111 protein-coding genes, 1 other RNA gene, 1 pseudogene and 2 riboswitches (1 of these 115 running past the window's edge) are annotated in these 115,343 nt (G+C 30.4%); of the genes and pseudogenes, 86 read left to right on the top strand and 27 right to left on the bottom strand.

The window, feature by feature from the left end; translation table 11 throughout:
* Positions 1–1,580 carry the 3' portion of a glycoside hydrolase family 13 protein gene (locus AC2FB1_RS01385; protein ID WP_490673486.1) on the top strand. 67 nt of this gene lie to the left of the window's left edge, so 1,580 of the gene's 1,647 nt are visible here — the last part of the coding sequence; its start codon lies beyond the left edge, outside the window; the stop codon is at positions 1,578–1,580.
* Positions 1,581–1,639: 59 nt separating this feature from the next.
* Here AC2FB1_RS01385 and AC2FB1_RS01380 read toward each other — a convergent pair whose 3' ends face one another.
* Together AC2FB1_RS01380 and zwf are read right to left on the bottom strand one after the other, a co-directional pair.
* On the bottom strand, positions 1,640–2,506 hold the full coding sequence (locus tag AC2FB1_RS01380) for an effector binding domain-containing protein (RefSeq protein WP_490673485.1): 867 nt from the start codon (positions 2,504–2,506) through the stop codon (positions 1,640–1,642).
* A gap of 206 nt (positions 2,507–2,712) precedes the next feature.
* Positions 2,713–4,197 (bottom strand): glucose-6-phosphate dehydrogenase, encoded by a 1,485-nt coding sequence (zwf, locus tag AC2FB1_RS01375; protein ID WP_490673484.1) that lies wholly within the window; start codon positions 4,195–4,197, stop codon positions 2,713–2,715.
* A 242-nt stretch (positions 4,198–4,439) separates the two neighbouring features.
* Between zwf and rnz the strand changes: the two genes are divergently transcribed.
* Positions 4,440–5,360 (top strand): ribonuclease Z, encoded by a 921-nt coding sequence (gene rnz / locus AC2FB1_RS01370; RefSeq protein ID WP_490673483.1) that lies wholly within the window; start codon positions 4,440–4,442, stop codon positions 5,358–5,360.
* Between the two features lie 77 nt (positions 5,361–5,437).
* On the opposite strand, the gene proC is transcribed toward rnz, so the two are convergent.
* Positions 5,438–6,253 carry a pyrroline-5-carboxylate reductase gene (gene proC / locus AC2FB1_RS01365; RefSeq protein ID WP_490673482.1) on the bottom strand — a complete coding sequence of 272 codons (816 nt, stop codon included), beginning with the start codon at positions 6,251–6,253 and terminating at the stop codon, positions 5,438–5,440.
* Between the two features lie 108 nt (positions 6,254–6,361).
* Here proC and AC2FB1_RS01360 point away from each other — a divergent pair, with 108 nt between their 5' ends.
* Complete coding sequence (locus tag AC2FB1_RS01360) at positions 6,362–7,117, top strand: SDR family NAD(P)-dependent oxidoreductase (protein WP_490673527.1); 756 nt, start codon at positions 6,362–6,364, stop codon at positions 7,115–7,117.
* Between the two features lie 103 nt (positions 7,118–7,220).
* Here the strand turns inward: AC2FB1_RS01360 and AC2FB1_RS01355 are convergent, their stop codons facing one another.
* A complete protein-coding gene (locus AC2FB1_RS01355) occupies positions 7,221–8,129 on the bottom strand; it encodes an aldo/keto reductase (protein WP_490673481.1) in 909 nt (302 codons plus the stop codon).
* An 82-nt stretch (positions 8,130–8,211) separates the two neighbouring features.
* On the opposite strand from AC2FB1_RS01355, the gene AC2FB1_RS01350 reads away from it, so the two are divergent.
* From AC2FB1_RS01350 to xerD, 3 genes are all read left to right on the top strand, one after another.
* Positions 8,212–8,754, top strand: a complete 543-nt coding sequence (locus tag AC2FB1_RS01350; protein ID WP_490673480.1) for an NUDIX domain-containing protein — start codon at positions 8,212–8,214, stop codon at positions 8,752–8,754.
* A gap of 100 nt (positions 8,755–8,854) precedes the next feature.
* Positions 8,855–9,301 carry a ferric iron uptake transcriptional regulator gene (gene fur, locus AC2FB1_RS01345; RefSeq protein WP_048679284.1) on the top strand — a complete coding sequence of 149 codons (447 nt, stop codon included), beginning with the start codon at positions 8,855–8,857 and terminating at the stop codon, positions 9,299–9,301.
* Between the two features lie 164 nt (positions 9,302–9,465).
* Complete coding sequence (gene xerD / locus AC2FB1_RS01340; RefSeq protein WP_490673479.1) at positions 9,466–10,353, top strand: site-specific tyrosine recombinase XerD; 888 nt, start codon at positions 9,466–9,468, stop codon at positions 10,351–10,353.
* Positions 10,354–10,378: 25 nt separating this feature from the next.
* Here xerD and AC2FB1_RS01335 read toward each other — a convergent pair whose 3' ends face one another.
* Positions 10,379–10,882, bottom strand: a complete 504-nt coding sequence (locus AC2FB1_RS01335) for a DUF309 domain-containing protein (protein WP_490673478.1) — start codon at positions 10,880–10,882, stop codon at positions 10,379–10,381.
* 98 nt (positions 10,883–10,980) lie between these two features.
* On the opposite strand from AC2FB1_RS01335, the gene AC2FB1_RS01330 reads away from it, so the two are divergent.
* The 6 genes from AC2FB1_RS01330 to AC2FB1_RS01305 all read left to right on the top strand — a co-directional run bounded on the left by AC2FB1_RS01330 (position 10,981) and on the right by AC2FB1_RS01305 (position 16,629).
* Entirely contained in the window at positions 10,981–11,712 is a 732-nt protein-coding gene (locus AC2FB1_RS01330) for a segregation and condensation protein A (RefSeq protein WP_490673477.1), read from the top strand.
* Positions 11,705–12,238: an SMC-Scp complex subunit ScpB gene (gene scpB, locus AC2FB1_RS01325; protein WP_490673476.1), complete on the top strand. Its 534-nt coding sequence runs from the start codon at positions 11,705–11,707 to the stop codon at positions 12,236–12,238. Before AC2FB1_RS01330 ends, scpB begins: the two co-directional genes overlap by 8 nt.
* A 1-nt stretch (position 12,239) precedes the next feature.
* A complete protein-coding gene (locus AC2FB1_RS01320; protein WP_490673475.1) occupies positions 12,240–12,977 on the top strand; it encodes a pseudouridine synthase in 738 nt (245 codons plus the stop codon).
* 198 nt (positions 12,978–13,175) lie between these two features.
* Positions 13,176–13,901, top strand: a complete 726-nt coding sequence (locus AC2FB1_RS01315) for a response regulator (RefSeq protein ID WP_490673474.1) — start codon at positions 13,176–13,178, stop codon at positions 13,899–13,901.
* Positions 13,885–15,651, top strand: coding sequence for an ATP-binding protein (locus AC2FB1_RS01310; RefSeq protein ID WP_490673526.1), 1,767 nt, complete (start codon positions 13,885–13,887; stop codon positions 15,649–15,651). Before AC2FB1_RS01315 ends, AC2FB1_RS01310 begins: the two co-directional genes overlap by 17 nt.
* 242 nt (positions 15,652–15,893) lie before the next feature.
* Positions 15,894–16,021: riboswitch (FMN riboswitch) on the top strand.
* A 62-nt stretch (positions 16,022–16,083) separates the two neighbouring features.
* Positions 16,084–16,629 carry an ECF transporter S component gene (locus AC2FB1_RS01305; RefSeq protein WP_490673473.1) on the top strand — a complete coding sequence of 182 codons (546 nt, stop codon included), beginning with the start codon at positions 16,084–16,086 and terminating at the stop codon, positions 16,627–16,629.
* Between the two features lie 83 nt (positions 16,630–16,712).
* Here AC2FB1_RS01305 and AC2FB1_RS01300 read toward each other — a convergent pair whose 3' ends face one another.
* Complete coding sequence (locus AC2FB1_RS01300) at positions 16,713–16,961, bottom strand: ferredoxin (protein WP_002449743.1); 249 nt, start codon at positions 16,959–16,961, stop codon at positions 16,713–16,715.
* A gap of 95 nt (positions 16,962–17,056) precedes the next feature.
* On the opposite strand from AC2FB1_RS01300, the gene AC2FB1_RS01295 reads away from it, so the two are divergent.
* From AC2FB1_RS01295 to ypdA, 4 genes are all read left to right on the top strand, one after another.
* Positions 17,057–18,022, top strand: a complete 966-nt coding sequence (locus AC2FB1_RS01295) for a helix-turn-helix domain-containing protein (RefSeq protein ID WP_490673472.1) — start codon at positions 17,057–17,059, stop codon at positions 18,020–18,022.
* Entirely contained in the window at positions 18,003–19,382 is a 1,380-nt protein-coding gene (locus AC2FB1_RS01290) for a RecQ family ATP-dependent DNA helicase (RefSeq protein ID WP_490673471.1), read from the top strand. Before AC2FB1_RS01295 ends, AC2FB1_RS01290 begins: the two co-directional genes overlap by 20 nt.
* A gap of 147 nt (positions 19,383–19,529) precedes the next feature.
* Entirely contained in the window at positions 19,530–21,047 is a 1,518-nt protein-coding gene (locus tag AC2FB1_RS01285; RefSeq protein ID WP_490673470.1) for a LysM peptidoglycan-binding domain-containing protein, read from the top strand.
* 148 nt (positions 21,048–21,195) lie between these two features.
* Entirely contained in the window at positions 21,196–22,182 is a 987-nt protein-coding gene (ypdA, locus tag AC2FB1_RS01280; protein ID WP_490673469.1) for a bacillithiol disulfide reductase YpdA, read from the top strand.
* Positions 22,183–22,420: 238 nt separating this feature from the next.
* Here ypdA and AC2FB1_RS01275 read toward each other — a convergent pair whose 3' ends face one another.
* Positions 22,421–23,389, bottom strand: a complete 969-nt coding sequence (locus AC2FB1_RS01275; protein WP_490673468.1) for an asparaginase — start codon at positions 23,387–23,389, stop codon at positions 22,421–22,423.
* 74 nt (positions 23,390–23,463) lie between these two features.
* Between AC2FB1_RS01275 and cmk the strand changes: the two genes are divergently transcribed.
* From cmk to ndk, 9 genes are all read left to right on the top strand, one after another.
* A complete protein-coding gene (cmk, locus tag AC2FB1_RS01270; RefSeq protein WP_490673467.1) occupies positions 23,464–24,120 on the top strand; it encodes a (d)CMP kinase in 657 nt (218 codons plus the stop codon).
* A 308-nt stretch (positions 24,121–24,428) separates the two neighbouring features.
* On the top strand, positions 24,429–25,607 hold the full coding sequence (rpsA, locus tag AC2FB1_RS01265; protein WP_490673466.1) for a 30S ribosomal protein S1: 1,179 nt from the start codon (positions 24,429–24,431) through the stop codon (positions 25,605–25,607).
* A gap of 182 nt (positions 25,608–25,789) precedes the next feature.
* The gene (der, locus tag AC2FB1_RS01260) at positions 25,790–27,100 is read left to right on the top strand and encodes a ribosome biogenesis GTPase Der (protein ID WP_490673465.1); all 1,311 of its coding nucleotides are present in this window, start codon (positions 25,790–25,792) and stop codon (positions 27,098–27,100) included.
* A 14-nt stretch (positions 27,101–27,114) separates the two neighbouring features.
* The gene (locus AC2FB1_RS01255; RefSeq protein ID WP_490673464.1) at positions 27,115–28,113 is read left to right on the top strand and encodes an NAD(P)H-dependent glycerol-3-phosphate dehydrogenase; all 999 of its coding nucleotides are present in this window, start codon (positions 27,115–27,117) and stop codon (positions 28,111–28,113) included.
* 168 nt (positions 28,114–28,281) lie between these two features.
* Positions 28,282–28,554 (top strand): HU family DNA-binding protein, encoded by a 273-nt coding sequence (locus AC2FB1_RS01250; protein ID WP_002449794.1) that lies wholly within the window; start codon positions 28,282–28,284, stop codon positions 28,552–28,554.
* Between the two features lie 188 nt (positions 28,555–28,742).
* Complete coding sequence (locus tag AC2FB1_RS01245; RefSeq protein ID WP_490673463.1) at positions 28,743–29,324, top strand: heptaprenyl pyrophosphate synthase subunit A; 582 nt, start codon at positions 28,743–28,745, stop codon at positions 29,322–29,324.
* Positions 29,324–30,025: a demethylmenaquinone methyltransferase gene (locus AC2FB1_RS01240; RefSeq protein WP_490673462.1), complete on the top strand. Its 702-nt coding sequence runs from the start codon at positions 29,324–29,326 to the stop codon at positions 30,023–30,025. Before AC2FB1_RS01245 ends, AC2FB1_RS01240 begins: the two co-directional genes overlap by 1 nt.
* 29 nt (positions 30,026–30,054) lie before the next feature.
* The gene (locus AC2FB1_RS01235) at positions 30,055–31,011 is read left to right on the top strand and encodes a polyprenyl synthetase family protein (RefSeq protein ID WP_490673461.1); all 957 of its coding nucleotides are present in this window, start codon (positions 30,055–30,057) and stop codon (positions 31,009–31,011) included.
* Between the two features lie 122 nt (positions 31,012–31,133).
* Positions 31,134–31,586 (top strand): nucleoside-diphosphate kinase, encoded by a 453-nt coding sequence (gene ndk, locus AC2FB1_RS01230; protein ID WP_490673460.1) that lies wholly within the window; start codon positions 31,134–31,136, stop codon positions 31,584–31,586.
* Positions 31,587–31,616: 30 nt separating this feature from the next.
* Here ndk and AC2FB1_RS01225 read toward each other — a convergent pair.
* Positions 31,617–33,289, bottom strand: a pseudogene (locus AC2FB1_RS01225) (IS1182 family transposase).
* Positions 33,290–33,694: 405 nt separating this feature from the next.
* Here AC2FB1_RS01225 and aroC point away from each other — a divergent pair.
* The 16 genes from aroC (at position 33,695) to AC2FB1_RS01145 (ending at position 50,195) form a co-directional block, all read left to right on the top strand.
* The gene (gene aroC, locus AC2FB1_RS01220; RefSeq protein WP_490673459.1) at positions 33,695–34,861 is read left to right on the top strand and encodes a chorismate synthase; all 1,167 of its coding nucleotides are present in this window, start codon (positions 33,695–33,697) and stop codon (positions 34,859–34,861) included.
* 37 nt (positions 34,862–34,898) lie between these two features.
* On the top strand, positions 34,899–35,963 hold the full coding sequence (gene aroB, locus AC2FB1_RS01215; protein WP_490673458.1) for a 3-dehydroquinate synthase: 1,065 nt from the start codon (positions 34,899–34,901) through the stop codon (positions 35,961–35,963).
* Between the two features lie 10 nt (positions 35,964–35,973).
* Complete coding sequence (gene aroA / locus AC2FB1_RS01210) at positions 35,974–37,272, top strand: 3-phosphoshikimate 1-carboxyvinyltransferase (RefSeq protein WP_490673457.1); 1,299 nt, start codon at positions 35,974–35,976, stop codon at positions 37,270–37,272.
* Positions 37,273–37,278: 6 nt separating this feature from the next.
* Entirely contained in the window at positions 37,279–38,523 is a 1,245-nt protein-coding gene (locus tag AC2FB1_RS01205) for a tetratricopeptide repeat protein (RefSeq protein ID WP_490673456.1), read from the top strand.
* Between the two features lie 14 nt (positions 38,524–38,537).
* Positions 38,538–39,077, top strand: coding sequence for a YpiB family protein (locus AC2FB1_RS01200; RefSeq protein ID WP_490673455.1), 540 nt, complete (start codon positions 38,538–38,540; stop codon positions 39,075–39,077).
* 25 nt (positions 39,078–39,102) lie between these two features.
* Positions 39,103–39,702 (top strand): DUF1405 domain-containing protein, encoded by a 600-nt coding sequence (locus AC2FB1_RS01195; RefSeq protein ID WP_490673454.1) that lies wholly within the window; start codon positions 39,103–39,105, stop codon positions 39,700–39,702.
* Between the two features lie 45 nt (positions 39,703–39,747).
* A complete protein-coding gene (locus AC2FB1_RS01190; protein ID WP_017176300.1) occupies positions 39,748–40,446 on the top strand; it encodes a zinc metallopeptidase in 699 nt (232 codons plus the stop codon).
* Positions 40,447–40,648: 202 nt separating this feature from the next.
* A complete protein-coding gene (locus AC2FB1_RS01185) occupies positions 40,649–40,966 on the top strand; it encodes a nucleotide pyrophosphohydrolase (protein WP_490673453.1) in 318 nt (105 codons plus the stop codon).
* 22 nt (positions 40,967–40,988) lie between these two features.
* Positions 40,989–42,107, top strand: coding sequence for an N-acetyl-alpha-D-glucosaminyl L-malate synthase BshA (bshA, locus tag AC2FB1_RS01180; protein ID WP_490673452.1), 1,119 nt, complete (start codon positions 40,989–40,991; stop codon positions 42,105–42,107).
* 13 nt (positions 42,108–42,120) lie between these two features.
* On the top strand, positions 42,121–43,323 hold the full coding sequence (locus AC2FB1_RS01175; protein WP_490673451.1) for a CCA tRNA nucleotidyltransferase: 1,203 nt from the start codon (positions 42,121–42,123) through the stop codon (positions 43,321–43,323).
* A complete protein-coding gene (locus AC2FB1_RS01170) occupies positions 43,310–44,284 on the top strand; it encodes a biotin--[acetyl-CoA-carboxylase] ligase (protein WP_490673450.1) in 975 nt (324 codons plus the stop codon). Before AC2FB1_RS01175 ends, AC2FB1_RS01170 begins: the two co-directional genes overlap by 14 nt.
* A gap of 29 nt (positions 44,285–44,313) precedes the next feature.
* The gene (locus tag AC2FB1_RS01165; protein WP_490673449.1) at positions 44,314–47,022 is read left to right on the top strand and encodes a helicase C-terminal domain-containing protein; all 2,709 of its coding nucleotides are present in this window, start codon (positions 44,314–44,316) and stop codon (positions 47,020–47,022) included.
* A 106-nt stretch (positions 47,023–47,128) separates the two neighbouring features.
* Positions 47,129–48,421, top strand: coding sequence for an asparagine--tRNA ligase (asnS, locus tag AC2FB1_RS01160; RefSeq protein ID WP_490673448.1), 1,293 nt, complete (start codon positions 47,129–47,131; stop codon positions 48,419–48,421).
* Positions 48,422–48,519: 98 nt separating this feature from the next.
* Positions 48,520–49,206, top strand: coding sequence for a DnaD domain-containing protein (locus tag AC2FB1_RS01155; RefSeq protein WP_490673447.1), 687 nt, complete (start codon positions 48,520–48,522; stop codon positions 49,204–49,206).
* Positions 49,196–49,867, top strand: coding sequence for an endonuclease III (nth, locus tag AC2FB1_RS01150; protein ID WP_490673446.1), 672 nt, complete (start codon positions 49,196–49,198; stop codon positions 49,865–49,867). The genes AC2FB1_RS01155 and nth overlap by 11 nt, the downstream gene beginning before the upstream one ends.
* A complete protein-coding gene (locus AC2FB1_RS01145) occupies positions 49,860–50,195 on the top strand; it encodes a YpoC family protein (protein ID WP_002455327.1) in 336 nt (111 codons plus the stop codon). Before nth ends, AC2FB1_RS01145 begins: the two co-directional genes overlap by 8 nt.
* Before the next feature lie 93 nt (positions 50,196–50,288).
* Here the strand turns inward: AC2FB1_RS01145 and AC2FB1_RS01140 are convergent, their stop codons facing one another.
* Together AC2FB1_RS01140 and recU are read right to left on the bottom strand one after the other, a co-directional pair.
* Complete coding sequence (locus tag AC2FB1_RS01140; protein WP_490673445.1) at positions 50,289–52,655, bottom strand: transglycosylase domain-containing protein; 2,367 nt, start codon at positions 52,653–52,655, stop codon at positions 50,289–50,291.
* Positions 52,652–53,278: a Holliday junction resolvase RecU gene (gene recU / locus AC2FB1_RS01135; protein ID WP_490673444.1), complete on the bottom strand. Its 627-nt coding sequence runs from the start codon at positions 53,276–53,278 to the stop codon at positions 52,652–52,654. The genes AC2FB1_RS01140 and recU overlap by 4 nt, the downstream gene beginning before the upstream one ends.
* A 262-nt stretch (positions 53,279–53,540) precedes the next feature.
* Here recU and AC2FB1_RS01130 point away from each other — a divergent pair, with 262 nt between their 5' ends.
* The 8 genes from AC2FB1_RS01130 to AC2FB1_RS01095 all read left to right on the top strand — a co-directional run bounded on the left by AC2FB1_RS01130 (position 53,541) and on the right by AC2FB1_RS01095 (position 61,918).
* Positions 53,541–53,894, top strand: a complete 354-nt coding sequence (locus tag AC2FB1_RS01130; protein ID WP_353317570.1) for a DUF1798 family protein — start codon at positions 53,541–53,543, stop codon at positions 53,892–53,894.
* Positions 53,891–54,454, top strand: a complete 564-nt coding sequence (locus AC2FB1_RS01125) for an SLOG family protein (protein ID WP_490673443.1) — start codon at positions 53,891–53,893, stop codon at positions 54,452–54,454. Before AC2FB1_RS01130 ends, AC2FB1_RS01125 begins: the two co-directional genes overlap by 4 nt.
* Positions 54,455–54,465: 11 nt before the next feature.
* Complete coding sequence (gene gpsB, locus AC2FB1_RS01120) at positions 54,466–54,804, top strand: cell division regulator GpsB (protein WP_353317573.1); 339 nt, start codon at positions 54,466–54,468, stop codon at positions 54,802–54,804.
* A gap of 141 nt (positions 54,805–54,945) precedes the next feature.
* Positions 54,946–55,332, top strand: an RNA gene (gene rnpB / locus AC2FB1_RS01115) — RNase P RNA component class B.
* Between the two features lie 116 nt (positions 55,333–55,448).
* Positions 55,449–56,585 (top strand): THUMP domain-containing class I SAM-dependent RNA methyltransferase, encoded by a 1,137-nt coding sequence (locus AC2FB1_RS01110; RefSeq protein ID WP_490673442.1) that lies wholly within the window; start codon positions 55,449–55,451, stop codon positions 56,583–56,585.
* A 178-nt stretch (positions 56,586–56,763) separates the two neighbouring features.
* Positions 56,764–57,402 (top strand): SDR family oxidoreductase, encoded by a 639-nt coding sequence (locus AC2FB1_RS01105; protein ID WP_353317576.1) that lies wholly within the window; start codon positions 56,764–56,766, stop codon positions 57,400–57,402.
* 162 nt (positions 57,403–57,564) lie between these two features.
* Positions 57,565–61,008, top strand: coding sequence for a dynamin family protein (locus tag AC2FB1_RS01100; RefSeq protein ID WP_490673441.1), 3,444 nt, complete (start codon positions 57,565–57,567; stop codon positions 61,006–61,008).
* Positions 61,009–61,024: 16 nt separating this feature from the next.
* Entirely contained in the window at positions 61,025–61,918 is an 894-nt protein-coding gene (locus AC2FB1_RS01095) for a 5'-3' exonuclease (protein WP_490673440.1), read from the top strand.
* Positions 61,919–62,216: 298 nt separating this feature from the next.
* Here AC2FB1_RS01095 and AC2FB1_RS01090 read toward each other — a convergent pair whose 3' ends face one another.
* Together AC2FB1_RS01090 and AC2FB1_RS01085 are read right to left on the bottom strand one after the other, a co-directional pair.
* Entirely contained in the window at positions 62,217–62,618 is a 402-nt protein-coding gene (locus tag AC2FB1_RS01090; RefSeq protein ID WP_490673439.1) for a ribonuclease HI family protein, read from the bottom strand.
* Positions 62,619–62,722: 104 nt separating this feature from the next.
* Entirely contained in the window at positions 62,723–63,427 is a 705-nt protein-coding gene (locus AC2FB1_RS01085; RefSeq protein ID WP_490673438.1) for a queuosine precursor transporter, read from the bottom strand.
* A gap of 198 nt (positions 63,428–63,625) precedes the next feature.
* On the opposite strand from AC2FB1_RS01085, the gene AC2FB1_RS01080 reads away from it, so the two are divergent.
* The 19 genes from AC2FB1_RS01080 to odhB all read left to right on the top strand — a co-directional run bounded on the left by AC2FB1_RS01080 (position 63,626) and on the right by odhB (position 80,547).
* Entirely contained in the window at positions 63,626–63,820 is a 195-nt protein-coding gene (locus AC2FB1_RS01080) for a zinc-finger domain-containing protein (protein WP_490673437.1), read from the top strand.
* 11 nt (positions 63,821–63,831) lie between these two features.
* Positions 63,832–64,080: a NifU N-terminal domain-containing protein gene (locus AC2FB1_RS01075; protein WP_490673436.1), complete on the top strand. Its 249-nt coding sequence runs from the start codon at positions 63,832–63,834 to the stop codon at positions 64,078–64,080.
* Between the two features lie 17 nt (positions 64,081–64,097).
* Positions 64,098–65,213, top strand: coding sequence for a conserved virulence factor C family protein (locus tag AC2FB1_RS01070; protein ID WP_490673435.1), 1,116 nt, complete (start codon positions 64,098–64,100; stop codon positions 65,211–65,213).
* Positions 65,214–65,225: 12 nt separating this feature from the next.
* The gene (gene brxA, locus AC2FB1_RS01065) at positions 65,226–65,660 is read left to right on the top strand and encodes a bacilliredoxin BrxA (RefSeq protein ID WP_490673434.1); all 435 of its coding nucleotides are present in this window, start codon (positions 65,226–65,228) and stop codon (positions 65,658–65,660) included.
* A 196-nt stretch (positions 65,661–65,856) separates the two neighbouring features.
* Positions 65,857–66,813, top strand: a complete 957-nt coding sequence (locus AC2FB1_RS01060; RefSeq protein ID WP_490673433.1) for a thymidylate synthase — start codon at positions 65,857–65,859, stop codon at positions 66,811–66,813.
* A gap of 42 nt (positions 66,814–66,855) precedes the next feature.
* Positions 66,856–67,332: a dihydrofolate reductase gene (locus AC2FB1_RS01055; protein ID WP_490673432.1), complete on the top strand. Its 477-nt coding sequence runs from the start codon at positions 66,856–66,858 to the stop codon at positions 67,330–67,332.
* 21 nt (positions 67,333–67,353) lie between these two features.
* Complete coding sequence (locus tag AC2FB1_RS01050; RefSeq protein ID WP_490673431.1) at positions 67,354–68,199, top strand: DegV family protein; 846 nt, start codon at positions 67,354–67,356, stop codon at positions 68,197–68,199.
* Between the two features lie 94 nt (positions 68,200–68,293).
* Positions 68,294–68,818, top strand: coding sequence for a peptide-methionine (S)-S-oxide reductase MsrA (gene msrA / locus AC2FB1_RS01045; protein WP_490673430.1), 525 nt, complete (start codon positions 68,294–68,296; stop codon positions 68,816–68,818).
* Positions 68,815–69,243: a peptide-methionine (R)-S-oxide reductase MsrB gene (gene msrB, locus AC2FB1_RS01040; RefSeq protein WP_490673429.1), complete on the top strand. Its 429-nt coding sequence runs from the start codon at positions 68,815–68,817 to the stop codon at positions 69,241–69,243. Before msrA ends, msrB begins: the two co-directional genes overlap by 4 nt.
* Positions 69,244–69,255: 12 nt before the next feature.
* Complete coding sequence (locus tag AC2FB1_RS01035; RefSeq protein ID WP_490673428.1) at positions 69,256–69,756, top strand: PTS sugar transporter subunit IIA; 501 nt, start codon at positions 69,256–69,258, stop codon at positions 69,754–69,756.
* On the top strand, positions 69,756–69,977 hold the full coding sequence (locus AC2FB1_RS01030) for a YozE family protein (protein ID WP_490673427.1): 222 nt from the start codon (positions 69,756–69,758) through the stop codon (positions 69,975–69,977). The genes AC2FB1_RS01035 and AC2FB1_RS01030 overlap by 1 nt, the downstream gene beginning before the upstream one ends.
* Positions 69,978–70,179: 202 nt before the next feature.
* Complete coding sequence (locus tag AC2FB1_RS01025; RefSeq protein ID WP_490673426.1) at positions 70,180–71,646, top strand: S41 family peptidase; 1,467 nt, start codon at positions 70,180–70,182, stop codon at positions 71,644–71,646.
* 17 nt (positions 71,647–71,663) lie between these two features.
* On the top strand, positions 71,664–72,167 hold the full coding sequence (locus AC2FB1_RS01020) for a GNAT family N-acetyltransferase (protein WP_490673425.1): 504 nt from the start codon (positions 71,664–71,666) through the stop codon (positions 72,165–72,167).
* A gap of 18 nt (positions 72,168–72,185) precedes the next feature.
* Positions 72,186–73,253 (top strand): undecaprenyldiphospho-muramoylpentapeptide beta-N-acetylglucosaminyltransferase, encoded by a 1,068-nt coding sequence (gene murG / locus AC2FB1_RS01015; RefSeq protein WP_490673424.1) that lies wholly within the window; start codon positions 72,186–72,188, stop codon positions 73,251–73,253.
* A gap of 17 nt (positions 73,254–73,270) precedes the next feature.
* Positions 73,271–73,894 carry a phosphatase PAP2 family protein gene (locus AC2FB1_RS01010; protein ID WP_490673423.1) on the top strand — a complete coding sequence of 208 codons (624 nt, stop codon included), beginning with the start codon at positions 73,271–73,273 and terminating at the stop codon, positions 73,892–73,894.
* A gap of 328 nt (positions 73,895–74,222) precedes the next feature.
* On the top strand, positions 74,223–74,882 hold the full coding sequence (locus tag AC2FB1_RS01005) for a response regulator transcription factor (RefSeq protein WP_490673422.1): 660 nt from the start codon (positions 74,223–74,225) through the stop codon (positions 74,880–74,882).
* On the top strand, positions 74,882–76,240 hold the full coding sequence (locus tag AC2FB1_RS01000) for a HAMP domain-containing sensor histidine kinase (RefSeq protein ID WP_490673421.1): 1,359 nt from the start codon (positions 74,882–74,884) through the stop codon (positions 76,238–76,240). Before AC2FB1_RS01005 ends, AC2FB1_RS01000 begins: the two co-directional genes overlap by 1 nt.
* Before the next feature lie 180 nt (positions 76,241–76,420).
* A complete protein-coding gene (locus AC2FB1_RS00995) occupies positions 76,421–79,228 on the top strand; it encodes a 2-oxoglutarate dehydrogenase E1 component (RefSeq protein WP_490673420.1) in 2,808 nt (935 codons plus the stop codon).
* 11 nt (positions 79,229–79,239) lie between these two features.
* Positions 79,240–80,547: a 2-oxoglutarate dehydrogenase complex dihydrolipoyllysine-residue succinyltransferase gene (gene odhB / locus AC2FB1_RS00990; RefSeq protein ID WP_002449702.1), complete on the top strand. Its 1,308-nt coding sequence runs from the start codon at positions 79,240–79,242 to the stop codon at positions 80,545–80,547.
* 191 nt (positions 80,548–80,738) lie between these two features.
* On the opposite strand, the gene AC2FB1_RS00985 is transcribed toward odhB, so the two are convergent.
* A complete protein-coding gene (locus AC2FB1_RS00985; RefSeq protein ID WP_490673419.1) occupies positions 80,739–81,992 on the bottom strand; it encodes a tyrosine-type recombinase/integrase in 1,254 nt (417 codons plus the stop codon).
* Positions 81,993–82,311: 319 nt separating this feature from the next.
* Between AC2FB1_RS00985 and AC2FB1_RS00980 the strand changes: the two genes are divergently transcribed.
* The 9 genes from AC2FB1_RS00980 to brnQ3 all read left to right on the top strand — a co-directional run bounded on the left by AC2FB1_RS00980 (position 82,312) and on the right by brnQ3 (position 91,119).
* Positions 82,312–82,455, top strand: a complete 144-nt coding sequence (locus AC2FB1_RS00980; protein WP_490673418.1) for a hypothetical protein — start codon at positions 82,312–82,314, stop codon at positions 82,453–82,455.
* Positions 82,456–82,707: 252 nt separating this feature from the next.
* Positions 82,708–82,914 carry a hypothetical protein gene (locus AC2FB1_RS00975; RefSeq protein WP_490673417.1) on the top strand — a complete coding sequence of 69 codons (207 nt, stop codon included), beginning with the start codon at positions 82,708–82,710 and terminating at the stop codon, positions 82,912–82,914.
* 93 nt (positions 82,915–83,007) lie between these two features.
* A complete protein-coding gene (locus AC2FB1_RS00970) occupies positions 83,008–83,862 on the top strand; it encodes a DNA-processing protein DprA (protein WP_490673416.1) in 855 nt (284 codons plus the stop codon).
* Positions 83,855–85,030, top strand: a complete 1,176-nt coding sequence (locus tag AC2FB1_RS00965) for a phosphoribosyltransferase (protein ID WP_490673415.1) — start codon at positions 83,855–83,857, stop codon at positions 85,028–85,030. Before AC2FB1_RS00970 ends, AC2FB1_RS00965 begins: the two co-directional genes overlap by 8 nt.
* A 756-nt stretch (positions 85,031–85,786) precedes the next feature.
* Positions 85,787–86,596 carry a VOC family protein gene (locus tag AC2FB1_RS00960; RefSeq protein ID WP_490673414.1) on the top strand — a complete coding sequence of 270 codons (810 nt, stop codon included), beginning with the start codon at positions 85,787–85,789 and terminating at the stop codon, positions 86,594–86,596.
* Positions 86,597–86,630: 34 nt separating this feature from the next.
* Positions 86,631–86,834 (top strand): DUF6501 family protein, encoded by a 204-nt coding sequence (locus AC2FB1_RS00955; protein WP_025987180.1) that lies wholly within the window; start codon positions 86,631–86,633, stop codon positions 86,832–86,834.
* A gap of 118 nt (positions 86,835–86,952) precedes the next feature.
* On the top strand, positions 86,953–87,744 hold the full coding sequence (locus tag AC2FB1_RS00950) for an ATP-binding protein (RefSeq protein ID WP_490673413.1): 792 nt from the start codon (positions 86,953–86,955) through the stop codon (positions 87,742–87,744).
* A gap of 12 nt (positions 87,745–87,756) precedes the next feature.
* Positions 87,757–89,646 (top strand): vWA domain-containing protein, encoded by a 1,890-nt coding sequence (locus tag AC2FB1_RS00945; RefSeq protein ID WP_490673412.1) that lies wholly within the window; start codon positions 87,757–87,759, stop codon positions 89,644–89,646.
* Between the two features lie 129 nt (positions 89,647–89,775).
* The gene (brnQ3, locus tag AC2FB1_RS00940; protein ID WP_490673411.1) at positions 89,776–91,119 is read left to right on the top strand and encodes a branched-chain amino acid-like transporter carrier protein BrnQ3; all 1,344 of its coding nucleotides are present in this window, start codon (positions 89,776–89,778) and stop codon (positions 91,117–91,119) included.
* A 54-nt stretch (positions 91,120–91,173) separates the two neighbouring features.
* On the opposite strand, the gene AC2FB1_RS00935 is transcribed toward brnQ3, so the two are convergent.
* The 3 genes from AC2FB1_RS00935 to AC2FB1_RS00925 are packed head-to-tail and all read right to left on the bottom strand — an operon-like array spanning position 91,174 to position 93,257.
* Positions 91,174–92,313, bottom strand: a complete 1,140-nt coding sequence (locus AC2FB1_RS00935; RefSeq protein ID WP_490673410.1) for a toxic anion resistance protein — start codon at positions 92,311–92,313, stop codon at positions 91,174–91,176.
* 33 nt (positions 92,314–92,346) lie between these two features.
* Positions 92,347–92,970: a 5-bromo-4-chloroindolyl phosphate hydrolysis family protein gene (locus tag AC2FB1_RS00930; RefSeq protein ID WP_490673409.1), complete on the bottom strand. Its 624-nt coding sequence runs from the start codon at positions 92,968–92,970 to the stop codon at positions 92,347–92,349.
* Between the two features lie 17 nt (positions 92,971–92,987).
* The gene (locus AC2FB1_RS00925) at positions 92,988–93,257 is read right to left on the bottom strand and encodes an acylphosphatase (protein WP_490673408.1); all 270 of its coding nucleotides are present in this window, start codon (positions 93,255–93,257) and stop codon (positions 92,988–92,990) included.
* Between the two features lie 166 nt (positions 93,258–93,423).
* On the opposite strand from AC2FB1_RS00925, the gene msaA reads away from it, so the two are divergent.
* Positions 93,424–93,732, top strand: a complete 309-nt coding sequence (gene msaA / locus AC2FB1_RS00920; protein ID WP_490673407.1) for a regulatory protein MsaA — start codon at positions 93,424–93,426, stop codon at positions 93,730–93,732.
* A gap of 205 nt (positions 93,733–93,937) precedes the next feature.
* Complete coding sequence (gene cspA / locus AC2FB1_RS00915) at positions 93,938–94,138, top strand: cold shock protein CspA (RefSeq protein ID WP_015900294.1); 201 nt, start codon at positions 93,938–93,940, stop codon at positions 94,136–94,138.
* 181 nt (positions 94,139–94,319) lie between these two features.
* Here the strand turns inward: cspA and lysA are convergent, their stop codons facing one another.
* The 9 genes from lysA to AC2FB1_RS00870 all read right to left on the bottom strand — a co-directional run bounded on the left by lysA (position 94,320) and on the right by AC2FB1_RS00870 (position 104,632).
* Positions 94,320–95,585: a diaminopimelate decarboxylase gene (gene lysA / locus AC2FB1_RS00910; RefSeq protein WP_490673406.1), complete on the bottom strand. Its 1,266-nt coding sequence runs from the start codon at positions 95,583–95,585 to the stop codon at positions 94,320–94,322.
* Positions 95,586–95,587: 2 nt separating this feature from the next.
* Entirely contained in the window at positions 95,588–96,661 is a 1,074-nt protein-coding gene (locus AC2FB1_RS00905; RefSeq protein ID WP_490673405.1) for an alanine racemase, read from the bottom strand.
* A gap of 6 nt (positions 96,662–96,667) precedes the next feature.
* Positions 96,668–97,819, bottom strand: coding sequence for an amidohydrolase (locus AC2FB1_RS00900; RefSeq protein ID WP_490673404.1), 1,152 nt, complete (start codon positions 97,817–97,819; stop codon positions 96,668–96,670).
* Between the two features lie 88 nt (positions 97,820–97,907).
* Entirely contained in the window at positions 97,908–98,627 is a 720-nt protein-coding gene (gene dapD / locus AC2FB1_RS00895; protein WP_490673403.1) for a 2,3,4,5-tetrahydropyridine-2,6-dicarboxylate N-acetyltransferase, read from the bottom strand.
* Between the two features lie 24 nt (positions 98,628–98,651).
* A complete protein-coding gene (dapB, locus tag AC2FB1_RS00890; RefSeq protein ID WP_490673402.1) occupies positions 98,652–99,377 on the bottom strand; it encodes a 4-hydroxy-tetrahydrodipicolinate reductase in 726 nt (241 codons plus the stop codon).
* Positions 99,378–99,379: 2 nt separating this feature from the next.
* On the bottom strand, positions 99,380–100,261 hold the full coding sequence (gene dapA / locus AC2FB1_RS00885; RefSeq protein ID WP_490673401.1) for a 4-hydroxy-tetrahydrodipicolinate synthase: 882 nt from the start codon (positions 100,259–100,261) through the stop codon (positions 99,380–99,382).
* Position 100,262: 1 nt separating this feature from the next.
* Entirely contained in the window at positions 100,263–101,252 is a 990-nt protein-coding gene (locus AC2FB1_RS00880) for an aspartate-semialdehyde dehydrogenase (RefSeq protein ID WP_490673400.1), read from the bottom strand.
* Positions 101,253–101,300: 48 nt separating this feature from the next.
* On the bottom strand, positions 101,301–102,506 hold the full coding sequence (locus AC2FB1_RS00875; protein ID WP_490673525.1) for an aspartate kinase: 1,206 nt from the start codon (positions 102,504–102,506) through the stop codon (positions 101,301–101,303).
* Between the two features lie 77 nt (positions 102,507–102,583).
* Positions 102,584–102,759, bottom strand: a riboswitch (Lysine riboswitch).
* Between the two features lie 268 nt (positions 102,760–103,027).
* Entirely contained in the window at positions 103,028–104,632 is a 1,605-nt protein-coding gene (locus AC2FB1_RS00870) for an ABC-F family ATP-binding cassette domain-containing protein (RefSeq protein ID WP_490673399.1), read from the bottom strand.
* 147 nt (positions 104,633–104,779) lie between these two features.
* Between AC2FB1_RS00870 and cvfB the strand changes: the two genes are divergently transcribed.
* The 6 genes from cvfB (at position 104,780) to phoU (ending at position 110,567) form a co-directional block, all read left to right on the top strand.
* Positions 104,780–105,676, top strand: coding sequence for an RNA-binding virulence regulatory protein CvfB (gene cvfB / locus AC2FB1_RS00865; RefSeq protein WP_490673398.1), 897 nt, complete (start codon positions 104,780–104,782; stop codon positions 105,674–105,676).
* A 234-nt stretch (positions 105,677–105,910) separates the two neighbouring features.
* The gene (locus AC2FB1_RS00860) at positions 105,911–106,861 is read left to right on the top strand and encodes a PstS family phosphate ABC transporter substrate-binding protein (RefSeq protein WP_490673397.1); all 951 of its coding nucleotides are present in this window, start codon (positions 105,911–105,913) and stop codon (positions 106,859–106,861) included.
* Positions 106,862–107,042: 181 nt separating this feature from the next.
* Positions 107,043–107,969 carry a phosphate ABC transporter permease subunit PstC gene (gene pstC / locus AC2FB1_RS00855; protein ID WP_490673396.1) on the top strand — a complete coding sequence of 309 codons (927 nt, stop codon included), beginning with the start codon at positions 107,043–107,045 and terminating at the stop codon, positions 107,967–107,969.
* Position 107,970: 1 nt separating this feature from the next.
* Positions 107,971–108,891 (top strand): phosphate ABC transporter permease PstA, encoded by a 921-nt coding sequence (gene pstA / locus AC2FB1_RS00850; protein WP_490673395.1) that lies wholly within the window; start codon positions 107,971–107,973, stop codon positions 108,889–108,891.
* A 77-nt stretch (positions 108,892–108,968) separates the two neighbouring features.
* Positions 108,969–109,910 (top strand): phosphate ABC transporter ATP-binding protein PstB, encoded by a 942-nt coding sequence (gene pstB / locus AC2FB1_RS00845; protein WP_490673394.1) that lies wholly within the window; start codon positions 108,969–108,971, stop codon positions 109,908–109,910.
* Positions 109,911–109,916: 6 nt separating this feature from the next.
* Positions 109,917–110,567: a phosphate signaling complex protein PhoU gene (gene phoU / locus AC2FB1_RS00840; RefSeq protein WP_490673393.1), complete on the top strand. Its 651-nt coding sequence runs from the start codon at positions 109,917–109,919 to the stop codon at positions 110,565–110,567.
* A gap of 101 nt (positions 110,568–110,668) precedes the next feature.
* On the opposite strand, the gene pepF is transcribed toward phoU, so the two are convergent.
* Positions 110,669–112,483, bottom strand: a complete 1,815-nt coding sequence (gene pepF, locus AC2FB1_RS00835; RefSeq protein WP_490673392.1) for an oligoendopeptidase F — start codon at positions 112,481–112,483, stop codon at positions 110,669–110,671.
* Positions 112,484–112,651: 168 nt separating this feature from the next.
* Here pepF and AC2FB1_RS00830 point away from each other — a divergent pair, with 168 nt between their 5' ends.
* Positions 112,652–112,996 carry a hypothetical protein gene (locus AC2FB1_RS00830; protein WP_490673391.1) on the top strand — a complete coding sequence of 115 codons (345 nt, stop codon included), beginning with the start codon at positions 112,652–112,654 and terminating at the stop codon, positions 112,994–112,996.
* 78 nt (positions 112,997–113,074) lie between these two features.
* On the opposite strand, the gene AC2FB1_RS00825 is transcribed toward AC2FB1_RS00830, so the two are convergent.
* Positions 113,075–114,088: a siderophore ABC transporter substrate-binding protein gene (locus AC2FB1_RS00825; RefSeq protein ID WP_002449769.1), complete on the bottom strand. Its 1,014-nt coding sequence runs from the start codon at positions 114,086–114,088 to the stop codon at positions 113,075–113,077.
* Between the last annotated feature and the right edge of the window lie 1,255 nt (positions 114,089–115,343).

The raw sequence follows: 115,343 nt of genomic DNA, 5'->3' as shown, positions 1-115,343 counted from the left end.
ATAATGACGGAATAGGTGATCTACCAGGAATGATAGAAAAGTTGGACTATCTGAAAGATTTAGGAATTGATGTCATCTGGTTAAGTCCAATGTATAAGTCACCAAATGACGATAATGGCTATGATATTAGTGATTATCAAGATATTATGGATGAATTTGGAACAATGGAAGACTTTAACCATTTATTATCTGAGATTCATAAGCGTGGAATGAAATTAATATTAGATCTTGTTGTTAACCATACGTCTGATGAACACCCATGGTTTATAGAATCTCGTTCTAGTAAAGATAATCCTAAACGAGATTGGTATATTTGGGCAGACCCTAAATCTGACGGTTCTGAACCTAATAATTGGGAAAGTATTTTCAACGGTTCAACTTGGGAATATGACGATACAACTAAGCAGTATTATTTTCACTTATTCAGTAAAAAACAACCTGATTTAAATTGGAGCAATCCTGAGGTTAGAGAAGCTATTTTTAAAATGATGAATTGGTGGTTTGAAAAAGGAATTGATGGTTTTAGAGTCGATGCAATCACTCACATCAAAAAAACATTTGAAGCTGGTGACTTACCTGTTCCAAAAGGAAAACAATACGCTCCAGCATTTGATGTTGATATGAACCAACCAGGCATTCAAGATTGGCTTCAAGAAATGAAGGACAAATCACTTAGTCAATATGACATTATGACTGTTGGAGAAGCAAACGGCGTGAATTCCGATAATGCAAAAGAATGGGTTGGAGAAAAAGAAGGTAAATTTAATATGATTTTCCAATTTGAACATTTAGGTTTATGGAGTACTGGCGACTCTAAATTTGATGTTTTATCTTATAAAAATATATTAAATCGTTGGCAAAAGCAACTAGAAGGTATAGGATGGAATGCATTATTTATCGAAAATCATGATCAACCTAGACGTGTTTCAACATGGGGGAATGATAAAAAGTATTGGTTTGAATCTGCTACTAGTCATGCAGTGGTTTATTTCTTACAACAGGGCACACCTTTTATTTATCAAGGCCAAGAAATTGGTATGACAAATTATCCATTTGAAAGTATTGAAACATTTAACGATGTTGCAGTAAAAACAGAATATCAAATCGTTAAATCTCAAGGCGGTGATGTTAATCAGTTATTAGATAAATATAAAATGGAGAATCGTGATAATTCTAGAACACCTATGCAATGGAATGATGAAATAAATGGAGGTTTTACTGAAGGTACACCATGGTTTCCAGTTAATCCCAACTATAAAACAATAAACGTGTCACAACAATCAGGGGATTCAGATTCCATTCTTAATTTTTATAAACGTCTAATTAAATTAAAAAAATCTGATGACATATATACTTATGGCGAATTTAATTTAATCGATGATACGAATGAAAATATCTTCGCTTATACACGAAAACTAAATAATAAGACGATTCTAGTGGCAGGAAATTTAACAGAAGATGTTGCATCGTTAAATATTCCATTCCAAGTTGAACAATCTCAAATTAAGTTACACAATTATAAAAATGACTTAGATATTATCAATATGAGACCTTTTGAAGCATTTGTTGCTGAACTTTAATAAAAAAGTAAAAAGTGTTAGATGAATTAAGTTTAATAACTTAGTCATCTAACACTTTTTTATTCTATATTATAATTTTCTTGTTCAATAGGTAGCCATAATTGTATTTTAGTAAACGGGTCCTCGAATAAGAGATCAAAAGGATAAATTTCAACATATAAGCTATTTTTCTCATAAGGTAGAGTAAGTTGTAAACTGGATTCAATATAATACCAAGCTTCATTAACTGCGTAATCAATTTGACCTTGCAAATTAAATTTTGCATAGTGTCGCCCTGGTAATAATCGGCTTTCTAAGTGAGCTGGATAACGTTCACTAGGTACACCAACAAATAATTCCATACCTTCATCTAAAGGACAAGTAATAACAAATAACTCATATGGACTTATATTATTATATCGTTTTAATTCTTTTATTTTACCATCTAAATATAAATCTTCTAAAAAATCAGGAATTTTATAAGGATTGGATAGTTGATCAGCCTCAATATATTTTACATACCCAACTAGAGGTATATCTTTAGTCGTTTCTAGTCTATACGGGTATGGCGCTCTTTCTGTAGTTGTTAGTTTAATATATAAACGTTCGCTCATTTTTAATTTTTCTTTTTTAGTAGAAGCTTGAATAGGAGATATTCCATGAAAATCACTGAAATCATTTGCAAAGTCGTTTGAACTTATATAATTATAGCGTTTTGCTACATCAACTAATCTCGAAGAACTTTGTATCATTTCTTTAGCAGCTTCAGTCATTTTTCGAGAGTGAGCATAACTTTCAGGAGATTGTCCAACAATCATTTTAAATGATTGATCAAGATGGTAAGGGGAAAGACCAACGTAATCACTTAAATTTTGCAAATTAAAAGGTTCTAATAAATGATCTTCTATATATACAATTGCTTGTTGTATCTGCTTGATAACGTCCAAAACTTTCACTCCAATAAATTTACAATCAATACTAATATTTTACAATATTTTATAAAAATATACATCAATATCATAAAATTAAATTTCTAAATGATCCTTTAAATCTTCAAATTTAAAAAGGACAAGACTTTATTTTCAATGAGTGAAAATAATATAACGCGTCTTATCCTTTATACATTTATCACATTAAACTTTAGAATGTATTTTTATTGAATATCGTCCCACCAATGATTTCCGTCTCTACTTAATAATAAATCACTTTCGATAGGTCCATTTGTACCCGATGTATAATTAGGGAAGTTTGGATCAATCATTGTCCAATGTTCTTGAATAGCGTCTACAAATTTCCATGTAGATTTAAGTTCTTCCCAATGTGTAAAGTTAGTTGCATCACCTTTAAGACAATCAAATAACAAGTTTTCATATGCATCTACAGTATTCATTTTATCTTGTGCACTCATTGCATAAGACAGTTGAACAGGTTTTGTTTCGATGCCTTGGATACTTTTCTTAGCATTTAAGTGTAATGAAATCCCTTCATTAGGTTGAATATTAATAACTAATAAATTAGAATCAAGTAATTTATCTGTTTGATAATATAAATTCATAGGAACTTCTTTAAATTCTACAACAACTTGTATACATTTAGACTTCATACGCTTACCAGTACGTATATAGAAAGGTACACCAGCCCAACGGAAGTTATCGATAGTTAATCTTCCTGAAACAAAGGTTGGTGTATTAGAATCAGACGCAACACGATCTTCATCTCTATAAGCGATAACATGTCGATCATTAATAGTACCTTCCCCATATTGTCCACGCACAAAATTTTGATTAACTTCTTCAGGTTTTAATTGTCTTAAAGATTTTAATACTTTCACCTTTTCAGCTCGAATATCTTCACTTTTAAGACTAATAGGTGCTTCCATTGCTAATAATGCAACCATTTGTAACATATGATTTTGTACCATATCTTTTAAAGCACCGCTCGATTCATAATAACCTCCACGGTCTTCAACACCTAGGACTTCTGAAGAAGTAACCTGGATATTAGAAATATATTTATTATTCCAAAGTGGCTCAAACATCGCATTAGCGAATCGAAGAACTTCGATATTTTGCACCATATCTTTACCAAGATAATGATCAATTCTATATATTTCTTCTTCTTTAAAAGACTGTCGCAATTGATTATTTAACTTTTCAGCAGATTTAAAATCACTACCAAATGGTTTTTCAATGACCAGGCGTTTAAATCCTTTAGTTTCAGTTAAGCCAGAAGCTTTTAAATAATCAGAAATTGGTCCAAAGAATTGAGGCGCCATTGCTAAGTAAAATAGGCGATTGCCTTCTAATTTAAACTTATCATCAAGATCATTAGAAAATGATAATAATTCATGATAACTTTGTTCTTCATTTACATCATTTTTAAAGTAAAAAACGTGTTCCATGAATTCGTCAAGTCGATGAGTATCTTTCACGTGCGTTTGAATAGATTTTTTAACTTGTTCACGGAAGAAATCATTAGTATAATCTCTTCGACCAACACCAATAATTGCAATATGTTCATCTAAATTATCTTGTTGATATAAATGGAATAAAGAAGGGAATAATTTTCTATGACTCAAATCTCCAGTTGCGCCAAATATAGTAATTAAACAAGGAATATGTTTAGTGTGTGTATTCAAATTCAAAACCTCAATTCTTTAATTGCTATGATTCATTCATTATAAATTAAAACTGTTTTTCTTGATATGTTTTTGCCTAAAATTATTGATCATATTTACAACAATAAACTAAATGATATACAATTTTATTTTTATAAGTTACATTATACCCTAAATTCTGGTAAATTCATTTATTTTATTTCATATGATAACAAACTTATAGACGTATGATAAAATATATTGAAGAAAGAGGAGGCATATGCATGGAAGTTACATTTTTTGGAACGAGTGCGGGTTTACCTACTAAAGATCGTAATACTCAAGCGATTGCTTTAAATCTAGAACCTTATTCAAATTCTGTATGGTTATTCGATGTAGGAGAGGGGACTCAACATCAAATTTTGCATCATTCAATAAAATTAGGCAAAGTTGATCACATTTTTATCACGCATATGCATGGCGATCATATTTTTGGATTACCTGGACTATTGACAAGTCGTTCATTCCAAGGGGGAGAAGATAAGCCATTGACGATAATAGGGCCAACAGGGTTACAACAATTTATTGAAACATCTTTGAAATTATCTGAATCTCATTTAAACTATCCTATTACATATATCGAAATTGATAATAATTTTACATACCATCATAATGGCTTTACGGTTTCAGCAAGATTATTAAATCACGGTATACCTTCATATGGTTATCGAATTGAGGCACCCACAACTCCAGGTACAATTGATGTGACAGCATTAAAATCAATTGGACTAGAACCGGGTCCCAAATATCAAGAAGTAAAAATGTTTGATACCTTTGAGTATAATAATCAAGTTTATCTTTCTAAAGACTTTAAAGGTCCATCCAAGCCAGGACCTATCGTTACAATTTTTGGAGATACGAAACCTTGTGATAACGAATATATACTTGCAGAAAATGCGGATATTATGATTCATGAAGCTACATATATTGAAGGAGATAAAACTTTAGCAAATAACTATCATCATAGTCACATTGACGATGTATTTAATTTAATCCATCAGTCTAGTGTGAAAAAAAGTTTTATTACCCATTTAAGTAATCGATATAATTTAGAAGATATCGAAGAAATAAACCATACTTTAAAAGAAATGAAAGAGACACCTAACTTTGAGTTTGTTAAAGACTTCGATACATTCAAATTTTAAATAATAACTAAAATCTCAAAAAATAGCTATAACGAATGTATTATCTTAATTTTCGTTATAGCTATTTTTAACATTGATTATTCATCTTCACTTTTAGAAAGGGCAATACTTCTACGAACTGCAGCATCTAGACAAGCCTTAAAAACGCCCTCAATATCATGCTGGTCAAGTTCATTTAATCCAGCTTGCGTGGTGCCGCCTTTAGAGGTAATATTTTTTCTAAGTTGTTCCATACTCAAATCAGATCGCTCAATCATCTTACTTGTGCCAATAATTAGATTTTTAATGGATTCTTCTACTTGTTTCTTTTCAAGACCTAATGATGTTCCCGCTTTAACATATTGTTCAAAAACATGATATAAAAAAGCTGGTCCGCTTCCTGTAATAGCCGTCACTTGGTGTAAATATTCCTCGTCAACTTCAATAACTGAACCAAAAGCACTAATTAATTCAGTTACTTCATCTTTAGAATGAGGATCGAAATTACCAGAAAAGCTAATGCCTGTTACTGAATGACCTACCTGTGCGTTTGTATTTGGCATAATTCTAGCAACCGGATTATTCATTTCTAATTTTTCTCGAATATAATTTATCGATAGACCAGCCATAATAGATATAAAACGATGATCCGATTGGATATGTGACTTTATACGTGTTGCGACTGTTTCGAAATCATGAGGTTTAGTACCTAAAAATACATAATCTGCATCTTTTAATAAAAACGGGTCATCATAGCTATATTTTACTCCTAATTCTTTCGCAAATGATTTTAAAGCATTTTCATTTGATTTGTTTGTTAAATAAATATCATTATGTTTTAAAATTTTAGAATCAATAATTCCTTTAAAAATCGCTTGTGCCATGTTACCAGCGCCATAAAATACTAACTTCATAAAATAGCACCATCCTTACCATAAATTGATAAAACTATAGTAACATATTTATTATAAATATTATTAAAAATGAAGCATTACTTATTAGATAGGAGAGAGTCACCAGTGATTGTAGGTAAACATTTTATCGTAACTGGAGGAACAAGTGGCTTAGGTTTAGAAATAACAAAAGAACTATTAAAAAGGGGTGCATATGTTACCCTTATTGTTCGTAGTACGAAAAAATTTGAAAATATTAATTTTGACTTGTACAAAAAACGTGTTTCGATGCTTAAATGTAATTTACAAGATACTTTAGAAGTAGGCCATATATCTAAATCGCTTTGTTATCCTATTGACGGAATCGTTTACAGTGCAGGATTAGGATTTTTTAAATCCATACAATCTCATTCGTTAGAAGAAATGATAGAGACTTATCATGTAAATGTGCTTGGTTTTATTGCATTATTTAAAACTGTTAAACCATATTTAACATCAAATGCTTCTATAGTAGGTATTTCAAGTCAATCAGCATTTGTAACACAAGCGAATGCGGCATTTTATGGTTCATCTAAAGCTGCTTTAAATAGCGTGTTAAATGCCCTAAGAATCGAGGAGCAAAACTTACATGTTATGGCTGTTAATCCAGGTCCCATTAATACACCGTTCCACAAAAAAGCAGATCCATCATTAAAGTATGCTAATAAATATGCATCAATGATGATAGACCCTAAAATACTCGCAAAAGAAATCGTTAGAGGTATAATCACTCGCAAAGTAGAAATTAATAAGCCAGTATGGATGAATCCATTATTAAAACTTTACCAATTAGCTCCTAGAAAAATTGAGACATATTTTACTTCATTGTTTAAAAACAAAGTATAATTAACACTTAAAAAATAAAGTGATGAAGCAATCATTATTCATACTTCATCACTTTTACTTTATATATAAACTTTTCTTTGTAAGACCTCTTAAACATGATTCATTACTCAAGATGCTGAGTATATTCTAAATCTTTTACACGATGACGTGCAGATTTAATTTGATCTAAACTTACTGTTTTATTAAAATTAGCAATATTGTCTCTTAATTGTGAGATTGAACTTGCACCAACAATAATAGATCCTAATGCATCATGAGATTTTAAATATTCAAATGATAAAGCGCTTAAATTACTTTCAATTTCTTTAACAGAAGCAATTGTTTCTCCTAATTCATGATAATTATAATCAAAAATACCCTCAGAGAATTTTTGATCGATGACATTAACACTATTTGAAGTAAGTAATCCTTTAAAAACGGGACCACGTGCTAAAACTTTCACGCCATGAGAGTGTATGTTGTTTAAAAGACGTTCTGGGCGATTATCAATGAGATTAAATTGAGACATAATAGTTTCTATTTGACTATGTTTTAAATAATAATCAATGACGTTAGGTCTTATTGAAGAGATTCCATAAGCTTTAATAATACCTTCTTTTTTTAGTTCATCAAATGCACTAATTGTTTCATCTAGCGGATCATCAATTGTTCCACCATGAAGTTGATAAAGATCTAACTGTTCTATATCTAAACGTTTTAAAGAACCTTTAACACTTTCTTTAATATATTTTTTTGATGGGTCCCAAGTAGTACTACCATCATTCATCGGTCTATTTCCTACTTTTGTTCCTATAACTATGTCATCTCTATTTTGATATTTTTTTAAAGCCTTTCCGACAATTTCTTCATTGACGCCTCGATTATAAATATCTGCTGTATCAAAATAAGTAATACCATTTTCAATTGCACACTCAATGATTTCTTGCGCGTGATGATATTCTGTGCCTAAACTCATACATCCTAAACCTAGCTCTGAAATTTCAATGCCACTTTTTAATATATTTTTTTGCATGAACATTCTCCTTCCGATACACTTTAAGTAACGCATTTATCTTATCAATTTATTAACTCAATTAAAAGGGACGTGAATGTAATTGGACTTTAATGAAAAAACATTTGATAGAACAGTCATTTATAATGGTAAAATTATCGATCTAGAAATACACGATGTTGAGCTACCAGATGGAAATACCTCAAAAAGAGAAATTATTAAGCATAATGGTGCTGTTGCAATTTGTGCTATTACTCCAGAAAAAGAAATATTATTGGTTAAACAATATCGTAAACCAGTTGAAAAAAACTTGTTAGAAATTCCAGCAGGTAAATTAGAAAAAGATGAAGAAAGAGAAGAAGCCGCTAAACGTGAATTAGAGGAAGAAACTGGTTACATAGCTCATAATCTGACGTTCATCACACATATGTATGGTTCTCCAGGATTTTCAAATGAGAAACTAACTATTTACTTTACTGATGATTTAAGTGAAGGAGAATTAAATCTAGACGATGACGAATTTGTAGAATTACATAAAATACACTTGGACGATATCCATGCACTTTTAGAAAACAATGAAATTGAAGATGCAAAAACGATCATTGCTTTACAGTATGTATTATCAAATTATAATCATTCTAAATAAGACGTGATAATAACTTGATTTTTACTAAAATTATTGGTAATTTATTAATTGAAATAATTTAGTTTAAAATGATTATAATTAATAGAGGAGTGATGCTCCCGTGGAAGAACGTCTAAATAGAGTGAAACAACAATTGCAGCAATCTTCTTATAAATTAACACCTCAACGCGAAGCAACAGTTCGTGTGTTAATTGAAAATGAAAAAGATCATCTAAGCGCTGAAGATGTGTATTTAAAAGTAAAAGATAAGGCGCCTGAAATTGGTTTGGCTACTGTATACCGAACTCTAGAACTACTTGCTGAATTAAAAGTAGTAGATAAAATTAATTTTGGTGATGGTGTAGCACGTTTTGATTTAAGGAAAGAAGGCGCGAAACATTTTCATCATCACTTAGTTTGTATGGAATGTGGTAAGGTAGATGAAATTCATGAAGATTTACTGCCAAAAGTAGAAGAACGTGTTGAATCAGAATATCAATTTAAAATTTTGGATCATCGTTTAACATTTCATGGTATTTGTTCAGAATGCCAAGCTAAAGGGAAATAATAATTTAAAACTACTTTAGTGTTATATCAAATTTAAATGCAAATGCTTCTAAATACTTTTCAAGATAAAAAGCAACTCGTAATAATTAGTCGATTAAAGGTGTGAAATTAAGAATTAATATTGAATTCTATTTCATACCTTTTTTATATAAACAGAGGTGTAATATGAATACGATTATTGAAGAATTCTTAAAATTTATACAAATTGAAAAAGGGTTAAGTGAAAATACTATCGGTGCATATCGACGTGATTTAGCTAAATATGAGGAATATATGAAAGAACATAAAATTGCTCATATCGATTTTATTGATCGCCAAGTTATACAAGAATGTTTGGGATATTTAATTGATCAAGGTGCTTCAGCTAAATCAATGGCTCGCTTTATCTCTACAATTCGCAATTTTCATCAATTTGCACTTAGAGAAAAATATGCTTCTAAAGATCCAACTGTTTTAATTGAGACCCCAAAATATGAGAAAAAGTTACCCGATGTTTTAGAGGTTAAGGAAGTACTTCAACTTTTAGAAACACCTGATTTAAATAAAAAAAATGGGTATCGTGATCGTACAATATTAGAATTATTATACGCGACTGGCATGCGTGTTTCTGAACTGATACAAATTAATGTTGAAGATATAAATCTTATCATGGGATTTGTTAAAGTATTTGGTAAAGGAAATAAAGAGCGAATTATACCATTAGGTGATACTGTTATTGAATTTCTAGATACGTATTTAGAAAAGATACGTCCTCAACTTTTAAAAAAGACGATTACGAATGTATTGTTTTTAAATATGCACGGTAGACCCTTAACAAGACAAGGAATATGGAAGATGATTAAACAATATGGTTCTAAAGCCAACATTAACAAAACTTTGACGCCTCATACATTGAGACATTCATTTGCTACACATCTCTTAGAAAATGGAGCAGATCTAAGAGCGGTTCAAGAAATGCTTGGTCATTCTGATATTTCAACAACACAACTTTATACACATGTGTCTAAATCTCAAATAAGACAAATGTATAATCAATTTCATCCTAGAGCTTAAAATAAAAGAAAGAAAAGTGGAAGATTCAACTTTTCTTTCTTTTATTTTTAAGTGCTTCTTTTCTAGCTGCGATTACATCACTTCTATCTCTTAGACGATGGTGATGAACTATTATATCATCAGTATTAATTTGACTATTATATTCATAATTAGGATATAAATTAATGATTTCCTGTTCTACGCAAGACTTAATTGGTAACTTTAGCGGTTGGAATTCCTGATTGAGTTTCACTTTTTCTATTTGTTTTTGAATCAATAAGGTAAATTCATTAACCTTTAAACCTAGAGTCTCTTTATCTTTTGCATGATTAAATGTATATAACGCTTTTTTAAAACTTTTTAATGCACCTAACTTATTATGTCGTCTATAATGATACATTGCAGTTGAAAACAGTATTAAACTAACTATGGCATCTTTTTTAGAAAAATTAGGTTTGGATTTCCATGATTCTTCTAAAATATCATGACATAAAAAATAATGTTGATGTGTATGAAATTGATAATAAAAGTGACTTAACGCTTTATTCATGAATACTCATCCTTAATTTAATTCTAATATATATTCATGCTATAATATTTAAGTGAATTATGCACAATTTAAATTTTATAATACAAGGAAGTTAATTTATGTACGAAGTTAAATTAGATGCTTTTAATGGCCCATTAGATTTACTTCTTCATTTAATACATAAATATGAAATAGATATTTATGATATACCAATGAAAGCTTTAACTGAGCAATATATGCAATATGTTCACGCAATGAAAGAAGTTGAAATTAATATTGCAAGTGAATATTTAGTGATGGCTTCAGAGTTATTAATGATAAAAAGTAGATTATTATTGCCACAACAAGAAATCGAAAACGAGTTAGAAGAGGATCCTCGTGAGGAACTTGTAGGTCGTTTAATTGAATATCAAAATTATAAAGAATATTCTTTACTATTAACAGAATTAAAGAAAGAACGAGAATTATATTATACTAAACTACCAACTGATTTATCTCATTTAGAAAAAGAAACGCATTGGGACAAAAACCAAACTATTGATTTGACTCAACTGATTGTTGCATATCAAAGAGTAAAAAATAGAGTAGCATTAAATACGCCTAAAGTTGTTGAAATTTCAAAAGATACTTTTACGATTCAACAAGCGACTGAAGTAGTCACTAAACATTTAGAGAAACAAACAGCGTTCAGCTTTTTTAGTCTATTTAACTTTGATGAATCTGTGAGTAAAATCGTTACACATTTTTTAGCAATACTAGAAATGTCTAAAGTAGGTCTTATTAATATAGAACAGTCAAATAATTTTGAAGACATTAATATCATTAGAGGAGTGAACTATTCTATTGGATAACATTGGAATTATAGAGTCTTTATTATTTACTGTAGGCGACGAAGGACTCGAAGCGCGTCAGCTTGCAGATATTTTAAAGATAGATTTAGATGAACTTGATCAATTAATTTCGACATATCATTCAAAAGGTCTTGAAATACAAAGATATGGTTCCATTTATATGTTAACCTCTAAAAAAGAGAGTGCACCTTTTATCGAAGCACTTGTGGATCAAAAAGCGCACATGAAATTATCTCAAGCAGCTATGGAGACGCTGTCGATTATTGCTTATAATCAACCATTAACTAGAAGTGATATCGAAGTAACAAGAGGAATTAATTCTGATGGCGCAGTAAGAACATTAATTGCTAGAGGACTTATTGAAGCAAAAGACACAGAGAAATCTCGTAGTCATTTACTCATTACTACTAATTTATTTTTAAATGTGTTTGGGATTAAATCATTAGAAGAATTACCATCTACTGAAGAGGATAATGAAGAAATTGAAAATTTCTTTAGTACACTTACAGATCAAAAGGAGAAATAGAATGAATAAAAATTTAGAAAGACTTCAAAAACGAATTGCTAACAGTGGATATACATCTCGAAGAAAAGCAGAAACTTTAATAACAGAAGGTAAAGTGAAAGTGAATGGTCAAGTAATTACTGAACTCGGTACGAAGGTGAAATCTTCAGATACTGTTGAAGTCGAAGGAATTAAAATTGAGCAAGAAGATAAAATTTATATTTTGTTCTATAAACCAACTCAAGTCATTACTAGCGTTTCAGATGATAGAGGTAGAACTGTTGTAACAGATTATTTTAAAGATTTAGAAGCAAGAATCTATCCAGTTGGACGATTAGACTATGATACTTCAGGATTATTATTACTTACAAACGATGGTGAATTTACTAATCTTATGACTCATCCTAGATATCATATTCAAAAAAAATATGTTGCTAAGTTAAAAGGCTATTTAATGAGAGATGAAGTTAAAGCATTAGAACAAGGTATTGAATTAGAGGACGGTTTTACACAACCTGCTCAAGTTAAAATTAAAAATCAAAATAAAGAAAAAAATACTACTCTTGTTGAAATAACTATTAGTGAAGGTAGAAATAGACAGGTCAGACGTATGTTTGAACATTTTAATCATACTGTTGATAAATTAACACGAATTGAGTTTGGAAATCTTAATTTAAAAGGTTTAAATGCAGGAGAAGGTAGAGTATTAACTCCTCATGAGGTGAAAACATTAAGACATATGGCTGAAAATGGTAATTAATTCGAGGTAACTTAAACATCGCTAAATTGTTTTCTCAATTATAATGTGAATTCTTTTATTAATTTATTCATTGTAATATTGAATCATAAATTTTATGACAGAAAAGTAAATTTGTTAAGTAAATTTAATAGAAAGCTTTAATACAGTGAATATGCTATAATCAATAAGGTATAGAGCATGTGTAGGAGGTATATTGTAATGACGAATGAAATATTAATTGTAGACGATGAAGATAGAATCAGAAGATTACTAAAACTTTACTTAGAAAGAGAATCGTTTACTATCCATGAAGCAAGTGATGGTAAGAAAGCATATGAACTTGCTATGGAAAATGACTATGCGTGCATTCTTTTAGATTTAATGTTGCCTGAAATGGACGGTATTGAAATGTCATCCAAATTACGTGAACATAAAGATACACCTATCATTATGCTTACAGCTAAAGGTGAAGAGACAAATCGTGTAGAAGGATTCGAATCAGGTGCAGATGATTATATAGTGAAGCCTTTTTCTCCTCGAGAAGTAGTATTAAGAGTAAAAGCATTACTACGTAGAACCCAAACATCTAAACCAGAGCAACGTGAGCCACATGCAAGAGATGTTATTGAGTTTAATCATCTTACTATTGATAATGATGCACATCGTGTATTAGCGGATCAGCAACAAGTGAATTTAACTCCAAAAGAATATGAGTTATTAATATACTTAGCGAAAACACCTAATAAAGTATTCGATCGCGAACAATTATTAAAAGAAGTTTGGCATTATGAATTTTATGGTGATCTAAGAACTGTAGACACACATGTTAAACGTTTAAGAGAAAAATTAAATCGAGTTTCTGAAGAAGCTGCGCATATGATTCAAACCGTTTGGGGTGTCGGTTACAAATTTGAGGTCAATATAAATGATGAATCGACTAAATAGTGTTGTTATAAAACTGTGGTTAACTATAATATTTATAGTAACGACAGTTTTAATTTTATTAAGTGCAGCATTAATTACATTTATTCAATACTATTACACCCAACAAACAGAAAACGCTATAAGAGAAGATGCTTCACGAATAAGTCATCTTGTTGAAAAAGCTGATAATAAGTCACTTGCTATACAACATAGTCAGGAATTGATTGATGGTACAGGTGGCGTTATTATAATGTCTAATAAAAGTATGTCAGCAGAAAAAACATATAATCCACTTAAAAAAAGAATGTTAAAAGAAATTCAAAACAATGACAACTTCAATAAAGTATTTAATACAGGAAAGTCCGCTACACAAAATGTCACAATAAGTGAAAAAGGATCGTCTCATTCTTATATTCTTTTAGGATATCCAATGCAATCTCAAGATCGTAAGCATGCCAAATTTAGTGGAGTATTTATATATCAAGATTTAAAAACAATAGAAGATACTAATAATGCTATTACAATTATTATTTTAATTACTGCAATTGTATTTTTAATTGTTTCAACAATTTTCGCATTCTTTTTATCTAACCGTATTACTAAGCCACTTAGACAACTCAGTACACAAGCAATTAATGTATCAAATGGAGATTATTCTCAAAAAGCGACAGTAAATACTAAAGATGAAATTGGTGAACTTTCGTATACTTTTAACAATATGAGTTATAAAATTCAAGAACACATTGAAGCTTTATCTACTCAAAAAAATATTCGTGATCGTTTATTTAATTCTATGGTCGAAGGCGTAGTAGGTTTAAATGATAAAAGTGAAATAATTTTATCTAATAAAATGGCAGACCAAATACTACCGACAATCGATACATCTATTTATTCAGAAATTAAAAGTCAAATAAATGATACATTTTGTTCAAAAGGCACAGAATTTAATGAGTATACAATTAACTCTAAATATTACGTATTTATAATGAGCTATATTGATCGTATTCAACAAGATGGTCGTAGTGGTATTGTAATTATCATAAGAGATATGACAAATGAACATAACCTTGATCAAATGAAGAAAGACTTTATCGCTAATGTCTCCCATGAATTACGTACACCGATTTCATTATTACAAGGTTATACTGAATCGATAGTCGATGGCATTGTTACTGAACCTAATGAAATCAAAGAATCACTATCAATAGTATTAGATGAAACGAAAAGACTTAATCGTCTTGTCAACGAACTTTTAAATGTTGCAAGAATGGATGCTGAAGGGTTAACTATCAACAAAGAAGTACAACCTATAATGCCACTGTTACGTAAAATACAACTTAAATATCGACAGCAAGCTCAAGATTTAGAACTAAACATAGATTTATTACCAAATATTAATGAAGATGATTTATGGAATTATGATGCTGATAGAATTGATCAAGTGCTCACAAATTTAATTGATAATGCAACACGTTATACACACCCTGGAGATTCAATTAAGATTACTGCTGATAGAGATAGTCAATATCAAATTTTAAATATAAAAGATACAGGTAGCGGCATTTCTCCTGAACATCTTGATCATGTATTTGATCGGTTTTATAAAGTAGAAGCTTCTAGAACTAGAGGTAAACAAGGTACTGGTTTGGGATTATTTATTTGTAAAATGATTATTCAAGAACATGGTGGAATTATTTCTGTAGAGAGTACTGTGAATGAAGGTACAACCTTTATTATCAAATTACCTAGACCTACTGTAGATAATAAATAATTAATCTTTAATAAAGCTGAAATAAATATTCAAAAGACAATTTAGATTTACTCTCTTCAAAGTTTAAGAAAACTTTGGAGAGTTTTTTTATTTATACTTCTTAAAATGGAATGTCTCATTTCATTTTAAAATAAAAATAGTCGATTAAACGGATGCTAATGGTTATCATCTTTATAAATAAACAAAGATATTGCAATGAAATATTTATTCATGTAATATTAATTTTAAATGATAAATTCGTAATTCATCTTCGGGGTAGGGTGTAATTCCCAACCGGCAGTAATTTAAGCCTGCGACCCGCTTCAATAGAAGTGGCTGATTCAGTGGAAATCTGAAGCCGACAGTAAAGTCTGGAGGGGAGAAGATGGAGGTTTTGTTGTGCAAAAGTATCCTCCAATTCTTAGTAAGATGAATGGAAGGAGAAAATTGAATATGCAACAAAATAAACGTTTAATTACCATAAGTATGTTGAGTGCAATTGCATTTATATTAACATTTTTAAAATTCCCATTACCGTTTTTACCTCCATACTTAACATTAGATTTTAGTGATGTACCGACTTTATTAGCTACTTTTATTTTTGGGCCCGTATCAGGTCTTCTTGTAGCATTAATTAAAAATATATTAAATTTCTTATTTAATATTGGTGATCCTGTTGGCCCAGTGGCAAACTTTTTAGCTGGAGCTAGTTTTTTACTAATAGCCTATTATGTTAGTCATCGTAAACAAAGTTCATCTCGTCATTCCTTAATTATCGGATTAGTTGCTGGCACTATTACTATGACTATAGTTTTAAGTATTTTAAATTATTTTGTCTTACTACCTTTATATGGCATGATATTTAACCTTGGCGACGTATTTAATAATTTAAAAGTAATCGTTTTATCTGGTATTATTCCTTTTAATATTATTAAAGGATGTGTAATTTCCATTATCTTTATTTTGCTATATCGACGTTTAAAAAAAGTATTGAAATAAAATTAAAACCTCCGCTACCTTCTTAATAGGATTTGTCGGAGGTTTTATATTATAATTGTGTTAATACAATTTTATTTACGAGTTTATTCAAACTTTAAGGCATCCCCGTCAAAAGGTTCTTCTTCAATTTTAATTGAATCAGTTGGACAACCTTCAAGAGCATCTTCCATATCTTCATATAATTCTTCTGGTACTTCTGCAGTACCTTGATTATCGTCAAGGATTACGAAAGCAATACCTTCGTCATCATAATCGTAAATATCTGGTGCAGCAGCGCCACAAGCACCACAAGCAATGCATGTATCCATATCAACGATTGTGTACTTTGCCATTTTATTCGCCTCCTTTGATAAAAATGCTACACTAGTTATAATAAATAAATTTATTATATTCTAGATAAAAAGTTCTATAAAAGAGGAGTTCACTCATGCAAGAAATGATTAGTTATGTTAAACATCACTCATTCAATTATAAAACTAATAAAAGTATATATAATATTTTAAGTGGAAAAAAGTCACATCAAACGTTTTTTGATGCGAGCTCTCAACAACTTTTATCATTATATCATAGTTTACCTAAATTAAAATATCAGACATTTGAACGACTTTTGAATAAAAATGATATAGAAAAATTAAATATTAAGATTCATCCTCGTTTTACTTATGACAGTTTAAACAATACTTTTAAATGTATTCAATTATTAATTCAGACAATTTCTCAATATCTTCATCACCAACTTAACTTTGTACCAATAAATCAACAAGTTTTTATTCAAAATAGAGTGAAAAAAATTTATAGTCATATTCTTGAAAATGATTTAGTAAAGGATTTTGAAAAAGAAGTGACTGATTTATTTCAAGCAATCAGTTTAAATAATGATAGTAAGTGTTACCTTCATTATTATCTACAAGGTTATGATGAACCTATGTATACAAGACAACAGGTGAGTTTGATAGAGAATATTTCCATTGCAAAATTATATACTTTAGAACTTAATAATTTAGTCACATTGGGAAGTGAAATTGAAGATAAACAACGTTATCCTATATTATCTAAATGTATTATTCTTTCATCATTATTAAATAAAACATCTATTACACAACAATATCTTCATCAAGGTCTAAGTTTGAATGAAATCGCAATTGCACAAAATGTTAAACTCAATACAATAGAAGATCATATATTAGAATTATTTATTAAAGGTTATGAAAAAAATTACGAAAATTATGTAGATAAAAAAGATATGTTTCAATTTACTAACTACTATGTAGAACATAAAGGAGAAAGATTAAAAGTATATAAAAAAGAATTTGATAATTTGTCATACTTTGAAATTAAACTAATGATTGTTGGAATAGAAAGAGGTGAAATAAATGTTAGAAGACAATCTTAAACAATGGTTTGGATATGAAACTTTCCATCCAGGTCAGAAAGAAGTTATAGAGAGTGTGTTACAAGGCGAGCATACACTCGGGGTTTTGCCAACAGGTAGTGGAAAAAGCCTATGCTATCAATTTCCAACCTATATTCAAAAAAAACCTACTCTCATTATTTCACCATTAATTTCTTTAATGGATGACCAAGTGATGCAACTTAAATCACAGGGTGAACGTAAAGTCATATGTATTCATTCAGGTATGGATGAACAAGAAAGAAAAGAAAATATCAATTTATTAAACCAAAGTCGTTTTATATTTTTAAGTCCCGAATTTATTCTTCAATCTCACCATTTCAATTTAATTAAAAATATACCATTTGGTTTAGTTGTTTTAGATGAAGCACATTGTTTATCAGAGTGGGGTTATGATTTTAGGCCACATTATGCACTTATTGGTCAAATCACGCATCATTTTAAATCTGCGACTATCTTAGCATTAACCGCTACTGCACCTCCACATTTAACAAGTGATTTAGAACATATTTTAAAAGTTAAATTAAACACTATACAAACTACTATGAATCGTGAAAACATTTCATTATCACATTTTAATTTTAATAATGACGACGAAAAAATAAAATGGTTATTGGAATTCATTGAATCTTCAGGCCCTACAATTATTTATGTGTCATCTAAGAAGATATGCTTACAACTCGCAAAACTCATTTATCAGCATGGATATTTAACTGGTATTTATCACGGAGATTTATCTTATCAAGAACGTCAAACTGTTCAAAATCAATTTATTAATAACTTTATTCCAGTTATTGTAGCTACTAGTGCTTTTGGAATGGGCGTTAATAAAAAAGACATTCGTACAGTAATTCATTTTCATTTATCATCTAGTCCTTCAAATTATTTACAAGAAATTGGAAGAGCTGGAAGAGATGGAGAAAAAAGCCAAGCGATTAGTCTATATCAACCAGACGATGCTTACATTCTAGAGACATTGTTATTTAGTGATGCTATCATAACAGAAGATGTAGAAGCTTTTGAGTTAGGTGTATTCCTTCCACCCAACAAAGAAGAAATTTTGACAATATTACATCAAAATTATTCATTTAAGGATTTGAAACATATTTTTAACACATCATTTGTACGTAAACAAGCTGGTTTTCAAAGAATAATAGGTTATACTCATATAGATCAATGTAGAAGAAAATTTTTACTTGAGTTTTTTGGAGAATATCCTAAACAACCTAATGAATGTTGTGACAATGATTCAGATTTAAGTAAAATTGAGTGTTACAACAGAAAAAAAGTTAAACGACCATTTAATTTCAATGAAAAAATCAAAAATTTATTTAGAGTTTAGTGACTATACTTTACTAAAATATTTTATACAGGATATAATTAAATTATAAAATGATTTATAAGAAATTTAAAAAACGATACATATTTATGCATTACTTGGGTATAAATAATGTAACGATTAAAATAAGAAAAAGAGAGGATGTTGACTGTGTCTAGAGATAATTTTAAGGATGATTTTGAAAAAAACCGACAATCGATAGATTCAGACGATCAATTCGATCGTTTAAATAATGAAACCAATGATGAAATAGACAATCTTAACAATGAAACTGATCAACAGTTTCCACCAAGAAATGCACAAAGACGACAAAGAAGAAGAAACCAATCTTCTAGTCGTAACAAGAAATTTAATGATCAAGTTAATGATTATGAAGAAGGCTCATTAGATGATCGTTATGACGAAGATACATTTGAAAAAGTACATAAAGACAATGATCGTGATTTCCAAACTCAATCAAGTCATGGTTATGACGATAAGCATATTAATGATGATAAAATGAATAGTGACCATCGTCGTCATCGTGATTTTGATCAAGATGAGGATGGACATCAAGATCATCATTCAAAAATTGGAAAAAATGCAACGATAGCTGGGGGGGCTACTGCTGCAGGAGCTGTTGGAGCAAAAGCATCACGTAATAAAAAACATAAAAATAATCGTAAGAAAAATGATTATCCTAATGATGACGTGCATCGTCATGATAATGAAAATTATAAGGATAGCGAAAATAGAAGTGTTCAACGTGACAATGGGCATGACGAACATAATGATGAACTAGATAATAAGCAAAATAGAAAAAAAGGAAATAAAGGTAAAAAAGCTGCTGCAATTGGTGCTGGTGCTGCTGGAGTAGGTGCTGCTGGTGCTGCCGCTTCTAAACATAAACATCATGATGAACATAACAATTTAAACGATCATAATGGTGACAAGCATAATCATGAAGATAACCATCATGATTATGAAGAGAATGATGGTTTCCAAGCTCATGATGGAAAGAAAAAACGTGGTTTAATGGGAATTTTACTTCCACTAATAGCTTTATTACTTATTTTAGCTGCTTTAGCTATTTTTATTGGCATGTATCTAAATAATGATGACAAAGATAAAAACAGTAGCACTACAGATAATAAAACAGAACAAACTGCAAACACAGATAAATCTAAAGACAAAGCTACAGATGAAAAAGATAAATCAAATGAATCAGCAGCAACAAAAGAAGATAAATCGAGTGAATCAGCAGCAACAAAAGAAGATAAATCGAGTGAATCAGCAGCAACAAAAGAAGATAAATCGAGTGAATCAGATAATAGTGCTAAAAATGATAGTAATGAGTCAAATGGATCATCTACTTCAGAAAATAACACTTCAGACCAAAATTCTACTGAAAGCGCAACATCTGAAAATGTTAACAATAAATCTAATATAGATAACAATTCATCAAGTTCAGACAATAACTCAGATTCTCAATCAACTCAAAATAGCACACAATCAAGTAATAGTGCTGGTCAACAAACTCACGTAGTATCTGGTAATGACAATTTATACCGTATTGCAATTCAATACTACGGTGAAGGTACAATTGAAAATGTAAATAAATTAAAACGTGCTAATGGTTTAACTAGTAACAATATTGTAAATGGACAAAAATTAGTTATTCCTCAATAATAGTTGAATTTATAAATAAAGGTACACCTAAAAAGGTGTATCTTTTTTGTTTACTTAAAGATAACTAAATAAAAACGTAAATATTTTTATTTAGAAATATATCCTTAAACTGATATAATATGAAAGTGATTAAAGGAGGCCATTAAATATGCAAACAATTGAAAGTATTATTATTGGTGGAGGCCCATGTGGTTTAAGTGCAGCAATTGAACAGAAGAAAAAAGGCATAGACACCTTAGTTATTGAAAAAGGTAATATTGTAGATGCAATTTATCATTATCCTACGCATCAAACTTTTTTCTCATCCAGTGATAAATTAAGTATTGGAGATGTACCATTTATTGTTGAGGAAAGTAAACCTCGTCGTAATCAAGCACTTGTCTATTATAGAGAAGTAGTAAAATTCCACAATTTGAATATACATCCTTTTGAAGAAGTATTAACAGTTAAAAAAATTGGAAATAAATTTACAATCACAACAACAAAAGACGTTTATGAATGTAAATTTTTAACAGTTGCAACTGGTTATTACGGTCAACATAATACTTTAGATGTCAAAGGTGCAGATTTATCTAAGGTTAAACACTACTTTAAAGAAGCACATCCATATTTTAATCAAGATGTGGTAGTTATTGGAGGCAAGAACTCTGCAGTAGATGCCGCATTAGAATTGGAAAAAGCTGGAGCAAATGTAACTGTATTATATCGCGGAGATCGGTATTCAGCAGCAATTAAACCTTGGATTTTACCGAATTTTGAATCTTTAGTTAACCATGAAAAAATCGACATGGAATTTGATGCAAATGTTACTGAAATCACTCAACAATCAGTAACTTATGAAAAAAATGGTGTATCTGTAACGATTCCAAATGACTTTATTTTTGCAATGATTGGTTATCATCCAGATTATGAGTTTTTACAATCTATTGGTATAGAGATTCATACTAATGAATTTGGAACAGCTCCAATTTACAATAAAGAAACGTATGAAACAAACGTAGAAAATTGTTATATTGCTGGTGTTATAGCAGCTGGTAATGATAATAATTCTATTTTCATTGAAAATGGTAAATATCACGGTGGTATTATTGCTCAAAGTATTTTAAGAAAAAAACAAACTCCATTAGAAAGTTAAACTTCATTTATTTCAATAAAAATAGCCTAAGACATAATGAAAGTTGTCTTAGGCTATTTTTATATGTTGACAGTCGATGGCTAAATTAAAAATAGTTTTGTATCTAGGTTTTTCAATACTAGTACCGTGATTTCAATATTGAGAAACTTTTATAAACAAAGTCTATGTCAAAAGTAGTTTGTGATTCGTAACTAGAATAGGACAATAGATTTAAACTAAATTCTATCCGATTCTCTATTTAAGCTTCAAAGTATTCTTTCAATTCTTTGTGATTCATATGATTACTTAAACCAATTAAAAGTTTTAATCTTGCCTTAGGACCATTTAATCCGTTTGAAAAAATAAGACCCTCTTCAGCTAATCGGAATCCTCCACCTTCATAATCATAAATTGGACTTACAATGCCATTAAATGAGCGAGATACAAGTACGATAGGAATCTCCTTTTGTATACATAGTTTAATACCTTTTAAACAACTTGGAGGTAAATTACCTTGACCTAACGCTTCAATAATAATACCTTGAACATTATGTTGAGCGTAAAATTCTAAAACTTCATCAGTCATTCCCATATACGCTTTGATTAAAGGCACATTTAGATTTTCATCTATTCTTGGAAATACTTTTTGTCTGTATGGAAAGTTATAAAATTGAACACGCTCTTTAGTTAAAATACCTAAAGGACCTTGATTAGGACTTTGAAATGTATTGATATTCGAAGTATGTGTTTTAGTAACATTTCTCGCAGTATGTATTTCGTCATTAAATACGACCATCACGCCTTTATCAGAAGCATCTGCTGATGTTGCAACTCTAATTGCTGAAATAAAGTTATATAGTCCATCTGAGCCGATTTCGTTTGATGAACGCATTGCACCTGTTATAACGATAGGTTGACTTATATCTATTGTTAAATCAAGCAAAAAAGCAGTCTCTTCTAATGTATCTGTTCCATGTGTAATAACACATCCATCATAATGATTTTTAGAAAATTCTTTAATAATAATGTCTTTTAACTTTATAACATGAGAAAGTGTGATGTGTGGTGATGGAACATTAAAGGGGCTAATTTCTTCTACACTTGCATATTGACCTATAATGGTTTTATGCAATGAAATAGGATTGATATCATTCGTAACAACTTGATTTAGTTGATTTTGTGACATACTAATTGTTCCACCTGTATGAATAACAAGTATCTGTTTCATTAAACTCCTCCTATTTTTAAAATACATATTTATGATAAAATAATACAGATAAAACAACAAGAAAGGAAAATTTTATGAAGTCAATTAATATTGCATTAGATGGTCCTGCTGCTGCTGGGAAAAGTACAATTGCAAGACAAGTAGCTAGTAAATTATCAATGATTTATGTCGATACAGGTGCAATGTATCGTGCAATAACGTATAAATTTTTAAAGCAAGGTGCTCCTGAAGATTTTCAAAACTTAATTAACCATACTACTTTAGAATTAACTTACAATCCATCAAAAGGACAACGAATTATTTTAGACGAAGAAGATGTGACAGACTATCTAAGAGAAAATGATGTCACGAAGCATGTTTCATATGTTGCATCAAAAGAACCTGTACGCACTTATGCTGTAAAAAAACAAAAAGAATTAGCAATGAAAAAAGGAATTGTTATGGATGGTAGAGATATTGGTACCGTAGTTCTTCCAGATGCTGAGTTAAAAGTATATATGATTGCTTCTGTAGACGAAAGAGCTGAAAGAAGACAAAAAGAAAATGAATTACGTGGGATTCCTTCAACTTTAAGTCAATTAAAAAAAGAGATTGAAGAAAGAGATCACTACGATATGAATCGTGATATTTCACCTTTAAGAAAAGCTGAAGATGCTATAACAATAGATACTACGAGTAAAACTATAGAAGAAGTAACAGAAGAAATATTAAAATTAGTAGGTAACCTATGATTTTGTATATAGCTATTTAATTTAATTCGTCAAAATATCAAAGTATAAGCGAATTATTTTAAATAGCTATTTTAGTTATATATAATTAATTAAGGAAATATAAACAATAAATTTTCTTAGTCTTATATTCAATCATAAGTCTCGATTTTTATTGATATTAATAAATATATTTTTCTATTGCTTAATATTAAATATTTTTAAAAAATGATATTTTTTTTAAAAACTTATGAAACTAAAGGGGTATTTCTTGACAATTCCCCGCGTTTATAAGATGTTATAATTATGTAGTGTATAAGGAGGCAAACATGATGACTGAAGAATTCAATGAATCAATGATTAATGATATTAAAGAAGGTGACAAAGTCACTGGAAAAGTTCAACAAGTTGAAGATAAACAAGTAGTAGTTCATATTGATGGGGCTAAATATAATGGAATTATTCCAATTAGCCAACTTTCAACTCACCACATTGAAAATCCAAGTGAGATTGTTTCAGAAGGTGATGAAATTGAAGCATATGTAACTAAAATTGAAATTGACGAAGAAAATGAATCAGGTGCTTACATTTTATCAAAACGTCAAATTGAAACTGAAAAATCATATGAATTTTTACAAGAAAAACTTGATAATGACGAAGTAATCGAGGCTAAAGTTACCGAAGTAGTTAAAGGTGGTTTAGTTGTGGATGTGGGCCAAAGAGGATTCGTTCCTGCGTCACTCATTTCAACTGATTTCATTGAAGATTTCTCTGTATTTGAAGGACAAACAGTTCGTCTTAAAGTAGAAGAATTAGATCCTGAAAATAATAGAGTCATTTTAAGCCGTAAAGCAGTTGAACAAGCTGAAAATGATGTTAAAAAAGCATCGTTATTAGACTCATTAAATGAAGGAGACGTTATCAAAGGCACAGTTGCTCGTCTTACAAACTTTGGTGCTTTTGTAGATATCGGTGGCGTTGATGGATTAGTTCACGTATCAGAATTATCACATGAGCATGTTCAATCTCCTGAAGACGTGGTAAGTGTAGGACAAGAAGTTGATGTTAAAGTTAAGTCTGTTGAAAAAGATTCTGAGCGTATTTCTTTATCTATTAAAGATACTTTACCAACTCCATTTGAAAATATTAAAGGTAAATTCCACGAAAATGATGTTATCGAAGGAAAAGTAATTCGTTTAGCTAACTTTGGTGCTTTTGTGGAAATTGCTCCTGGTGTTCAAGGTCTAGTACACATTTCAGAAATTGCTCATAAACATATTGGTACACCAAGTGAAGTTTTAGAACCAGGACAACAAGTGAGTGTTAAAATTTTAGGTATTGATGAAGAAAACGAACGTATTTCTTTATCTATTAAAGCAACATTACCAAATGAAGATGTGATTGAAAGCGATGATGCTACAACTCAATCATATTTATCTAATGATACAGATGAAGATAATCCTACATTAGGTGACGTTTTTGGTGATAAATTTAAAAACTTAAAATTCTAATATTAAATATTTTATTATTTAATTTAATAATGAGAGCAAGAAAAGATATTCAAGTGAAATTCTTTCTTGCTCTTTTTTTTATCTTTAATCACTATATATCGTGTAAAATTATATACTTGTTTTTAAATCATCACTGCATATGATAAAATTATAGAGATTTTAGAAAGAGAGGAAGTTAGCTTATGACTAAACCTATTGTAGCTATTGTAGGTAGACCTAATGTGGGGAAGTCTACAATTTTTAATAGAGTAGTAGGTGAACGTGTATCAATTGTTGAAGATACTCCAGGTGTTACGCGTGATCGTATTTATTCTTCAGGCGAATGGTTAACACATGAATTTAATATTATTGATACAGGAGGCATCGAAATCGGAGATGCACCTTTCCAAACACAAATAAGAGCTCAAGCAGAAATCGCTATTGATGAAGCTGACGTGATTATCTTTATGGTAAATGTAAGAGAAGGTCTCACTCAAAGTGATGAAATGGTAGCTCAATTACTTTATAAATCAAAAAAACCTGTTGTTTTAGCAGTAAATAAAGTAGATAATCCTGAAATGAGAAGCGATATTTTTGATTTTTACTCTTTAGGTTTTGGTGATCCTTATCCAATTTCTGGTTCACATGGTTTAGGTCTAGGTGATTTATTAGACGAAGTCGTTAAGCATTTTAAAGAAGAAGATAGTGATCCATACGATGACGATACTATTCGTTTATCTATTATTGGACGTCCTAACGTAGGTAAATCTAGTTTAGTAAATGCCATTTTAGGTGAAGAACGCGTTATTGTATCAAATGTAGCTGGTACAACTCGAGATGCTGTAGATACCGAGTATAGCTATGATGGACAAGATTATGTGCTAATAGATACAGCAGGTATGAGAAAAAAAGGTAAAGTATACGAATCAACTGAGAAATATTCTGTATTGAGAGCATTAAAAGCAATTGAACGTTCAAATGTGGTGTTATTAGTTATTGATGCCGAAGAAGGAATTATTGAACAAGATAAACGCGTTGCTGGATATGCCCATGAAGAAGGAAAAGCAATGGTGATTGTTGTAAATAAATGGGATACTGTAGAAAAAGATAGTAACACTATGAAAAAATTTGCTGATGATGTACGTAATCAATTTCAATTTTTAGATTACGCACCTATTGCTTTTGTATCAGCAAAAGAGAAACTAAGATTAAAAACTCTCTTCCCTTATATTAGAGAAGCAAGTGAAAATCATAAAAAACGTGTTCAAAGTTCTACACTTAATGAAGTAGTGACAGATGCAATCTCAATGAATCCTACACCTACAGATAAAGGTAGACGTCTAAACGTTTTCTATTCTACTCAAGTGGCTATTGAACCACCAACGTTTGTTGTTTTTGTAAATGATGTTGAGTTAATGCATTTTTCTTATAAACGCTATCTAGAAAATCAAATTAGAGATGCATTTGGTTTTGAAGGAACACCTATTCATATCATCCCTAGAAGAAGAAACTAAGAGGAGAGATTAACATGACTAAAATTACAGTTTTTGGTACAGGAAGTTTTGGTACTGCATTAGCAAATGTTTTAGCAGAGAATGGCCATTCAGTTTTAATGTGGGGAAAAAATGAAAATACTGTAGATGAAATCAATCAATCCCATCAAAATAAACGGTACTTGAAAGACGTAACATTAATTGAGACGATTAAAGCAACAAGTCAATTAGAACAAGCAGTTAATTTTTCAGATATATTTTTAATTGCTTTGCCTACAAAAGCAATTAGAGACGTTGTGACTGAAATTGATCAACATATTAAAACTAAGAAAACGTTTATTCACGTTGCAAAAGGTATTGAAAATGAAACATTTAAACGTGTATCAGAAATGATTGAAGATTCAGTATCTAAGAACCATAAAAATGGCGTAGGGGTACTATCTGGACCAAGTCATGCTGAAGAAGTGGTAATTAAGCAACCTACAACTGTTGCAGCTTCGTCAAAAGATGAACACATAAGTAAACTTATTCAAGATTTATTCATGAATGATTACTTACGAGTATATACTAATAACGATTTGATAGGTGTAGAACTAGGTGGTGCACTTAAAAACATTATTGCTGTAGCAAGTGGTATTGTTGCTGGAATGGGTTATGGTGATAATGCTAAAGCTGCTTTAATGACAAGAGGTTTAGCTGAGATTAGTCGACTAGGTGAAAAGCTAGGGGCTGATCCTATGACTTTTCTAGGTCTTGGTGGCATTGGTGATTTAATTGTAACGTGTACGTCTACTCATTCAAGAAATTATACTTTGGGATATAAATTAGGAAAAGGTAAAACGACTGAAGAAGCACTTAACGAAATGAATATGGTTGTTGAAGGAATTTACACAACGAAGTCAGTGTATCATTTATCAAAAGCTCAAAATGTTGATATGCCAATAACCAATGCTTTATACAAAGTATTATTTGAAGGTAAACCAGTGAAAGATAGTGTGAAGGATTTAATGGGACGAGATAAAAAAGCTGAATAAAGTGTATTTTTACTGTTTATCATAAATATTTTATAAAATTATTCATGAAATACTGATAATTCAGCGTTTTAAGTATATAAATCGTTGCGATAAAGGGAATTCTTGTGTTAAAGTCATATCATAATGATATAAATTTATCATTATCATTCATCCGGAGGTGAACTCATAATGAATAAAACTGACTTAATCAATGCAGTTGCAGAACAAGCTGATTTAACTAAAAAAGAAGCTGGTTCAGCAGTAGACGCTGTTTTCGAATCAATTCAAAATTCACTTTCTAAAGGTGAAAAAGTTCAATTAATTGGTTTCGGAAACTTCGAGGTACGTGAACGTGCTGCACGTAAAGGACGTAATCCTCAAACAGGTAAAGAAATCGAAATTCCTGCAAGTAAAGTACCAGCATTCAAAGCTGGTAAAGCATTAAAAGATGCTGTAAAATAATTTACTTTAAAAAGCCCTATAAGGGCTTTTTATTTTATATATTATTTAATTCTAAATACATATATTTTATTTATAATTTTGTAATTTATCATGAAGTGTCAATGAAGTTATTTTCGTCATAAGCACTATATTTTATTTTTACGAATATAATGTTAATATGTATATTGATACTAACGTGAGGTGTGAACATGGAAAGAACATTAAGCAAAATAAATAGACAAATTAATCAAAGGCTTAAAGGAATTAATGAATACGAAGCAATTCACATTAATGAAAGATTATGTGATGTTTTAGATCATTTTAATATTCCAGAAAATGCTAAACTTGCATGCCTCACTATTGATACATCAATGAAGCATCTAGATGATATTTCTAAAAATAAATTATCTAAGAAATCAATTCTAATTGGTGACTTATTAAGTGCTCATTTTTATACTTTAATATCTGAAATTGGTGATGTGTCATATCAAAGACTAATGAGTGAAGCGATTATCAAATCTAATGAGCTGAAAACCTCATTGCATCATCATTCACTTGATAGTCATGATATATATAATGCTGTGTTAGATATAGAAACACTTTTCCCTTTTATAACTATTTCTCATTTTACTGATGTTGAACTTTCTCAATATGAGATATTTGAAAAATTATTTAATGGGGTACGTCAATATTATCCATCTTATTTAAGTGAATATGATGAAGATGAAATAAACCAATTTATTAAACATATAAAACAAAGCGATAAAGAGAAAAGTAGAGGTAATAATTAATGGCTGAAAATAATGCAAAAAAAGAACAAGTTCATACGGTTTTCCAAAATATTTCTAAAAAATATGACCGTTTGAACAATATCATAAGCTTCGAACAACATAAAATATGGCGTAAACATGTTATGAAAGATATGAATGTTGTTCCAGGTAGTAAAGCACTTGATGTATGTTGTGGTACTGCTGACTGGACTATCGCTTTAAGTAGAGCAGTAGGGCCTAATGGAGAAGTCACAGGCTTAGACTTCAGTGAAAATATGCTTGAAGTTGGTAAGGAAAAAACGCAGTCAATGCCTAATATTCATTTAGTGCATGGCGATGCTATGAATTTACCATTTGAAGACAAAATATTCGATTATGTGACAATTGGTTTCGGCTTAAGAAATGTCCCTGATTATTTAGCAACGCTAAAAGAATTAAATCGCGTATTGAAACCAGGTGGTATGATTGTGTGTTTAGAAACAAGTCAACCAACATTGCCCGTATTTAAACAAGTTTATAAACTTTACTTTAAATTTGTTATGCCTATTTTCGGGAAATTGTTTGCTAAATCTAAGGAAGAATATGAGTGGTTACAACAATCTACATTTAATTTTCCAGATAAAGATAAATTAAAACGTTTATTTGAACAGGCTGGTTTCAGTCATGTAAAAGTTCGTAGCTTTACAGGTGGCGTTGCTGCAATGCACCTTGGCTATAAATAGAAAGTTCTACTAAATAAAAGGTGATTAATGTGGCAAAGTTAAATATGAATAGTGAAATTAAAAATGTTGAAAAGCGTTTGAAAGATGCTATTAAAAGTAATGATTCTATATTACAAGAAGCAGCATTTCATTTATTATCTTCAGGTGGAAAACGTGTGCGTCCGGCATTTGTTATTCTTAGTAGTCAGTTTGGAGCCAAAAAAATTACTGAAGATACGTATCATGTTGCAGTAGCTTTAGAATTAATTCATATGGCAACACTTGTGCACGATGATGTGATTGATAAAAGTGATAAACGACGTGGTAAATTGACTATCGAGAAAAAATGGGATGTAACTACTGCTATCCTAACTGGCAATTTCTTGCTAGCTTTAGGTTTAAAACAGCTTTCTAAAATTGAAGATCCGCGTGTTCATACCATTATTTCTAACGCAATTGTTGATGTTTGTAGAGGCGAACTCTTCCAATTCCAAGATCAATTTAATAGTCAGCAAAATATTACGAATTATTTGAGACGTATTAATAGAAAAACAGCATTGCTTATTCAACTTTCAACAGAGGTTGGTGCAATAACATCAGAAGCTGATAAAGAGACCATTCGAAAATTAAAAATGATTGGTCATTATATTGGAATGAGTTTTCAAATTGTAGATGATATTCTAGATTTTACAAGTACTGAGAAAAAATTAGGTAAACCTGTAGGTAGCGACCTAATGAATGGCCATATTACATTACCAGTTTTATTAGAAATGAAAAAAGACACGGTTTTCAAAAAACAAATCGCTGAGTTATCACATTTGACGAATAAAGAACAATTTAGTCCTCTTATTGATCAAATTAAGAATTCAGATAGTATAATGCAATCTCAAAAAGTGAGTGATCATTATTTAAATAAAGCACTCGACTTAATTGATCAATTAGAAGAACCTAACGCGCAAAACTTATTTAGAAAGCTTATTAAAAGAATGCGAGCTAGAAATACGTAAAACAAGAAAAATATTGAAAGCGCTTTAACAACCTGTTATTATTTAGTAGTAGTAGGTTGTTTGCTATTAAATGTATTTATACATATTAAATCAATATTTTTTACCTTAGGGGGATTTGTATAATGGAACGCACTTTTTTAATGATTAAGCCAGATGCAGTACAACGTAATTTAATAGGAGAAATTATTTCTCGAATTGAAAGAAAAGGTTTAAAAATTATTGGGGGTAAATTTATAATTCCGACTAAAGATACTGTTAAAGTACATTACGCTGAACATACAGAAAAGCCGTTTTTTAATAAACTTGTTGCATTTTTAACTTCAGGACCTGTATTTGCTATGGTCGTGGAAGGAGAAGATGCAGTTGCTGTATCTAGACATATTATTGGAAAAACAAATCCTACTGAAGCCAGTCCTGGTACTATAAGAGGCGATTATGGATTAACAGTAGGAAGAAATATTATTCACGGATCAGACTCTGTAGAATCAGCTGAAAGAGAAATCAATTTATGGTTTAATGATGATGAAATATATAGCTACGAAGCTAATAGAGAAAATTGGCTCTATGAAGAATAATTTTTAATTCAACCATTGACTGCTAACATGTTAAAAAAGAGTCTGGGACATAAAGTTTCTGAATAAGTGAAAAAAGACAGTTTCTATTGAAATAATATAGAAATTGTCTTTTTTATAATTTTTTTGATTATTTTCAGCTCGTCGAGCTGCTACTTTTCTTATATTAAGTGCCATTAATACAAATCCTAGTTCTCTTTTGGCTTTATTTATCCCTCGAACGGACATTCGAGTGAAACCCAAAATAGCCTTCATAAATCCAAAAACAGGCTCCACATCAATTTTTCTTTGACTGTAGATGGTTTTTGTTTTTGGTTCTGAAAGCTTTTTATTAATTTGGGCTTTAAAATATTCCCAATTATAATTTTTCATTATTTTTTTATTCGTTTTTGAATTGAATTTCATGCATTGGTGTTTCAGAGGACATTCTGAACAATCATCACATTCATATAATTTGAAGTCTCTCTTAAATCCATATTTATCATGACGATAGGCATATCTTTTAAAACCCAATCGCTTATTGTTTGGACAAATATATTCATCGTTAATTTCGTCATAATTCCAATTTTGAGTGTTAAAGATGTCGCTTTTATATTTTTTAGTTTTATCTTTTATAAACATACCGTAGGTTATAAGTGGTATTCGATTAAAATCATCTATAATTGCCATATAATTGGGTTCGCTACCATAACCTGCATCAGCTACAATATATTCAGGTAAATGACCGTAGGTCTCTTGAATTGAATTTAAAAATGGTATCATCGTTCTTGTATCAGTCGGATTTTGATACACATTATAAGATAAAACGAATTGAGAATTTGTCGCTATTTGTAAATGACACCCTGACTTGAGTTGTCCATTTTTCATATGTTCTTCTTTCATTCTCATAAATGTTGCATCATGGTCTGTTGTAGAATAACTATTTCTATCCTTTAAAATAGATTTTTAGACTCCGTATCTATGTTTTTGCTCAGAGTACTCATTAATTTGCTTTTTGTATTGTTTAATTTTAGTTCTTTTGAGCCGTATTTGTTTTCTTATTTTAGTACATTTTTCATTATCGATATATTGATTTAAATTTTCGATGTCTTTATCTAAATGACTATCAATCAAATCTATTTTTTCTTTTGTTAAGTCATTATCGTGACCTTTTTTAATCTCAGGTATGATTTTATTTGTCGCCAATTCATGATAGAGTGCTTTAGAATCTGCATTCATTTTTGACTCATGGTTTTGAATGCTCTTTTTCCATACAAATGTATATCGATTGGCATTCGTCTCAACTTTCGTACATCAATAAAAATGGCCAAATCATCTATAAGATGTTGTTTCAAAAAATGACTATGAAATTGAATGAATAATGATGTTAATAAAGCATCTACGTTTGGATTGACTCTAAATCAATTCATCGTTTTATGAGAAGGTTTTTGATTTTGTGATAGCCACATCATTCGAATGATATTATTCAGTCATTTTTCTATCTTACGTCCTGAAAACACAGATTGCGTGTAGGCATATAGAATGACTTTTAACATCATTTTTAGATGGTATGATGTTGCACCACGATGACGTCTGAATTCATCGAATTCAGTCTTAGGAATGGTTTCTACAATATCATTGACATGTCGTGAAATATCATTTGTGGGGATAAGAACTGAAGTTTCCAATGGTAGAGTAAGTTGAGTCATGTTATAATCTTTATACATAAGGCACCTCGTTAATTTAGTTTAGTGATATTTATTAAATTATACGAAAGGGCCTTATTTTTTTAAAGTATTTCAATGTAAAATTACATATAAATACAAAGTATTTTGGCGAGACTCTTGAGGGAACAGGACAAGCTGAAGACTACAGGCTGAAGCTGTCCCCTAAGAAAGCGAGCCAACAATACGTAGTATTGTAAATAAAGAAGCCAGTAAATGAATTTATAAAAAACTCATTTACTGGCTATTTTTTTAGAAATTATGTCCCAGCCTCTTTTTTTATATAAAACTGTTTGAATTTTCAAACACTAAATATTCTACACTAGTTATTTAATTTCGTTGAATATGATATGATAACAAATAATACATAATACAATTTAAAGTGGTAAAGGAAAGGAGCTATTAAACATGAGATATTTAACTTCAGGAGAATCCCATGGTCCACAACTAACAGTGATTATTGAAGGTGTTCCAGCTAACTTAGAAATGAAAGTTGAAGAGATAAATAAAGAAATGTTTAAACGTCAAGGAGGTTATGGTAGAGGACGTCGAATGCAAATTGAAAAAGATGCAGTAGAAATCGTTTCTGGTGTAAGAAATGGTTTTACTTTAGGCAGTCCGATTACTATTGTAGTTAAAAATGATGATTTTACTCATTGGAGAAATATAATGGGCATTGAGCCGATTAGTGACGAAGCACGAGAAAACATGAAACGTACAATTACAAAGCCACGACCTGGCCATGCAGACTTAATTGGTGGTATGAAATATAATCATCGTGACTTGAGAAATGTCCTTGAACGTTCTTCTGCAAGAGAAACAGCTGCACGTGTCGCTGTAGGAGCAGTATCAAAAATTTTACTTTCTCAAGTAGACATTCATATGTATAGTCGTGTTGTCGAAATAGGTGGAATTAAAGATGAAGGGTTATACGATTCAGAAACATTTAAACAAAATATCGATAAAAATGATGTGCGTGTGATTGATGAAAAGGTTGCTCAAAAAATGAGAGATAAAATCGATGAAGCTAAAAAAGAGGGCGATTCTATAGGTGGCGTAGTTCAAGTTATGGTTGAAAATATGCCAGTTGCAGTAGGTAGCTACGTGCATTATGATCGTAAACTCGATGGACGCATTGCGCAAGGTGTCGTAAGCATTAACGCCTTCAAAGGTGTCAGCTTTGGTGAAGGTTTCAAAGCTGCTGAAAAACCTGGAAGCGAAATTCAAGATGAAATTTTATATAACTCTGAAAAAGGTTATTATAGGGGGTCTAATCATTTAGGTGGCTTTGAAGGTGGTATGACTAATGGTATGCCTATCATTGTAAATGGTGTTATGAAACCCATTCCAACTTTATATAAACCTTTAAATTCTGTAGATATTAATACTAAAGAAGATTTTAAAGCAACAATAGAACGTTCAGATAGTTGTGCAGTCCCAGCAGCAAGTGTTGTTTGCGAACATGTTGTTGCATTCGAAGTTGCTAAAGCTCTTTTAGAAGAGTTCCAATCTAATCATATTGATCAACTCAAAGAACAAATTGAGGAACGTAGAAAGTTAAATATAGAATTTTAAACATCTTATAATTAACTTTTAGAAATGAGGTATATTCATGCAATTACAAACCACTTATCATAGCGATAATTATCCTATTATTGTTGAACATCATGCATTTAAGTATTTATCCGATTACATTCAAGATTATGATAAAGTATTCTTAATTATAGACGAATTTGTTGATTTTAACTTTAGAGATAAATTTGAAGCATTATGTCACAATTCAAATATTCAAAAAGTAATCGTTCCTGCCGGCGAAAAAATGAAAACTTTTAATCATTATCAAACTGTCATGGAACAACTTCTAGGAATGAATCTTACTCGTAATACATGTTTAGTAGCTATAGGTGGAGGAGCTACAGGAGACTTCACAGGATTCTTAGCTTCTACATTATTAAGGGGCGTTGATTTTATACAAGTACCTACGACGATATTAGCGCATGATTCAAGTGTAGGCGGAAAAGTTGGTATAAATTCTTCTCATGGCAAAAATCTTATAGGTGCATTTTATAGACCTAAAGCAGTCATATATGACTTAGTCTTTTTAAAAACATTACCGTATCATGAAATTTTAAGTGGTTATGCTGAAGTGTATAAGCATGCTTTACTTACTGGAACAGTTGCTACAGAAGATATTGAAAAACACTTTTCTGATAGAAACACACTTGAATCACTTAAAGATATGGATCAATTTATTTTTAAAGGTATTAAAACAAAACTAAGTATTATTATAAAAGATGAAAAAGAAAGTAATGTTAGAAAATATTTAAATTTAGGTCATACCTTTGGACATGCAGTAGAATATAAGTATAAAATACCTCATGGTCATGCAATTATGATTGGAATAATTTATCAGTTCATTGTGGCAAATCATCTTCTTGGTACACAATTTGATGTTCAACATTACATTAATTATATGCATCAATTAAATTATCCGTTAAATTTAATTAAGCAGATTGATTTTGAAGAAATGTATCAATACATGCTATTAGATAAAAAGAATAATGGTGAAGGTATTCAAATGGTTCTACTCGAACAATTAGGTAAACCTAATGTACATCATGTAGAAAAGAATATATTGATGCAATCATTTAAACAACTACAATTATTAGTAGAGTAGGTGAATTACTGTGACAACAAGCCAAACAATAGATATTCATGGTCCATTAAACGGTGAGATAAAAGTACCTGGAGATAAATCTATGACCCATAGAGCAATTATGTTATCATCACTTGCTAAAGGCAAGTCAATTATTGAACAACCGCTTCTAGGTGAAGATTGCTTACGTACGATTGAAATTTTCAAACTCTTAGGTGTCAATATTGAAATTGAAGAACATCGTCTTATTGTCAATTCTCCAGGATATCAACATTTCAAAACACCACATCAAACGTTATATACCGGGAATTCTGGTACAACCACGCGCTTACTTGCTGGACTTTTAAGTGGATTAGGCATAGAGTGTGTCTTATCTGGAGATGCATCTATAGGAAAACGACCTATGAATCGTGTTTTGAAACCTTTAAAGTTAATGAACGCAAATATTAATGGTATTGAAAACAACTATACACCACTTATTATTAAGCCTTCATCCATTAGTGGTATAAATTATCAAATGGAAGTAGCAAGTGCTCAAGTTAAAAGTGCAATTTTGTTTGCAAGCTTATTTTCAAATGAAACATCACAAATTACAGAAATAGACATAAGTAGAAATCATACTGAAACGATGTTTGAGCATTATCATATTCCAATACAAGTAGATAAAAAGGTGATTACAACATATCCTTATGCTATAGGTAATATTCAACCTAAAGACTTTGTAGTACCAGGAGATATTTCTTCGGCTGCTTTCTTTATTGTAGCCGCTTTGAGTTCTCCAGGAAGTGATATTACAATTCATAATGTTGGCATCAATCCTACACGTTCAGGTATTATAGATATCGTTGAACAAATGGAAGGAAACATTGAGTTATTTAATGTTACTGAGTCTTCAGAACCAACTGCATCAATTAGAGTTCAGTATACGAACAATTTAAAACCAATAACAATTGAAGGAGATTTGGTACCTAAAGCGATTGATGAATTACCAATTATTGCTTTGCTATGCACCCAAGCTTCTGGTACAAGTATTATTAAAGATGCAGAGGAATTAAAGGTAAAAGAAACTAACCGTATTGATACAACTGCAGATATGCTTAATCTACTAGGTTTTAATTTACAAGCTACTGAAGATGGATTAATTATTCATCCTTCTGAATTAACTAGAAATACTACGGTGGATAGCTTAACTGACCACAGAATTGGTATGATGCTTGCAGTTGCATCTATTTTAAGTGATTCACCGTTAACCATACGTCAGTTTGATGCAGTAAATGTATCATTCCCTGGTTTCTTGCCAAAATTAAAGCTTTTAGAAAATGAGGGATAAAATATTATGGAAGATATCTATAAATTAATAGACGATATCAATCTTCAAAAATTAGATCATTTAGATACACGCGTAAATGAAGCATTAACGTCCAATAATGATGATGCTTTATTTATTTTAGGAGAAACATTATATAGCTTTGGATTAACACCTCAAGGTCTTGAAGTGTTTAGAACGTTATATCATAAGTATCCAGATGAAAGTGAACTATTAATTTATTTTATCGAAGGTCTTATGTCTGAAAATCAAACAGACGAAGCATTAGAATATTTAAATCAAGTTGAATTGTCACCTGAAAAATTAATGCTAGAAGCCGATTTATATCAACAAATCAATATGATTGAAGTCGCTATTGATAAATTAAATGAAGCGCGTGAATTAAATCCTAATGACCCAATTATTCATTTTGCTTTAGCAGAATTATTGTATTTTGATGGACAATATCTTCGTGCTACAAGAGAATATGAAGTAGTTTTAGATACAGGTGAATATGAAATTAATGGAATTAATTTATTTTCAAGAATAGCCGATTGCGCGTTGCAAAGCGGAAATTACAGTGATGCTATACAGCTATATGATGAAATTAGCGAAGATGAAATGTCCTCTGATGACTTTTTCAAAAAAGCCATTGCATATGAAAAAAATGATTTGACTCAAGAAGCTATAAAAATTATGACAACACTTCTTTCTAAAGATCCAGACTTTGTTCAAGGTTACTTTTATTTACAATCTTTATATGAAAATGAGAAAAATTATCCAGATGCGATTGAAACAGGTAAAGAAGGATTACGTCTTAATCAATTTTATAAAGAACTCATGGTTTCTACTGGTAGTTTAGAAATTGAACATGGAGATGCAAATGAGGGTGTGGAACTTCTTAAAAAAGCACTTGAAGTAGATAATGCTTACCATGAACCTTTACTTATTTTAAGTAATTTATTCCGTCAAGAAGAAGACTATGAAGCCATTATTTCACTCCTATCATATGTAGATGAAGAAGATCTTGATCCCGTATTTATGTGGCATTTAGCATATGCATATGGAGAAGAAGAAAGAGATACTGAAGCACAACATTTCTATGAATTAGCTTATCCAACAATGAAATCTCAAAGTGCGTTCTTGAGTGATTATTATTTCTATTTAATTGAAATAGGTAAAAAAGATAAAGCCAAAACTTTACTTAACGAACTATTAATCATCGATTCAACTAGCGAAATTTGGAATGATGAATTGAGTAGATTGAATGACTAGAGTGGGTGTTAAAATTGAATGATGCACTAGTTAAAATGAAACAAAGCTATATTGAATATGCTTTGTTTCATTATCACTTTAAGTCTAGAATTAGTGTGTGGCTATTAAATTATTTAAAAGCTTCACCATCAAAATTAAATTGTAGTCATTTTGTAAATAAGAAAATTAAAAGTCATATTACTCTTGAAATTGGCTTAAAGCATTCCAATTTCTCTGCTATTAAGTTAACAAAAAACAATCAAACATTAATCAATACAAATGAAATATTCAATTATATCGCTTCCAAGGATATTTGTATTGATATATTCATTCATTTTGAATGCAATGATAATCAAGATTGGCGATTAAATGAACTTATTATTCAACAATTAATATATTCAGATCAATATCTTGCATATCTTAATAATATATATAACTTAAGTCTTGACTTAAATAAAAAATATTCGTTAATCGAACAATTAGAGCATCATATTGATGTGAGTTTACAACTGAAAGATCAACAACGCTTTTTTCAACTATCACAAATTTTGAGTGTACTAACCAATCACTCATAAATTAAAATTGAAGGAATCAGAATATATGCCTACCTTAAGACAACTATGGGAGTTATCATTATATCAACGTTCTATACTAATAGTATTGCTTATATGTAACGTTTTAGGCACCATTTATGGTTTTATATGGTATAGTGATCAAATACTTAAGACACAATGGTATTATCTAATTTTTGTACCAGATAGCCCTATTGCATCGCTTTTTTTATGTATATCGATTAGTTTATTAATTATAAATAAACAAAGTAGTATTATTGAAGGGCTAGCATTTGTTACCTTATTTAAATATGGTTTATGGGCTGTCATTATGAATCTTATAATGATTATTAATAATCACGACATAACTATTATGAATGTGTTTTTAATTATAAGTCATGGAATTATGGCCCTTGAAAGTGTCTATTTTTATCCACGATTCAAAATCTCTATGCTTAGTCTGTTCATTTCAATGTTATGGATATTTAACAATGATTATGTAGACTATATATTAAAGAAGTATCCTTATTATGATTTCATACAATATCATGTGAGTTTAGTTGCTTTTATTGCACTATGGCTAAGTATTATATCACTTATACTTTATTATTATTTTAATAAGTTCATAAAGGTTAAATTATTTGATTAAAAAATCGATTGTCAGTAGAATATTATTAAAGGAGAGTGAAATTGATTGTCTATAGTGTCTTATATTATATATATCGTTATTATTATGCTCATTCCAATGTGGGCTCAACACAAAGTAAAATCAAATTATGAAAAATATTCACAAGTGAGATCAACAAGTGGTAAAACTGGTCGTGAAGTAGCAGAAGAAATTCTTCATGCTAATGGAATTTATGATGTAGATGTAGTTAAGGGCGAAGGCTTTTTAACAGACCACTATGATCCAAATAAGAAAGTAGTTTGTTTGTCTCCTGCAAACTTTGATCGTCCTTCAGTAGCTGGTACAGCTATTGCGGCACACGAAGTTGGACACGCTATTCAACACCAACAAGGTTATGCATTTTTACGTTTTAGAACTGCTTTAGTACCTTTAGCAAATATTGGTAGTTCATTAAGCTATATCGTTATTATGGCTGGTATCTTTTTAACAGCATTAGGTAGCGCTTTTGGCTCAACTGCATTATGGATTGGTGCTGGGTTAATGTCATTAGCAGTTTTATTCTCAATCGTGACATTACCAGTTGAATTTGATGCAAGCTCAAGAGCTATGAAACAAATTACTGCACTTAATATTGTGAATGAAAAAGAATATAAACATGCGAGAAAAGTGTTATCAGCAGCAGCTATGACTTATGTAGCAGCAACAGCTACAGCTGTAGCCGAACTTGTTAGAATTATTTTACTGGCACGTGCAAATGATAACTAAAATACCTTTATAAATTAACTTAATTTTAAATCTTTATAACAACATTTAAGATTTTTAAGTAGTTATACTGAGCGAAATATGAATTCAAAAAAGAATTCTGTTTCGCTCTTTTTCTATGACGTCTTTGAATAGAATTGATAAAATGCATTAACAACTAATTTGATATATACTTAGAAAGAAATGTAAAAAAAGGAGAATGATGATGAAATCTTTAAATGAGATGCAAAAAGAAGTAGACGAATATATTGGTCAATTTAAAGCGGGTTATTTTTCTCCATTAGCTAATTTAGCCCGACTAACAGAAGAAGTGGGCGAACTTGCAAGGGAAATCAATCATTATTATGGTGAAAAACAAAAGAAACTATCTGAAGAAGAAAATTCTGTTAAAGCTGAATTAGGCGATAATTTATTTGTCTTACTTTGCATTGCTAATTCACTTGGTATTGATATGACAGAAAGTTTTGATGAAACAATGCATAAATTTAATACTAGAGATAAAAATCGATTTGAACGTAAATAAAGGATAGAAAAGAGGGTACTTTATGAAAATAGGCATTACGTGTTATCCATCAATGGGTGGCTCAGGCATCATAGCAACTGAATTAGGAATTAAAATGGCAGAAAGAGGACATGAAGTTCACTTTATTACTTCAAATATTCCTTTTAGAATTCGTAAACCATTACCTAATATTACTATCCACCAAGTCGAAGTGAATCAATATGCAGTATTTCAATACCCACCATATGATATTACATTAAGCACAAAAATATCTGAAGTCATTAAAGAATATGATTTAGATATCTTACATATGCATTATGCTGTACCACATGCTGTCTGTGGTATTTTAGCACGTCAAATGTCTGGAAAAGACATTAAAATTATAACAACATTACATGGTACTGATATTACAGTTTTAGGCTATGATCATTCACTTAAAGGTGCTATTAAATTTGGTATTGAACAAAGTGACCTCGTGACAAGTGTCAGTCAATCACTAGCTAAAAAAACAAAATCAATTATTGAAACAGATAAAGATATCGTTCCTATTTATAATTTTGTTCGAGAAAAAGAGTTTCCTACAAAACATGAAAATAAGTATAAAGAACTTTACGGTATTAAGCCTGAAGAAAAAGTGCTTATACATGTATCAAACTTTCGAAAAGTTAAACGTATTGATACTATTTTAGAAACTTTTTCTAAAGTTCATAAGCATATACCAAGCAAGCTGATTTTATTAGGTGATGGTCCAGAACTTTTAGATATGCGTAAAAAAGCAAGATCGTTATCTATCGAAAATGATGTACTATTTTTAGGTAAACAAGATCAAGTTAGCAAATTTTATCAAATGGCTGATTTAGTTTTGCTATTAAGTGAAAAAGAAAGTTTTGGTCTTACATTATTAGAAGCAATGACAACAGGAGTAGTACCTATAGGTTCAAATGCTGGAGGTATCAAGGAAGTCATCAAGCACGGTGAAACAGGTTATATTGTAGATGTGGGAGATAGTGAACAGGCGAGTACTTATGCACTGAAATTATTAACAGATGAGCATCTCTATCAAGAATTACAAGGCAATATGCTAAAAGATATTAAACAACGATTTAGTTCTGAACTTATCGTCGATCAATATGAATATTACTATAAAAAAATGTTGAATTAAAAAGAGGATTAATATGGGAAACGAATTATTTGAAAAAGCACTACCAATTCTTAATCAAATAGAAAAACATCATTTTGAAGCCTATTTTGTAGGTGGGGCAGTCAGAGATTACATCATGCATCGTACGATTCATGATATTGATATTACTACAAGTGCGATGCCAGATGAAATTGAAAATATATTTGAACACACTATTCCAGTTGGAAAAGAGCATGGCACAATTAATGTTGTTTTCAACAATGATAATTACGAGGTGACGACATTTAGATCAGAAGGCAATTATATAGATCACCGTCGTCCAAGTAAAGTTCATTTTATAAGAAATCTCTATGAAGATGTACAACGTAGGGATTTCACTATCAATGCTATTGCTATGGATAAGAATTATAAATTATTTGATTATTTTGGTGGACAAGAAGACATTCAATCAAAATTGATACGTACAGTAGGGAATCCAAGTGAACGATTTAAAGAAGATGCGTTAAGAATTATTCGTGGGCTTAGATTTCAATCACAACTTACATTTGATATTCATTCTGAAACCTTTAAAGCAATGCAATCAACTTGTTCAGACGTTGAATATTTATCAATCGAGCGGATTGTTGTAGAATTCAAAAAATTAATCTTAGGAAGAAATGTTAAACAAAGTTATCATAATTTAATATCTTTAAAACTTTTTGATTATATTCCATTTTTTAGTGAATTAGATATGACAAGTGTTCATATCAATGAACCTCTTGAATTTGAACAATGGTTAGCCATTTTACTTATAAAAAATGATAATCTGCCTTCTTTAAAGCAATTAAAAATTAGTAATAAAGAAAAGTCAGATATACATACTTATATAAATATTATTGAAACATTACCTCAAATTAATAATAAAGATGCTTTAAAATTATTTGTTTATGATTATAGTGAACAGTATATATTAAAGGTATTAAATATTTATTCTGTGCTTCAAACAAATCAAATTCCTACCGCTTCAGAACTTATTATCAATCCTTTTTCTATTAAAGAAATCAATCAACAACTTCAATTTCATGAACGTAAAGAAATGGCTGTGAATGGAAAGGATATACTTGCATATTTTAATAAAAATGGCGGACCTTGGTTAAAAAATGTATTGAGAGAAATAGAATGTGCGATTGTTACTGATAGAATTAAAAATAACAAAGAAGAAATTTTGAAATGGGTGAATGAAAATGTCAAAATATAGTCAAGATGTCGTTAAAATGTTATATGAGCATCAATCAGAATACATTTCTGGTCAATACATTGCGAATCAACTTAATATATCGAGAGCAGCTGTGAAAAAAGTAATTGATCAATTAAAAGCGGATGGATGTGACATTGAATCAATTAATCATAAAGGACATAAACTTAATGCATCGCCAAATCATTGGTATAGTGGCATTATCAATAAAGTATTAGAATCTAATCAGTTAGTATCTAAAATTGAAGTATATGATAGTGTGAATTCTACTCAAACTATTGCTAAACAAGCACTTGTTGATAACCAACATACCATGTTAATTTTAAGTGATGAGCAAACAAATGGTCGTGGTCGCTTCAATCGTAATTGGTCTTCTTCAAAGGGAAAAGGTTTATGGATGTCTGTTGTTTTAAGACCTAATGTGTCATTTTCAATGATTCCAAAATTCAATCTATTTATAGCTTTAGGAATTAGAGATGCTATTCAAGCATTTTCTGAAGACAAAGTAGAGATTAAATGGCCCAATGATATTTATATAAACGATAAAAAAGTATGCGGCTTTTTAACAGAAATGGTAGCAAATGCCGATGCAGTTGAAGCCATTATATGTGGTATTGGTATTAATTTAAATCATGAAGAAGAAGATTTCCCTGATGTCATACGTCATCGTGCCACAAGCATTCGCTTGCATCATTCATCAGAAGAAATTAACCGATATCAGTTTTTAAAATATTTAATTGAAAAGATTGAACATCGTTATAATCAATTTCTTAATTCTTCATTTGATACGATTAGAGATGAATACATTCGTACATCTAATATTTGGCATCGTAAGTTAATATTTACTGAAAGTGGTGAACAATTTATAGGTGAAGCTATTGATATTGATAACGACGGATTTTTGATTGTAAAAGATGAACATAATCAAACGAGACGACTTATAAGCGCAGATATAGATATATAAGCATACGGATAGAATTAGGAGAGATAGATATGGCATATACAAGTTTTGCGGTAGTAGATTTAGAGACAACCGGAAACCAACTTGAACATGATGAAATTATACAAATTGGTATTACATTTGTACGTGATAATAAAATCTCAGGAACGTATCATTCAATGATTCGTACTGATTTAGAAATCCCACCATTTATCCAAGCTTTAACTTCTATCGAAGAAACTATGCTAGAACAAGCACCTTATTTTTATGACATTGCTGATGATATATATGAACAACTCAAAGATTGTATATTTGTAGCACACAATGTTGACTTTGATTTAAATTTCATCAAAAAAGCATTTGAAAAAAGTAATATACATTTTAAACCTAAAAAAGTACTCGATACCTTAGAATTATTTAAAATTGCGTTTCCTACTGAAAAAAGTTACCAATTAAGTGAATTAGCAAATGCTCATAATATACCTCTGACGAATGCACATCGAGCAGATGAAGATGCAACAACAACAGCATATTTAATGATTAAAGCTTTCAAAAAGTTTGAGTCATTACCTGTAGATACATTAAAGCAATTATATTATTTAAGTAAGCATTTAAAATATGATTTATTTAATATTTTATTCGAGATGGTAAGACAGCACCATAGACATGAAATAGATCATCAATATGCTCAGTTTGAACAGATTATCTATAAAAAACAACAAGACTTAAAGATACCACAGATAGATTTTAAGGGCTCATTAAAAGATTTATATTTAGAAGTTACGACAGCACTTCAACTTACTTATCGACCACAACAATTATATTTGTCTGAAATTATTTTAGATCAGTTAATGCATAATGATAAGGCGCTTATTGAAGCACCTTTAGGAAGTGGTAAATCATTAGCATATTTATTAGCTGCATTGATGTATAACGTTGAAACAGGTAGACATGTCATGATTTCAACAAACACAAAATTACTTCAACATCAATTACTACAAAAAGATATTCCTAGTATTAATCATGCACTAAATTTCAAAATTAATGCTGCACTTATTAAAAGTAAAACAGACTATATTTCACTAGGATTAATAAGTCAAATTTTAAAAGATAATACAGTCAACTACGAAGTGAATATTTTAAAAATGCAATTACTTCTATGGATATTAGAAACAAATACCGGTGATATACAGGAGTTAAATTTAAAAGGTGGTCAAAAAATGTATTTTGACCAAAAACTAGAAACTTATGTTCCAGTAAGACACGATATTCATTACTACAATTATATAAAACGTAATGCCCAAAATATTCAAATTGGAATTACGAATCATGCACATCTTATTCATTCAGATCAAGAGAATTCAATCTATCAATTATTTGATGATTGTATCATTGACGAAGCACATCGTTTACCTAATTATGCTCTTAATCAAGTGACAAATGAATTAAACTATTCTGACATTAAATATCATTTAGGTTTAATAGGGAAAAATGAAAATGAAAAGCTTCTTAAATTAGTAGATAATTTAGAACAACAACGTATTTTGGAACGATTAGATATACCACCAATTGACGTGTTTGGTCTAAAATCTAATATTTCTGAGCTACACGAATTAAATGAAACTCTATTTAATCATATTTTTGATATTGTTCAACACTCAGAGATTCATGATGATGATGTTCATCGATATCACTACGTATTCGAATTTAATTCTACGGGTATTTTGAAAGATTTACATGCAATTGTGGACAAAATCAATAAAACTTTAGAATTTTTTAATGGTATTAATCATAAAACAATAAAATCTATACGTAAGCAGTTACTATACATTAATGATAACTACAGACATATAGAACAAAGTTTAAAACAAAATCATACTGCTTTCATATCTATCAAAAATTTGAATCAAAAATCTACTATACGTCTAATTGTAAAAGATTACGAAGTCCGTGATATTTTAACAAAACAAGTTCTTGAGAAATTTAAATCATTAACATTTATTTCAGGTACACTTACATTCAATCATTCATTTGAGGCATTTAAAAACTGGTTTAAAAAAGATGTAGAATTCAATACTTATGAAGTACAGTCACCACTTCAAAATCATAAATCAACAAATATATACATTCCAAGTGATGTCGTTTCTTATAATTTTAAAAATACAGAAGATTATGTAGCATCTATTGTAGATTATATTCAAGAATATATAACTGTAACGCAATCTAAATGTCTCGTACTTTTTACTAGTTATCGAATGATGCATACAGTACAAGAATTATTAAATGAATTACCTGTATTTAATGATTATGTTATTTTGACCCAACAACAAAATCAAAACTATAAAATTGTTCAACAGTTTAATCACTTTGATAAAGCTATTTTGTTAGGTACATCAGCATTTTTTGAAGGATTTGATTATCAATCTAATGGTATTAAATGTGTGATGATTGCTAAATTACCATTTATGAATAAATATAATACAAAGCATTGGTTAATGGATTCCGAATTTGAATCTACATTTAAAGATTATGTCTTACCTGATGCTGTAACTCGCTTTAGACAGGGTCTAGGCAGATTAATTCGTAACGAAGATGATAGGGGACTCATTGTTTCGTTTGACAATCGGTTAACAAACAGTAACTATAAGCGCTTCTTTGAACAAGCGTTAGAATCTTATTCTCAAAAAAAAGGAGATATTCAGCAATTTAGTAAATTACTTCATCGCATGCAAACGAATAAACTGAAAAATAGAAAGAAATAGTTTATTGTAAATAGGGAGAACATTATTCAGGTGCTAGAAGTTCATATTTTATTTTGTTAAAATAGATAAGTATTGTAGAAAAAGAAAATGAAGTAGGAGTTTGGTTATGAAAACAACAATTAAACAAGCAAAACAATACCTTAACCAAGAAGTTACAATAGGTGCTTGGTTAACGAATAAACGATCAAGTGGTAAAATTGCATTTTTACAATTACGTGATGGCAGTGGTTTTATGCAAGGTGTGGTTGTGAAATCTGAAGTAGATGAAGAAACATTTAAACTTGCTAAAGAAATTACTCAAGAGTCATCATTATATGTTACTGGTACGATTACAGAAGATAATCGCTCTGATTTAGGCTATGAAATGCAAGTGAAATCAATTGAGGTCATTCATGAGGCACATGATTATCCAATTACGCCTAAAAATCATGGTACTGAATTCTTAATGGATCATCGTCATCTGTGGTTACGTTCTAAAAAACAGCATGCAGTGATGAAAATTAGAAATGAAATTATTAGAGCAACATATGAATTCTTTAATGATAATGAATTCACTAAAATTGATCCACCTATTTTAACTGCAAGTGCACCAGAAGGTACTAGTGAATTATTCCATACTAAATACTTTGATCAAGATGCATTTTTATCTCAAAGTGGTCAATTATATATGGAAGCTGCAGCTATGGCGCACGGGCGTGTTTTCTCATTTGGACCGACATTTAGAGCTGAAAAATCTAAAACAAGACGTCATTTAATTGAGTTCTGGATGATTGAACCTGAAATGGCATTTACAAATCACGAAGAAAGTTTACAAGTTCAAGAACAATATGTATCACATATCGTAAAATCTGTATTAGAACATTGTAAATTAGAATTAAAAGCGCTAGATAGAGATACGAGTAAATTAGAAAAAGTATCTGTGCCATTCCCACGAATCTCTTATGACGATGCTATCAAGTTCTTACAAGAAGAAGGATTTGAGGACATTGAATGGGGTGAAGACTTTGGTGCGCCTCACGAAACAGCTATAGCCAATCATTATGATTTACCAGTATTTATTACAAACTATCCAACTAAAATTAAACCATTCTATATGCAGCCTAACCCTGATAACGAAGATACAGTTTTATGTGCAGATTTAATTGCACCAGAAGGTTATGGTGAAATTATTGGTGGTTCTGAACGTATCAATGATCTAGCATTATTAGAACAACGTATCGATGAACATCAACTTGATACAGAAAGTTATAACTACTATTTAGACTTACGTCGCTATGGTAGTGTGCCACACAGTGGTTTCGGTTTAGGTTTAGAACGCACAGTTGCATGGATTTCAGGCGTTGAACACGTGAGAGAAACATCACCATTCCCACGTTTATTAAATCGTTTATATCCATAAAAAATATCACGTTTTATAAATCATACATGGGGAGTGAGACTAAATGATGTTATTCATGTCTCACTCCCACTTTTTAAAATAGGAAAGAGAGGGGTATCATGGACACACATCAACTCAAAACTCGTCCTGTCGTAGTTAGAAGGGAACTTTTCGATCATTACAATGAATTCGGTTTAGATGAAAAAGATTTAGTCATTTTGATTAAGTTGATTTATGCCGCTGAAGTTTCTAATAAACAACCCTCAATAGAATTTTTGCAAAAAGGTTCAAATATGGAACCAAGAGAAATAACATCAATTATTCAAAATTTAATTCAGCGTGATTTACTTGCACTGCATGTAAGTAAAGATGAGGAAGGAAAATTTACTGAATATATGAATTTAAACCGTTTTTACGAAAAGCTAAGTGATATTTTAACTCAAGAAAAAAATGAAACTAAACATCATCAAACGCAACAAAACTTTAAAGATTTATTTCAATATATTGAGCATTTGTTTTCGAGACCATTATCACCATATGAAATCGAAACTCTCAACCAATGGATTGATGTAGATCAACATGATTACACTTTAATACGTGCTGCATTAGATGAAGCATATAGTCATGATAAATTAAGCTTTAAATATGTTGATCGTATCTTATTAAATTGGAAGAAAAACAATGTAACAACTTTAGAAGAATCTAACAAAATGAGAGAAAAATTCAACAAACCTAAATTAACTCATACTGTAAAACATATACCTAAATTTGACTGGTTAAATGGAGAGAATCTAGATGGTAAGTAAGAAAAAAGCATTAGAAATGATTGACGTTATTGCAGATATGTTTCCTGATGCAGAATGTGAATTAAAACATGATAATCCGTTTGAATTAACAATAGCTGTATTATTATCTGCGCAATGTACAGATAATTTAGTTAATAAAGTTACACGTTCACTTTTTAAAAAATATAAAACACCTGAAGATTATTTAAAAGTAGATATAGAAGAATTGCAGAATGATATAAAATCAATAGGTTTATATCGTAATAAAGCAAAAAATATTAAAAAATTATGCCAATCTTTACTTGACCAGTACGGTGGACAAATTCCTCATACACATAAAGATTTAGAAAGCTTAGCTGGAGTCGGACGAAAAACAGCGAACGTTGTTATGAGTGTAGCTTTTGATGAGCCCTCTTTGGCAGTAGACACACACGTTGAACGTGTTTCAAAGCGTCTAGGTATTAATAAGTGGAAAGATAATGTTAAACAAGTAGAAGAACGTTTGTGTGATATTATTCCAAAAGAAAGATGGAGTAAAAGTCATCATCAACTTATCTTTTTTGGACGTTATCATTGTATTGCTCGAAAACCAAAATGTGATATTTGTCCATTACTTGAGGATTGTAGAGAAGGGCAAAAACGCATGAAAGCAATGAAAAAGGAAGTCGGAACAAATGATTAATAAATCACAATTTGAATCGCTAGAAAATGAACTTGATGTCTATGCTAAGAAAAGACAACTAAATTCTGATTTAGCAAAACAATATATCGATGATTATTTTGAACTGCTTCTTTTGTTCTTTAAACAAATTAATGAAATAGAGTCTATTGATTTAAATCATTTAGACCAATATCCAGTTGTTCCTATGAATTTTTTAGAACGATATCAATATATGTTAAAAAGAAAATACCACTTTATGGGGTATAGTCAAATGAAAACATTAAAAAATGAGCTTATTAAAATGAACGCTTCATATCAAATTAGAAGAAAAAATCAAAATAATAATTAATATGAAAGATAGTCTAGAGCAAAGTTGTTCTAGACTTTTTTTAATTAAAAAAACGACATAGCCTTATAAAAGACTATGTCGTTTTTAAAGCTATTACGATGCTTTTCTAAAATTAAAAATCGTGTTTGCTTTAAATATGTTAGATAAACTACTATTGTTATTTGTATTATCATTATTATTATTTTGTTGAGTTGATGTGGTACTATTGTTAGCACTGTTGTTCGTAGTTGAATTATTTGCTGAGTTATCAGTTGTATTACCTGTGTTCGTTGTTGATGTAGTATTTGAGTTGTTATCACTGGTAGAATTAGAATTGCTTGAACTATTTCCTGTACTACTAGAATTACTTGATGAGCTACTATCTGAATTGTTAGTAGACATGTTATCATATTTACTTCCTGATGTTGTATTATTATCTGGATGATCTTTAACAGATAGTGTACTTGCACCTGAACCAGTAACTGAATCAGGTTTTTTGAAGTCCCCATCATTACTTGAAGTAATATCTGACATCACATCTTTATATAGATATTGTGCATATTCTTGTTCAGAATGTCCTAAGAATGAATCTTCACCGCCTTGTTTAATTTGGTTGAAGCCCATCCAAATTGACATTGTATATTTAGGTGTGAAACCATTCATCCAAATATCTTTGGCTGCATTGTCAGGTAAGTTATATTGATTATTAACTTCTGTACCATAAGTACTTGTACCTGTTTTAGCGCCCATATTAACGCCAGCAACACCATGACCGTAAGCAGACCCATATGGTTTAAATGTACCAGTTAACATTTCTGCAAGCATATAAGCAGTATAATCCTCCATCGCTTTATGACTTGTATGATCAAATTCGATAGTTTCATCATCAGATGTTACAACTTTGCGAATTGAATGCGCATTATTGTAAGTACCACCATTAGCTATTGATGCGAATGCTGATGCTAATTGAGTAGGTGAGAATTCAGAAGCACCGCCACCTAAAATTTCAGATGGCCCTAAATCAATTTCATAATCTAAACCAACTTTAGACGCAAAATCTTTTGGAGCATTTTTACCTGCACTTGATGATACTTGCTGCCAAGCTTTTAGGGCAGGAATATTAAAACTTTGTCTTAATGCATCATATGCAGATACTGTACCATGACCTTGCCCATCATAGTTACGGAATGTACCACCATCAATGGAATAACTTGATTCATCTTGCATTGCGTGGTTTGTAGCCCATTGCATATTTTCAATTGCTGGACCGTATGATAAGAATGGTTTAAGTGATGAACCAGTCAAGTGAGTATCTGTAGCAGCATTACGATCAACGACATCTCTATAATTTCGTCCACCGGAAATGGCTACAATGCCTCCAGTTTTACTATCAAGAATGGTTGAGCCTACTTGTTGGTCATCATTTTTATAGTAATTACCATTGTCAATACGATCTTGAAGTGTCTTTTGAACATCTTTATCCATATTTGTATAGATTTTAAGACCACTTTGCATTAAGTCACTATAGTTTTTATTTTTGAAGTGTTTATTGCCCATTAATTCAGCTTTAACAAAATTAATGTAAGAATCGTATTCAGTGTCAGAATCGTTATTAGAAATTTGACGTTCTTTTGTTGTACGTTTCACTAAGTTATCTTCTAATGAAGTAGCTTTAGCTTCTTTCCATTCTTTATCAGAGATTCTATGATGATAGTGCATTAAGTATAAAACAGTTTCTTTACGACTTTCAGCTTCTTTTGGATTATCATAAATGTTATAGAGGTTAGGAACCTGTGGTAAGCCAGCTAGATAGGCTTCTTCAGCTAAATTAAGTTGATTTAGATTTTTATTAAAGTAATATTTAGCTGCAGCTTTAACACCATATACACCGTCTGAATAATAAATTTTATTTAAATACATTTGGAAAATTTCATCCTTACTGTATTCTTGCTCTAAACGGTAAGATAGGTAGGCCTCTTGTGCTTTACGTCCAATAGATTTCTTCTCTGAAAGGAATGAACGCTTAACCACTTGTTGAGTTAAAGTAGATGCACCTTGTGAACCAAAACCACCAGTCAAGTTTTTACCAATAGCGCCAAATAAACGTTTATAGTCTAAAGCACCATGCTCATAGAAGCGATTATCTTCAGTAGCTAACACGGCATTTTTCATATTTTTAGGAACATCTTTTAAATCAACATGTTCTCTACGTGCACCATTGTCTAATTTCTTAACTAAGTCACCGTTTTTATCATAAATTTCCAAGGGCTTAGGATCTTGTAATTTAGACTCATTAAATGCTGGAGCTTTCCAAGCATAATATGCAAATACAAGTATACCGAGTAAAAGTAAAACGATAAAAGCAATGAATAAAAAGCCTATAACCTTAATAATCGTTCTTTTTACACTCTTATTCTTTTTTGATTTGGATTTCCCATTTTTACCTTTATTAGGTTGAGAAGATCCTTTATTTTCCGTCATACGCGGTCCTCACTTTCATCTAATATCAACTTATCAACAGTCTTAAGATAATTCAATCTAGGTTGATACTGATAAGGAATATAGTAACTATTTTTTTTAATTTCTTCAACTGTTATTGATTTTTTTATTTCCTTTTTATATCTTTCCCAGAAAGGTTGAAACTTCGAAAAAGGTAATAGATATACTTCATCAAGTACTTTAAATCTAATAAGTAAAAATACGATTCCTTTTTGCAGAAAACAATTTTTCATATGTTCTACTTGATGATCATGGATATTATTTAAAGGAAAAGATGTTTTATTTTTCGTTTCTTTCGCCTCAAAATCAATATAGTGACCTCGATAGACACCATTATAATCAGTTGTAGAAGGTGTACGAAAGTATGCTTCGTTTATTATTGCTTTACTTCTTTTAGGATAATGAACATTTACAATTTGAACAGGAGTAGGTTTCTTATGTATAACAGCAACGCCTTGTTTTAAATAATAATCATTAGATTGTTCAATATCTTTCTCAAGAGTCATACCTCGTCCGCCATATTTAATCTTACTAGAAGCATCACTTTGATTACTTCCGACTTTAGTAGGATTAAGTTTGAATGGCTTTCCATTCGGATAATTCATCATACTCACCACACAAGTCTAATATTAAACTTTTAATTTCTAAAAGAATAAGATTAAACTATAATATGATAATAATGAAATGAGCATAATATTTAATATTATACTACACATAATTAAATATATTCATTAATTATCTATTCTATTTTAACGTGCTTTAACAGTGAAAACAATATGTTTAAAAATTTGTAATAATGTAAAAATTATATCTAAATAATAGGCTAAAATAATTGTAATAAACTATACGAATATAGGAGGCGTTGTTATGTACACTTTAATTAATAAAATATTACAAGAACTGCAGTACATGTCATCTTGTTATAATAAAGTGAAATTGACAAAGTCGGATAATCAATTTTATCGAGACGTCGTTCCCTATGTAAATAAAATTGATTATTTAATTGAAGAATTATCTCACTATAATGATAAACTTATTCAATTTCCTTATATGAATAAAAAAAAATTAGAAATATTAATTAAAAATATGAAAGAATTATCTGTGGAGTGTCACTACAGTAAGACAAGTAAAAAGTTATTTAATGAAAAACTAAAATCAGTTAATTATGATCTTAACAATTTGCTTAAATATATTGAAGATAATAAGGAGTCAATAAATTGAAAACAGTATATGTAACCGGATATAAATCATTTGAGTTAAATATATTTAAAGATAATATGAAAGAAGTCGATTATCTTAAACAATTTATAGAACATAAATTATTACAGTATATTGATGAAGGACTAGAATGGATACTCATTCAAGGACAAATTGGAATTGAACTGTGGACGGCTGAAGTAGTGTTAAAATTACAAGAAATATATCCTGAATTAAAATTAGGTATTATTAAACCTTTTTATGGTCATACCTCCAAGTGGAATGAGCAAAATATAGCAAAATATGAAGCTATTGCTAGTCAAGCACAATTTTTAGACAGTGTATTTCATTCTGAATATCAGGGACCTTTTCAATTTAAACAAACAGATCAGTTTATGTTAGAGCACACAGATATGACATTATTAATTTATGATGATGAACAAGAAGGAAGTCCAAAATATTTCAAGAGTATGCTAGTTGATTTTATGGAAAAAACAACTTATAATTGTGATATTGTGACATTTGATGAACTTACTGACTTTATTAACGATTTACAATGGCAACAAGACCAAAGTTTTGAATGAGGTGGAAAATAATGGCAGATGTTTCTTTAAAGCTTTCAGCAAAAGATATCTATGAAAAAGACTTTGAAAAAACGATGGCTCGCGGTTATCGTCGTGAAGAAGTCGATGCTTTTTTAGACGATATCATTACTGATTATCAGAAAATGGCTGATATGAATAATGAAGTAGTCAGATTATCTGAAGAAAATAATAAACTTAAAAAAGAAGTTGAAGAATTAAGAATCAGAGTTGCAACTTCACGTCCTTCTGATAATAAATCATTTGCTTCAAACAATTCGAAATCAGCAAACAACAATGTAGATATTTTAAAAAGAATTTCTAATCTTGAAAAAGCTGTTTTTGGTAAATAACACATTGGTATTTTAAAGATATAAGCTTGTTACGAAGCATGTTTGATTGCTATTATGATAGTTTTTGATAGTTAAAATAATTACTTATCTATGTAAAAATCTATTAAACTTTTTAAAATTATGTTATACTCACAAAAGTGATATTTTGGGTAATCGCTATAGAAATATAGAGGAAAGTCCATGCTCACACAATCTGAGACGATTGTAGTGTTCGTGCTTGATGAAACAATAAATCAAGGCATTAATTTGACGGCAATGAAATAACCTAAGTCATTGATTGATATGGTTAAAGTATTTTGAAAGTGCCACAGTGACGTAGCTTTTATAGAAATATAAAAGGTGGAACGCGGTAAACCCCTCGAGTGAGCAATCCAAATTTGGTAGGAGCACTTGTTTAGCGGAATTCAACGTATAAACGAGACGTCTTTACTCGCACAGTAAAGATTTGTAGACAGATGGTTACCACCAAAGTACCAGTACAGCTAGTGTACGTTATGAGTACAATGGTACAGAACATGGCTTATAGAAATATCATAGACTAGTTTAGCTCTCCCATTTTATGGAGAGCTTTTTTAATTTATATACATAATTTTTTTAATATTTGTTAATATACTAATATGATATGAGGCAAAGGAGATGAAATAATGTTTCAATTATTAGCAGTATGTCCTATGGGGCTTGAAGCTGTAGTGGCTAAAGAAATACAAGAACTTGGCTATGATACTCAAGTTGAAAATGGACGCATTTTCTTCAAGGGTGATGCTAAAGCCATTGTAAACTGTAATTTATGGCTTCGAACAGCTGACCGAGTAAAAATAGTAGTAGGCCGTTTCAATGCTAAAACATTCGATGAACTCTTTGAAAAAACAAAAGCCTTACCTTGGGAAACCATTATTGATAAAGAAGGCCAATTTCCTGTTCAAGGACGTAGTGTAAAATCTACACTTCATAGCGTTCCTGACTGTCAAGCAATTACTAAAAAAGCCATCGTTGAACGTCTTAAAAAAGCTTATAATGAAAAAGGATGGTTAAACGAAAGTGGTGCTAAATATCCTGTTGAAGTAGCCATTCTTAAAGATAACGTCTTACTTACTATTGACACGTCAGGTTCAGGACTGAATCGTAGAGGCTATCGAATTGCCCAAGGGGAAGCACCCATTAAAGAAACATTAGCTGCTAGCTTAGTTCGTTTAGCAAACTGGAAAGGCGATACACCATTTATTGATCCTTTTTGTGGTTCTGGAACAATTGCGATTGAAGCATGTTTAATTGCTCAAAATATTGCGCCAGGTTTTAATAGAGAGTTTGTATCAGAAGAATGGAATGTAATGCCTCCTAATATTTATGACCTTATGCGTGATGAAGCTGATCAACAAGCTAACTATGATAAAGATATTCAAGTGTATGCATCTGATATAGATCCTGAAATGGTTGAAATTGCTAAACGCAACGCTGAAGAAGTAGGTCTAGGTGATATCATTCAATTTAGTGTTAAGGATGTTAATACGTTAACCATTAATCAAGAAGGATCAGTAGCTTTAGTTGGTAATCCACCATACGGAGAACGTATTGGAGATAGAGATGAAGTAGAAGAGATGTATAGATATGTGGGTAAATTAATGAAACAACATCCATATTTATCAACGTATATTCTTACAAGTAACAAAGAATTTGAGTACTTAGTGGATCGTAAAGCAACTAAACGAAGAAAATTATTTAATGGTTATATTGAATGCACCTATTACCAATATTGGGGAAAAAAGCCGAATAAAGAGAAATAAAGTTGATTTAAAGATTTATTTAAAAATAATTAATTTTGTAAATTTTTCTTAATAAATTAGATAATATTTATTTAAAATTAACGTATTTATTAGCACTATAATAATGACTATTGTAAAGTTATTAGTAAGCATGTTAAAAAACATAGCACATTAAACATCTTAGTAAGGAGAGAAAGTTATGCAAACAGTTTTAATCGTAGGGGCTAACGGAAAAGTATCAATTGAAGCAACTAAAATTTTCTTAGAGAATTCTAGTTTTAATGTTGACTTATTTTTAAGAAATGCCCATCGTATTCCTGATTACGCATCTAATCGTATCACTGTATTTGAAGGTGATGCTAAAAATGTTGAAGACTTAGAAAAAGCATTAGATCAAGTAGACGTTGTTTTTGCAAGTTTATCAGGATCATTAGATAGAGAAGCGCAAGCCATTATAGATGCCATGAATAAAAAGAATGTTAAACGTTTAATATTTGTGGCTGCTCCTGGTATTTATGACGAATTACCAGATAAATTCAATAGATTTAACAAAGACCAATTTGGTGAAAAATTAACTAAATATCGTAAAGCAGCTGATTTAATTGAAGCTTCTAATTTAGACTATACAATTATTCGTCCTGCTTGGTTAACTTTCAAAAATGAATCAGATTATGAAATAACTCAAAAAGGTGATACATTTAAAGGAACAGAAGTTTCTAGAAGAAGTGTTGCCAATTTAGCAGTGCGTATAGCAAAACAACCTGAACTTTATTCTAGACAAAACATTGGTGTAAATAAACCAAATACTGATGGCGATAAACCAGCTTGGTTTAACTAATTCGTTCTATTTAGGTTTTTATTTTCTCTTATGATAAAATTTAATAAACAAAGCTAAAGGTATTTAGTTTTATCACCCTAAAAGTGAGGTTATAATTCTTTTTAGTTTTATAACCTTAATTTTTTTATATGTTAGAGTGATTGAAATAAAGGGGATAGTATTATGCAAAATAATGAACAATTAGATGTATTATACAAATTAAAAAAAGAAGTAGAAAAATCGAATAATGAAGCATTAGTGCATACCATTAACCAAGTGATTAAAAAAGTATATTTCAATCAATATACACTGTCATTTGTTGGACATTTTTCAGCTGGTAAATCAACATTAATCAATTTATTATTAGAACAAGATATCTTGCCTAGTTCACCTGTACCAACTACAAGTAATACGGCCATTGTTTCTGTCTCGAAAGAAGAAGAAATTATTGCTAATTTAGAAAATCAGAAATATGCTAAGTTAAATACATATGATGATGTAAAAACAATGAATCGATTAAATATTGATGTAGAATCTATTGAAATAAAGTTTCCTTCAAATAAATTTAATCTTGGTTTTACATTACAAGATACTCCAGGGGTAGACTCAAATATTTCCACACATCAATCTATAACTGAACAATTTTTATATACAAGCAATATGATTGTGTATACAGTTGATTATAATCACGTTCAATCTGCACTCAATTTCAAATTTATGAAACGTATGAATCAAGTTGGCATTCCTATTATTTTTGTTATCAACCAAATTGATAAGCATAATAATGATGAAATTTCTTTTGATACATTTAAGCAAAGGGTGGAACAATCTTTACAAGATTGGGATATTAATATCGCTCAATTATTTTATGTTAGTAAATTTGATCATCCAGAAAATCAACTTCATTTATTCTCAGATTTTTTAGTAGAAAAGGACAAACAGCGAGAACCTATTGAAGATTTTGTTACACGTACAATTGATTTCATAAATCTTACTCAACTTTCATACATTCAAGATCATATGCAAAATATACTTGAAGAGTTAAATATCAATGAATCTGAATTTGAAGAATCCTATAAGCAATTTCAACAGAATCAAGTTGTAAGTGAAGAAGCACAATTATTAAATCATTCTTCTCAATTGTTAACATACTTAAAAGAAAAACGTAAAAATATATTAGATAATGCTTATATAATGACTCACGATATGCGAGAAGATATTCGTTATTACCTCGAAAGTATGGCTTCAGACTTTAAAGTTGGGGGCCTGCTAAATAAGAAAAAGAAAACGGAAGAAGAAAGAACAAAACGTTTACAAATTGTTGTAGAGCGTTTACAAGAAAAAGTAAATCAACATATTCGTCAACCGATGCGTGAAGATTTATCCTTTGTTACTCGTTTTATTAATCATCCTGAAGTAAATCAACGAATTTTAAACCAACATTATCAAATTGAACCTACTTTAATTTCTAATTTATATCAAACACAAACAAGTATTAGTAATACCTACGTTTTAACATTTAGTGATGAGGTTTTAAAAGCTATTGCTCGTGATGTAGAAAGACAATCTGATCCATTATTTAAAGACATTATCGAACATACTGAAGCAACTGAATTATCTAGCGTAGATCCTAATGATGCAGATTTATATGAACAATATCTTGAATTCAAGAATTTAAAACAGTCACTAACAACTGAAAACTATAAACATTATTATATTCATATGGATGATTCACTCGATAAATTAATTGATCGCACAGAAACGCATTATGAATTCAATCAATCAACCATATCTTCATCAAAAAGTTTAGATGAAGATATGGTATCAACTGATAATACAACATCTCATAACATAGATATACAACAAGTTCTCGATATCATCGAGCCTGTTCCTTTATACAAAAAGACAAAGCAAGATATTAAAGAAACTTTGCAACGTATGGATAATAGGATTATAAAAATAGGGGTGTTCGGTACCTTTAGTGCAGGAAAAAGTAGCTTAATCAATGCACTACTTGGAGACCATTATCTTGTAAGTTCACCTAATCCAACTACAGCAGCTACTACTGAAATCTCATATGGCCATGAGAGTCAAATTACTTTGAAAACAAATAATCAATTATTAAATGAATTAAATCAGATGCTTGAATATCAAAATGTATCTTTTAACACTTTAGAAGAATTTGTGAATAGTAATATTGAATCTTTAAAACAACAATTAGAAAAAAATCAACTGGCTTTTATAACATCGGTTGAGAAACATTTTTCAATGTATCAAGACATGCTAAAAAAAGGAATAACACATACCATTTCACAAAATGAAATTAAGCAATGGAGTGCTGAAGATGAGTACGCTACATTTGTTAAAACCGTTCATATAAATCTTCCATTAGATTGGTTAAAAGATAAAATTATCGTTGATTCATTAGGTTTACATTCTAATAATCAACGCCATACTAATGAGACAGAACAAATTTTAACTTCTTCAGATTTGATTTTATATGTAAGCTATTTTAATCATTCATTTACAGATGATGACAAAGCATTTATTGAACATATGAAAGACATCAACCAATTAAGTGAAGTACAGACATTTAAAATGATTATTAATGCAGTAGATTTAGCTGAAACTAATGAAGATTTAACAGCTGTTGAACATTATGTAAAAGATGCTTTATCACAAGTAAACCTGCCATCTGAATTATTTAGTGTATCAAGTAAATGTGCGTTAGAGACTAAAGATGAAGGCATTCTAAATTTAAAAGACAGTATTAATCACTTTGTTGAAACTGAGTCAAAAGTGATTTTAGAAAAGCAAATTGTTCATCAAATTGAACAAATGCGTAATAATTTTAATCAAATCATCAATGAATTTAAAACTAATCAATCACGTATGTTAGAACGACAAAAACAACTTGAAACTTATAAGGAAAAAACACCATTAACTAACCAAATTGTTCTTACAAGTAAGCAACATACTAAAAATGAGATTGAAGAACAAATATATCATCTAAATAAACGATTACAACTTCAATTATTAGATGAGGTAAAAAAAGTATATAATAGTCAAATGACACAAAATAACGATTTTAATAGTGAAAAGAAACGTGTCACAAAAGTTTATTTAGATCAAGTTCATCAACGATTATATTTAGAACAAATTTTATTATTTGAAAGAATAAAAACATATTTTAATTCTCAACTAAATCAACAATTAGCACCAACAATTCAAAAATTAAACTCAGTCCATGTGCTTATCCAACCTTATTTTAAAATAACGGCGCCTTTTATTGACGATGCATTATTACGAATTGCCCTAGAAGAGATGCTTGCAGCTTTACCTAAACAGTTATCTAAACGCAAAATTTTAAATGCAAATACTCAAAGAGAACTACAAGAAATGATTCGTTCAAATACATTAGAATTGTTACAGCCATCACTAAGCGAATTAAAACAACAATTAGATGATTATGTTTCTACATTAACACACGAAGCAGATATCGAAATTAATCAGTTAAATAACAATGTTTTAGAACAAATCAATGACTTATTATCTAGAAATATCGATGATTCACTCGTTGAACAATTAAAAACGGTAAATCAAAAATTAGAACCACTTTTAAAGTAGAAAGAAGGAACAATGTATGAGTCAACGTGTCTTACTTGTAGACGGAATGGCACTATTATTTAGACATTTTTACGCTACAAGTCTACACAATCAATTTATGTTTAACTCTAAAGGCATTCCAACTAATGGTATTCAAGGCTTTGTAAAACATATCTTTACAGCAATTAAAGATATAGAACCAAGCCATGTTGCTGTATGTTGGGATATGGGCCAGTCGACCTTTAGAAGTGATATGTATACCTCATATAAACAAAATAGACCTGCGCCACCAGATGAATTGATACCTCAATTTGATTATGTAAAAGAAATTGCAGAACAATTTGGTTTTGTGAATATCGGTGTTGTAAATTATGAGGCAGACGATGTCATAGGAACACTGGCCAAAGCTTATTCAAAAGAGAATGAAGTGCATATTGTAACGGGAGATAGAGATATTTTACAATGTATCAATGAACATGTAGAGGTCTGGTTAATCAGAAAAGGATTTAATATTTATCATCGTTATACTCTTGATCGTTTCCATGATGAGTATGCATTAAATCCTCTTCAACTTATTGATATTAAAGCATTTATGGGAGATGCAGCAGATGGATATCCTGGCGTTAAAGGCATTGGAGAAAAAACTGCCATTAAATTGATACAATCTTATGGAAGTGTTGAAAGCGTGCTAGACAATATAGAGGCACTTACGCCTAGTCAACAGAAAAAAATTACAACTGATAAAGAAAATTTAATTCTATCGAAACAATTAGCAGAAATTTATACAGATGTTCCCATTGATACAAATGCATTATATGAAAAAATGGAATATGTGCATTCATTGAATCACATTCTTTCAATTTGTAATGAACATGAACTTTATGTATCTGGTAAATATCTTGCTTCAAACTTTCAATCTACGCAAAGATGATTTTATACGTCTGTAACTTAAAATAAGTTGCAGGCTTTTTTGAATTAAAAGTATTTCTTCAAATCATATTAAAACAATCAATACAAATTTATCTTATAGACCTTTCCTTATAAGAGTAAAAACTACTCCGCATAGTTCATTGTCATTACCTAAGAAAACAAATTTAACAGTTTTAAGAACTTAACCAAAATTTAATTTCTTCTTAAAGTCATATGTGCACTAATCATTTAACTTCTAACACATCACGTAAAAAAGCTCTTCAAGATATAAAATACTTGAAGAGTTTTTTAATCACACATTATTTTTTATTCTTAGTTAATTTGTATAAAGCTTGTTGCGCTAATTGGTTTGCTTCTTTGTTTTTATCTCTTGGAATCCACTTCACGAATAGTAAATCAAAACTTGCTTCTAAAATCTCTATATTTTCAAAAAAAGGTTTAAAACGCGCATTTTTTACATAACCTTGATTCACACTATCTTCTATCAATTTAGAATCTGTGTGCAATAAAGCATTTGAAACCTTTAATTCACGAGCATGTTCTAACGCATGAATAAATGCAGACCATTCTGCACTATGATTATCCAATTCTCCTAAATCATGTGTATACGTGTATTTTGTATTATTTTCTTTAATTACTATTCCACACGTACTGCGTCCTGGATTACCATTTGTCGCAGCATCAAAAAATATTTTAGCCATCAAAAACACCTCTAATTTAAACATCAACTAAGCGATATTAGTCTATTTATTATAAAAATAGCATATTGTTTAGTAAACCTAAACAATATGCTTGTATAATCGTTTTAATAACCTTCGTCTAATTTTTGAATTTTCCCTTTACGATAAAATGACTTTGCAATATAGCCAAATGGAACATTGAAAACCGTTGAAACTAATTTTAAAACGTACGTAGTAATAAAGATTTCAAATACGACGCCTGCAGGCAATGTACCAATAAATGCGATAGTTACAAATAATGCAGTATCAATAATTGAACTTAAGACCGTACTTCCATATGCTCTAATAATAAATGTTTTATCAGAATGGAAAACTTTTTTAATCATTGAAAAAATAAATACGTCTATATGTTGTCCTATGATATAAGCAATAATTGATCCTAAAGCAATTCTCGGCACTAAGTCAAAAATAGTAGATAATGCTTTTTGAGATATATCTTCTGGTGCAGGAATGAAATGTAATGACATTTGCATTACAATTATCATAACTAGAGTTGAGGAGAAACCTAGCCATACAGCACGTTTAGCAACTTTTCGTCCATAAATATCATTTAAAATATCTGTTGCTAGATAGATAGAGGCGAACATTACATTACCTAGTGTTGCTGAGATACCAAAAATATCAACCGTTTTAATAACTTGGATATTAGCAATAATTGTACCGATTGCTACCCAAGCGATAAGTCCCTGTTTACCAAAACAACGATACATTAAAACCATTAAAATAAAGGTTACCAAAAAAGTAGCAATACCAAAAAATTCATTATACATCATTTAACCTCCTAAATTTTGTTAATGCGGGTGTTTAGAAACCGCTAAGCAACTCTACTATTTTATAGTAAAATATATTCAAATTCAACAATCATTAATCAATTCATTTTAAAAATAGTGTAAATTAATAAAGATTGTTTTAAAATAATTATCATATAAGTTATAATAGCTCCATATTTATAAAACTAAGTATAAGGAGTGAAAATTATACTTACACATTCCGAACAAAACGCAATAGAAAGAATCGATGAATTAATGAATACTTATTGTGATAAATGTTTATTAAAAACACATATCAGAAAAACAGAAGGAAAAACACAGGCACATCATTTCTGTATTTCTGAATGTTCAATAGGTAAGCAAATTAAGCAATTAGGCAATGAACTTCAATAGGAGGGGAATTTATGCATATTAAGTCAATTGAAGAAACACCAAATTATAATACAATTAAAATTAATTTAAGTGAAAAACGTGAAGATAATCAATCAAATACGTATACATCTATTCAAGATGGTCAACCTGATTTTATTAACCGATTATTTGATATCGAAGGAGTAAAGTCAGTTTTTTATGTCATGGATTTTATTTCAGTAGATAAAGATGAACATGCCAATTGGAATGACCTCGTACCTAAAATTAAAGACAAATTTTAATTTTAGGAGGTAGATTAGTGGAAATATTAAAAATTGAACCAACACCAAGTCCAAATACGATGAAAATCGTTTTAAGCGAAAAGCGTGAAGATAATCAGTCTAACACTTATACTGAGGTCAAAACATCTCAACCTGACTTTATTAATAAATTATTACAAATTAAAGATGTTAAATCTATATTTCATGTAATTGACTTTCTAGCTATTGATAAGTACCCAAGAGCAGATTGGGAAGAGGTACTACCTCAAATTACTACGTCACTTCAAAAAGGAGAAAGTATTGCTCAATCATCTCAAATTGAATCGCACTATGGAGAAGTAAACGCCGAGATACTTACTTTTAAAAATATTCCATATCAGATTAAATTAACAAATTCTCATGATGAAGTGCGTAAACAACTACCTGACATTTTTGTTAATAGTATGCTTAAAGCACAAAAAGATGATGATAATCTTATCTTTCTCAGAAAATGGAAAGAAATTGGTGTACGCTATGGAGAACTCTCTGTAGTTATGGAAAACGTTTATGAAGAAATCATTGCATTATATCCAAAAAGTCGATTGGATGAATTAGTAAATCAAGCTTTAGCTATAACACAGAATGGTACACCTCATTTTTATCAACATGTTTCCTACGAGAAATACATGAATGAATCAGACTGGAAAGTTCGCCTCAGAATGTTGACAGAATTTCCAACCCCAACACTTGAAGATATTCCACTCTTAGAACAAGCTTTAAATGAAAATAAGCTACCACTTAGACGTCAAGCTATCGTTTTATTTGGTATGATTGAAAGTAAAGAAATATTGCCATACTTATACAAAGGACTAAATGATAAGAATCCTGCTATTCGACGTACAGCAGGGGACTGTATTAGTGATTTAGGATTTAAAGAAGCTTTGCCAGAAATGGAAAAAGCACTTGATGATCCACAAAAAATTGTTCGTTGGAGAGCTGCAATGTTCTTATTTGAAGAAGGTGGCGAAGCACAACTGGCGTCTCTAAGAGCGCATGCAAATGATAATGCTTACGAAGTAAAACTTCAAGTGGAAATGGCAATTTCTAGAATTGAAAATGGCGATGAAGCATTAGGTTCCGTATGGAAACAAATTGCTAATCGTAATAATAATTAAAGGAGTTTTTATATGAATCCGTATGAACAATATATGCATGAACTAGCACAACAAATGCGTTCTGAATTAACTGATAATGGTTTTACAAGTTTAGAATCAAGTGAAGATGTATCAAACTATATGAATAATATTAAAGATGACGAAACAACATTTGTTGTTATTAACTCTACATGTGGATGTGCTGCTGGTTTAGCAAGACCTGCCGCTGTAGCAGTTGCTGATCAAAATGATAAAAAACCAACACATAAAGTTACTGTGTTCGCTGGACAAGATAAAGAAGCAACGCAAACAATGCGTGATTATATTCAACAAGTTCCTTCAAGCCCTTCATACGCTTTATTTAAAGGCACAGAATTAAAACATTTTATTCCACGTGAACATATTGAAGGTCGAGATATTCAAGATATCTGTATGGATATTAAAGATGCGTTCGATACAAATTGTTAATTTTATTAGATTAGTTTATTCTATCTAAATATACATCTCTAATGAGTAAATGAGTTCAGTAAGATTATTTACTCATTAGAGATTTTTTAATGAATAGGATTTAAAATAATATCTATTCAATGACATAATTCATTCAATAACTTTCTATTTTCTAGTATAATAATAATTAATATAAAACTTTAGGAGAGATGTACATATGCTCAATCCTTTTGATTCAGCGTATCATGATTTATGTAAAGAAATTCTAGAAATTGGTAATCAACGTGATGATAGAACTCATACTGGCACCATTTCTAAATTTGGACATCAAATTCGCTTCGATTTAACGAAGGGATTTCCTTTGCTAACTACAAAAAAAGTATCTTTCAAACTTATTGCTACTGAATTATTGTGGTTTATAAAAGGAGATACAAATATTCAATATTTATTAAAATATAATAATAATATTTGGAATGAATGGGCTTTTGAAAAATATATTCAATCTAAAGATTATCATGGTCCAGATATGACAGATTTTGGGCATCGTTCTCAAAAGGATGAAAATTTCGACAAAGTGTATCAACAAGAAATGAAAAAATTTAAAGAGAATGTGTTGAAAGATGACGCTTTTGCTAAAAAATACGGTGATTTAGGGAATGTCTATGGAAAGCAATGGCGTGATTGGGTCGATCAATATGGTAACCATTTCGACCAGCTTAAAATGGTAATTCAACAAATTAAAACAAACCCTAATTCGAGAAGACACATAGTTTCAGCATGGAATCCGACTGAAATTGATAACATGGCATTACCACCATGTCATACAATGTTTCAATTTTACGTACAAGATGACAAATTAAGTTGTCAACTTTATCAACGTAGTGCAGATATTTTTCTAGGTGTACCTTTTAATATTGCAAGTTATGCATTACTTACTCATTTAATTGCTAAAGAATGTAATTTAGAAGTTGGAGATTTCATTCATACTTTTGGAGATGCACATATTTATTCTAATCACATAGAAGCAATCAAGACTCAACTTTCTAGAGAAAGTTTTGCACCGCCTACATTAAAAATAAATTCTGAACTATCAATATTTGATATTAATTATGAAGATTTAGAACTTGTAAATTATCAATCTCATCCAGCAATTAAAGCGCCAATTGCTGTGTAGTCAATCTTTAATTAAAAAATAAATTTAAAGGGGATATGATAAATGACATTATCAATTTTAGTGGCACATGATCAACAACGTGTCATTGGTTATAAAAATGCTCTCCCATGGCATATTCCAAACGATTTAAAACATGTGAAACAACTCTCAACTGGCCATACACTTGTGATGGGGCGAAAAACATTTGAGTCTATCGGCAAACCATTATCAAATAGAAAAAATGTAGTTTTAACTCGTAATAAACATTTTAAACCTGAAGGTGTTGAAGTGATTCACTCAATAGAGGATATCTACAATTTAGATGGACATGTATTTATTTTCGGTGGCCAAACATTATTTGAAGTAATGATTGATAAAGTTGACGATATGTATATCACTGTAGTAGACGGAAAACATCAAGGTGATACATTTTTCCCACCGTATACATTTGAAGATTGGACGGTCGCTTCTTCTAAAGAGGGTCAACTTGACGAAAAAAATAATATTCCACATACTTTTTTACATTTAGTACGAAAATAAGCTAACGGGGGAAATTATGATATGACTAAACAAATAATCGTTACAGACTCTACCTCAGATTTATCAGCTGAATATTTAAATCAACATAACATCCATGTTGTTCCATTAAATTTAACAATTGATAAAGAATCATTTGTAGACCAAATAGATATCTCATCGGAGGAGTATATTAAACGTATTGAAGAAGACGCTGACGTTAAAACTAGTCAGCCATCAATTGGAAAATTTATTGAATTATATGAACAACTTAATAAAGATAATGATGACGTAGAAATCTTTAGTATTCATATGTCTTCAGGACTAAGTGGAACATATCAAACTGCTTTACAGGCAAGCAATATGGTAGAAGCAAAGGTAAATGTGATTGATTCAAAGTCAATTTCATTTGGCTTAGCATACCAAATTCAACGTCTAGTCGAACTTGTAAATATTAATCTTTCAAGTGTAGAAATTATTAAACGTATTTCAGAATTACAGAAAAACATTAAACTATTTGTTGTTATTGGCCAACTCAATCAATTAATTAAAGGTGGACGCATCAGTAAAACAAAAGGTTTAATTGGGAATATTATGAAAATAAAACCTGTAGGGACACTTAAAGATGGATATTTAGAAATCGTACATAATTCTCGTACTCAAAATTCTAGTATCCAATATCTAAAAAAAGAGATTGCTAAATTCATTGAGAATCATACCATTCAATCGATTGGTATTGCACATGCAAATACGATTGAATTCGTTGAAAAAGTTAAAACTCAATTTAATGAAGCATTTGGTCAACAACGCTATGATGTAAATATAACGACACCAGTCATTTCTACACATACTGGTCAAGGTGCTATCGGTCTTGTAGTAGTTAGAGGATAGTAATAGATGGTTTAAATGATAGACCACTGAGTTAATTACTTTAATTTAATGTCATAATATCGTAAATTTAGAAGAAGATAGAGGAGGTAATATGATGGCATATGCAACATTAGCAGGAGGATGTTTTTGGTGTATGGTTAAACCATTCACATCATATCCAGGCATTGAAGACGTTGTATCAGGTTATAGTGGCGGAGACATAGAGAATCCTACGTATGAACGGGTATGTTCAAATCAAACTGGTCATAGAGAAGCTGTTCAAATTACTTATAATCCAGATATTACGTCATTTGAAAATATTTTGGATGTTTATTTTAAAACATTTGATCCGACTGATAATAAAGGGCAATTTTTTGATAGGGGCGAAAGCTATGAACCAGCAATCTTTTATCATGATAAACAACAGAAAAAGGCTGCTGAATTAAAAATCCAACAACTAAATGAGGAAGGTATTTTTAAAAAACCTATCGTTACACCAATTCTTCCATACAAAAACTTTTATCCAGCAGAAGATTATCATCAAGACTATTATAAAAAAAATCCTATGCATTATGAGCAATATCAACGCGGTTCTGGTAGAAAAGCATTTATAGAATCACATTGGGGGGACTCAAAATGATTAAAAAAGATAAAAGCGAATTAAATGATATAGAGTATCTCGTTACTCAAGAAAACGGTACAGAACCCCCTTTCCAAAATGAATATTGGAATCACTTCGATAAAGGAATATATGTAGATAAAATTTCTGGTAAACCTTTATTCACTTCTGAAGAGAAATTTGAATCTGATTGTGGTTGGCCAAGTTTTTCAAAAGCGTTAGATGATGATGAAATCGTTGAACTTGTAGATAAATCATTTGGTATGATTCGAACTGAAGTTAGATCAGAAGATGCTAATAGTCATTTAGGTCATGTATTTAATGATGGTCCAAAAGAAAGTGGTGGACTACGTTATTGTATTAATTCTGCAGCCATTCAATTTATTCCATACGAAAAGTTAGAAGAATTAGGCTATGGAGATTTGATTCAACATTTTAAAAAATAGGAGAGATGCTTAATGTTTAAGAAATTATTTGGCAAAGGTAAAGAAGTTAATAAAGAAATTCAATTATATGCACCTTTAACGGGCGAATATGTCAAAATTGAAGATATTCCTGATCCTGTATTTGCTCAAAAAATGATGGGTGAAGGTTTCGGTATTAATCCTACTGAAGGTGAAGTAGTATCTCCAATTGCAGGAAAAGTTGATAATGTTTTTCCAACTAAACATGCAATTGGTTTAAAAGCTGAAAATGGCCTTGAAATTTTAGTACACATTGGTTTAGATACTGTGCAGTTAGATGGAGAAGGATTTAACGTGCTTGTTAGCAGTGGCGACACAGTTCAAGTAGGCGATCCCTTACTCAAATTCGATTTAGAATTTATTAGAAATAATGCGAAATCGGTTATTTCACCTATTATTATTACAAATTCTGATCAAACAGAATCTATTTCAATCGACGACGTTAAAGCTACTATTAAAGGCGAAACTAAAGTTGTCGCTGTGACAATGAGCTAATGAAAGATCATTCGTTTTATCAATTTGCCTTAACGGCTAGAGGACGTAAAGATGATAAAGGTGAATTAGCCGAAGAAATTTTCAATGATTTATCTTTTCCAAAACATGAAAGTGACTTTAATGTATTATCAGAATATATAGAAATGCAAAGCGACATTATGTTACCTATGTCAGTATTTGACGATTTATATGAAGAATATACAGAATGGTTAAAATTCTAATTTAAATTCGTTTTATGTCTAAATATGATATGGAGTGGTATTATAAAATCTTAATTTTAGATTTATATGCCACTCTTTTTACCTTTAATTACCTAAGAAAAACAATTTCTTATCATTTGCGTTTGCTTAAAAATAAAGACATACTAGTTATATCTTTATGAAAAAGGATAAGATACAAGATGGAATTAGAGGAAGTGGTTTTATGAATAATCATTCTGAGGAGCACCATGATGTACAATCAGATAAAAATAAACCTGCATCTACAAAAAAGATGCATTTAAAAATATGGCAATTTATCATAATTTTATTAAGTGTTATTATCGTTACAACTACTATAGCAGTATTTGCAACGATAGGAATTACTCATAAATTAAGTGGTTTAACTAAAGAAGAACGTCAAGAAATGAACAAAATAGAATTTGCATATAAAACGTTAAATACAGACTATTATAAAAAACAAAATTCAAGTAAACTTTCTGAAGCTGCGATTGATGGTATGGTAAAAGAATTAAAAGATCCATATTCTGAGTATATGACAAAATCTGAAACAAAGAGCTTTAATGAAGATGTATCTGGAGATTTTGTAGGTATTGGCGCAGAAATGCAAAAGAAAAATAAAGATATTATGATTACAAGTCCTATGAAAGATTCTCCTGCTGAAAAAGCAGGTCTTCAACCTAAAGATGTTGTTACAAAAGTTAATGGCAAATCTGTTGTAGGTAAACCCTTAAATCAAGTTGTTAAAATGGTAAGAGGTAAAGAAGACACAAACGTTAAGTTAACCGTTAAACGTGGTTCTGAAGAAAAAGATATTAATATTAAACGCGGTAAAATTCATGTGAAAAGTGTGGAATATAAGAAAAAAGGTAACATAGGTGTGTTTACAATTACTAAATTCCAACAAAACACTGCGAGTGAGTTAAAATCTACAATTATAAAAGCTCATGATAACGGCGTTCGCAATATTATTTTAGACTTACGTAATAACCCAGGTGGATTATTAGATGAAGCTGTCAAAATGACTAATATTTTTATTGATAAAGGACAAACTGTTGTTCAACTAAAAAAAGGCAATGATAAAGAAACAATTACTACTTCAAACGATGCTTTAAAAGATGTTAAAGATATGAAAGTCAGTATTTTAGTGAATGACGGGTCCGCAAGTGCATCAGAGGTCTTTACAGGAGCGATGAAAGATCATCATAAAGCTAAAGTGTATGGGTCAAAAACATTTGGTAAAGGAATCGTTCAAACTACTCGAGAACTTAAAGATGGCTCATTATTAAAATACACCCAAATGAAATGGTTAACACCTGATGGTCATTATATTAATGGAAAAGGTATTGAACCAGATGTTAAAATTGATTCTCCTAAGTATCAATCATTAAGTGTCATTCCATCAGAGAAGACATATTCTATTGGCGATAATAATAAAAATGTTAAATCAATAAAAATTGGTTTAAATGCTTTAGGTTACTATAACAGAGATGAATCAAATCAATTTGATAATCAATTAGCTAATGCTATTAAAACATTCCAATCAGATAATCAATTGTCTGAAACGGGTAAATTTGATAATAAAACAAATGAAAAATTCACCCAATTATTAGTTGAAAAATCAAACAAAGAAGATACAGTCTTAGATAAATTACTAAAATTAATAAAATAAAAAGGAGCATCTAATACATGATTAGACTAGGTAAACATGAAGATATTAATCAAATCGAAACATTGGTTTCAGAAGCAAAAGATTTAATGAAGTCCTTGGGTAATACTCAATGGGACGATAAGTACCCAGTTACAGAACATTTTCAAGAAGACATTGATGCTGATACGTTATATGTTTTAGAGGAAAATGATACTATTTATGGATTTATTGTTGTCGACCAACAACAATCAGAGTGGTATGATGATTTAGAATGGCCAGTTGATAGAAATAATGCTTATGTTATCCATAGATTAGCTGGTTCTAAAGATTATAAAGGTGCAGCAACTCAGCTGTTTGATTTTGCAGTTGATTTAGCAGAAAAACATCATATCCATGTGATTTTGACAGATACTTTTGCATTAAATAAACCCGCTCAAGGTTTATTCGAAAAATTTGGTTTCCAAAAAGTAGGAGAAGCAGAAATTGACTATCATCCATTCGATAGAGGCGCACCATTCTATGCATATTATAAAAACATATAAGAATAGAGGTTAATAATCATGTCTAAAATTGCGTTTACCGGAGGCGGCACAGTAGGACACGTATCAGTGAACTTAAGTTTAATTCCAACTGCATTAGAAAAAGGACATCAAGCTCTTTATATTGGTTCTAAAAACGGAATTGAACGAGAAATGATTGAATCACAAATTTCGACTATTAAATACTATCCAATTTCCAGTGGTAAATTACGTCGTTATTTATCTTTTGAAAATGCAAAAGATGTTTTTAAAGTATTAAAAGGTATCTTAGATGCACGTCGAGTTCTCAAAAAAGAAAAACCTGATTTATTATTTTCTAAAGGTGGATTTGTTTCTGTTCCTGTTGTTATAGCAGCACGTTCATTGAATATTCCTACCATTATTCATGAATCAGATTTAACTCCTGGTCTAGCAAATAAAATTTCTTTAAAATTTTCAAAAAAAATATATACAACATTTGAAGATACGCTCAAATATCTTCCTAAAGATAAAGCTGATTTTGTAGGAGCAACAATTAGAGAAGACTTAAAGACAGGTAATCAACAAAAAGGTTATGAAATGACAGGATTTAACTCGGATAAAAAAGTATTACTGGTCATGGGTGGTAGTCTTGGTAGTAAAAAATTAAATGATATGATTAGAGAAAATCTTGAAGCTTTGCTACATGATTATCAAATCATTCATTTAACAGGTCACGGTTTAGTCGATGATTCATATAAACAAAAAGGATATATCCAATATGAATTTATTAAAGAAGAATTAACACATCTATTATCTATTACAGACACAGTCATAAGTCGTGCAGGTTCTAATGCTATCTACGAATTTTTAACTTTAAGAATCCCAATGTTGTTAATACCTTTGGGGCTTGATCAATCTAGAGGAGACCAGATTGACAATGCTAAATACTTTGAATCTAAAGGGTATGGAAAAATGATTCCAGAAGATCGACTTACACAAGTTAAATTACTTGAACAACTAAAACAAATTGAGTCCCATCGTAATGATATTATTCATCAAATGGAATCTTATAAAGAAAGCTATACTAAAGAAGACTTATTTAATAAAATTTTAAATGACGCGCTTTAATATAGGAGGACCAAATGATGGATAGAACAAAACGCATTACACTGCTCATTGTTTTTACTTTAATCTTTGGCATCATTGCATTTTTCCATGAATCACGTTTAGGTAAATGGATTGATAATGAAGTATATGAATTTATCTATGCATCGGAAAGTTTTATTACCACATCTATTTTATTAGGCGCAACAAAAATTGGAGAAGTATGGGCAATGGTTTGTTTATCATTAATGCTTGTTGCTTATTTAATGCTTAAACGTTACAAAATTGAAGCTTTATTTTTTGTAATCACAATGTCATTATCAAGTATATTAAATCCCTTACTAAAAAATATTTTTGACCGTGAACGCCCAACATTACTTCGTTTAATTGATATTTCTGGGTTTAGTTTTCCTAGTGGACATGCAATGGGTTCAACTTCATTTTTTGGAAGTGCAATGTATATTGCTAATCGTAAAGCATCAGGAAGCACAAAAGGAATCATCATCGGACTATGCGCAGCATTTATATTACTCGTTTCTATTTCAAGAGTATATTTAGGTGTACATTACCCAACTGATGTTATAGCAGGAATCATTGGTGGTGCTTTCTGTATCGTTCTTTCAACTTTAGTATTAAAGGGATTACATAAGTCTACAACCATATAATAAATAATAAAGAAGTGCACCATATTTGGTGCACTTCTTTATTATTTACGTATCGTTTTTAAAACGAACGTTTATTAGTATTTACGGGCATATAAATTAAGGGGGAATGGCTTGAAAATGATTATAACTCTAAGCATATTTAGTTGTGGGGGGACTTAGATTTAATTGATAATCATTTTCAACTACTATTATATCTCATTGATAACGATTGTCAATTAAAATATTGATTTTTATTTTATTCATTCCAATGGCGAATTAATTTTATGATAAAATATTGGTTATATTATAAGAAATCTTATGTTTATTAAAAAAAGAGGTGTCTGAAAAAGTGACTAATATTTTAATCGTAGAAGATGAACAAAATTTAGCCAGATTTCTTGAATTAGAATTAACACATGATGGTTATAAAGTAGATATCGAATATGATGGTGAACCTGGTTTAGAAAAAGCATTAAATAACGATTTTGATTTAATTATTTTAGATTTAATGTTACCAAATATAAATGGATTAGAGATTTGTCGTCGTGTACGTCAAGTACAGTCAACACCAATTATTATCATCACTGCTAAAAGTGATACTTACGATAAAGTGACTGGATTAGATTATGGTGCAGATGACTATATAGTAAAGCCATTTGAAATTGAGGAGCTTTTTGCGAGAATTCGTGCTGTATTACGTCGCCAACCTCATAAAGATATTATCGATATCAATGGTATTAGAATAGATATTGATGCATTTAAAGTAACTGTTGATGGCAAGCAATTAGATTTTACTAAAACTGAATATGATTTATTGTATCTACTAGCAACGAATCGTAATCACGTATTACAACGAGAACAAATTTTAAATCATGTATGGGGATACAATAGTGAAGTAGAAACGAACGTGGTTGATGTTTATATCAGATACTTAAGAAATAAATTGAAACCTTTTGGTAAGGAAAAAGTCATTGAAACGGTTCGTGGCGTAGGGTACGTGATTCGATAATGAAAAATCACACATTACAATATAAATGGATGACAATCACTACTTTAATTATGTTTACTACAATTATCTTATTTTGTCTGATTATTATATTCTTCTTAAAAGATACTTTAAGAGAAGGAGAAGTAGATGAAGCAGAACATAGTTTAAGTGATATTGTCAATTTAATTCAAACGCGTCCGATTAATAGCATATCAATATTAGATTTAAGTGCCTCCTTAGAAAATTATGAAGAAGTTATTATTTACAATCATACAGGTCACAGAATAATGAAATCCTCTAATGAAAGTACAATACAGTTCATACCTAATATTAATTTACAAAAGACTGATCGAATTCAGATAATGCGACATAATGGGAAAGAGTATTTAGTAATTACTGAACCACTCCATAGTCCGAACTTTAATGGCTATAGTGTACTGATTCATTCTCTTGAACACTACAATAACTTAGTAAAATCACTGTATATAATTGCTATTGTTTTTGGTCTACTTGCTACAGTGATTACAGCATGTATTAGCTATATTATTTCTAAAAAAATCACAAAACCACTGGTAACAATGTCTAATAAAATGAACCAAATACGACGTGACGGCTTCCAAAATAAATTAGAACTTGATACAAGTTATGAAGAAACAGATAATTTAATAGAAACTTTCAACGAAATGATGTATCAAATTGAAGCCTCTTTTAATCAACAAAGACAATTTGTTGAAGATGCTTCTCATGAGTTAAGAACACCTCTCCAAATCATTCAAGGTCATTTAAACTTAATTAAACGCTGGGGTAAAAAAGATCCTGCCATTTTAGAAGAGTCTTTAAATATTTCTCTAGAAGAAATGAACAGAATTACAAAGTTAGTAGAAGAGTTATTATTATTAACTAAGGATAAAGTAAATATGCAATCATTAGAAAAAGAAGACGTTGATATCAATGCGGAAATCCAATCACGAGTTAAGGCACTTCAACAACTCCATCCAGATTATCTATTTGAAATTGAACTAGAACAAAAACCTTTGGTATTGCAAATTAACCGTCATCAATTTGAGCAATTAATCTTAATTTTTATAGATAATGCCATGAAATACGATAAAGAAAGAAAACATATATGTATTAAAACACAATTACGTAATAAACAAATAAGTATTGAAATTACCGATCATGGCTTAGGTATACCAAAGGAAGATCAAGAATTTATTTTCGATCGTTTCTATAGAGTAGATAAGTCTAGAGCAAGAAATCAAGGGGGAAATGGGTTAGGCCTATCAATTGCCGAAAAGATTGTGAGTCAATATGTCGGTTACATCACTGTAGATAGTGAACTTAACGAATTTACAACATTTAAAATCAATTTTAAATAACTTAAATACTAACCACAGATGATAATAATCTGTGGTTTTTTATTAACATAAATTTCAAAAAAATATCTTTATTTATATTTTTTCTTTTTACATAATATTCAGTTAATAGTCTTTATCAATGGTTAAAATAGTGCTATGATAGTTGTGTAAGCGGTTTAACTATTTTGTGGAGGGTATAATATGGCAAAGGATAAAAAGGATGTTACGGAAGCACCTGTAAACTTTGGCGCAAATTTGGGTCTTATGCTCGATTTATATGATGATTATCTTCAAGATCCAACTTCTGTCTCAGATGATTTACAAGTGCTTTTTAGTACAATAAAAAATGGCGAAGCACAAATCAAGGCTAAGTCTACCACAGATGGGAGTGGTACTTCAGCAGATGATAGTACAATCAAACGTCTCATGCGTTTAATCGATAATATTAGACAATATGGTCATCTAAAGGCTGATATTTATCCTGTAAATGCACCTGAAAGAACGCATGTTCCTAAACTAGAAATTGAAGAGTTTAATTTAGATATAGAAACATTAGAAAATATTTCGCCTGGAATCGTATCAGATCATTTTAGTGATATATACGATAATGCTTATGAAGCGTTAAAGCGTATGGAAAAGCGTTATAAAGGTTCTATTGCGTTTGAGTACAATCATATTAATAATAATAAAGAACGTACTTGGTTAAAACGTCGTATTGAAACACCTTATAAAGCTACTATCAATAATGATGAAAAAATTAATTTATTCAAAACACTCGCTCATGTTGAGGGTTTTGAAAAATATCTACATAAAAATTTTGTTGGAGCAAAACGTTTCTCAATTGAAGGTGTAGATACATTAGTGCCAATGTTGCAACATACATTGAAACGAGCTGCTCAAGAGGACATCCAGAATATTCAAATTGGGATGGCACATAGAGGACGTCTCAATGTTTTAACACACGTATTAGAAAAACCATATGAAATGATGATTTCAGAATTTATGCATACCGATCCAATGAAATTCTTACCTGAAGATGGCAGCTTAAAACTTACTGCTGGTTGGACTGGCGATGTTAAATATCACCTAGGCGGTGTGAAAACTACTTCTTCATATGGTATTGAACAACGTATTTCTTTAGCAAATAATCCTAGTCACCTAGAAATCGTTGCACCTGTAGTAATAGGTAAAACACGAGCTGCTCAAGATGATACACATCATGCTGGTGGACCAACTACTGATTTCTATAATGGTATGCCAATTATTATTCATGGAGATGCTGCATATCCTGGTCAAGGCATCAATTTTGAAACAATGAATTTAAGTAATTTAGATGGTTATTCAACTGGCGGGGCACTACACATAATTACAAATAATAGAATTGGGTTTACAACTGAACCTATTGATGGTCGTTCTACAACATATTCATCAGATATCGCTAAAGGCTATGATGTACCTATTCTTCATGTGAATGCAGATGATGTAGAAGCAACAATTGAAGCCATCGATATTGCTATGGAATTTAGAAAAGAATTCCATAAAGACTTTGTTATTGATTTAGTAGGTTATCGTCGCTACGGACACAATGAAATGGACGAACCATCTATTACAAATCCAGTGTTATATCACAATATCAAAAAGCATGATTCAGTCGAAGTCATTTATGGAAATAAACTTGTAGATGAGGGCATTTTGACGAAAGAACAAATGTCTGAAATCATTGATTCTGTACAAAAAGAAATGCGTAATGCTCAAGATAAAATTGATAAATCAGATAAAATGAATAACACTGCAATGGATAAACCAGAATCGCTTCAATTACCTTTACAAAGCGATGAAACAGAGTTTAGCTTTGAACATTTGAAAGAAATTAATGAAGCAATGCTTAGTTATCCTGAAGATTTCCAAATCTTTAAAAAATTAAATAAAGTATTAGAAAAACGTAGAGAACCTTTTGAAAATGAAAATGGTTTAGTTGATTGGGCTCAAGCAGAACAATTAGCTTTTGCAACAATTGTTCAAGACGGCATCTCAATCCGTCTCACAGGTCAAGACAGTGAACGTGGTACATTTAGTCATAGACATGCTGTATTACATGATGAAGATAATGGTAATACGTATACACCACTTCATCACGTACCAAATCAAAAAGCAACATTTGAAGTACATAACAGTCCATTATCAGAAGCTGCAGTCGTAGGCTTTGAATATGGATATAATGTTGAAAATAAAAATAGTATGAATATTTGGGAAGCCCAATATGGAGATTTTTCAAATATGGCACAAATGATGTTTGATAATTTTATGTCATCTGCCAGAGCCAAATGGGGCGAGCGTAGTGGTCTAACTTTATTCTTACCACACGCTTTTGAAGGTCAAGGTCCTGAACATTCATCAGCACGTTTAGAAAGATTCTTACAACTGGCGGCTGAAAATAATAGTACAGTGGTCAATCTATCAAGTTCTAGTAACTACTTCCATTTATTACGTGCACAAGCTAAAAGTTTAAATACTGAAGCGATGAGACCATTAATTGTGATGTCACCTAAGAGTTTGCTAAGAAATAAAACAGTGGCTAAGCCAATTAGTGAATTTACAACTGGCGGTTTCAAACCAATTATTGTTGAAGATGCTCAAAAAGCTAAAGTAACAAAAGTCATTTTAGCTTCTGGAAAAATGTTTATTGATTTAAAAGAAACATTAGCAAAAGAACCTAATGAAAATATACAACTTATTGCTGTGGAAAGATTATATCCTTTCCCAGAGGAGGACATTAAAAAAGCTTTAGAAGAATTACCAAATTTAGAATCTGTTGCTTGGGTTCAAGAAGAACCTAAAAACCAAGGCGCATGGTTATTTGTTTACCCATATCTTAAATCTATTGTTGGACATCAATATCATTTAAGTTATCAGGGTAGAATACAACGTGCAGCACCTGCCGAAGGTGATGGAGAAATTCACAAACTTGTTCAACATAAAATTATTGAAAATAGTGTCAAAAATAACTAGGGGGAAATATAATGGCAGAGGTAAAAGTTCCAGAATTAGCAGAATCAATTACAGAAGGTACAGTTGCAGAGTGGCTAAAAAACATAGGGGATAATGTTGAAAAAGGAGAAGCTATTCTTGAATTAGAAACTGACAAAGTGAATGTTGAAGTTGTATCTGAAGAAGATGGTATACTTCAAGAACAACTTGCATCTGAAGGCGACACTGTAGAAGTGGGCCAAGCTATTGCAATTGTCGGTGAAGGTAAAGGTAGTACAAGTAGTTCAAGCGAATCACAAAATAACGATTCAAATTCTGAAAATGAAAACACAAAAACAGATTCTGCAGAAACTAATTATTCAACACCACGCACTTCTACTGAAGCACAAGGTAGCGATACAAGTTCAAATGACGACTCAGAATCAATCAATAATAAAAGAGTGAATGCAACACCATCAGCACGTCGTCATGCTCGTAAAAATGGTATTGATTTAAATGAAGTAGCTGGAAAAGGTAGCGATGTGATAAGAAAAGAAGATGTTGATAATAGTCAAAAACCAAGTCAATCTAATCAAAATACTCAACCTAATTCACAACAAGAAACATCTAAAAAATCAACTGCTAATACGCCTAATAAACCAGTGATCCGTGAAAAAATGTCTAGAAGAAAGAAAACAGCTGCAAAAAAATTATTAGAAGTATCTAATAATACCGCAATGCTCACAACATTTAATGAAGTTGATATGACAAATGTAATGGAATTAAGAAAACGTAAAAAAGAACAATTTATTAAAGATCATGACGGCACTAAATTAGGATTTATGTCATTCTTTACTAAGGCAGCAGTAGCAGCACTCAAAAAATATCCAGAAGTTAATGCTGAAATTGATGGAGACGATATGATTACTAAACAATACTATGATATTGGTATTGCTGTTTCAACAGATGATGGATTATTAGTACCATTCGTTAGAGATTGTGATAAGAAAAACTTTGCTGAACTAGAAAAATCAATTGCAGATTTAGCAGTAAAAGCACGTGATAAAAAACTTGGATTAGATGATATGGTAAATGGTTCATTTACCATCACTAATGGTGGTGTATTTGGTTCTATGATGAGTACACCAATTATTAATGGTAATCAAGCTGCTATCTTAGGTATGCATTCAATTATCACTCGTCCAATTGCTATTGATAAAGATACAATCGAAAACCGACCAATGATGTACATTGCATTAAGCTATGACCATAGAATTATCGATGGCAAAGAAGCAGTTGGATTCTTAAAAACAATTAAAGAGCTTATCGAGAGTCCAGAAGATTTACTACTAGAATCTTAATCCACAACACAAAATAGTTTACTAACCCTAATACAACGGCGTTTATCGTCGTTGTATTTTTATGTATTTATGCATTTACGGAAAATCCCCCCGAATCCCCCCCATATCATCATTATTTTAATATTAGTAATTATTATAACTTGAACCAAAAATAAAAAAGCGCCTAAATAAAAAGGACGCTTTCAATATATTTATTGCACTAACCGTAATTTATATTTTTGATTATTAAAATCTTTATCGTATGCTTCTTGCTCATTAATCAAGTTTTGCGCCATATTATCCGTAACATGTGTATATATCCTCAATGCTATATTGCTATCAGAATGACCCACACGCTCTTGAATAGCTTTTAAGGGGATAGCATGCTGTGCTAATATAGATACATGGGTATGACGCATTGTGTGTGTTGAGACACGTTTTGTGATATTGGTAATCTTCAATGCTTCTTTTAAGATATAATTTATCTTATTAGTTGAAAGGGGATTACTTTTTTTATTTGTGAATATGAAATCTCGTTCCAAAAACTCAGGATCTAATTCGTTAAATTGTTTGTATTTGTATAATTCGTCAAAAATTTCAACTGCTCGTGCAGTGATACCAATCTTATGCATACTTGAACCCGTTTTTGTTATGTCTTTAACACCATATCTTTGTGAAATGGGATCTTTTCTGTCTACTAGAGTACCATTTACATCAATAAACCGCTTCTCGAAGTTAATATCTTTAAATTGTAACGCTAAGACTTCACCGATACGCATACCAGTAAGTAATTGTATTTCTAATGCTTTATATGCAGAATAATATGTTTTAGCCCAAGCGTAATTGAAATTCTTGTCATACATTTTTTTCAATGCATTTAGTAACTGGTGCTGTTCCAGTTCATTTAGATAGTTCTCACGCTCTTCAATTGTTTGCTCATATGTTTTCTTATTACTAGGCAACTTCACACGCTCTATAGCTGTTATATCTCTCATATCGTACACGTCACGTACATACTTAAATACGGACATCAATCTATTCTTATGCGACTTTACTCGTGAATAACTAACACTTTTAGCCCACATATCAATTAAATCTTGCATATACTGGAAATGTACATTAATGATTTTAATATCCTTTTCAATATCATTCTTCATAGATCCAATTTCATACTTATATGAGTTAATCGTGCTTTGTTTTAAATTATCTGATTTTATAGCACGCTCTAACCATTCAGTCATAGCATCATGTAATGTTAGACCTTTTAACTCTTTCGTATTTCTGTCTTTCAATTTCACTTCTATTTTACTCTGTAATAGCTTTCTCGCTTCGTTTTGATATGTTTTAGCATCTTTGTTCTTAGTTACAGAAACTTCACGCCATTTGCTTGTGAGTGGATCTATATATTTCTCAAAAAATTCGTAACGTTTAATGCCTGATTTACTCACTTTTTCTTTTACATACACTAGTTATCACCGTCTATATTATTTTGATCATTAATAATACTTTCTTTTATGTCAAAATAATCTTTTGGTTCCTTCAAAAACAAATGTTTAGTTGAGATATATGCTTTAATCAAATTGTTTATCATTTCTAAATCATCTGATGAAAGTACATTGTAATTAATATAGTAGTTTTACGTTCAATTATAGATATCGAAGACAATGAAGAAGTAAAATATTTGTATATTCTATTAAAACGGCTTTATGAAGAATTAAGTACTACAATGGCAAATGTTTTGCCAGCCTGTATCATTAATTCATACTCAAAAGGATTAAAACAGGCATGACAACAAAGCAGATCACACAACATGTTGGCGAGAAGTTTGGTAAAAGAGGTATGACTGCATTTGTTACAAAGGACGGTAAACATTTACCGGTGGACTTTTACGCAAAGACAGTAACACGTACTAAACTGCAGCAAGCATAAAATCATGGGCACCTCAACAGGTATTCAGAGCGCAAGGTTAAGCATGTAGAAGTTACTGGTAATATTCCTACCTGTGGGCAATGCGCAGCTTATAGAGGTATCGTATTTGTTACAGAGCCGGGCGACAAATTCCCACATGTAGATTTGCATAGACTATTCCCATTGCACCCTAACTGTCAATGTAACTTCCAGCCATATGTTGTTAAGTTTAAAAGCGATGAAGATATACAACAGACATTGGATAAGTCACACATGTTCGACCCTGATAAAGATACTAGAACAGTTAATGAGGCAACGAAATATAACAGAACGCAGAAAGCAAAAGCAGCAGCGCGCAAGAAACGCCATTCATTTAATAAGATGCAAAGTAAATTAGGCAAGGACGGGCCACAATCATTTAAAAAATACAAGAACGCAAGCAAGAAACAATATCATGAGTGGATAGCGAAAATTAATTAACTAATTTAATTTAATTACGTGTATAATAACATTTAAGGGTTAACAATTATTTATATTTTCGTTACGTAAAACACTATTGTTAAGGAGGTTCCAATGTCTAAATTTATAAGAAGTGATTTATTCTTTTTACACCAATTCGGATTTAGTTCGAAGTTATTAGAAAAAATTTATCTTCAAAATCTAGATCCTATAAAAATTATTTTTAATAAAAACTCTGCTAACAATAATTTAAAAGAATTATTTACTGAAAAAGATCTCAATCTATCTACTAAATATAACGAGTATAATAACTTCAAGAAAAACTTATATTTTAAAGATGATTTTTTTAAAAATAAAAAACAAAACAAAATATATTTTAAATATGATGAAAATGCTATCACTTCATTAATACCGAGTAATATTATGCCACTTTTTTTATACGCTAAAGGAGATATTTCATTATTATCAAAAAAGCATAAAAGAGTGGCTATTATCGGTACACGTGAACCAACCGAAAACTCAATCAATATTACAGAAAAAGTAACTAGAAAATTTATCGACGATGAATACATTATTGTAAGTGGTTTAGCAAATGGAATTGATTCTATTTCTCACAGAACAACAATAAATCATCAAGGTAAAACGATTGCAGTTTTACCAACTAATTTCCACAATATATATCCTAAAAATAACAAAAGATTATTTTTAGATATATTAGAAAAGGGGTTGGCTTTAACATCTATAGGACCAAATGAAAACACTTATAAATCCAGTTTTTTAGATAGAAATAAATATATAGCAAATATATGCGATATAATTGTTGTTATAGAAACTAATTTAAAGAGTGGTACAATGAACACAATAAAAAACGCAAGCCAAGCAAATAAAAAAATACTATTTATTGATCAAAAAGATGCAACTATAAATAACAAATTATATGGTTTTGGGGGAGAAATGCTATATGAATAAATCAATATGTATATCAAAACTTTTACTTTTCACTGATAATAACGAGTTAATTGATAAACGATTGAAAATTGTAGATTTTTTTACTAAAAATGAAATTGATGTAAATATTATTGCAAGAAATAATTCTATTAAGCAAATGCGTGAAAAAATTCCAGACGTTTATAAAGATAAAATCCATTTTTATGAGAGGGGGTACGAAACAAGAAAATTATTTATAGATGAGGTAAGCAAAAAGAATCATTTAATTTGTATGGTTGGGGTTGTAAATGAAGATGCCATTTTTTCTTTCAATTGTAAAATGCCATTATTTAGTGTTGATCCTATGAATCCCAAAACTTTTGCTGTTGAAGAAAAGGTAAAAAAATATGGATTACCTATTTATTCGTTTCAAAGTATAATTGATTGTTTTAATGCATATGATGTACATAAAGGTAATTATTTTCAAATTAATTTTGATAATTCATTTGTAGTTATGAGCTTAAATAACGCCAATACTTATAACAAACCTGAAAATGAAGCTCGCATAAAAAATATTTTTCAATCAAATTTAAAAGAGAAAGAACCTACTCGTGATCAAAGAATTTTATTATTGTTACTTTTTCACTTAACTAATGAAGTTAGAACAAATCCTCTTTTTGAAGATGTTGAATTTTGGGGAACTTTTCCATCATCTGATCCTCAAAACACCGATACTTCTGTTGCATTTATAAAAGAATTTGTACGTACAATACTTGATAAGAAGCCTATCAATGGGACAGAACTACTCATAAGAAAAAACAAAATGAAACCTAAACACGGCGGTGAAAATGATCGACAAACAAACAAATGCAATAAAGACCTAGAAACGCTAATTGTAAATCCTGATATAATTAAACAAATTAAAAATAAAGTTGTTTGTATAATTGATGATTATATAACAAACGGTTACTCAGCAGAATCAGCCAAACATTTATTATTTAAAGCAGGGGTTAAAAAAGTGATTTTTATATCAATGGGAAAATTTGGACAAAAATACTATTCTACAAGTTACAAAATTGAAGGAGATATTACATCTATTTATCAATATGATTTTTTGGGTGAAACTGTCTTATATAAAAACTATAATGGTATTGATTTATATAATTTAAACAATGATAAAAGTATAATAGAATATGAAAAAATCTTATAATCCCCCATATTCCCCCCACAGAACTTACCAATCATGAATATTCATGCGTATTTATTTATGTGAAAGTTATTGAAAAGCCGCTTCAATTCAGCGTTTTACTATGCATAACTACAATATATATTATTCTATCTAAACCCAGAAGACTTATTATTAGAATCTTAATTTCGTTTATTAAAGAGCTAAATATATTGAAACCTTAATCATAAATTGATAAAGAGTAGAATAAGTTCATAATGAATTTATTCTACTCTTTTTATGTTTTAGTTATATTAGTATTAAAAAAATTGAGAATATAAAAAATAACAGAGAAGTGCATACCTCATTATCTATTTATGACTTTTCCAAAGCAGAGGCTAACATATATAAAAATGATAAATTAAGTACTGTAGTTGGACAAAAATTAACAAATATTTTTAAGGATATTACAAACGAATTCATTAAAAAATAATAGTCATTAAAGCTACATTAATTTAAAAACGAACTTCATATAATTTGTCAATTTCATTTTTATACAGTTAAAATAACCTATGATATACCTCCCCTATCTATATTAGACAAGGTAGGGGAGGGGAATAATATATATATTATCTTATAAACATTTTATTTATTATACATACTTTAATTAATTATAATGTTTTTATTTACGTATATTTTATAATAAAAAACAGCTCTCTTATTTAAGATTTCAACATATTATTCATATATAAAATACGTTATAATGTTTAAGAAAAGATATATAAATGGGAGTGTCGATGAATGAGTGGACTAAGAAGTGTTACGATTGGAACAAGTGATCTCTCAAAAACACAGAATTTATTTCATAATATTTTAGGTCTTAATGTTGCAACAAAAAGACAGGCATTACGTTTTGGCGATGCTGAATTAAATCCTGGTACAAGACTTCACTTTGTAGAAGTTCCTAATCCTAATTATAGAAATGTACATATATCAAGCGTGGGATTAAGAACACCATCGAATGCTGGTTTAGAAGAATACCAACAAATATTAGAAAAAAATAATATTCAATTTAGTTCAATCACTGAATTAAACGGTAATCAGCACTTTAATTTTAAAGATGATAATCATCAAATTTTTGATATCTATTCTAATGAATTAAATGTTGGCGTTGGATTAGGGACACCCACATTTGAAAGTGCTGTTAATCCTCTTCATCAAATTCAAGGATTGGGACCAGTAATTATTAAAGTAAACGAATTATTGGTTACAACTTCTATCTTTAAAAATGTATTTAATTTAACACATTATGCTGAATATGAATCTACTGAATTTCCTGATCAAACTGTCCAGGTATTTGAAATCGGAGATGGTGGACTTGGTGGAGAAATTCATTTATATCAATCTAATGAACAAGTTGAATTAAAAGAAGAAGGAATTGTGGAACAAATTGAATTCAGTACAAATTCAACTGAAGACTTTGAACATGCACAAAAAGAACTGGATGAAATAGGTATTCCTTATCAAATATTAAATCAAGGTGATGCTCAATCGTTACGCATTACTGAAGGTAGCGGCATCTCTTTCATATATACTTTAGAAAAAAATTAATATAAATCATTTTATTGGAGGATTTAAAATGGGAATGTTACATGAAGATTGGAAATCACGCACACCAATTAAACAAGTGATGGTAGTTAATACTGATGCAAAAAAATTCACAGTATCAGATATGCTTACTATTGGAAAACAATATGATGTCATCAATGAAACTGAAGAATATTATCAAATCATTGATAACTCTGGTCTAGTAGGTGGTTATTACAAAGATTATTTTAAAGAAGTTTAAATACATTCAATTTCTAAAAAGATAACGATTAAATTAAGACTCAGAGTGATGTGCCAATATCTATACATTTATACACGCTCTTGGTCTATTTTTTCATCTTATAAAGGAGAATATTAAAATGCCAAATAATCATTATATCAATTCAGATCAATCTGTATTCAATGATGCAAAAGCATTGTTTAAGTTAAATAAAAATATTTTATTAAAAGGCCCTACAGGCTCTGGTAAAACACGATTAGCTGAAACTTTAAGTGAAGTGGTCCAAACGCCGATGCATCAAGTTAACTGTTCTGTTGATTTAGACGCAGAGAGCTTATTAGGTTTTAAAACAATAAAAACAAATGAACAAGGTCAACAAGAAATTATTTTTATTGACGGCCCAGTTATAAAAGCCATGCGAGAAGGTCATATCTTATATATTGATGAAATCAATATGGCTAAACCTGAAACATTACCTATTTTAAATGGCGTATTAGACTATAGACGTCAGTTAACCAATCCTTTTACTGGAGAAGTAATTAAAGCAGCCCCTGGTTTCAATGTAATTGCTGCGATAAATGAAGGCTATGTTGGGACATTACCAATGAATGAAGCATTAAAAAACCGCTTTATTGTCATACAAGTTGATTACATTGGAGGAGACATTCTTAAAGATGTCATTAAACAACAAAGCCAACTTCAAGATGATGATATAATTAAAAAAATCATTAAATTTAATGAAGACTTACGTACAATGTCAAAACAAGGACAAATTTCAGAAGAAGCAGCTAGTATTCGTGCGTTAATTGACTTAAGTGACTTAATTACAGTTATGCCAATAGAGAGAGCAATTAAGCGTACAATTATCGATAAACTTGAAGATGAACGCGAACAGCAAGCTATTAAAAATGCAATCGAATTAAACTTTTAGAGAGGGATTATTATGAGTGATCGTTTTATAAAATTTAATGATGAGCAGCTAGATGCTAAACAAGTCATGATGTTACAAGATTTAGCGCGCTTACTACTGAAAAACGAACAAACTAAGGTTAAAATTCAAAAGTTCCCTTATTATGATCCTATTAATAACACTTTAATTACTAGTTGGTTTTGGTCTCATCGTCCAAAAGAGATTGAAAGTGCAGGTTTAAAAACAGATGTCATGCTTGCTGCTTATGGATATAAAATGATGGACGAAGCTATCGTAAATGAAGTCTTACATGATGATGAATTTAGTCATCCTAAATTTTATCATCAGCTATTTAGATTACTAGAAGATATGCGTGTATTTAATTTTATTAAAGAGGATCGTCCTAGCACAGCTAAAACAATTGACTTAAGATTGAAAACTAGATTATCTTATACGGAATCACAAATTAAATTCTATAAAACAAAAACAGTATATACAGATTTACTGTTCTTATATTTAGAACGTGCATTTTTAAGTCAAAATTTCTTTGATATACCTGTCATACATCCACAGTTAGATGATATATTAAATCACATGTTTCAATATTTACCTGATTTTTTCCAAAATGAATCGTCTGAAGACAATATGTACCTCTCACAACGTATCATGTTCCAAATCGATGAAATGCTATCACATGATATGTTAAATGAATATTATCATCTTCCAAGAAAGGTATATGAAGCCATTCATAAAATGTCTTATGATGATATTAAACGTACTGATGCAAGTCACGTTGATGGACAGGACAATACAGATGACGAAAATGATACTATATCAGCTGAAGCAGAAACAAATGCTCAAGATAGTAAATCTGAAGGTGGTTCTTACCTTGAAATGGAACTACATGAAGGCGAAAACAGTGATGTTATGAGTGATAACGATACTGCACGTGAAGGTGATTCTACTGATGATATGACAGATATGATGACGAAAAAAGGACGTGGCTCTAATAATTCACTTGATCGTGATGAAGGTGGTTTTATAGGTTCTAATTCTTCATTTGCTTTACGTGGGATTAATGAAAATGTTGAAATAGAATGGAAAGTGCCTGATATAGAACCAGAATACATTTCAAGCTATCAACAAGTTAAAAATGATGTACAATTTGAAACAAAAGATTTAATTCAAATTATAAAGAAAACAATTGATAGAGAACATGTTGATGAACGTCATAATTTGACTAAAGGTCGTCTTCAACGTGATTTAACCAATTGGTTTATAGATGATCAATACAAATTATTTTATAAAAAACAAGATCTAAGTAAAACATTTGATGCGACTTTTACATTACTAATTGATGTCTCTGCTAGCATGTTTGATAAAATGGAAGAAACGATTAAAGGCGTAGTATTATTTCATGAAACATTAAAAGCACTTAATGTTAAGCATGAGATTCTTGCTTTTAATGAAGATGCTTTTGACTCTGATGATCGAAAACAACCCAATATAATTGATGAAATCATTCATTACGATCGTTCAATTATGGAAAAAAGTGGCCCTCGTATTATGTCATTACACCCCCAAGATGATAATAGAGATGGCGTAGCTATACGGATTGCAAGTGAACGCTTATTAAGAAGAAGTCATCAACAACGTTTTTTAATTATCTTTTCGGATGGGGAACCTTCAGCGTATAACTATGCTCAAGATGGCATTTTAGATACATATGAAGCAGTAGAAATGGCTCGTAAATTTGGAATAGAAGTATTTAATGTCTTTTTGAGCCAAGATCCTATCACTGAAGATATTGAAGAAACAATTCATAATATTTATGGACAATTTGCATTATTTGTAGAAGGTGTTGAAAATTTACCAAGTCATTTATCACCATTGTTAAAAAAATTATTATTAAAATCTTTCTAATAATAAAAAATAATTAAACTTTACATTAATTTATAGTATTCAAATTTTCATGACATACATAGACTTGTAAATTCTTTTTGTGCTAGAATGTTAAATATTGCAAACATATACATAAAAAGGAGCAATTCTATGAACAAACATACTTGGATTATCGGTTTTACGCTATTTGCTATGTTTTTTGGCGCAGGTAATCTAATTTTCCCTCCTAATTTAGGACAAGAAAGTGGTGCCTACTTCTGGCCTGCAATTTTAGCTTTTTGTTTGACTGGAATAGGCTTGCCATTACTTGGAGTAGTCGTCGGTGCACTTGATAAAGAAGGATATATTGGTGCCTTTAATAAACTATCACCAAGATTTTCAGTTGTTTTTCTAGTCATTATTTATTTAACCATTGGACCTCTATTTGCTATACCACGTACTGCATCTACGTCTTTTGAAATGACTGTTACACCTATTACTCATTCAAATAGTAATATATCTTTATTTATTTTCACACTTATTTATTTTATTATTGTTTTATATTTATGTATTAATCCTGGAAAAATAGTAGATCGAATTGGTTCTTTTTTAACACCTTTATTATTAATCACAATTTTAGCGATGATTATAAAAGGATTCATAGATTATAAAGGTAATGATTCATCTTATGGGAATCCACAAATATATCATTCAAACTTAGAAAGTTTTTCTCATGGATTTACAGAAGGTTATTTAACTATGGATGCAATCGCTGCAATTGCATTTTCAATGATTGTGGTTAATGCAATTAAAGCAACAGGAGTTAAACATGCCAATCAGATATTTAAACAAACTGTAATAGCTGGATTTATTGCCGCTTTAGCATTAATTTTTATATATGTCTCTCTAGGCTATATTGGTAATCATATGGGAGTAAGTCGAAATACGATTACATCTCTTATTACTAAAGATCAAAATATAGGAACTTATTTACTTACTACTATGGCTACAAATGGATTTGGCATTTTAGGAAAATATTTACTAGGAATCATCGTTGCCTTAGCTTGTTTAACTACGGCTTGTGGACTTATTGTATCTGTGAGTCAATATTTTAATAGTATATTCCCAAAAATAAGTTATAAAGTATATGCCATATGTTTTACAATTATCAGTTTTATATTGGCTAACTTAGGATTAAATTCTGTTATAAAAATGTCTGTTCCTGTATTAAGTATTATTTATCCTGTAGCTATCACTATGATTATTTTAATTTTACTTGCTCGTTTTATTCCTACTAAGCCTATTGCTCAACAGATACCTATCATCATTGTTAGTATTGTTTCAATTGTAAGTACAATAAATACATTAGGTTTAGTAAAGTTGAATTTTATAAATCATTTACCTCTTAAACAATACTCATTAGAATGGCTACCTATAGCTGTTATTTCAATCATTATAGGATATATCGTATCTAAATTTATGAATCAATCGTATATTGTTTATCAAAAAGAATAAATTTAAAACACCGATTACCTTTTTAAACGAGGGTAATCGGTGTTTTAAATTTGTCTATTCTTTTTTCATAGTGAGTAAATGTTCTTTTAATTCATTCTCAAGTTGTGATAATTCTCTTTCAGCTTGTTGACGTTTTTGACGTCCATTATATTGGATTTGTAGTGTTTGTTCGATTGTTTCAATAATATCACTTTGAGTGGATTTAAGTGTTTCAATATCTACGATTCCACGTTCATTTTCAGTAGCAGTTTCAATTGCATTTTGCTTTAACATTGCTGCATTTCGAGTAAGTAAGTCATTTGTTGTATCAGTAACTGCACGTTGAGCTGTTACAGCATTTTTTTGTCTCATTAAAGTAAGGGCAATGGCCATCTGATTTTTCCATAAAGGGGTACTTGTGAGTATAGAACTCTGAATTTTTTCAGCTAATGCTTGGTTCACATTTTGAATCATACGAATTTGTGGTGCTGTCTGAATTGCAATTTGACGTGATAATTGTAAATCATATATTTTTTTATCTAACCGATCAACAAATTGCTCCATGTCAGCGACACTTTGAATATCCATTTGATTACCTGATTGTTCTGCATGTTGTCGTAATTTAGGCAATTCATTAGCCTTGATTTGTTGTTTTTTACGTTGTGCAGCAGCAATATATAGAGAAACATCATCAAAATATGCTTTATTTTGTTCATAAAGATGATCTAGTAATTGAATGTCTTTGGTTAAATTTTCCTTATTCTTATCCAATTGAATAGTGATTCTATCAACTTGTGAACTTACAGATTGCATTCTAGAAAACACTTCATTTATTGAAGCTTTTGTTCGTCTAAATAAACGTTTAATTTTAGATTGATTTTCTTGATTCAAGTCATCAGGGTTAACTTCTCTTAACTTAGACATTAATTGATTTAAAGTATCACCAATAGGTCCTACATCTTTTGATTGAACTTCATCTAACATTTGATGTGAAAATTGAGACATATTCTGTTGTAGATGTGTCCCAAATGATAATAGACCTTCACTATCTAATGGTTTAATTTGTTGACTAATTGAATCAATTTTTTTTAAATCTTGTTCGTTAAATTGTTGCTCAAAGTCCTGCTTAACATTTTGAGTCGAAACATCATGAGTTTGATGATTTACATATTCATCTAATGGATGTGAGTTAATAAATTGGTCTTTTTGATTCATTTAAAAATTCTCTCCATTCTTAACTTTATATTATTATTTTTTATATCGATTTTGTTGTAATCGATTAAGTTCCATTTCAATATCTAAACGCTCATAATCATCTTCATTAAGTCTTTTTAAATCTGCAACTAGTGTACGTTTCACTTCATCTAGAGTAATACGCGTTTGCTCTAACTTTTGTTTTTCTTCAGCAGATTTTTTTGGCATTTTAGATAAATGAGTATATGCATCAATCAAATTTAACGCATTATCTATATGCGAATAAAAGAAACTTTCTACCTTGAAAAATAATGAAGGTCTCTGTTTAACCGCAAAATGAATAGACTTAGAGATTTTGTAAATATCATTAATTTGACGGAAATCTCTAATCGATCTGATATTTATATATGATTTTAAAATATTACGAATTTTATTATGTGATAGACTGAGTTGTTGATTAACAAAACGATAATCTCTACGTGATAATCCAATTTCTTTTAAATATTTTTTGGATGTCAATCTTTGAGTAGGAAAATAAGATACAAAAAACATTCCAATACCTATTAAGGCATCAAGAATAAAGGATAAATCAAATCCAATTACACTTGTAACCCATGAGATAATAGCTATTGGAATTCCTACTAAAACACCCAGAAGTCGAGAAAGGTTATATCTCAATATTCATCTTCCTTTATTTAAATCGTTTTAAATTCTGAATATTCGTTTGTTACGTCTAAATCTTCAATACTATAATCAGAAACTGAAGACGCAGGAGAAGCACCAGCAGTCACTTTGTCAATAAACGTTTTTAATTGATTCTCTTCACCTTGAGCATATATATCTACGTAATCTTCAACATTCTGAACAGTACCAAATATATCATATTTTTTTGCGATTAATTCAGTGTAATGACGGAAGCCGACACCTTGGACAGTTCCAAATACTTGTATATGTTTATGTTGCATCATACCACCTCTTAACTATATTATACGTATTATTCCCGTAAAAAACTAATAATTAGTACTCATCTAGTCTATATCTCAGTTCAAAGAACAAAGGCTTTAAGCTTGAATTCGACTAAAAAAAAGTTACAATATTTATTAGAATTTTATTTTGAGAGGGGACTTAGTCATGTGGACAGTTGCAAAGATTCGTGCTGACTATGAGGGATGGTGGTTATTTAGCGACTGGACAGAAAAAATCGTAGAACAACATCATTATAGTAACTATGAAGAAATGTTAGAAAATTATCAATCAATTATCAAAAAAAGTAAAAAATATTATAATAATTATATGATTGGTAAATATAATATTTATGCATTTTATAATAATTGTGATTTAAATTTTTGTGAAGATTGTGATGAAGATTTACAAATATTTTATAGTTTTATTGTTTTAAATAATAAAGAAGTTTATTATAATCTACCAAAAATTAATTAAAAGAGAATTTTCTATAATTGTATTGCAATTTAGTTCAAACTAACATATAATAGTTACCAAGCAATAGTTTTATTCCATATTGCAAAGAATATCTGTAATATTGATTGATAGCATTTTGTTATTTATACATATTTTTAACACGTATTTTTTGTAATATGCGAATAATGCATATTGAATGAATTTTAGTCTTGGAGGTTTCACAATTATGAAACAAGGTACAGTTAAATGGTTTAACGCTGAAAAAGGTTTTGGCTTCATCGAAGTTGAAGGAGAAAACGACGTATTCGTACACTTCTCAGCAATTAATCAAGAAGGTTATAAATCATTAGAAGAAGGTCAAGCAGTTGAGTTTGAAGTAGTTGAAGGCGATCGCGGTCCTCAAGCTGCAAACGTTGTTAAACTATAATTTATAGATTGCAAAAATATTGACTTTAGTAGCACCTTACCAAGATGTAGGGTGTTTTTTATATATAAAAATGCCTGAGACAACTTCATTTTGTCTCAGGCATTTTTTTAATATATTGGGGTTCATTATCAAGGATGAGACACCGAATTTAAAACGGATTCTGTTCCTCTTCCATTTCAATTTATTTTGTATCATTAATAATTAATTGACGTAATGACTGACGTTTAATAACTTCACGTGCTTTTCCATCTTTTAAGAAGAAAACAGGTGGTTTTTGCATTTGATTATAATTAGATGCCATAGAGTAATGGTAAGCTCCAGTAGATAAAATTGCTAAATAATCTCCACGTTTTACTGATGAAGGTAACTTAGCATCTCGGATAATAATATCTCCTGACTCACATAATTTTCCAGCAATGGTTACCGTTTCATCTGCCTCTTCATGACGATTTACAAGTAATGCTTGATATTTTGCTCCATATAAAGCAGTTCTAATATGATCACTCATACCGCCATCAATAGAAACATATTTATTTACTTCAGGAATTTCCTTAATTGTTCCAACTTCATATAAAGTAATGCCCGCTTCGCCGACAATTGAACGTCCTGGTTCAATACCAATTTCAGGAATATCATAGTTCAATTTTTCTGATTCAGATTTAATCGCATCTGTAATTTCAGCAATACCTTCTTCAATAGGGAAGCTTACATCACCTTCAACATATTCAATACCAAAACCGCCACCTAAGTTAAGTAATTCAACTTGGATATGATTCTCATTAAGCCAGTTTAAAACAATTTTAGCTGTTTCAATCATTGCTTCGGTACCTTCAATTTGTGATCCTACATGGAAATGTATTCCTTTTAAATAAAGGTGTTTTGATGCTCTGACCTTTTCAACTGCTTGAATTGCAAGGCCATGGCGAATTGAAAGTCCAAATTTACTATCTTCTTGACCTGTTTGAATAAATTCATGTGTATGTGCCTCTACACCAGGATTCACACGAATAACAATATTAACTGTATCACTTGCATAGCGATCGATTAATTCAATTTCTTCTAGAGAATCAATTACAAAGTATCCAACGCCACTTTCTAAAGCATATTGTATTTCTCGTTTCGTTTTATTATTACCATGGAAGTGGATGCGACTAGGATCAAATTTAGCCTCTAATGCTGTATAAAGTTCACCTTCAGATACTACATCTAATTGTAAGTCTTCTTCTTGAACTAATTTCACCATTTGAATGCAAGTAAATGCTTTAGAAGCGTATGAAATATTATATTTTAATCCACTTTTTTGAAAAGCGCTATGAAATCGACGCATCTGATTGCGAATTTCATCTTCATCATAAACAATGGTAGGAGTACCAAAACTTTGAGCTAATGTTTTCAAGCTCGTCCCCGCCATTGTTAATTCACCGTAATCATTATATTTAACTACCATCTTTATCTATACTCCTTTATAAGAGAATCATGATTCATCGCACTAAGTTGTTCTGAATTAGCGCCAACACCTTTGAATGTGTATTCATCAATGCGTATATCATTATTATATAGTATCACTTCATCTTGTGCATGAACATCATCATCGACTTCAACAAACATATGACTCATCATTAACGCCCGAATAGGGTAACGTTTACTATTAATTAAAGCCTCATATTTTGCACGTTTCTTTAAAATACCGTCACCATAGCCAATATCAATCACTGCAAGATGTGTATGGTCTTGTGTTGCTTCAAATGCAAAGCTATATCCACAATAATCTCCCTTATTTACTTCACGAACTTGAATCACATTTCCTTTTACAGTTAAAGCTTGTTCAATCTCATTCTCATTTAATTTGCTGTATGGTCTTGAGCCATATAGAGCTATGCCTACACGTGCATGTGTATGATTAGGGAGAAGTTGTTGTCCTTCACGATAATAACTAGCACTATTTTGAGCATGAATGAACTCAAATTGGTATCCTTCACTTAATAATGTATTAACGACGTTTAACCATGATTCGCGTTCAATACCATATTCTGGAACATCAAATTCATCTGCATAACCAAAGTGGGTCCATAGACCAACAATATTCATTTCACTTTCATTATCGTTTTCATGATGATGAAGTACTTCTTTAATCTCATTAAGATTTCTGAAACCTGAACGATGTAGTAAATTTTCAAATTCTAAGTGAACGTTAATATCTTTTAATTCACTTTTATATTGATGATAATATTCTAGAGAAGGAAGTGTCATTTGAATATTATTATTTCGAACTGTATCAAAATCATAAACCGCATTCATTAAAAAGATTGTAGCATCAGGCGCAAGATTACGAACTCTAACTGCTTCTTTTAAGGAAGTGGTACTAAATGTATTGATATCTGCTTCTAAAAATGTCTTTACTGCAAATTCTAATCCATAATGATAAGCGTTATTTTTTACAACTGCCATAATTGGATGATTATTTTTTACTTTAATTACATTTTTTAAAAATATTTTTGAATCAACTGACCACACTGCCGTCAATGTAATTTACTCCTCTCCATAATGTTTCAAGATTTGTTCATAGTAATTCGCAACATCAATAAGTACTTTTTCGTCAAAATTTAAATGTGATGTATGTAAACCTGTGATAAACCCTTTCTCTTTATTTCGAGTTCCTACAAAAGCAAAATAAGAGGGTGCTAATTGTTGACCATAAAAACTAAAGTCTTCTCCAAATAAAAATGGTAGAGGTTTTTCAATAACTTCTAACTTAGCGGATTGAATAGATTGTTCTACGATATGACGTAGTTTGGGACTATTCATTGTAGCAGGATATCCCTCTTCAAATTTGACTTTACAATCAACATTGAACAGTAATTTTACACTTTCTGCAATTTTATTCATCTGATTTTTTACGATATTTAAATCATTGACATCATAAGTACGAATAGTTCCTTCTAAATAACCATTACTAGGAACTGTATTAATAGCTTCACCAGCATTAAAATGTCCCATATGAACAATATTGCGTTTTAGTCCATTTAAATGATACTGCTGTATTTGTCCAACTTGATTTAAAACATGAATCAATGCTTCACCACATGAATGTCCTTGCTCTTTGTCAGCTACATGGCTGGATAATCCATTTAAGAAAAAACGGTACTCTGTAGCACTTGCCGTAATTTCTTCATCGCGAATCACGACTTGTCCTTCATCAGCAAAAGGATTTACATGAATACCAAATACTGCTTCAATAGGGTACTGATTAAAAGCACCTGCTTTAATTAATCGATTTGCGCCTCCACCTGTTTCTTCAGCAGGTTGAAAGATAAATACGATGTTATGAGGTAATTTGTGTTGATCAGCCATCGTTTTACATCTTTTAACAAATAACATTAGCGCTGTTGTGTGACCATCGTGACCACATGCATGCATCACATTCTCTGTTTGGCTACGATAATCGACATCATTCTCTTCAAAAATAGGTAGGGCATCAATATCTGCTCTAAACGCAATGGTATGATCACTATTTCCTTCCAAATATGCAATAGCACCAGTTTCAAGAGGTTGCTCGTAAAATACATTTAATTCGTCTAAAAACCGAGTAATATATTGAGTTGTCTCAAATTCATGAAGACTTAATTCTGGATGTTGATGTAAATGTCTTCTATGTTGTGTGACAAATTCTAATTCGCTCATATTGATCAATCCTTTATTCATTTAATTAATCGTAAAGGCTGAGAACATGTTGTCCCAGCCTTCACCATTCAGTTATTTAAGTTTGTCATTAATCATTTAATTTTCTTAGTGCTGCAACGATTTCTCTTTTAGAATCTTGAACTTCAGATGTTTGTTTAATGACTTTAGCAGGTGTACCAGCTACAACAGCACCAGCAGGAACATCTTGAGTAACGATGGCACCAGCAGCTACAATAGCACCTTCGCCAACTCTTACACCTTCTAAAATAACTGCATTTGCTCCAATTAATACATTATCTTCAATAACTACTGGAGATGCACTAGGGGGTTCAATAACGCCCGCTAATACTGCGCCGGCCCCTACATGAACATTTTTACCTGTCGTAGCGCGACCACCTAAAGTTGCATTCATATCAATCATAGTACCTTCACCTACAATAGCGCCAATGTTGATTGTTGCACCCATCATCACAACAGCACCATCTTCGATAATTGCTTGTTCACGAATGAAAGCACCTGGTTCAATACGTGCATTTGTATTGGTTAAGTCTTTTAAAGGAATAGCAGAGTTACGACGATCCATTTCAATTTCTAAGTCAGTAATATGTGATTGATTTGCTTCGTAAAATGTTTTCCAGTCGTCAGCTTCACAAAATATCACTTTTGAATCATCAGATCCGAATACTTTAAATGTTTCAGGAAAAGTGACATCGTTGAATTGTCCATTTGCGTATACTTTTATTGGTGTTGATTTTTTAGCATCGCTAATATATTGAATAATTTCTTGTGCAGATAAGTGTTGTACCATAGGTTAAATTCTCCTTAAATCGTTTTATAAGTTGTCAAATGTATAGAAACCATTTGATTTTGTATTTAATTTTTCAGCAGCTGTAATTGCGCCATTTGCAAAAATATCCTTAGATTGTGCTTTGTGAGAAATGGTAATAGTTTCGTCTGTACCAGCAAATAAAACATCATGTTCACCCACAATTGTACCACCACGAACTGAATGAATACCGATTTCATCTTTTTCACGTTTTTCAGTTCGCTCATGTCTGTCATAAACAGGTGTTGTGTTTCCACGTAGTTCTTTAATAACATCATAAAGTTTAACTAGTGTACCACTTGGGGCATCCACTTTTTTATTATGATGAGCTTCCGTTAACTCAATATCATAATCTTGTAAAAGGGGAACAGCCGCTTCTAAAATTTTAGTTAATGCATGGACGCCATAACTCATATTTGCACTGAAGAAAACAGGCATACGTTCACTTAATTGTTCTAACTTTTGAACAAGTTTTTCTTTTTCACCAGTAGTAGCAATCACTAATGGTAACTCAAAATCTTCATCTAATAAAGGTAATAATAGATTAGGATTAGAGAAGTCAATCGCTACATCAGCTTCATGTTGTACGTCTGCAATATGACGATAACTTTTATATGGTGAATGTTGATGACTTTCTGGTTCAATTGTACCAACAATTTCATGACCTTTTTCTTCTGCTAATCTGGCAACACGTTGATTCATAGCGCCATATCCAATGAGTAAAATTTTCATTTTTATTCCTCCGCTTTAAATGCTTTATAGGCATTCACTAATACATTTGCCTCTTCATTCTCTAATGGTAATAAAGGTAACCTTAATTCATAATTTCCAAATCCTAAATGACTGGTTAAAGCTTTAATTGGTATAGGGTTAACATCCACTGAAAGTGTATCTAACAATCGACCAATCGGTTCAAAATCTTTCTCTATATCGTTCCCATTTTGTTTAGCATCATAAAGTGCTTGAAATTCTTTCGGAATGACGTTAGCAATGACGGAAATTACGCCATTACCACCACGATTATAAAATTCTACAACATTATCATCATTACCACTATAAAGAGCAAATTCATCTTGGTTAATACGTTTTTTCACTTCTTCGTAATAGTTAAAATCATTTGTAGCATCTTTAATAGCTACAATATAATCATTATGGCTTAATGTTTCGACTGTTTCAGGATCAATTGTCATATTCGTTCTTGAAGGTACATTATATAAAACGACTGGTAACTTAACGTCATTCGCGATTGTTTCAAAATGTTTAATTAAGCCACGTTGGTTTGTTTTATTATAGTAGGGTGTGATTAACATAATACCATCTACACCTAATTCTTTGGCACGTAATGAAGCTTCAATAGATTTAGCTGTATTATTTGTACCAGTTCCAGCGATAATAGCCACTTGATGATTAACTTGTTTAATGACTGCTTGAAGTACTTTTTCTTTTTCTTCTTCAGTTAAAGTAGGACTCTCAGCTGTAGTACCGTTCACAATAATTGCTTTAACGTCATTATCTAGTAAAAATTGAACATGTTGTTCTAATGCTTTATAGTCAACTTCATTATTAGTAAATGGAGTAGCAAGTGCTACGCCTACACCTTCAAAAATATGTGCCATATTATCTAGCTCCTTTTAATTTAATGACTTGTTCTAATACTTGAACTGCATTTAAAGCTGCACCTTTAAGTAGGTTATCCGAAGTACACCAAACATGGAAAGTGTTATCAAGTGAATCATCACGACGAATTCTACCTACAAACACTTCATCTTTACCTGTTGAATTTATTGCTAAAGGATATTCATTTTTTTCAGGATTATCTACTAAAACTACACGATTATCATTTTCAAATAAATCTTTAATTTCTTGAACTGTTGCTTCTTTATCGAGAGTGACATCAATTTCTACACTATGACTATCTTGGACAGGTACACGTGCACATGTGGCAGTTACACGTAAGTCAGGTTGTCCTAAAATTTTGCGTGTTTCATCAATCATTTTTTGTTCTTCTTTTGTATACCCATCTTCTAAGAAAACATCAATGTGTGGTAAAACATTATTATAAATAGGATGTGGGTAAGCTTCTGGAGTTTTACCATTAGCACCTTCAGCTAAATCTCTTTTACCTTTAACCCCTGAACCTGAAACTGCTTGATATGTTGTATAAGCTACACGTTTTAATCCAAATGTATCTTTTAAGACTTTAAGTGGCACGACCGATTGAATTGTTGAACAATTAGGGTTGGCAATGATACCACGTTTAAATTTTGGTTGGTTAACTTCTGGTACAATTAAATCTACATCATTTGTCATACGCCATTGACTTGAATTATCAATAACAATTGCTCCAGCTTTTTCGAAGATAGGGGCAAATTGTTTACTAGTTCCGCCACCTGCACTCATTAGCACGTAATCAAATTTTTCACTTGCTGCTTCTTCTGTCAGTTCTTGAACTGTATATGTTTTTCCTTGAAACTCAATTTCTTTACCTGCTGATTTAGCTGATGAGAATAATACTAACTCATCAAACTGAATATTTTTACGATCAATTGTTTCTAATATTTTTGTTCCAACTAATCCTGTTGCTCCAACTACTGCTAATCTTGTCATAAAAGAATCACTCCATATAAATATTAATTAAGTTTTGAATTATTCACTTTAAATATCAAAAGCATCGTATAAAACTTCAACCGCTTTATTCCCATTTTCAGCATCAATAACGTAAGAAATACTAATTTCAGAAGTTGTTGTCTGATAAAATGGAATATTAGAATTAATTAAAGTAATAAATGCTTTTGAAGCTACACCAGACATATCACGCATTCCTGAACCAATTAACGAAATTTTGACGTATTCTTCATTAATTTTATAATCTAATGCATCAAATGTTGTAGAAAGTTTCTCTAAAATATTTGAGATTTGTTGTACATCACTATCTTTAATAGAAAAAGATAGTTGCAAACCTTCAACGTTTACGATTTGAGAAATCATATCTACATTAACTGAACCTTCATCTAAAGCAGTAAATAATTGAGTTAGAAGGCGATTATCTGGGAGAGGATAACTAATCGTTATATGCATCATATGTGTATCTAATGCAACTCCAGTTACGGCTTTTTTTTCTAATATCTCTGTTCTTGGCATAATCCATGTTCCTTTCACATTTGATAAAGTTCTACCTAAATACAAGGGGATATCATAGTTTTTAGCAAGTTCTACACTTCTTGTTTCTAATACTCCAGCACCTAAAGCACTCATTTCCATCATTTCTTCATAAGACACATAATTTAAACGTTTAGCCTTACTTAAAATTCTTGGATCTGTAGCATAAACACCATCAACATCAGTATAAATTTCACAAGGGGTTTGATTACTAGCTGCTAAAGCAACAGCAGTCGTATCTGAACCACCACGACCAAGTGTGGTTAACTCTAATTCATCGTTCACTCCTTGGAAACCTGCTACAACTAAAACATCTTTATCTTTAAATTCCTTATTAAATGTTTCAGGGTTAATTTCTGCAATTCGACTTTTCAAATGATGACCTACCGTCTTGATACCTGCTTGATATCCTGTCATTGCTCTTGCACTCACGCCAATATCATTTAATACCATCGATAAGTAAGAGACTGTTTGTTGTTCACCAGTTGTTAATAATAGGGCAAGTTCTTCATCTTTTGGTGTTGTTGTAAGATGAGAAACATTGTCCATTAATTGATCTGTTGTTTTCCCCATAGCACTTACGACAACAATAAGTTGTTCGCCGTCATCTACACGGCGTTTAAGCATTTCTGCAATATTTTTTATCTTTGTAAAATCGGCGACAGATGAACCACCGAACTTCAAAACACTTCGTTTCAAGATTTTACCTCCTAGAATTTAGGGGCACACGTCATAAAAAAGAGCAAGTTCAGAATGCGCGAACTTGCTCGTAATTTATATACAAGTGATGCACTCCATTATTAAATAATAATGACAAACTCTCAGCTCTTAACCACAAAGTCCAACGAATGCTTACTGCGATTGCAATTCGTTTCGGCATCGCACCCTTTCTATATTAGCTGTGGCAGACAGTAATCTAATATATACTAATGATTGATGCGCCTCATCAATTTCTTATTCAATTGCTATGTTTTTAATTATACATAAGCACCTTTTAACTGTAAACCGATTATTGTGATTTTTTGAAATAAACTGAAAATTTTGAAGTAATATTACTTTTAAAGAAAAGAGATAATAATAATAAGTAATTTGTACAAATGATGGAAATAACTTAAAAATAGTCATTCTATATAAAAACTGTTGCTAAAGTTCGTTATTTAGCAACAGTTTTTATATGCATTCTAAATTACTAGAATAGAGGGGATTCTATTAAACTACTCCCATTATTTTTGTAAAACACCAATTTCTTTTAGATATTCTTCATATGGTAATTCTTTAGATAAACTACCAGGTTGATTTAAGTCAATCACACGATTAGCGATTGTATTAATAAATTCAAAGTCATATGAAGTGAAAATAATTGATCCTTTGAATGAAGCTAATCCATCGTTAACGGCTGTAATACTCTCTAAATCAAGATGATTGGTTGGCTCATCAAGTAGTAAAACGTTAGCACTTGAAAGCATCATTTTACTTAACATACAGCGTACTTTTTCTCCACCTGATAGTACACTGGCTTTTTTCTTAACTTCTTCACCACTAAATAACATACGTCCTAAGAAACCACGTAAAAATGTTTCAGTTTGCTCATCTTCAGGAGCATATTGACGTAACCATTCAACTAAATTCATATCTACACCGTCAAAGAAATCAGAATTATCTTTAGGGAAATAGCTTAATGACGTCGTCACTCCCCATTTAAATGAGCCTTCATCTGGTTCCATTTCACCAGCAAGTATTTTTAGTAGGGTAGTTTTAGCAATTTCACTATCACCAATTAAAATTGCTTTATCATTAGGATTCATAGTAAAAGAAATATTATCTAATACTTTTTCACCATCAATTGTTTTAGAAATTCCCTCAACTACTAATAAATCGTTACCGATTTCTCTTTCTGGTGTGAATTTCACATAAGGATAACGTCTTGAAGATGGTTGAATGTCATCAAGTTCAATTTTTTCTAATTGTTTTTTACGGCTCGTTGCTTGTTTTGATTTTGACGCATTCGCAGAGAAACGAGCAATAAAGTCTTGTAACTCTTTAATCTTCTCTTCTTTTTTCTTATTTTGTTCTTGAGCCATTTTTTGAGCAAGTTGACTTGATTGATACCAAAAGTCATAGTTACCAACATAAACTTTGATTTTCCCAAAATCTAGATCTGCAATATGTGTACATACATTATTTAAGAAATGACGATCATGAGATACTACAATAACAGTATTTTCAAAGTTAATTAAGAAATCTTCTAACCAACTAATAGCAGGGATATCAAGTCCATTGGTAGGCTCATCAAGTAATAAAACATCTGGGTCTCCAAATAAACTTTGCGCCAGTAATACTTTTACTTTTTGATTGTTTTCTAATTCTGACATTTGCTTATCATGTAATTCCGGTGCAATACCAAGTCCTGAAAGTAGAGAGGCTGCATCTGCTTCGGCGTTCCATCCATTCATTTCAGCAAATTCACCTTCTAATTCAGCTGCGCGAATACCATCTTCATCACTGAAATCAGGCTTCATATAAATTTCATCTTTTTCTTTCATAACTTCAAAAAGACGTTCATGACCTTTTATAACTACATCTAATACACGTTCATCTTCATAAGCGAAGTGATCTTGTTTTAATACTGCTAAACGTTCATCTTTTCCAAGAGACACATGACCTGTTTGTGAATCAATTTCTCCAGATAAGATTTTTAAAAAAGTAGATTTACCTGCACCATTAGCACCGATAAGTCCATAACAATTTCCTTCAGTAAATTTAATATTTACATCTTCAAATAGTTTACGGTCACCAAAACGTAAACTTACATCTGTAACTTGTAACATTCATTTACTCCTTTATTTATCGTTTATCTAACGAAAAAATTATATCATATAATGTTATGATATTCGACCTTATGTCATTTATGTCAATGATACTTTACAAAACTCATGTTATAATACATAGAAATACACTGCTTAAAGGAGACAACTATGGCATTAGACAAAGATATCGTTGGTTCAATTGAATTTCTAGAAGTTCTTGGATTAGAAGGCTCTACATATTTATTAAAAGGACCAAATGGAGAACAAGTGAAGTTAAATCAGTCAGAAATCAATGATGAAGATGAATTCGAAGTTGGAGAAGAATATAGTTTCTTCATTTATCCAAACCGTTCAGGTGAATTATTTGCTACACAAAATATGCCTGACATCACAAAAGATAAATATGATTTTGCGAAAGTACTAAAAACAGATAGAGATGGTGCAAGAATAGATGTTGGTTTACCAAGAGAGGTACTTATACCATGGGAAGATTTACCTAAAGTTAAATCTTTATGGCCAACGTCAGGAGATTATGTATTAGTCACATTAAGAATCGATAAAGATCATCAAATGTTCGCACGTTTAGCCAGTGAAACAATTGTTGAAAAAATGTTTACACCTGTATCTAATAATGATATGCAAAATCAAGTATTAAAAGCGAGACCTTATCGATTATTACGTATCGGCACTTTTTTATTAACAGAAGAAGGGTACAAAGTGTTTGTACATGAATCTGAACGTAAACATGAGCCAAGACTAGGTGAAGCTGTAGAAGTACGTGTTATTGGTCATAATGATAAAGGTGAATTAAACGGTTCTTTCTTACCACTCGCACATGAACGTTTAGATGATGATGGTCAAGTTATCTTTGATTTATTAGTAGAATATGATGGAGAACTTCCGTTTTGGGATAAATCAAGTCCGGAAGCAATTAAAGAAGTATTCAACATGAGTAAAGGTTCATTTAAACGTGCAATTGGTCATTTATATAAACGAAAGATTATAAATATTGAAACTGGGAAAATTACATTAACTAAAAAAGGTAAAAGTCTTATTCAAGAATAATAATCCCATTTAAGACGAGTTTCTTCTATATTAATATAAACACTTTAAAACCATTGAAAGATAATACTTTCAGTGGTTTTTTTATGGATTTTATTTATATAAATCATGAGATTTTTTATAACTTAACAAAATATTTACAATTACTCTATTTTATATTAACAAAAGGTCTGTAATATAAGCATTGTAAGAAATACATATAACATTTTGGGTTATCTATATTAGGAGGATGTTTTAATGAAGAAATGGCAATTAGTTGGTACAACTGTTTTAGGTGCTACTGTTCTTTTAGGTGCGTGTGGCGGTGGAAATAGTGGTGGCAGTGGTTCAGGAGATGGAAAAGACCTTAAAGGTTCTGCAAAAGGTGAAGGTTCATCTACTGTAGCTCCAATCGTTGAAAAGTTAAATGAAAAATGGGCTAAAGATCATCCAAACGCAACTATTTCATCTGGTCAAGCAGGTACTGGTGCTGGTTTTGAAAAATTCATCGCTGGTGAAACTGACTTCTCACAAGCTTCTAGACCTATCAAAGATGAAGAAAAACAAAAATTAGAAGACAAAAATATTAAGTACAAAGAATTTAAAATCGCACAAGATGGTGTAACTGTTGCTGTTAATAAAGATAATGACTTTGTAAAAGAATTATCTAAAGATCAATTGAAAAAAATCTACAGTGGCGAAGCAAAAACTTGGAAAGATGTAGATTCTAGCTGGCCTAACAAAGAAATCAAAGCTTTCTCTCCAAACTCAAGTCATGGTACTTATGACTTCTGGGAAGAAGAAGTCATGGATAAACAAGATATCAAAGCTCAAAAAAATGGAGATACCAACGTTATCGTTCAATCAGTTGAGAAAAACAAAGAAAGTATTGGTTACTTCGGTTATAACTTCTATAAACAAAATAAAGATAAATTAAAAGAAGTTAAAATTAAAGGTGACGATGGTAAATCTGTAGAACCTACTAAAAAGACTATCCAAGATGGTTCTTATCCTTTAAGTAGACCATTATTCTTATATGTTAAAGAAAAATCATTAAAAGATAATGATGTTATGAGAGAATTCTTGAAATTCACTTTAGATGACAAAGGTAAATCAGCTGAAGATGCTGGATACGTTGCTTCACCAAGCAAAGTTTATAAAGATGGAATTAAAGAATTAGATAAATACAAAAAAGATTCTGACAAATAATAATCATTATTAATATAAAGGGCTGGGAATTAACAACTCATGTAACAGTTACATGAGTTGTTCAGGATATATACATGGGTGATTGTTAAAATGTTTTAAATTAATTTGAACTCATTCGTTACCTGATAATTTCCTGCTCTTTTTAAAATATATTGGGAGAAATAAAAAGAGAGGGTTATATATGGCTTCTAACACTAATGTTAGAGAGATGATAGCTAAAAATAACGCTAAAAAAGGCGGATTTTCTGATAAAATCGTGCCAATTATTTTAGGGATTATTGCTGCCATCTCTATTTTAACAACTATCGGTATATTATTTACGTTAATCACTGAAACAATCACATTCTTTACACGTGTTTCAATTACTGAGTTCCTTTTTACTAAAGATTGGAACCCTACAAGTTCTGATCCTAAATATGGTATTTGGGCATTAATTCTTGGTACTTTAAAAATCACTTTAATTGGTACTTTAGTGGCTGTTCCTATCGGATTAGGTGCTGCAATTTACTTGAGTGAATATGCAAGCGATAAAGCAAGACGTATTATTAAACCTATTCTTGAAATCTTAGCTGGTATTCCAACTATCGTATTCGGTTTCTTTGCTTTAACTTTTGTAACGCCTTTATTAAGAACATTTATACCTCAACTAGATAGTTTTAACTCTATCAGTCCTGGTATTGTAGTTGGGGTAATGATTGTTCCAATTATTACAAGTATGAGTGAAGATGCGATGACTTCTGTACCTAATAAAATGCGTGAAGGTGCTTACGGTTTAGGATCAACTAAATTTGAAGTCGCAACTAAAGTCGTATTACCAGCCGCTGCTTCTGGTATAGTTGCTTCAATAGTACTTGGTATTTCTCGTGCTATTGGTGAAACAATGATCGTATCATTAGCTGCAGGTAGTTCACCAACGTCATCTTTAACATTAACAAGTTCTATTCAAACAATGACTGGTTATATTGTTGAGATTGCTACTGGTGATGCGACATTCGGTTCAGATATTTACTACAGTATTTACGCAGTTGGTTTCACGTTATTCATTTTCACATTAATTATGAACTTAATTTCATATTGGATTTCTAAGCGTTATAGAGAGGAGTATTAATATGACAGCAACGACTGATCCAAGATCTAAAGGTTTAGTTGACAAAAGTAAAGTCGAAAAAAACCTTTCTAGTCGCGATAAAAAGAATAGTCTAAATAAATGGTTATTCTTCTCGTGTATTGTATTAGCTTTAATTGTTCTTGCCGCATTACTAATTCAAACATTAGTCAAAGGTGCGGGACATTTAACACCTGAATTTTTTACAAGTTTCTCATCTTCAACACCATCACTAGCTGGTATTAAGGGTGCATTAGCGGGTACATTATGGTTAATGATTACAATTATTCCTATTTCTATCATTTTAGGTGTTGGTACAGCTATTTATTTAGAAGAATATGCACGTGATAATGCATTTACGAGTTTCATAAAAATTTGTATTTCTAACTTAGCAGGTGTGCCTTCAATTGTATTCGGTTTATTAGGATTAACCTTATTTGTACGTGGTGCTGGTATCGAAGCTTTATCTTTAGGTAATACAGTTCTTGCCGCCGCTTTAACAATGTCATTACTGATTTTACCGATTATAATCGTATCAAGCCAAGAAGCAATTCGTGCTGTACCTAATTCTGTAAGAGAAGCATCTTATGGTTTAGGCGGTAACAAATGGCAAACAATTAGAAAAGTGGTTTTACCTGCTGCTTTACCTGGTATTTTAACAGGATTTATTTTATCACTTTCACGTGCATTAGGTGAAACAGCACCTTTAATCTTAATCGGTATTCCAACTATTTTCTTAGCAGTACCATCTGGTTTATTCTCAATGTTTACTGCTTTACCAACTCAAATTTATACTTGGGCTAAAATGCCACAAGCTGAATTCCAGAATGTGGCTTCAGCAGGCATTATCGTATTACTTGTTATCTTATTATTAATGAACGGTTTAGCAATTTTCTTACGTAATAAATTTTCTAAAAAATATTAATAGAGTTATTAATCAAGTTATTTGGGATAGAGAGAAAGGTTTCTGCTTTCTCTCTTAAAATAAAAGGAGTTTTATATATGGCAAAAATCAATGTAGATGAAAAGAAAAAGAACGTTGAACAACATACAAATGAAGCTGTTGAGCAACACTCAAATCACACTCATCCAACAAACGACACACAACATCATGACAATCAATCACAAAAATCAACAATTGTAACAACTAATAGTGAAAAGAAAAAAGATATTAAACCTGATAGCGAAAGAAAAGTAGTTTATTCAACTCAAAATTTAGATTTATGGTATGGCGAAAATCATGCTCTACAAAATATCAATTTAGATATCTTAGAAAACAATGTAACTGCTATTATCGGTCCTTCTGGTTGTGGTAAATCAACGTATATTAAAACATTAAATCGTATGGTTGAATTAGTACCTTCAGTTAAAACTGCTGGTAAAATTTTATACAGAGGTCAAAATATTTTTGATAATAATTATTCAAAAGAAAAATTAAGAACAAATGTGGGAATGGTATTCCAACAACCAAACCCATTTCCTAAATCAATTTATGATAATATTACTTATGGTCCAAAAATCCATGGTATTAAAGATAAAAAATTACTTGATGAAATTGTTGAAAAGTCATTACGTGGCGCTGCAATTTGGGATGAATTAAAAGATAGATTACATACAAATGCGTATGGATTATCAGGTGGACAACAACAACGTGTTTGTATTGCTAGATGTTTAGCAATTGAACCAGATGTTATTTTAATGGACGAACCTACGTCTGCATTAGATCCTATCTCTACTTTAAGAGTTGAAGAACTTGTTCAAGAATTAAAAGAAAATTATTCTATCATTATGGTTACACACAACATGCAACAAGCTGCACGTGTTTCTGATAAAACAGCATTCTTCCTTAATGGTTATGTAAATGAATATGACGATACTGATAAAATCTTCTCTAATCCTTCAGACAAACAAACAGAAGATTATATTTCTGGTCGTTTTGGTTAATGCTTAATGAAAATTATTAGACAAAAATATGAAGGCCAATTGGACGATTTAATTAAAGAACTTCGTCGTCTTGGTCTTCGTGTTTATTCAAATGTTAACAATGCTATTGAATCATTAAGTGAAGATGATAGAAACTTTGCTAGACACGTCATTGAAAAAGATAAGGAAATTAACAAATTTGATTATGACATTAACGAACAAGTAATAATGTTAATTACGAAACAACAACCAATTGCTACCGATTTAAGAATGATGATGGCAGCTTTAAAAATTTCTACTGATTTTGAAAGAATGGGGGATAATGCTGCAAATATCGCTCATATTCGACTAAGAGTAAAAATTACAGATCATTATGTCTTAACACGTTTAAAAACAATGGGTAAACTTGCATTATTAATGTTAGAAGACTTAAATACTGCTGTTAAAAGTGAAGATTTAACATTGATTAAAGAAATTATCGAACGTGATAAAGATATTGACGATTTATACGTGAATATTGTTAACACAACTTATCTAATTGATAATGATCCATTTGTAGCTGGTCAAGCTCATTTAGCTGCACGTAATTTAGAAAGAGTAGGGGATCATGTAAGAAATATAGCAGAAAGTGTTTATTACTACTTTACTGGTGAACATTTTGATAAGTATGATCGTTAAATTATTGGATAATTGATTTTTATTCAAACTTCTAAAAACCCAAAATAAAGGAGTGAGACACTATTTAAAATGAATAGTGTCTCACTCCTTTATAATATATATTATTTATTTTCACTTTCTATTTCATTTGTAAGTATTTCTACTTCATCTACTAATTCTGAAATATACGCAATAGTAGATTTGAGTGGGGCATTCGTTGTTATATCAACGCCTGCTATTTTTGCTAACACAACTGGATTTTTACTTCCTCCAGCTTTTAATGTTTCTAACCACGCATCGACAGCTTTTTGACCTTCTTTTTTAATTTTTTGAGAAACTACTGTACCAATAGTTAATCCAGCTGAATACGTATATGAATATAATCCCATATAATAATGTGGTTGTCTCATCCAAGTTAATTCCATTCCATCAGTAAGTTCAACTGCATCGCCAAAGAATTGTTCATAAACATCACGCATTAATTTATTAAGAACTGGTGCAGTTAAAGAGTCGCCATTATCAACTTTTTTATATACTTCTCTTTGATATGCTGCTTCCAGTAAATGCGTTACCATATTATGATAATATGTGCGAGAAATGATTGAGCCAATAACCCATCGTTTAAAACGCGCGTCATTACTATTACTAAATAAGTAGTTTGCCATTAGCATTTCGTTCATTGTAGAAGGTGCTTCTACAAAATACATAGATGCTTCTGAGTCCAATAAATGTTGATGTTTTTGTGCCAATGTAAAATGACCAGCATGACCCAATTCATGAGCTAATACGAAGGTCTCTGCCATTTTACCTGTCCATGATATAAATACATATGAATGTGTAAAATAAGGACTTGCACAATATGCACCAGTATCTTTGCCTTTGTTTTGAGCAAAATCAATCCATTGATGATTATAAGCATTATCAACCATTTTAATATAGTCATCGCCTAAAACACCTAAAGCACCGTGAATATATTGTTTTGAGTCTTCTATTGAAATATCTGGTTCATAACTTGGATCAACTGATATTTTTAAATCTTCAAATCGCATTTTATCTAAGTTATGAATTCTTTGAAGTATTTTGGCATATTTTTGCATCACAGGTGCTAAATCACTCATGATGACATCAATTTGTCTATCATACATTTCACGTGTAACTTCTTGTTCTTGTAGTAAATAATCTATAACAGAATCATAGCCTCTTAAATTAGCCTCAATTTTTTCTTGTTGCACATGTTGATTATATGTTGTAGCTGTTGTGTGTTGATATTTACGTAATGCATTACTAAAAGTTTCGAAACTTTTACGTCTAAACTCTGGATCTGAACTGTCTTCATATTCGTTTTCAAAAGTTGCATAATCTAAAGGATACGTTTCATGATTATGTTCAAACGATTCAAACGCAATATCAAGCATTTTAGTTGTTCCATAGAGTTCATAAGCACTTTGAAAAGTAGGTGACAAACTAGCAAGCACTTCTTCAACTTCTGAAGATAATTGATAAGGTTTACGTTTTATTAATTTTTCTAGATAATGAGGACTATTGAACTGCTCTTTTAGCTCTTTTAATTTATCATCAGAGAGTATCATTATTTCAGATTCAACAAATGATAATAAACTAGATATCTTACCATAAGATGTTGATAGTTTGGCATTTAACGTTTGCGCTAATTCATTTGTAGTATCGACACTTAATCTAAGTTCAGCATAATTACCTAATCGATCAAATTGTATAAGTAAGTCTTCATATTCTTTAAGCGCATCTAGAATAATTTTAGTTTCTGATAAATTATTTTTATATTTTTGATTAAATTGAGCGGATTTCTCTAATACATCATTTAAAGTATTATAAAATGCTTCATCATTCGTAAATAAATCTTCTAAATTCCATTTTTCATTATCTGGAACATGTTTTCTGAGTGGTAAGCCTGTGTTCATTTTATTCACTCCTAAATAGTTATTCTCATATATATTATACATAATATTATTTGTAAACTCAGTTTTAAGCCTTTAGTCTGAGTCATTTTAATAATTAAGAAGGTATAATTATTTATAAAAGTATTGTATATTACATATTATAAAATATAAAAGTTGAGGCGTTTTTTTATGACGATATTTGATATGCCAAATTATCTTTGGATTACAATCGTAGCAATGATGATATTAACTGTCTTTTGTACATTGGTACTGAAAAAATGGTTTTCAGCAACAGTAATTACCTTCGTTGTTTTAGCAATATTAGCTTTCTTTATTCCTAATTTTTATAATATAACGTTCCAGCCTTTATTAGGCTATGCGGCTTTTCTTGCCATTATAAGTTTAATGATTAGTTTCCTTTTATGGTATTTTACAAGAGAATGGCGCCGAGAACGTAAAGAAAAGCAATTGGAAAAAGAGATGAAAAAATATGATCACGACGAGTACATGTATCGCCGTCGTGATAGAAGATAAATATAAGGGAGTAGGATAGAATTCATTTTGAATTCGTTATCCCACTCCTATTTATATTATTAATGGTGTATAACATGATTATTTTTTAAAGGCTTTTTCAATTTTATTTAATTGATGAATAGTTGTTTCAATACCACCTTCACTAAAATACCAAGCGTTAGCTTCAAATTGATATACTTGGTGATTTTTTATTGCTTTCATATCTTTTATCACTTTATTATTTAAAGCAGAAGGTAACGTTTTGTCATCCGCATTTTTAGTTCGATTAATTACAAACAATTTATTAGGATTAATTTTATTTAAATACTCATTAGTAACTATATTACCAGCTGAATTTGCTTTCATTTTAGGATCAGCGTGATTAATTCCTAAATCTTTATTTAAGAAGCCCCCGAATCTACCAGTTGGTCCGAAGACACTAATACCTTTATCATCAACATTTAAAAGTAATACGGTATCATTATTCATTACTTTTTTAGTCTCTTTCACTTCTTCACTTAATTTATGATTAAGCGCTTTTGCTTTTTCTTCTTTTTTGAAAATTTTACCAAACAATGTCGTATGTTCTTTAATTGATGAAATATAATGATCATTATCGGGACTAACAAATAAAATTTTAGCATTAGGCGCCGCTTTTTTCATTTCATCTATTGTTTTTGTATGTGCTTGTCTAAATGAAGCAAAGATAACATTAGGCTTTGATTTAGCTAATTCATCATAATTAGGTCTTCCAGGATTGCCTAGATTTGTATATTTACTGTTTTTAAATTCCGAAAGGGAAGAAGGTAAGAATGAAGCACCTTGTCCTTTAGCAATAGAAACTATTTTATCTTGAAGTCCCATTTGTTGCATAATATCTAACGCGCCATAATCTAGTACTGCTACACGTTTTGGATTAACTGGTACTTTAACTGTTTCTGTTTTATTTTTGCCTCTACTATGTGTATGATTCTTATCCTTAAATTCATATGTATTTTTTACTGTAATGGTATTTTTACTAGATGAAGAATTTGAATCCGATTGCTTATTACATGCTGATAAAATTAAAATAACTGATAAAATTAATAGAATATATTTAAATAATTTTTGCATTTTCTTACCTCCTAGAGAACATTATAATAGAAAATGATAATCATTATCAATTAAATATTTACGTTTTATAACATTATTTTACCTAAAATATTACATATTCCTTTTATATTGGTAGTGATTTCTTTAATACATGTATTAGACTTAAAATAAGTGATCTTATTGATTATTCGATAATTTTAAAAGGAGTATATTGCTCATAATATTGGAAAGGTATATTTAATAAAATCGTCTTAATAAACGATAATCAAAATTATAAGAATGGATCATTTTTTATGATATAAAAGTCATTCTTTGAAATAATTGTTATTATAAATCATGGTCCATTATCATCGATAGACCGTAAATTGATAAGGTAGAACAGGTAATAAATTATTTATCTGCAAAAATAATTTGATATCTTACATTATGTAAACTAAATAAGCATTCAATAATTGATTCATTATCAAAATATATTGTGTCATAAATACCAACACTAGATTCATATTAGTATTTTCTACGTTATATATAACGTAGTTGATTTTTATCATAACAAATTATAACTAAGTCAATCGTTTTAGATAAATCAATGTTAACCAAAGAATGATAACTAAAATGTATCATTAAAGTGTCATTAAAATAGAATAGGTCCCCTAATTGTTATATACATAACTTCCTATAATATATATTATGTAAACTAAAATATTAAAATCTATATTTACTATATATATGTCTTCAATTTAAGCTTTTTACTCAATACAAATATTTAAAGTTATGATATATATCTTAAATACATTATATATGACTACACATTCTAAATTTATTAGTATTTGTTGTGATATTTATAATTATCATTTTTCTACGATTTAGTAAAAATTATCTAACATATTAATTAAGTTATAGGTATTGGAATCATGCTTAATATAATTATCCCTATTATTCCTCACACCACTCAAATCGAAATGATTTCAATTTGAGTGGTGTGAGGAATAATAGCTATATATTTCAATTTACAAAATACTATAAATTATATTTATTATAAAATAGTAAAAATAATTTTCTTTTGATGTATCGTTGATAAAAACAAATGATATGCTATTATTAATTTGTAGGATGCAACATGTATTTGCAACTTAGAATTTACCTACACTAATTATAGCTAGGCTCTATCACTAGTTATAAAAAAAGCATACTTGGCATGGTGGACTGACCCCAATTAGTGGGAATGATATAAAAACACTTTCGTTGAATTCATATTAAAATGAATCATGCGGAGGTG

The organism is Staphylococcus sp. CoH_129_LAB_1, from assembly GCF_058191515.1.
This window is presented reverse-complemented; position numbering and strand designations above follow the sequence as displayed.

Coding starts and splice junctions, on each gene's coding strand:
- cvfB (WP_490673398.1), top strand. CDS start 104,780: ATGGCATTAGACAAAGATATCGTTGGTTCAATTGAATTTCTAGAAGTT.
- asnS (WP_490673448.1), top strand. CDS start 47,129: ATGAAAACAACAATTAAACAAGCAAAACAATACCTTAACCAAGAAGTT.
- aroC (WP_490673459.1), top strand. CDS start 33,695: ATGAGATATTTAACTTCAGGAGAATCCCATGGTCCACAACTAACAGTG.
- AC2FB1_RS01245 (WP_490673463.1), top strand. CDS start 28,743: ATGGAAAGAACATTAAGCAAAATAAATAGACAAATTAATCAAAGGCTT.
- lysA (WP_490673406.1), bottom strand. CDS start 95,585: ATGGTAGTTAAATATAATGATTACGGTGAATTAACAATGGCGGGGACG.
- AC2FB1_RS01020 (WP_490673425.1), top strand. CDS start 71,664: ATGATTAGACTAGGTAAACATGAAGATATTAATCAAATCGAAACATTG.
- pepF (WP_490673392.1), bottom strand. CDS start 112,483: ATGAACACAGGCTTACCACTCAGAAAACATGTTCCAGATAATGAAAAA.
- AC2FB1_RS01025 (WP_490673426.1), top strand. CDS start 70,180: ATGAATAATCATTCTGAGGAGCACCATGATGTACAATCAGATAAAAAT.
- AC2FB1_RS01165 (WP_490673449.1), top strand. CDS start 44,314: ATGGCATATACAAGTTTTGCGGTAGTAGATTTAGAGACAACCGGAAAC.
- AC2FB1_RS00830 (WP_490673391.1), top strand. CDS start 112,652: ATGACGATATTTGATATGCCAAATTATCTTTGGATTACAATCGTAGCA.
- AC2FB1_RS01305 (WP_490673473.1), top strand. CDS start 16,084: ATGCAACAAAATAAACGTTTAATTACCATAAGTATGTTGAGTGCAATT.
- pstA (WP_490673395.1), top strand. CDS start 107,971: ATGACAGCAACGACTGATCCAAGATCTAAAGGTTTAGTTGACAAAAGT.
- AC2FB1_RS01170 (WP_490673450.1), top strand. CDS start 43,310: ATGTCAAAATATAGTCAAGATGTCGTTAAAATGTTATATGAGCATCAA.
- AC2FB1_RS00980 (WP_490673418.1), top strand. CDS start 82,312: ATGACAACAAAGCAGATCACACAACATGTTGGCGAGAAGTTTGGTAAA.
- ypdA (WP_490673469.1), top strand. CDS start 21,196: ATGCAAACAATTGAAAGTATTATTATTGGTGGAGGCCCATGTGGTTTA.
- AC2FB1_RS00900 (WP_490673404.1), bottom strand. CDS start 97,819: ATGAGCGAATTAGAATTTGTCACACAACATAGAAGACATTTACATCAA.
- cmk (WP_490673467.1), top strand. CDS start 23,464: ATGAAGTCAATTAATATTGCATTAGATGGTCCTGCTGCTGCTGGGAAA.
- dapB (WP_490673402.1), bottom strand. CDS start 99,377: ATGAAAATTTTACTCATTGGATATGGCGCTATGAATCAACGTGTTGCC.
- AC2FB1_RS01085 (WP_490673438.1), bottom strand. CDS start 63,427: ATGTATAATGAATTTTTTGGTATTGCTACTTTTTTGGTAACCTTTATT.
- aroB (WP_490673458.1), top strand. CDS start 34,899: ATGCAATTACAAACCACTTATCATAGCGATAATTATCCTATTATTGTT.
- AC2FB1_RS01000 (WP_490673421.1), top strand. CDS start 74,882: ATGAAAAATCACACATTACAATATAAATGGATGACAATCACTACTTTA.
- AC2FB1_RS01335 (WP_490673478.1), bottom strand. CDS start 10,882: ATGAATAAAGCGTTAAGTCACTTTTATTATCAATTTCATACACATCAA.
- pstC (WP_490673396.1), top strand. CDS start 107,043: ATGGCTTCTAACACTAATGTTAGAGAGATGATAGCTAAAAATAACGCT.
- AC2FB1_RS01145 (WP_002455327.1), top strand. CDS start 49,860: ATGATTAATAAATCACAATTTGAATCGCTAGAAAATGAACTTGATGTC.
- AC2FB1_RS00960 (WP_490673414.1), top strand. CDS start 85,787: ATGAGTGGACTAAGAAGTGTTACGATTGGAACAAGTGATCTCTCAAAA.
- AC2FB1_RS00970 (WP_490673416.1), top strand. CDS start 83,008: ATGTCTAAATTTATAAGAAGTGATTTATTCTTTTTACACCAATTCGGA.
- phoU (WP_490673393.1), top strand. CDS start 109,917: ATGAAAATTATTAGACAAAAATATGAAGGCCAATTGGACGATTTAATT.
- AC2FB1_RS00965 (WP_490673415.1), top strand. CDS start 83,855: ATGAATAAATCAATATGTATATCAAAACTTTTACTTTTCACTGATAAT.
- dapD (WP_490673403.1), bottom strand. CDS start 98,627: ATGGTACAACACTTATCTGCACAAGAAATTATTCAATATATTAGCGAT.
- brnQ3 (WP_490673411.1), top strand. CDS start 89,776: ATGAACAAACATACTTGGATTATCGGTTTTACGCTATTTGCTATGTTT.
- AC2FB1_RS01075 (WP_490673436.1), top strand. CDS start 63,832: ATGCATATTAAGTCAATTGAAGAAACACCAAATTATAATACAATTAAA.
- AC2FB1_RS01330 (WP_490673477.1), top strand. CDS start 10,981: ATGTACGAAGTTAAATTAGATGCTTTTAATGGCCCATTAGATTTACTT.
- AC2FB1_RS01100 (WP_490673441.1), top strand. CDS start 57,565: ATGCAAAATAATGAACAATTAGATGTATTATACAAATTAAAAAAAGAA.
- AC2FB1_RS01275 (WP_490673468.1), bottom strand. CDS start 23,389: ATGAAACAGATACTTGTTATTCATACAGGTGGAACAATTAGTATGTCA.
- der (WP_490673465.1), top strand. CDS start 25,790: ATGACTAAACCTATTGTAGCTATTGTAGGTAGACCTAATGTGGGGAAG.
- AC2FB1_RS01310 (WP_490673526.1), top strand. CDS start 13,885: ATGAATCGACTAAATAGTGTTGTTATAAAACTGTGGTTAACTATAATA.
- xerD (WP_490673479.1), top strand. CDS start 9,466: ATGAATACGATTATTGAAGAATTCTTAAAATTTATACAAATTGAAAAA.
- AC2FB1_RS01055 (WP_490673432.1), top strand. CDS start 66,856: ATGACATTATCAATTTTAGTGGCACATGATCAACAACGTGTCATTGGT.
- brxA (WP_490673434.1), top strand. CDS start 65,226: ATGAATCCGTATGAACAATATATGCATGAACTAGCACAACAAATGCGT.
- cspA (WP_015900294.1), top strand. CDS start 93,938: ATGAAACAAGGTACAGTTAAATGGTTTAACGCTGAAAAAGGTTTTGGC.
- AC2FB1_RS01205 (WP_490673456.1), top strand. CDS start 37,279: ATGGAAGATATCTATAAATTAATAGACGATATCAATCTTCAAAAATTA.
- bshA (WP_490673452.1), top strand. CDS start 40,989: ATGAAAATAGGCATTACGTGTTATCCATCAATGGGTGGCTCAGGCATC.
- AC2FB1_RS01240 (WP_490673462.1), top strand. CDS start 29,324: ATGGCTGAAAATAATGCAAAAAAAGAACAAGTTCATACGGTTTTCCAA.
- murG (WP_490673424.1), top strand. CDS start 72,186: ATGTCTAAAATTGCGTTTACCGGAGGCGGCACAGTAGGACACGTATCA.
- msrB (WP_490673429.1), top strand. CDS start 68,815: ATGATTAAAAAAGATAAAAGCGAATTAAATGATATAGAGTATCTCGTT.
- gpsB (WP_353317573.1), top strand. CDS start 54,466: ATGGCAGATGTTTCTTTAAAGCTTTCAGCAAAAGATATCTATGAAAAA.
- odhB (WP_002449702.1), top strand. CDS start 79,240: ATGGCAGAGGTAAAAGTTCCAGAATTAGCAGAATCAATTACAGAAGGT.
- AC2FB1_RS01185 (WP_490673453.1), top strand. CDS start 40,649: ATGAAATCTTTAAATGAGATGCAAAAAGAAGTAGACGAATATATTGGT.
- AC2FB1_RS00860 (WP_490673397.1), top strand. CDS start 105,911: ATGAAGAAATGGCAATTAGTTGGTACAACTGTTTTAGGTGCTACTGTT.
- AC2FB1_RS01290 (WP_490673471.1), top strand. CDS start 18,003: ATGTTAGAAGACAATCTTAAACAATGGTTTGGATATGAAACTTTCCAT.
- msaA (WP_490673407.1), top strand. CDS start 93,424: ATGTGGACAGTTGCAAAGATTCGTGCTGACTATGAGGGATGGTGGTTA.
- AC2FB1_RS01320 (WP_490673475.1), top strand. CDS start 12,240: ATGAATAAAAATTTAGAAAGACTTCAAAAACGAATTGCTAACAGTGGA.
- AC2FB1_RS01255 (WP_490673464.1), top strand. CDS start 27,115: ATGACTAAAATTACAGTTTTTGGTACAGGAAGTTTTGGTACTGCATTA.
- AC2FB1_RS00825 (WP_002449769.1), bottom strand. CDS start 114,088: ATGCAAAAATTATTTAAATATATTCTATTAATTTTATCAGTTATTTTA.
- AC2FB1_RS01140 (WP_490673445.1), bottom strand. CDS start 52,655: ATGACGGAAAATAAAGGATCTTCTCAACCTAATAAAGGTAAAAATGGG.
- AC2FB1_RS00870 (WP_490673399.1), bottom strand. CDS start 104,632: ATGTTACAAGTTACAGATGTAAGTTTACGTTTTGGTGACCGTAAACTA.
- rnz (WP_490673483.1), top strand. CDS start 4,440: ATGGAAGTTACATTTTTTGGAACGAGTGCGGGTTTACCTACTAAAGAT.
- AC2FB1_RS01355 (WP_490673481.1), bottom strand. CDS start 8,129: ATGCAAAAAAATATATTAAAAAGTGGCATTGAAATTTCAGAGCTAGGT.
- AC2FB1_RS01295 (WP_490673472.1), top strand. CDS start 17,057: ATGCAAGAAATGATTAGTTATGTTAAACATCACTCATTCAATTATAAA.
- AC2FB1_RS01155 (WP_490673447.1), top strand. CDS start 48,520: ATGGACACACATCAACTCAAAACTCGTCCTGTCGTAGTTAGAAGGGAA.
- AC2FB1_RS00955 (WP_025987180.1), top strand. CDS start 86,631: ATGTTACATGAAGATTGGAAATCACGCACACCAATTAAACAAGTGATG.
- dapA (WP_490673401.1), bottom strand. CDS start 100,261: ATGGCACATATTTTTGAAGGTGTAGGCGTAGCACTTGCTACTCCATTT.
- AC2FB1_RS01195 (WP_490673454.1), top strand. CDS start 39,103: ATGCCTACCTTAAGACAACTATGGGAGTTATCATTATATCAACGTTCT.
- AC2FB1_RS00935 (WP_490673410.1), bottom strand. CDS start 92,313: ATGAATCAAAAAGACCAATTTATTAACTCACATCCATTAGATGAATAT.
- AC2FB1_RS01315 (WP_490673474.1), top strand. CDS start 13,176: ATGACGAATGAAATATTAATTGTAGACGATGAAGATAGAATCAGAAGA.
- AC2FB1_RS00995 (WP_490673420.1), top strand. CDS start 76,421: ATGGCAAAGGATAAAAAGGATGTTACGGAAGCACCTGTAAACTTTGGC.
- AC2FB1_RS00950 (WP_490673413.1), top strand. CDS start 86,953: ATGCCAAATAATCATTATATCAATTCAGATCAATCTGTATTCAATGAT.
- AC2FB1_RS00945 (WP_490673412.1), top strand. CDS start 87,757: ATGAGTGATCGTTTTATAAAATTTAATGATGAGCAGCTAGATGCTAAA.
- ndk (WP_490673460.1), top strand. CDS start 31,134: ATGGAACGCACTTTTTTAATGATTAAGCCAGATGCAGTACAACGTAAT.
- AC2FB1_RS01130 (WP_353317570.1), top strand. CDS start 53,541: ATGTACACTTTAATTAATAAAATATTACAAGAACTGCAGTACATGTCA.
- recU (WP_490673444.1), bottom strand. CDS start 53,278: ATGAATTATCCGAATGGAAAGCCATTCAAACTTAATCCTACTAAAGTC.
- AC2FB1_RS01105 (WP_353317576.1), top strand. CDS start 56,764: ATGCAAACAGTTTTAATCGTAGGGGCTAACGGAAAAGTATCAATTGAA.
- AC2FB1_RS01095 (WP_490673440.1), top strand. CDS start 61,025: ATGAGTCAACGTGTCTTACTTGTAGACGGAATGGCACTATTATTTAGA.
- rpsA (WP_490673466.1), top strand. CDS start 24,429: ATGACTGAAGAATTCAATGAATCAATGATTAATGATATTAAAGAAGGT.
- msrA (WP_490673430.1), top strand. CDS start 68,294: ATGGCATATGCAACATTAGCAGGAGGATGTTTTTGGTGTATGGTTAAA.
- AC2FB1_RS01175 (WP_490673451.1), top strand. CDS start 42,121: ATGGGAAACGAATTATTTGAAAAAGCACTACCAATTCTTAATCAAATA.
- AC2FB1_RS00925 (WP_490673408.1), bottom strand. CDS start 93,257: ATGCAACATAAACATATACAAGTATTTGGAACTGTCCAAGGTGTCGGC.
- AC2FB1_RS01060 (WP_490673433.1), top strand. CDS start 65,857: ATGCTCAATCCTTTTGATTCAGCGTATCATGATTTATGTAAAGAAATT.
- AC2FB1_RS00880 (WP_490673400.1), bottom strand. CDS start 101,252: ATGACAAGATTAGCAGTAGTTGGAGCAACAGGATTAGTTGGAACAAAA.
- proC (WP_490673482.1), bottom strand. CDS start 6,253: ATGAAGTTAGTATTTTATGGCGCTGGTAACATGGCACAAGCGATTTTT.
- pstB (WP_490673394.1), top strand. CDS start 108,969: ATGGCAAAAATCAATGTAGATGAAAAGAAAAAGAACGTTGAACAACAT.
- AC2FB1_RS01300 (WP_002449743.1), bottom strand. CDS start 16,961: ATGGCAAAGTACACAATCGTTGATATGGATACATGCATTGCTTGTGGT.
- nth (WP_490673446.1), top strand. CDS start 49,196: ATGGTAAGTAAGAAAAAAGCATTAGAAATGATTGACGTTATTGCAGAT.
- AC2FB1_RS01035 (WP_490673428.1), top strand. CDS start 69,256: ATGTTTAAGAAATTATTTGGCAAAGGTAAAGAAGTTAATAAAGAAATT.
- AC2FB1_RS00975 (WP_490673417.1), top strand. CDS start 82,708: ATGTTCGACCCTGATAAAGATACTAGAACAGTTAATGAGGCAACGAAA.
- AC2FB1_RS01010 (WP_490673423.1), top strand. CDS start 73,271: ATGGATAGAACAAAACGCATTACACTGCTCATTGTTTTTACTTTAATC.
- AC2FB1_RS01090 (WP_490673439.1), bottom strand. CDS start 62,618: ATGGCTAAAATATTTTTTGATGCTGCGACAAATGGTAATCCAGGACGC.
- AC2FB1_RS01110 (WP_490673442.1), top strand. CDS start 55,449: ATGTTTCAATTATTAGCAGTATGTCCTATGGGGCTTGAAGCTGTAGTG.
- AC2FB1_RS01050 (WP_490673431.1), top strand. CDS start 67,354: ATGACTAAACAAATAATCGTTACAGACTCTACCTCAGATTTATCAGCT.
- AC2FB1_RS01030 (WP_490673427.1), top strand. CDS start 69,756: ATGAAAGATCATTCGTTTTATCAATTTGCCTTAACGGCTAGAGGACGT.
- AC2FB1_RS01250 (WP_002449794.1), top strand. CDS start 28,282: ATGAATAAAACTGACTTAATCAATGCAGTTGCAGAACAAGCTGATTTA.